The organism is Chitinophaga flava, from assembly GCF_003308995.1.
GTDB lineage: Bacteria > Bacteroidota > Bacteroidia > Chitinophagales > Chitinophagaceae > Chitinophaga > Chitinophaga flava.
Map to the genome: position 1 here is coordinate 2,825,906 of NZ_QFFJ01000002.1, position 115,343 is coordinate 2,941,248.

The 115,343-nt window shown below is 46.7% G+C and carries 97 protein-coding genes and 1 tRNA gene (2 of these 98 running past the window's edge); 56 read left to right on the forward strand and 42 right to left on the reverse strand.

All coding sequences use genetic code 11. The features are described 5' to 3' along the window. Positions 1 to 6,276: the end of a non-ribosomal peptide synthase/polyketide synthase gene (locus DF182_RS27100; RefSeq protein ID WP_113618887.1), read on the forward strand. It extends 12,006 nt beyond the left edge of the window; the window shows 6,276 of its 18,282 coding nt (coding positions 12,007-18,282); the start codon falls outside the window, past its left edge; it ends in the stop codon at positions 6,274 to 6,276. A 37-nt stretch (positions 6,277 to 6,313) separates the two neighbouring features. Further along, entirely contained in the window at positions 6,314 to 7,849 is a 1,536-nt protein-coding gene (locus tag DF182_RS27105) for a S8 family serine peptidase (RefSeq protein WP_161964283.1), read from the forward strand. A 75-nt stretch (positions 7,850 to 7,924) separates the two neighbouring features. On the opposite strand, the gene DF182_RS27110 is transcribed toward DF182_RS27105, so the two are convergent. From DF182_RS27110 to DF182_RS27120, 3 genes are read right to left on the reverse strand one after another with little or no spacing between them, the layout of a single operon-like run. Then, positions 7,925 to 8,902: an MlaD family protein gene (locus DF182_RS27110; protein WP_113618889.1), complete on the reverse strand. Its 978-nt coding sequence runs from the start codon at positions 8,900 to 8,902 to the stop codon at positions 7,925 to 7,927. Next, a complete protein-coding gene (locus DF182_RS27115; protein WP_113618890.1) occupies positions 8,899 to 9,678 on the reverse strand; it encodes an ABC transporter ATP-binding protein in 780 nt (259 codons plus the stop codon). The genes DF182_RS27110 and DF182_RS27115 overlap by 4 nt, the downstream gene beginning before the upstream one ends. 9 nt (positions 9,679 to 9,687) lie before the next feature. Further along, positions 9,688 to 10,491 carry an MlaE family ABC transporter permease gene (locus tag DF182_RS27120; protein WP_113619745.1) on the reverse strand — a complete coding sequence of 268 codons (804 nt, stop codon included), beginning with the start codon at positions 10,489 to 10,491 and terminating at the stop codon, positions 9,688 to 9,690. 122 nt (positions 10,492 to 10,613) lie between these two features. On the opposite strand from DF182_RS27120, the gene ligA reads away from it, so the two are divergent. Both ligA and polX read left to right on the forward strand, forming a co-directional pair. After that, on the forward strand, positions 10,614 to 12,770 hold the full coding sequence (ligA, locus tag DF182_RS27125) for an NAD-dependent DNA ligase LigA (protein ID WP_113618891.1): 2,157 nt from the start codon (positions 10,614 to 10,616) through the stop codon (positions 12,768 to 12,770). Continuing rightward, positions 12,767 to 14,542, forward strand: coding sequence for a DNA polymerase/3'-5' exonuclease PolX (polX, locus tag DF182_RS27130; protein ID WP_113618892.1), 1,776 nt, complete (start codon positions 12,767 to 12,769; stop codon positions 14,540 to 14,542). The genes ligA and polX overlap by 4 nt, the downstream gene beginning before the upstream one ends. 1 nt (position 14,543) lies before the next feature. Here the strand turns inward: polX and DF182_RS27135 are convergent, their stop codons facing one another. Continuing rightward, entirely contained in the window at positions 14,544 to 15,581 is a 1,038-nt protein-coding gene (locus DF182_RS27135) for a methyltransferase (RefSeq protein ID WP_113618893.1), read from the reverse strand. Positions 15,582 to 15,833: 252 nt separating this feature from the next. Then, positions 15,834 to 17,645, reverse strand: a complete 1,812-nt coding sequence (locus tag DF182_RS27140; RefSeq protein ID WP_113618894.1) for an amidohydrolase — start codon at positions 17,643 to 17,645, stop codon at positions 15,834 to 15,836. A 114-nt stretch (positions 17,646 to 17,759) separates the two neighbouring features. Between DF182_RS27140 and DF182_RS27145 the strand changes: the two genes are divergently transcribed. Further along, complete coding sequence (locus DF182_RS27145) at positions 17,760 to 18,356, forward strand: Crp/Fnr family transcriptional regulator (protein ID WP_161964284.1); 597 nt, start codon at positions 17,760 to 17,762, stop codon at positions 18,354 to 18,356. A 101-nt stretch (positions 18,357 to 18,457) separates the two neighbouring features. Beyond that, the gene (locus DF182_RS27150; RefSeq protein WP_113618896.1) at positions 18,458 to 19,264 is read left to right on the forward strand and encodes a sterol desaturase family protein; all 807 of its coding nucleotides are present in this window, start codon (positions 18,458 to 18,460) and stop codon (positions 19,262 to 19,264) included. On the opposite strand, the gene DF182_RS27155 is transcribed toward DF182_RS27150, so the two are convergent. Together DF182_RS27155 and DF182_RS27160 are read right to left on the reverse strand one after the other, a co-directional pair. After that, positions 19,221 to 20,774 (reverse strand): HEAT repeat domain-containing protein, encoded by a 1,554-nt coding sequence (locus tag DF182_RS27155; RefSeq protein WP_113618897.1) that lies wholly within the window; start codon positions 20,772 to 20,774, stop codon positions 19,221 to 19,223. The genes DF182_RS27150 and DF182_RS27155 overlap by 44 nt on opposite strands. Positions 20,775 to 20,828: 54 nt before the next feature. Continuing rightward, complete coding sequence (locus DF182_RS27160) at positions 20,829 to 21,701, reverse strand: MBL fold metallo-hydrolase (protein WP_113618898.1); 873 nt, start codon at positions 21,699 to 21,701, stop codon at positions 20,829 to 20,831. Positions 21,702 to 21,840: 139 nt separating this feature from the next. On the opposite strand from DF182_RS27160, the gene DF182_RS27165 reads away from it, so the two are divergent. From DF182_RS27165 to DF182_RS27200, 8 genes are all read left to right on the forward strand, one after another. Then, entirely contained in the window at positions 21,841 to 22,209 is a 369-nt protein-coding gene (locus tag DF182_RS27165; protein ID WP_113618899.1) for a winged helix-turn-helix transcriptional regulator, read from the forward strand. Positions 22,210 to 22,392: 183 nt separating this feature from the next. After that, a complete protein-coding gene (locus DF182_RS27170) occupies positions 22,393 to 22,584 on the forward strand; it encodes a class I lanthipeptide (RefSeq protein ID WP_113618900.1) in 192 nt (63 codons plus the stop codon). A 151-nt stretch (positions 22,585 to 22,735) separates the two neighbouring features. Beyond that, on the forward strand, positions 22,736 to 22,945 hold the full coding sequence (locus DF182_RS27175; RefSeq protein ID WP_113618901.1) for a class I lanthipeptide: 210 nt from the start codon (positions 22,736 to 22,738) through the stop codon (positions 22,943 to 22,945). A gap of 3 nt (positions 22,946 to 22,948) precedes the next feature. Further along, positions 22,949 to 23,155, forward strand: a complete 207-nt coding sequence (locus tag DF182_RS27180; RefSeq protein WP_113618902.1) for a class I lanthipeptide — start codon at positions 22,949 to 22,951, stop codon at positions 23,153 to 23,155. A gap of 27 nt (positions 23,156 to 23,182) precedes the next feature. Beyond that, positions 23,183 to 23,386 carry a class I lanthipeptide gene (locus tag DF182_RS27185; RefSeq protein ID WP_113618903.1) on the forward strand — a complete coding sequence of 68 codons (204 nt, stop codon included), beginning with the start codon at positions 23,183 to 23,185 and terminating at the stop codon, positions 23,384 to 23,386. Between the two features lie 24 nt (positions 23,387 to 23,410). Continuing rightward, the gene (locus DF182_RS27190; RefSeq protein WP_113618904.1) at positions 23,411 to 23,602 is read left to right on the forward strand and encodes a class I lanthipeptide; all 192 of its coding nucleotides are present in this window, start codon (positions 23,411 to 23,413) and stop codon (positions 23,600 to 23,602) included. A gap of 27 nt (positions 23,603 to 23,629) precedes the next feature. Next, complete coding sequence (locus tag DF182_RS27195; RefSeq protein ID WP_113618905.1) at positions 23,630 to 23,824, forward strand: class I lanthipeptide; 195 nt, start codon at positions 23,630 to 23,632, stop codon at positions 23,822 to 23,824. Positions 23,825 to 23,851: 27 nt separating this feature from the next. Continuing rightward, positions 23,852 to 24,043 (forward strand): class I lanthipeptide, encoded by a 192-nt coding sequence (locus DF182_RS27200; RefSeq protein WP_113618906.1) that lies wholly within the window; start codon positions 23,852 to 23,854, stop codon positions 24,041 to 24,043. Positions 24,044 to 24,229: 186 nt separating this feature from the next. Here DF182_RS27200 and DF182_RS27205 read toward each other — a convergent pair whose 3' ends face one another. Further along, entirely contained in the window at positions 24,230 to 25,375 is a 1,146-nt protein-coding gene (locus DF182_RS27205) for an alpha/beta fold hydrolase (RefSeq protein ID WP_113618907.1), read from the reverse strand. Between the two features lie 195 nt (positions 25,376 to 25,570). On the opposite strand from DF182_RS27205, the gene DF182_RS27210 reads away from it, so the two are divergent. The 11 genes from DF182_RS27210 (at position 25,571) to DF182_RS27260 (ending at position 41,566) form a co-directional block, all read left to right on the forward strand. Further along, entirely contained in the window at positions 25,571 to 26,149 is a 579-nt protein-coding gene (locus tag DF182_RS27210; protein ID WP_113618908.1) for an RNA polymerase sigma factor, read from the forward strand. A gap of 53 nt (positions 26,150 to 26,202) precedes the next feature. Then, on the forward strand, positions 26,203 to 27,366 hold the full coding sequence (locus DF182_RS27215; RefSeq protein ID WP_113618909.1) for a FecR family protein: 1,164 nt from the start codon (positions 26,203 to 26,205) through the stop codon (positions 27,364 to 27,366). 179 nt (positions 27,367 to 27,545) lie between these two features. Further along, the gene (locus DF182_RS27220; RefSeq protein ID WP_113618910.1) at positions 27,546 to 30,908 is read left to right on the forward strand and encodes a SusC/RagA family TonB-linked outer membrane protein; all 3,363 of its coding nucleotides are present in this window, start codon (positions 27,546 to 27,548) and stop codon (positions 30,906 to 30,908) included. An 11-nt stretch (positions 30,909 to 30,919) separates the two neighbouring features. Further along, the gene (locus DF182_RS27225; protein ID WP_113618911.1) at positions 30,920 to 32,416 is read left to right on the forward strand and encodes a RagB/SusD family nutrient uptake outer membrane protein; all 1,497 of its coding nucleotides are present in this window, start codon (positions 30,920 to 30,922) and stop codon (positions 32,414 to 32,416) included. A gap of 1 nt (position 32,417) precedes the next feature. After that, the gene (locus DF182_RS27230; RefSeq protein WP_113618912.1) at positions 32,418 to 33,185 is read left to right on the forward strand and encodes a DUF4397 domain-containing protein; all 768 of its coding nucleotides are present in this window, start codon (positions 32,418 to 32,420) and stop codon (positions 33,183 to 33,185) included. 40 nt (positions 33,186 to 33,225) lie between these two features. Further along, positions 33,226 to 34,152 (forward strand): ABC transporter ATP-binding protein, encoded by a 927-nt coding sequence (locus DF182_RS27235; RefSeq protein WP_211327223.1) that lies wholly within the window; start codon positions 33,226 to 33,228, stop codon positions 34,150 to 34,152. 9 nt (positions 34,153 to 34,161) lie between these two features. Then, positions 34,162 to 36,492: a Gldg family protein gene (locus DF182_RS27240; RefSeq protein ID WP_113618914.1), complete on the forward strand. Its 2,331-nt coding sequence runs from the start codon at positions 34,162 to 34,164 to the stop codon at positions 36,490 to 36,492. A 12-nt stretch (positions 36,493 to 36,504) separates the two neighbouring features. Next, positions 36,505 to 37,803, forward strand: coding sequence for a MutS-related protein (locus DF182_RS27245; protein ID WP_113618915.1), 1,299 nt, complete (start codon positions 36,505 to 36,507; stop codon positions 37,801 to 37,803). Between the two features lie 114 nt (positions 37,804 to 37,917). Beyond that, positions 37,918 to 39,234: a MutS-related protein gene (locus DF182_RS27250; RefSeq protein WP_113618916.1), complete on the forward strand. Its 1,317-nt coding sequence runs from the start codon at positions 37,918 to 37,920 to the stop codon at positions 39,232 to 39,234. 34 nt (positions 39,235 to 39,268) lie between these two features. Then, positions 39,269 to 40,762, forward strand: coding sequence for a S41 family peptidase (locus tag DF182_RS27255; RefSeq protein WP_113618917.1), 1,494 nt, complete (start codon positions 39,269 to 39,271; stop codon positions 40,760 to 40,762). 477 nt (positions 40,763 to 41,239) lie between these two features. Next, complete coding sequence (locus DF182_RS27260) at positions 41,240 to 41,566, forward strand: S24 family peptidase (protein ID WP_113618918.1); 327 nt, start codon at positions 41,240 to 41,242, stop codon at positions 41,564 to 41,566. Positions 41,567 to 41,643: 77 nt separating this feature from the next. Here DF182_RS27260 and DF182_RS27265 read toward each other — a convergent pair whose 3' ends face one another. Then, entirely contained in the window at positions 41,644 to 42,231 is a 588-nt protein-coding gene (locus DF182_RS27265) for an NAD(P)H-dependent oxidoreductase (protein WP_113618919.1), read from the reverse strand. A 73-nt stretch (positions 42,232 to 42,304) separates the two neighbouring features. Continuing rightward, positions 42,305 to 43,117 (reverse strand): AraC family transcriptional regulator, encoded by an 813-nt coding sequence (locus DF182_RS27270; protein WP_113618920.1) that lies wholly within the window; start codon positions 43,115 to 43,117, stop codon positions 42,305 to 42,307. A 28-nt stretch (positions 43,118 to 43,145) separates the two neighbouring features. Here DF182_RS27270 and DF182_RS27275 point away from each other — a divergent pair, with 28 nt between their 5' ends. Both DF182_RS27275 and DF182_RS27280 read left to right on the forward strand, forming a co-directional pair. Continuing rightward, entirely contained in the window at positions 43,146 to 43,712 is a 567-nt protein-coding gene (locus tag DF182_RS27275; RefSeq protein ID WP_113618921.1) for a Crp/Fnr family transcriptional regulator, read from the forward strand. 76 nt (positions 43,713 to 43,788) lie between these two features. Further along, the gene (locus DF182_RS27280) at positions 43,789 to 44,259 is read left to right on the forward strand and encodes a DoxX family protein (RefSeq protein ID WP_113618922.1); all 471 of its coding nucleotides are present in this window, start codon (positions 43,789 to 43,791) and stop codon (positions 44,257 to 44,259) included. Positions 44,260 to 44,564: 305 nt separating this feature from the next. Here the strand turns inward: DF182_RS27280 and DF182_RS27285 are convergent, their stop codons facing one another. The 4 genes from DF182_RS27285 to DF182_RS27300 form a co-directional block, all read right to left on the reverse strand. Then, the gene (locus tag DF182_RS27285; RefSeq protein WP_113618923.1) at positions 44,565 to 45,233 is read right to left on the reverse strand and encodes a response regulator transcription factor; all 669 of its coding nucleotides are present in this window, start codon (positions 45,231 to 45,233) and stop codon (positions 44,565 to 44,567) included. Next, positions 45,230 to 46,009, reverse strand: coding sequence for a sensor histidine kinase (locus DF182_RS27290; RefSeq protein ID WP_113618924.1), 780 nt, complete (start codon positions 46,007 to 46,009; stop codon positions 45,230 to 45,232). Before DF182_RS27290 ends, DF182_RS27285 begins: the two co-directional genes overlap by 4 nt. Further along, positions 45,994 to 46,521 carry a hypothetical protein gene (locus DF182_RS27295; RefSeq protein WP_147243563.1) on the reverse strand — a complete coding sequence of 176 codons (528 nt, stop codon included), beginning with the start codon at positions 46,519 to 46,521 and terminating at the stop codon, positions 45,994 to 45,996. Before DF182_RS27295 ends, DF182_RS27290 begins: the two co-directional genes overlap by 16 nt. A 117-nt stretch (positions 46,522 to 46,638) precedes the next feature. Beyond that, positions 46,639 to 47,112, reverse strand: a complete 474-nt coding sequence (locus tag DF182_RS27300) for a hypothetical protein (RefSeq protein ID WP_113618926.1) — start codon at positions 47,110 to 47,112, stop codon at positions 46,639 to 46,641. A gap of 276 nt (positions 47,113 to 47,388) precedes the next feature. On the opposite strand from DF182_RS27300, the gene DF182_RS27305 reads away from it, so the two are divergent. After that, a complete protein-coding gene (locus tag DF182_RS27305; protein ID WP_147243564.1) occupies positions 47,389 to 47,676 on the forward strand; it encodes a hypothetical protein in 288 nt (95 codons plus the stop codon). 30 nt (positions 47,677 to 47,706) lie between these two features. Here DF182_RS27305 and DF182_RS27310 read toward each other — a convergent pair whose 3' ends face one another. Beyond that, complete coding sequence (locus DF182_RS27310; RefSeq protein ID WP_113618928.1) at positions 47,707 to 49,506, reverse strand: AMP-dependent synthetase/ligase; 1,800 nt, start codon at positions 49,504 to 49,506, stop codon at positions 47,707 to 47,709. Between the two features lie 285 nt (positions 49,507 to 49,791). On the opposite strand from DF182_RS27310, the gene nagA reads away from it, so the two are divergent. Further along, a complete protein-coding gene (gene nagA / locus DF182_RS27315; protein WP_113618929.1) occupies positions 49,792 to 50,895 on the forward strand; it encodes an N-acetylglucosamine-6-phosphate deacetylase in 1,104 nt (367 codons plus the stop codon). Positions 50,896 to 51,106: 211 nt separating this feature from the next. Beyond that, entirely contained in the window at positions 51,107 to 53,647 is a 2,541-nt protein-coding gene (locus DF182_RS27320) for a glycoside hydrolase family 9 protein (protein WP_113618930.1), read from the forward strand. Positions 53,648 to 53,685: 38 nt separating this feature from the next. Here DF182_RS27320 and DF182_RS27325 read toward each other — a convergent pair whose 3' ends face one another. From DF182_RS27325 to DF182_RS27340, 3 genes are all read right to left on the reverse strand, one after another. Then, entirely contained in the window at positions 53,686 to 54,345 is a 660-nt protein-coding gene (locus DF182_RS27325; protein ID WP_113618931.1) for a hypothetical protein, read from the reverse strand. A 256-nt stretch (positions 54,346 to 54,601) separates the two neighbouring features. After that, positions 54,602 to 56,104, reverse strand: coding sequence for a RagB/SusD family nutrient uptake outer membrane protein (locus DF182_RS27335; protein ID WP_113618933.1), 1,503 nt, complete (start codon positions 56,102 to 56,104; stop codon positions 54,602 to 54,604). Positions 56,105 to 56,123: 19 nt separating this feature from the next. Beyond that, positions 56,124 to 59,252: a SusC/RagA family TonB-linked outer membrane protein gene (locus DF182_RS27340; protein ID WP_113618934.1), complete on the reverse strand. Its 3,129-nt coding sequence runs from the start codon at positions 59,250 to 59,252 to the stop codon at positions 56,124 to 56,126. A 453-nt stretch (positions 59,253 to 59,705) separates the two neighbouring features. Here DF182_RS27340 and DF182_RS27345 point away from each other — a divergent pair, with 453 nt between their 5' ends. Then, positions 59,706 to 60,332, forward strand: a complete 627-nt coding sequence (locus DF182_RS27345) for a hypothetical protein (RefSeq protein ID WP_113618935.1) — start codon at positions 59,706 to 59,708, stop codon at positions 60,330 to 60,332. On the opposite strand, the gene DF182_RS27350 is transcribed toward DF182_RS27345, so the two are convergent. From DF182_RS27350 to DF182_RS27365, 4 genes are all read right to left on the reverse strand, one after another. Further along, complete coding sequence (locus DF182_RS27350; protein WP_113619746.1) at positions 60,316 to 61,551, reverse strand: RNA polymerase sigma factor; 1,236 nt, start codon at positions 61,549 to 61,551, stop codon at positions 60,316 to 60,318. The two genes, DF182_RS27345 and DF182_RS27350, sit on opposite strands and share 17 nt — an antisense overlap. Positions 61,552 to 61,611: 60 nt before the next feature. Further along, positions 61,612 to 61,953 (reverse strand): YciI family protein, encoded by a 342-nt coding sequence (locus tag DF182_RS27355; RefSeq protein WP_113618936.1) that lies wholly within the window; start codon positions 61,951 to 61,953, stop codon positions 61,612 to 61,614. A 100-nt stretch (positions 61,954 to 62,053) separates the two neighbouring features. Further along, on the reverse strand, positions 62,054 to 63,412 hold the full coding sequence (locus tag DF182_RS27360; RefSeq protein WP_113618937.1) for an alpha/beta hydrolase: 1,359 nt from the start codon (positions 63,410 to 63,412) through the stop codon (positions 62,054 to 62,056). Between the two features lie 18 nt (positions 63,413 to 63,430). Beyond that, a complete protein-coding gene (locus DF182_RS27365) occupies positions 63,431 to 63,937 on the reverse strand; it encodes a GNAT family N-acetyltransferase (RefSeq protein ID WP_113618938.1) in 507 nt (168 codons plus the stop codon). A gap of 89 nt (positions 63,938 to 64,026) precedes the next feature. Between DF182_RS27365 and DF182_RS27370 the strand changes: the two genes are divergently transcribed. Next, complete coding sequence (locus DF182_RS27370; RefSeq protein WP_113618939.1) at positions 64,027 to 65,451, forward strand: aminotransferase-like domain-containing protein; 1,425 nt, start codon at positions 64,027 to 64,029, stop codon at positions 65,449 to 65,451. 66 nt (positions 65,452 to 65,517) lie between these two features. On the opposite strand, the gene msrB is transcribed toward DF182_RS27370, so the two are convergent. After that, positions 65,518 to 65,958: a peptide-methionine (R)-S-oxide reductase MsrB gene (gene msrB / locus DF182_RS27375; RefSeq protein WP_161964285.1), complete on the reverse strand. Its 441-nt coding sequence runs from the start codon at positions 65,956 to 65,958 to the stop codon at positions 65,518 to 65,520. Positions 65,959 to 66,376: 418 nt separating this feature from the next. Here msrB and DF182_RS27380 point away from each other — a divergent pair, with 418 nt between their 5' ends. The 5 genes from DF182_RS27380 (at position 66,377) to DF182_RS27400 (ending at position 74,495) form a co-directional block, all read left to right on the forward strand. Then, positions 66,377 to 67,060, forward strand: coding sequence for a response regulator transcription factor (locus DF182_RS27380; RefSeq protein WP_113618941.1), 684 nt, complete (start codon positions 66,377 to 66,379; stop codon positions 67,058 to 67,060). Next, positions 67,057 to 68,367, forward strand: a complete 1,311-nt coding sequence (locus DF182_RS27385; RefSeq protein ID WP_113618942.1) for a sensor histidine kinase — start codon at positions 67,057 to 67,059, stop codon at positions 68,365 to 68,367. Before DF182_RS27380 ends, DF182_RS27385 begins: the two co-directional genes overlap by 4 nt. A gap of 127 nt (positions 68,368 to 68,494) precedes the next feature. Next, positions 68,495 to 69,955, forward strand: coding sequence for a TolC family protein (locus DF182_RS27390; RefSeq protein ID WP_245957574.1), 1,461 nt, complete (start codon positions 68,495 to 68,497; stop codon positions 69,953 to 69,955). A 71-nt stretch (positions 69,956 to 70,026) separates the two neighbouring features. Further along, the gene (locus DF182_RS27395) at positions 70,027 to 73,299 is read left to right on the forward strand and encodes an efflux RND transporter permease subunit (protein ID WP_113618943.1); all 3,273 of its coding nucleotides are present in this window, start codon (positions 70,027 to 70,029) and stop codon (positions 73,297 to 73,299) included. 59 nt (positions 73,300 to 73,358) lie between these two features. Beyond that, positions 73,359 to 74,495, forward strand: a complete 1,137-nt coding sequence (locus tag DF182_RS27400; protein WP_113618944.1) for an efflux RND transporter periplasmic adaptor subunit — start codon at positions 73,359 to 73,361, stop codon at positions 74,493 to 74,495. Positions 74,496 to 74,555: 60 nt separating this feature from the next. On the opposite strand, the gene DF182_RS27405 is transcribed toward DF182_RS27400, so the two are convergent. The 3 genes from DF182_RS27405 to DF182_RS27415 are packed head-to-tail and all read right to left on the reverse strand — an operon-like array spanning position 74,556 to position 76,317. After that, positions 74,556 to 75,371 (reverse strand): hypothetical protein, encoded by an 816-nt coding sequence (locus DF182_RS27405; RefSeq protein ID WP_113618945.1) that lies wholly within the window; start codon positions 75,369 to 75,371, stop codon positions 74,556 to 74,558. A gap of 1 nt (position 75,372) precedes the next feature. After that, complete coding sequence (locus DF182_RS27410; RefSeq protein WP_113618946.1) at positions 75,373 to 75,918, reverse strand: hypothetical protein; 546 nt, start codon at positions 75,916 to 75,918, stop codon at positions 75,373 to 75,375. A 9-nt stretch (positions 75,919 to 75,927) separates the two neighbouring features. Then, on the reverse strand, positions 75,928 to 76,317 hold the full coding sequence (locus DF182_RS27415; protein ID WP_113618947.1) for a hypothetical protein: 390 nt from the start codon (positions 76,315 to 76,317) through the stop codon (positions 75,928 to 75,930). A 254-nt stretch (positions 76,318 to 76,571) separates the two neighbouring features. Between DF182_RS27415 and DF182_RS27420 the strand changes: the two genes are divergently transcribed. Next, the gene (locus DF182_RS27420; RefSeq protein WP_113618948.1) at positions 76,572 to 78,383 is read left to right on the forward strand and encodes a type VI secretion system Vgr family protein; all 1,812 of its coding nucleotides are present in this window, start codon (positions 76,572 to 76,574) and stop codon (positions 78,381 to 78,383) included. Positions 78,384 to 78,449: 66 nt separating this feature from the next. Here DF182_RS27420 and DF182_RS27425 read toward each other — a convergent pair whose 3' ends face one another. The 4 genes from DF182_RS27425 to DF182_RS27440 all read right to left on the reverse strand — a co-directional run bounded on the left by DF182_RS27425 (position 78,450) and on the right by DF182_RS27440 (position 82,974). Then, positions 78,450 to 78,941 carry a MarR family winged helix-turn-helix transcriptional regulator gene (locus tag DF182_RS27425; protein ID WP_113618949.1) on the reverse strand — a complete coding sequence of 164 codons (492 nt, stop codon included), beginning with the start codon at positions 78,939 to 78,941 and terminating at the stop codon, positions 78,450 to 78,452. A 19-nt stretch (positions 78,942 to 78,960) separates the two neighbouring features. Further along, positions 78,961 to 81,399 (reverse strand): TonB-dependent receptor, encoded by a 2,439-nt coding sequence (locus tag DF182_RS27430; protein ID WP_113618950.1) that lies wholly within the window; start codon positions 81,397 to 81,399, stop codon positions 78,961 to 78,963. A gap of 191 nt (positions 81,400 to 81,590) precedes the next feature. Further along, entirely contained in the window at positions 81,591 to 82,061 is a 471-nt protein-coding gene (locus tag DF182_RS27435; protein WP_113618951.1) for a nuclear transport factor 2 family protein, read from the reverse strand. 25 nt (positions 82,062 to 82,086) lie between these two features. After that, positions 82,087 to 82,974 carry a LysR family transcriptional regulator gene (locus DF182_RS27440; RefSeq protein ID WP_113618952.1) on the reverse strand — a complete coding sequence of 296 codons (888 nt, stop codon included), beginning with the start codon at positions 82,972 to 82,974 and terminating at the stop codon, positions 82,087 to 82,089. A gap of 84 nt (positions 82,975 to 83,058) precedes the next feature. Between DF182_RS27440 and DF182_RS27445 the strand changes: the two genes are divergently transcribed. Then, on the forward strand, positions 83,059 to 83,649 hold the full coding sequence (locus tag DF182_RS27445; protein ID WP_161964286.1) for a thioredoxin family protein: 591 nt from the start codon (positions 83,059 to 83,061) through the stop codon (positions 83,647 to 83,649). Between the two features lie 116 nt (positions 83,650 to 83,765). Here the strand turns inward: DF182_RS27445 and DF182_RS27450 are convergent, their stop codons facing one another. Together DF182_RS27450 and DF182_RS27455 are read right to left on the reverse strand one after the other, a co-directional pair. Beyond that, positions 83,766 to 84,227 carry a hypothetical protein gene (locus tag DF182_RS27450; protein ID WP_113618954.1) on the reverse strand — a complete coding sequence of 154 codons (462 nt, stop codon included), beginning with the start codon at positions 84,225 to 84,227 and terminating at the stop codon, positions 83,766 to 83,768. 65 nt (positions 84,228 to 84,292) lie between these two features. Continuing rightward, on the reverse strand, positions 84,293 to 85,273 hold the full coding sequence (locus DF182_RS27455) for a tetratricopeptide repeat protein (protein ID WP_113618955.1): 981 nt from the start codon (positions 85,271 to 85,273) through the stop codon (positions 84,293 to 84,295). 338 nt (positions 85,274 to 85,611) lie between these two features. Here DF182_RS27455 and DF182_RS27460 point away from each other — a divergent pair, with 338 nt between their 5' ends. Further along, positions 85,612 to 86,748, forward strand: coding sequence for a cytochrome P450 (locus DF182_RS27460; RefSeq protein ID WP_161964287.1), 1,137 nt, complete (start codon positions 85,612 to 85,614; stop codon positions 86,746 to 86,748). On the opposite strand, the gene DF182_RS27465 is transcribed toward DF182_RS27460, so the two are convergent. The 8 genes from DF182_RS27465 to DF182_RS27500 all read right to left on the reverse strand — a co-directional run bounded on the left by DF182_RS27465 (position 86,742) and on the right by DF182_RS27500 (position 95,245). Then, positions 86,742 to 87,716 (reverse strand): terpene synthase family protein, encoded by a 975-nt coding sequence (locus DF182_RS27465; RefSeq protein WP_113618957.1) that lies wholly within the window; start codon positions 87,714 to 87,716, stop codon positions 86,742 to 86,744. The genes DF182_RS27460 and DF182_RS27465 overlap by 7 nt on opposite strands. A gap of 104 nt (positions 87,717 to 87,820) precedes the next feature. Next, positions 87,821 to 89,638 (reverse strand): ATP-binding response regulator, encoded by a 1,818-nt coding sequence (locus DF182_RS27470; protein WP_113618958.1) that lies wholly within the window; start codon positions 89,636 to 89,638, stop codon positions 87,821 to 87,823. A gap of 285 nt (positions 89,639 to 89,923) precedes the next feature. Then, positions 89,924 to 90,748, reverse strand: coding sequence for a PhzF family phenazine biosynthesis protein (locus DF182_RS27475; protein ID WP_245957576.1), 825 nt, complete (start codon positions 90,746 to 90,748; stop codon positions 89,924 to 89,926). A gap of 54 nt (positions 90,749 to 90,802) precedes the next feature. Then, complete coding sequence (locus DF182_RS27480; protein WP_113618959.1) at positions 90,803 to 91,582, reverse strand: hypothetical protein; 780 nt, start codon at positions 91,580 to 91,582, stop codon at positions 90,803 to 90,805. 78 nt (positions 91,583 to 91,660) lie between these two features. After that, the gene (locus DF182_RS27485) at positions 91,661 to 92,089 is read right to left on the reverse strand and encodes a VOC family protein (protein WP_113618960.1); all 429 of its coding nucleotides are present in this window, start codon (positions 92,087 to 92,089) and stop codon (positions 91,661 to 91,663) included. A gap of 256 nt (positions 92,090 to 92,345) precedes the next feature. Next, positions 92,346 to 93,389: a sensor histidine kinase gene (locus DF182_RS27490; protein ID WP_113618961.1), complete on the reverse strand. Its 1,044-nt coding sequence runs from the start codon at positions 93,387 to 93,389 to the stop codon at positions 92,346 to 92,348. A gap of 10 nt (positions 93,390 to 93,399) precedes the next feature. After that, positions 93,400 to 94,143, reverse strand: coding sequence for a LytR/AlgR family response regulator transcription factor (locus tag DF182_RS27495; RefSeq protein ID WP_113618962.1), 744 nt, complete (start codon positions 94,141 to 94,143; stop codon positions 93,400 to 93,402). A 523-nt stretch (positions 94,144 to 94,666) separates the two neighbouring features. Then, positions 94,667 to 95,245 carry a DUF1579 domain-containing protein gene (locus tag DF182_RS27500; RefSeq protein ID WP_113618963.1) on the reverse strand — a complete coding sequence of 193 codons (579 nt, stop codon included), beginning with the start codon at positions 95,243 to 95,245 and terminating at the stop codon, positions 94,667 to 94,669. Between the two features lie 140 nt (positions 95,246 to 95,385). On the opposite strand from DF182_RS27500, the gene DF182_RS27505 reads away from it, so the two are divergent. From DF182_RS27505 to DF182_RS27530, 6 genes are all read left to right on the forward strand, one after another. Further along, the gene (locus DF182_RS27505; RefSeq protein WP_113618964.1) at positions 95,386 to 95,874 is read left to right on the forward strand and encodes a hypothetical protein; all 489 of its coding nucleotides are present in this window, start codon (positions 95,386 to 95,388) and stop codon (positions 95,872 to 95,874) included. A 79-nt stretch (positions 95,875 to 95,953) separates the two neighbouring features. Next, complete coding sequence (locus DF182_RS27510; protein ID WP_113618965.1) at positions 95,954 to 96,826, forward strand: sugar phosphate isomerase/epimerase family protein; 873 nt, start codon at positions 95,954 to 95,956, stop codon at positions 96,824 to 96,826. Positions 96,827 to 96,837: 11 nt separating this feature from the next. Further along, positions 96,838 to 98,202 (forward strand): Gfo/Idh/MocA family protein, encoded by a 1,365-nt coding sequence (locus DF182_RS27515; RefSeq protein ID WP_113618966.1) that lies wholly within the window; start codon positions 96,838 to 96,840, stop codon positions 98,200 to 98,202. 285 nt (positions 98,203 to 98,487) lie between these two features. Next, on the forward strand, positions 98,488 to 99,669 hold the full coding sequence (locus DF182_RS27520) for a T9SS type A sorting domain-containing protein (RefSeq protein WP_113618967.1): 1,182 nt from the start codon (positions 98,488 to 98,490) through the stop codon (positions 99,667 to 99,669). Positions 99,670 to 99,740: 71 nt separating this feature from the next. Next, a complete protein-coding gene (locus DF182_RS27525; RefSeq protein WP_113618968.1) occupies positions 99,741 to 100,400 on the forward strand; it encodes a GDSL-type esterase/lipase family protein in 660 nt (219 codons plus the stop codon). Positions 100,401 to 100,522: 122 nt separating this feature from the next. Continuing rightward, positions 100,523 to 100,891: a YccF domain-containing protein gene (locus DF182_RS27530; protein ID WP_113619749.1), complete on the forward strand. Its 369-nt coding sequence runs from the start codon at positions 100,523 to 100,525 to the stop codon at positions 100,889 to 100,891. Position 100,892: 1 nt separating this feature from the next. Here DF182_RS27530 and DF182_RS27535 read toward each other — a convergent pair whose 3' ends face one another. Beyond that, the gene (locus tag DF182_RS27535; RefSeq protein ID WP_113618969.1) at positions 100,893 to 101,255 is read right to left on the reverse strand and encodes a glyoxalase superfamily protein; all 363 of its coding nucleotides are present in this window, start codon (positions 101,253 to 101,255) and stop codon (positions 100,893 to 100,895) included. 101 nt (positions 101,256 to 101,356) lie between these two features. On the opposite strand from DF182_RS27535, the gene DF182_RS27540 reads away from it, so the two are divergent. The 8 genes from DF182_RS27540 (at position 101,357) to DF182_RS27575 (ending at position 113,141) form a co-directional block, all read left to right on the forward strand. Further along, positions 101,357 to 101,429, forward strand: a tRNA-Lys gene (locus tag DF182_RS27540). A gap of 1,092 nt (positions 101,430 to 102,521) precedes the next feature. After that, positions 102,522 to 102,977: a GNAT family N-acetyltransferase gene (locus DF182_RS27545; RefSeq protein ID WP_113618970.1), complete on the forward strand. Its 456-nt coding sequence runs from the start codon at positions 102,522 to 102,524 to the stop codon at positions 102,975 to 102,977. A gap of 7 nt (positions 102,978 to 102,984) precedes the next feature. Beyond that, positions 102,985 to 103,650, forward strand: a complete 666-nt coding sequence (locus DF182_RS27550; protein ID WP_113618971.1) for an RNA polymerase sigma factor — start codon at positions 102,985 to 102,987, stop codon at positions 103,648 to 103,650. 55 nt (positions 103,651 to 103,705) lie between these two features. Continuing rightward, positions 103,706 to 104,977 carry a FecR family protein gene (locus DF182_RS27555; RefSeq protein WP_147243565.1) on the forward strand — a complete coding sequence of 424 codons (1,272 nt, stop codon included), beginning with the start codon at positions 103,706 to 103,708 and terminating at the stop codon, positions 104,975 to 104,977. 443 nt (positions 104,978 to 105,420) lie between these two features. After that, complete coding sequence (locus DF182_RS27560; RefSeq protein WP_211327224.1) at positions 105,421 to 108,885, forward strand: SusC/RagA family TonB-linked outer membrane protein; 3,465 nt, start codon at positions 105,421 to 105,423, stop codon at positions 108,883 to 108,885. Positions 108,886 to 108,903: 18 nt separating this feature from the next. Continuing rightward, complete coding sequence (locus DF182_RS27565) at positions 108,904 to 110,382, forward strand: RagB/SusD family nutrient uptake outer membrane protein (RefSeq protein ID WP_113618974.1); 1,479 nt, start codon at positions 108,904 to 108,906, stop codon at positions 110,380 to 110,382. A 38-nt stretch (positions 110,383 to 110,420) separates the two neighbouring features. After that, entirely contained in the window at positions 110,421 to 111,797 is a 1,377-nt protein-coding gene (locus tag DF182_RS27570) for a substrate import-associated zinc metallohydrolase lipoprotein (protein ID WP_161964288.1), read from the forward strand. Between the two features lie 36 nt (positions 111,798 to 111,833). Beyond that, on the forward strand, positions 111,834 to 113,141 hold the full coding sequence (locus DF182_RS27575) for a DUF4302 domain-containing protein (RefSeq protein WP_113618976.1): 1,308 nt from the start codon (positions 111,834 to 111,836) through the stop codon (positions 113,139 to 113,141). 136 nt (positions 113,142 to 113,277) lie between these two features. On the opposite strand, the gene DF182_RS27580 is transcribed toward DF182_RS27575, so the two are convergent. Then, positions 113,278 to 113,706, reverse strand: a complete 429-nt coding sequence (locus DF182_RS27580; RefSeq protein WP_113618977.1) for a nuclear transport factor 2 family protein — start codon at positions 113,704 to 113,706, stop codon at positions 113,278 to 113,280. A 392-nt stretch (positions 113,707 to 114,098) separates the two neighbouring features. On the opposite strand from DF182_RS27580, the gene DF182_RS27585 reads away from it, so the two are divergent. After that, positions 114,099 to 114,707, forward strand: coding sequence for an RNA polymerase sigma factor (locus DF182_RS27585; protein ID WP_113618978.1), 609 nt, complete (start codon positions 114,099 to 114,101; stop codon positions 114,705 to 114,707). Positions 114,708 to 114,804: 97 nt separating this feature from the next. Then, positions 114,805 to 115,343 carry the 5' end (the start) of a FecR family protein gene (locus DF182_RS27590; protein WP_113618979.1) on the forward strand. 643 nt of this gene lie beyond the right edge of the window, so the window shows 539 of its 1,182 coding nt (coding positions 1-539); it begins with the start codon at positions 114,805 to 114,807; its stop codon lies off the right edge, out of view.

Here is a 115,343-nt window from a genome sequence, read left to right on the forward strand (position 1 = left end):
AGTGATCTTAGCAATAACCCTGCGTTTACAGAGCTGCTGCAACAAGTAAAACAAACCACACTGGACGCTTTCGAACACCAGGACGTGCCGTTCGAAAAAATAGTGGAAGCGGTAGTGAAAGACAGAGACCCGAACAGAAGACCGCTCTTCCAGGTGATGTTTGTGATGGACAATACACCGGCAGCACCGGAGTTTGACCTGCATCAGCTCACGCTTGTTCCGGAGGAGGTAACGCATACGACTGCACGTTTTAATATCATCTTCTCCATGACGGAAGACTCCGAAGGGGGGCTGCATGCGGGTATAGAATATGCCATGGACCTCTTCACCGAAACGACCGTGAAGCGGATGCTGGCGCATTTTGAAACATTACTGAAAGCCATCATCAGGCATCCGCAGGAAAAAATCGGCAGGCTGGCATTACTCTCCCCGGAAGAAGAAACACAGTTGTCTGCTACTTTCAGTGCTGCTACAGTGGCCTATCCAAGGCAACAGACTTTCATAGACTGGTTTGAAACGGCCACCAAACATGCGCCTGACAGAACAGCCCTCGCTTTTGAAGGACAGCTGCTTTCCTGGAGACAACTGGAACAACAATCTGCTTTGCTGGCACATTACCTGCGTAGCAAGGGAGTAGGCGCCAATGTACTGGTACCGGTATGTATAGACCGCTCACTCGATATGATCGTGGCAGTGATGGGCATCCTTCGTGCCGGCGCTGCTTACGTGCCTATAGAACCAGACTTCCCTGCAGAAAGAATTAAATACATGTTGCAGGATACGGGCGCTAAAGTGATGATCAGTCATAGTAATAACAGTCATGTACTGCCTGTGACAGAAGGTCTGGAAGTGATCTGCCTTGATAAGGAGCAGGCTAAACTCAACGCCTATACGACTACAGAAAGTCTGCAATTACCGGCGCCGGATCATGTTGCTTATGTGATCTATACTTCCGGTAGTACCGGAACGCCGAAAGGTGTGATGGTCACCCATCACAACCTGGCAGACTATATTGCAGGCCTGCGTGCGCATCTGCCGGTAGATCAATGCAATTCTTTCGGTCTGCTGTCCAGCATTGCTACAGACCTCGGAAATACCGTGCTGTTTGCATCGCTGTCTATAGGTGCGACGTTGCATTTGTTCTCTAAAACCACCATCAATGATGCACAGAAGGTACTGACCTATTTTGAAGATCATGCCATTGATTGTATCAAGATCGTGCCATCTCACTGGAAAGCCTTGTCTGAACCGGAACAACTGTTGCTGCCCGGAAAACTGCTGATATTCGGTGGGGAAGCCCTGGAAAGCAAGGTAGTGGAGTCTATCCGTGCTGCAGGCGCTGGATGTGTAGTGGTTAACCACTACGGACCTACGGAAACAACGGTAGGTAAACTGATGCATGTCGTCCGGGAAAATACGGCGTATGGTGCATTTATCCCGGTAGGCAGGCCATTCTCCAATACCCGCATCTATGTACTCAATCCGGAACAACAGTTATGTCCTCCGGGTGTGCCGGGTGAGCTGTACATTGGCGGAGAAGGTGTGGCAGCCGGATATCTGAACAATCCGGCGCTAACAGCAGAAAAATTTGTAGCAGATATTTTCTCTTCGGATAAAACCTCCCGCTTATATCGTACAGGCGATCGCGTTAAACTGTTGTCTGACGGTAATATCTTATTCCTGGGCCGTATAGACGATCAGGTGAAGATCCGCGGTTACCGCGTAGAACCCGGTGAAATAGGAAGGGTGTTGGAACAGGCTGATGGTGTAGGCAGGGCAGTAGTGATTGCTCGGGAAGATAGTAGCGGCAACAAACGTTTGCTGGGCTATGTTGTACCGGCTGCCGGCTTTGATATGGAAGGCGTATGGTCGTATATGCGTGCGCAGTTGCCCGAATACATGGTACCGGCTACTCTCATCGTGCTCGACGAATTCCCGATGCTGGCCAATGGTAAAATAGATAAAAAATCACTGCCCGATCCTGATAGGTCTGCAGAGGATGTTAACGGGTTTGCAGAGCCGGAAACAGCTGTTCAGAAAGGGTTGGCTGCTATCTGGTCTGATCTGCTGGAAGTAGAAAAAATCGGATTGGATGATGATTTCTTTGCATTGGGAGGCCACTCTCTGCTGGCTATCCGTCTTATTTCCGCCATCCGGAAAAAGATGCAGCTGGAAGTAATCATCGGTGATATATTTGATCACCCGAGTATCAGAAGTCTGGCCACATTGCTCGAATCCCGCAATACGGCTACAGACACAACAGCGCTCATCCGCCAGGAAAGACCTGCCAACATACCGTTGTCCTTTAGTCAGGAACGCCTGTGGTTTATTGACCAGCTTGAAGGCAGCGTACATTATCATCTGCCTACGGTGTTGCGTCTGAAAGGTAAGCTGGACAAAAAAGCACTGTCCCGCGCAGCACAGACTATCATCAACCGTCACGAGGTTTTAAGGACCGTGATAGAACAGGGTGAAGGCCAGTCATGGCAGCGGGTACAGGACAAAGACCGCTGGCAGATGGAGATACTTGAAGGTTCGCAATACAAAACAGATACCGCTGGCTTGCAAACGCTGGTGGAAGAACTGACAGCACGGCCATTTGATCTTACAAAAGACCATATGCTGCGGATGCAGTTGATTGTACTGGACGAGACAGAACATATACTGGTGGCTACTATCCATCATATCGCTTCAGATGGATGGTCTACCGGTATTATGGTTCGCGAGCTGGCAACGTTGTACGATGGTTATACCAGCGGCTATGAACCGCAACTGACGCCACTGGAGCTGCAATACGCCGACTACGCCATCTGGCAGCGGGAATACCTCTCCGGTGATATGCTGGACAAACAGCTGAACTACTGGCAGCAGAAGCTGTCGGGTGCCGAAGCGCTGCAGCTGCCACTGGATTATCCCAGAAGCGCCATACAAAGTTCTAAAGGCGCGACTACTTCGTTTATACTGGACCGTGAACTTTCCAAACAATTGCATACGCTGGCCCAGCAGGAAGGAGTGACCCTGTTCATGACGCTGCTGGCGGCATTCCAGGTATTACTGTACCGCTACAGCGGACAGGAAGATATCTGTGTGGGCAGCCCTATGGCCGGCAGGACAAGGCAGGAGCTGGAAGGGTTGATAGGCTTCTTTATCAACACCCTGGCCTTCAGAACAGACCTGAGTGGCAATCCTTCATTCAGCGCTCTGCTGCAACAGGTAAAACAAACAACACTGGAAGCCTATGCGCATCAGGAAGTGACTTTCGAAAAAATAGTGGACGTAGTGGTGAAAGACCGTGACCTGAGCCGCAACCCTGTCTTCCAGGTAGCCCTGGTATTACAAAACCTGCCGGACGTGCCCGAGCTGCGACTGGGATCACTGGAGATGAAGGAAGAAGGAGCAGACAACACTACCGCCAAACTCGACCTTACTATTATTTTCAGAGAAGGCCGTGAAGGCATCGGCGCCAGTGTGGAATATTGTGCAGACCTTTTCCATGCTGATACCATCACCCGCATGATGTCGCAATTCCGGCAGCTGCTGCAGGCGATTGTAACGGCACCGGCTACACGTGTAGCTTCCTTGCCGCTGCTGGACGCAGCCGATGAAAAACTGCTGCTGGAAGAATTTAATAATACAGCCGTGGCTTATCCGAAAGATAAGACCATCGTACAACTGTTTGCAGAACAGGTACAGAGAAGACCGGATGCTGTAGCAGTGCTGTTTAAAGACGAAGTATTGACCTATCGTCAGCTGGACGAATGGTCAGACCGTCTGGCACTTTATCTCCAGGATAAAGGCGTAACCGAAGAAATGATGGTGCCTGTTTGTATACCCCGCTCTCTGGAAATGATGGTGGTGATACTGGGCATCCTGAAGGCCGGCGGTGCCTACGTGCCACTGGACCCTGATTACCCCGCAGAAAGGATTGCCTTTATGCTGGAAGAAAGCAACAGTAAGGTATCCCTTACCATTAGCGCCTATGCCTCCCGCCTGGCTGCTGAAAGGCCGGAGATGGAACATCTCTGCATAGATCAGCTGCAGGACAGTCTGCCCGCTTATAAGCCGGCAGCGGTAAGCAACAAACTGAACGCCGCCAGTCTGGCCTATGTGATGTATACTTCCGGTTCTACCGGCAAACCCAAAGGTGTGCTGGTTACGCATCGCAACGTTACCAGTCTGGTGATGCAGCCCAACTATGTATCACTGAAGGAAACGGATGCGATACTTTCTGCCGGCTCCCTGTCATTCGATGCCACCACTTTTGAATACTGGGGCATGCTACTGAATGGTGGCCGCCTGGTATTAAGTCCGGAGAACAGCTTGCTGGATACGGAAGTGCTGAAACGCGAATTGTATGATAAGGACGTAACGGTATTGTTTATCACCACCGGATGGTTCAACCAGCTGGTAGATACAGATGTAACAGTATTCGGACGACTGCATGCTATCCTCACCGGTGGTGAGAAGATGTCTGAAAAACATGTAGTCCGTTTCAGAGCTGCTTATCCTGATATTAAAATCAGTAACATCTACGGACCTACGGAAAACACCACCTTCTCGCTGAGTTATCCTATCCATGAGAAAGGACTCACTGCCAGCACTCCCATTGGCAGCCCGTTGAACAACCGTACTGCTTATATCCTCGATACCTCCCTGCAGCCAGTGCCGGTGGGTGTTGCCGGAGAACTGTATGTAGGAGGCGATGGTGTGGCCCGTGGTTATCTCAACAGGCCACAACTCACAGAAGAACGTTTCATCCCACATCCATTCAGTAAAGTGCCCGGTGAAAGAATTTATAAAACCGGTGATATGGTACGGTGGCTGCCGGATGGCTCAATAGAATACCTGGGCCGTCAGGATGATCAGGTGAAAGTCCGTGGTTTCCGTATAGAGCTGGGCGAAGTGGAAAGTGTACTGCTGCAATGCAACATGGTAAGCCAGGCGATCGTAATAGCCAGGACCGCTGAAAACGGCTATAAACAACTGTTGGGGTACGTTGTACCTAAAGAAGATTTTGACCGGGAAACTGTGCTCGATTACCTGAAGGAAAAACTGCCGGACTATATGGTGCCTTCCAGATTAATAGCGCTGGAACGCCTGCCGATGAACGCTAATGGTAAAGTAGATAAAAAGGCATTGCCCGATCCTGATCAGTCTGCGGATGCAGAAAATATCTATGTAGCCCCTGTTTCCAAAACAGAAAAAGTGTTGGCGGAGATCTGGCAGGAACAACTGGAAGTTGTACAGATAGGTACAAGCCACAACTACTTTGAAGCGGGTGGAAACTCCCTGCTGGCCATACATCTGATCGCTACCATCCGTAAAAAACTGACCGGAGAAATTGCTATCAGCGACATCTTCGATTATCCTACTATCGGGGAACTGGCCAAAGTGCTGGACCAGCGTGCAGCTGCAAAAGCCATTGCACACGCAGGAAATCATACATCCGGCTTCGGTGGTAACCGTCATATACTTCAGCTTAATAAAGGTCTTCATGCAACACCGCTCTTTTTCCTGCCCGGCGGCAACGGTATCTGCGAAGGTTACGGTGCTTTGGGTGAAGCGCTGGAAGATACCGGTACCTTATACGGACTGCAGATGATGGGCATCTTTGAAGGAGAGAAACCATTCGACAACGTGCCTGCTATCGCTGCGCAAAATATCACATGGATGAAGACAGTGCAGCCTGAAGGGCCTTACCGCCTTATCGGCCACTCACTCGGAGGCCAGGTAGCTTATGAAATGACCCGGCAGCTGGAAGAGAAAGGCGAAAAAGTGGAAGCACTCTTTATCCTCGATACACATGTAGCGCCTAAACGAACTTTCCTGGAAAATGATGCCTTGTATGAATCACTGCTGGAAGCATTTGAAGTGTATAAAATTGCTTCCAAACCTTACCCTGAATGGGCGAGGGCGCTGAAACCCGCAATGGCCGGACTGGAGCCTAAAGCGGTGATCCCGTTTGTGCTGGACTATCTGAAGGAACATGTAAAAGAAGAAAAGGAACATCTGGGATTTGTGATGCGCATGTTTGATATGGCCGCGCACAGCCTCTTTATGGAGTATACGGTAGCCGGCAAGGCAGATACCCTGCTGACACTGATCAAAGCCGCCGCCAGACCAGGAGAGGACAGTGATGCAAGCCTGGGATGGGCGCCGTTTGCGACCCGTTCACATGCCTGCATTGCACCCGGTGATCACATCTCCATGACTAAAGAGGAGGGAGCCGCTGTAGTGGCCGCCCACATTAATGAACAACTTAACAATGACCATTAAACAAACCATACATCTTTATTCACTCTAAATGAAATCCATGAGAATTTCTAATTTATTTGCAGCTTGTATTCTTTTAGCAGCTGTTGTTTCCTGTAAAAGAACAGAAACAACACTGCAGGCTAATGCCCCGCAATCAGTAGAGGGCGTTGTACCAAAATCTGTAATTAATGCACAGGTCTATGAAATCCTTAAAAAAACCGGTGGCTTCGACTGGAAAATGGTAAATGACAATGTTGTCTGGAGTGCACTGGTACAAAGTGACAGCATTTTGTCCGTAGGTTACCAGCCTGACGGTACAGCAGACATCAGCAAACAACTTGATAGAATTGATGTCAACAGCTCTGCCTGGACAGCTGCCCGTCAACAGGTGCTGAACATCATCCTTGAAAATGAACAGGGCAAAGGCAACAAACTGGAGAAAAGTCCCGTTACCTACCAGTCTGCCAAACTGCCTGTTTTGTACGTAAAAGCCAGCCGCCTGGCTACTGTAAAAGCGCTCCGTGCATCCAAAATGGTACGCTATGCAGAGCCAGTAGGTTATGGACGTAACATGCAGGTAGCTCCTGCCAGCAGTGGCGCTGCCTCCGGAACTTCTATTTTAACGTTTGGTTGTGACTCCAACCTGCCCAAATCCACGCTGGTACCAGGTGTAGACTATACCACCATTACACCGAATGCTAAACAGTCCTGGAACTATTCTATTCACAACATTCCCCAGGCCTGGACACAGTCTACTGGCAGTGGCGTAAAAATAATGCTCATTGATACCGGTGTAAGTCCTGATCAGGCCAACCTGGGCAGTGCTTTCAACCAGGGTGCTTCCTCAGGCAGAACGATCACCAAAGTGGCCACCTGGCCCGGAGGTACGCCTGCAGACGTTTGTGGCCATGGTACTAAAATGGCGGGTGTGATTGCATCTCCACGTGGTGTAAACGGCGCCAGTGCGGGTATTGCGTATAACAGCAATCTGATTGCCGTACACGCCGCTGAAAATGTGGTGATCATGTCCACAGAATCTGTACAGGGTGTCGGTGATGCTTATGTACTGGGTGCTGATGATGCCAATGTAAAAATTATCAGCATGAGCATGGGCTCACTCTTTTCTTTCGGCCATATAACCGATGGTATCCAATATGCTTACAGTAAAGGAAAACTGATGTTCTGTGCTGCAGGTACCACCAACTCTACCATCGGACCCTGGCTCGGTGTTATTTACCCGGCTACTATGCCGGAAGTGCAGGCTGTAACAGGTGTGAGAGACAATTTCACTACTCCTTGTGAAGACTGTCATTTCGGAAGAGAAGTGGCTTTCACTATTGTGATGGAAAAATCAACTACCGGTGTTAATCCGCTGACTACTGCCTATACAGGAGATGCGCCTAATACAGTAGGTGGTTCTTCTGTGGCAACAGCCAGTTGCGCAGCGATTGCAGCCCTTGTATGGAGCAAGTATCCTTCTTATCCAAGAGATAGCATTGTAGCCAGAATGCAAAGAGCTGGTTCCAACTACCCGCTTAAAAACGGTCAGCTGGGATGGGGCGTTGTAGATGCTCAGAAAGCAGTAGGAAACTAATTTTGTTTAAGTGGTCATCCTGGAACGAGGTGCCTTCCCGTTGTAACGGCGGGAGGGCACCAAGTCCCTGAACGATTATTTTTGCGTTGTTTTTTGTTTCTTCTTAAAAAATCCTCTGAATAAAAAATTGTGTTGCAATGCTTCCAGGTCTTCCTTTAGTTTAATACTGGCAGTATCCAGGTTGCTGATCATGCTCTTCAGTTGCGCGCCGGTGGCTTCATCATGCAGTAGTACATTGGGTACGTTGTTATTGCCGTTATTTAGTTCATCGCTGGCTCTTTTCAGGTTGGCAGAAAATGCAGCCAGGGTATCCATGGTTTCCTGCAGCCTGGCTATGCTTTTGTTGATCCTGGCATAACTGACAGTATCTGCCAGCAGGTTGTTGATCGATGATCCTTCTTTATTAAGACGATGAGAGAAGTCAGAGAAATTGTTCATCATTTTGGGAGTACTGGCGGAAGCACTACGGATATTGGTGATAGCATTCCTGGCATCACTCAGGCTGTTCTGTAAATTGATGGCCATCGTGGAATCATTGAGCAGTGTGGTGATCGCGCCTTTACCAGTTAATATTCTGTGGCTGATTTCCTTGAGATTGTTGGTGATTTGTAGCAGATTTTTACTGCTGGAATCCAATACGTTCATCATATCATTTCCGCTGTTGCCTCCTTTAAGATAGCCGTCGTCTGCTATCAGCGGAGCTTTGGGAGTACCATCATAAATGATGATGATCTTGTTGCCGATAAGACCATCTGTGCCGAGTTTTACTTTGGAGTCGTTGTGAATATGTTTTCTTGCTTTTTTTTCGATGCTCATGATGACCAACACGCTTCCTTCATTTGTCAGATCAATATCTTTAACGATACCAATTTTGACGCCTGCAATCCAGATATTGTCTCCTATTTTCAGTCCGTTGACATCCGGTAACACCGCCCGGGCGTGAAACTTGTTTTCAAACGATTTGTGCAGGCCACCAAGCGTCCATATGCCGGCCGCGATGATGGCGAGTGCAATCATCGAAAAAAGCATCACTATCAAGAGGTGTTTATTCATGTATCAACAATGAAATTGTAGTCGTAAAATTTCCTCGCTTCTTCATCTCCTTCTGCAAATACTTCTACAAAAGACCCTTCCCGGTTGAATTTTCCGTCTTGAATCAGTGCCATTCTGTCGCCGGTGGCTTTAGCGCAGGTAAGATCATGGGTGATGATCACCGAGCTGGTCTTGTATTTTTTCTGTCCTTCATTAATTAGTGTAATGATGTCTCCACTGGTGACCGGATCAAGCCCGGCGGTAGGTTCATCATATAACATGATATCTGGTCGTAGGATCAGCGTGCGTGCCAGCCCCACCCTTTTTTTCTGACCACCGGACAGCTCTGACGGCATTTTGTTACCGCTGTCCTCTAATCTTACATGTTTGAGTACTTCATTGATCTCCTCGTCAATTTCTTTCCTGCTGAGATTGGGCTTGTTTCTAACCAGTGGAAATTCCAGATTTTGTTTTACAGTCATGCTGTCATATAATGCGCTGCCCTGATAGAGAAATCCTATTTTTAACCGTAGCTCCTGTAATTCTTTAGCATTAAGTTTATCGACCTCTTCACCGGCTACCTTGATGGTACCGCTATCGGGTTTGAGCAGGCCCGCAATCAATTTTATCAATACTGATTTTCCGGCGCCCGAACGTCCCAGTACTACTACATTCTCTCCTTTGTACAAGTCCAGGTCCATACCCTTCAATACATCCAGCTCATCAAATGATTTGTAGAGTCCTCTTATACTGATCACAGTATCTTGTTTGTCAATATTTACGGGCTCTTTTTTCATGGCATTGGTTTAATGGACATAAGCAGGTCTGATTTGATTGACGACCTGTACAATGATCATCTCTTCAATAAAAATCATGAACATGGAAATAACCACAGCAGTATTGGCCGCTTTACCTACGCCCTGTGTGCCTTTTTCTACAGTAAATCCCTGGTAGCAGCCGGTGATACCAACTGTAAAACCATAAACCACCGATTTAAAAAGTGAAGAAAAAACATCCAGAAAGGATATGCTTGAAAAGCCGTGCTGGAAAAAGGCAGCAAAGCTGGTATTCTCGTGCTGATGCACATTGAGATAGGCCCCCAGCAATCCTACAAAGGCCATATAACTTACCAGCATAGGGGTCATGATGGTAGTGGCTACCACTCTGCTCACCACCAGAAATTTAAACGGGTTGGTAGCAGATACTTCCATGGCTTCAATCTGCTCCGTTACCTTCATGGAGCCCAGTTCAGCCCCTATGTTGGAACCCACCTTGCCTGCTACGATGAGAGAGGTGATCAGCGGCGCCAGCGCTCTTATGATTGCAATGGCAATAAGGCCCGGTAGCCATGAAGTGGCGCCAAACTCTGCCAGCGAAGGCCGTGATTGTTTAGTGAATACTACACCGGTGATAAATCCGGTCAATGACACCAGTGCCAGCGATTTATAGCCAACATTGTAACACTGTCTGATCGTTTCCCTGAATTCATAGGGAGGCCGGAACACCTCTGCAAAAAAACGAAGGATAAACCGGCATACATTGTATATGTCGGTAATGAAAATAGTGAGCGGCTTATTGTAAAAGGTGTATTTGGGTTGAGCGGATTTCATACAATGATAACAGTAAGTATAGAAGGAAAGTTCCGCGGCAGAACCTGACATACCAACGGCATGTATCTTGTGGCCCTTTCTACAGAATGGTGGCTGGTCTTCATCAATGTTAAAAGAAGTGTATGAAGCAGTATAACAGTAAACAGGCTGCTGCGTTACAATCGTTGTCGGAAAGCCTTCTGGCACATTACAAAAAAGGGCGGCTATTAAAGGATACAAAGAGCACTATGGATGCATTGTACCGCGTTATTCCGTATCACGATTGGCGTTATTATATAAAGAGCGATCCTGTTTTAAGTGACTATGAATATGATGGATTGTTTGCCTGGCTCAGGCAGCTGGAAAAGGAACATCCTGCGCTGGCAAAGTCAGGGTCACCCGTGAAGAAAGTGGCCGAAGGCTTAGGTTCTGCGCTCTCTGCGGTTAAGCACAAAGTGCCGATGTTAAGTCTGGAAAATACCTATAACACACAAAACCTCGGAGACTGGATTACTAAAACCAGGCAGGTCACACATCATGAGTCTGCTTATTGCCTGGAGCCCAAATTTGATGGAACAGGCATTTCCCTGATATACGAAAACGACAGACTGCTCCGCGGAGCTACACGAGGAGATGGTGCCGCCGGAGAAGATATTACCGGCAACATCCGGAACATCGCTTCCATCCCTGCATCTGCGCCCTTTGCTGCTTTGGGGATTGCTACCATAGAGATCAGGGGAGAAGTATTGATGAGTAAAAAAAGTTTCGCATCCTTTAATCAGGAACGTATCGCACATCAGTTGCCGCCTATGGCCAACCCGCGGAATGCTGCTGCCGGCACTTTACGCATGATTCATCCGGAGGCCGCCGCACAAAGAAAGCTAGAAGCGGTATTATATCATGTCAGTTATTATACGATGAAGAAAGGGCGTCCCGCGCCGGCTGCCCTTAAAACACAGGCCGGCACGCTGGACCTGCTGGCTAAACTGGGATTTGGTACACCCGCTGCACAGAAGAAGGTCGTCACTTCCATCCGGGAGGCTGTTCGTTATTGCCAGTCGTTTGAAAAGAAAAGGGATTCGCTGCCATATGAGATAGACGGTCTGGTCATCAAAGTTAATGATGCCACTGAACAGCGATTGTTGGGCATGACCAGCCACCACCCGCGCTGGGCCGTTGCTTATAAATTTAAGCCCAGACAGGCCAATAGCAAACTACGGAAGGTTATATTTTCTGTGGGTCGCATGGGCGCTATTACGCCGGTGGCTAAAATAGACCCGGTAGCGATTGGCGGTGTAACGGTTTCTTCTGTTTCTCTTTTTAATGAGAAGTTGATAAAGGACAAGGATATTCGTGTAGGCGATACCGTTTTAGTGGAACGGGCAGGTGATGTGATTCCTTATATTGTTAAACCGGTAACGGAAATGAGGAAGGGAACGGAGACGAATATACGCTTTCCTTCAAAGTGCCCTGTTTGCGGGCATGCGCTGGAAAAGCCCTTCGGCGAACAGATATGGTATTGTGTGAATATCAACTGCCAGGCCCAGGTGCTGGAACGGATCGTTCATTTTGCGAGTAAGGATGCGATGGACATTACAGGCATGGGAGAAAGCCATGTCCGGGAGTTCTATGAGCAAAAGCTGATAAAAGACATCCCTTCCATCTTTGAGCTGAATGAGCGCAAGGTAGCTGCTTTGGAAAGATGGGGTAAAAGATCAGCGTCCAATTTAATAGGCATGATAGAGCGGGCCAGACATCAGCCTCTACAGCGTCTCATCTTCGGGTTGGGCATTCATTATGTAGGTCTTACCACGGCGAAGGTATTGGCAAAAAAGGTAGGCTATCTGCCGGACCTGGCCCGGAAAAAGCCGGCAGACCTGAGAGGAGAAGGAATAGGCCCGAAGGTGGCCGAGAGTATCAGCCACTTTTTTGCAGACAAGGAAAATATAAGATCGCTGAAGAAGCTGGAACGTTTGGGCGTAAATATGCATGCTGCCGGACATCGTGCGAAAGCAGATGATACCCTGAAAGGAAAAACATTCCTCTTCACTGGTACACTCGCCGGGCTCACCCGCGGTGAGGCTGCCGAAATGGTGGAACAACATGGTGGACAGGTGCTCAGCAGCGTATCACATGCACTCAATTATCTGGTGGTAGGAGAGCATGCCGGCAGCAAACTCACCAAAGCCAGTGAAAACAAAGCCATCAGGTTATTGCAGGAAAAAGATTTTCTGAAGATGGTTAAACCACCAGCACGTCGTTTATCAGGTTCCCGAAAAATTAAAATACGTTTGCCATGATCCAGACTACTGAAAATACCATCAAACAAAATGCTACGGTAGCCCGTCTACTGCATCATATGGCTTCCGGTTACAAATACCTCGGCAACCAAGAACGTTTTCGTGCCATCGCTTATGAAATCGCGGCCCGTACCGTCAACAACCTGCAGGCGGATATCTCCGCCTATGCAGAAGATAAAAAAGCATTGGACCAATTAAATGGGATAGGCTCCAGTATTGCAGAAAAAATCATCGAATACCTGAAAACAGGTAAAGTAAAAAAATATGAAGAGCTGAAGCAACAAATCCCGGAAGAGCTGCTGGATATGATGGATATTACCGGATTTGGGCCGGCATTGGTGAAAGTATTACATGAGCAACTGGGCATCAACACCCGGGCTGAGTTGTTAAAGGCTATTGACGAAGGACGGCTGGAAGGCATTAAAGGCTTCGGCAACAAAAAAATTGAAAACATAAAACGCGGGCTGCATCTTTTTGAAGAAGCCCAGTCCCGCCTGTTGTTATGGGATGCGCTACTGGCAGGGAATAAAATCCTGCAGGCCATACGGCAGTTCCCTGAAGTCCGTAAAGCCGAGCTGGCGGGCAGTGTGAGGCGTGGTAGGGAAACGGTGGGAGACATTGATATCATTGTAATGGCCACTTTAAAAGACCAGAAAAAGCTGGCGGATAAAATACAAAAGCTGCCAGGTATCGTTCGTATACTGGCAGGAGGAGATACTAAGGTCAGCCTGTTGCTGCAAAACCAGACCCAGGTGGATGTCCGTATCGTGACAGAAAATGCCTATGGCGCGGCGCTGTTGTACTTCACCGGTTCAAAGGAACACAACGTCCGCCTGCGCATCATTGCCAGAGAGAAGGGCTGGAAGCTGAATGAATACGGCCTCTTTGACCTGAAGACAGATAAATACCTGGCTGGAAAAACAGAAGAGGAAATGTACCGGTATATAGGGCTGCAGTTCATTCCTCCGGAGCTGCGGGAGGATAAAGGGGAAATAGACCTGGCAGCCAAAAACAAATTACCTGTCCTGGTGACACTAAAAGATATCAAAGGAGATATGCACCTGCACAGCAAATGGAGCGATGGTGAAGAAGAAATAGAAGCACTGGCCCGTTATGTGATGAAAACGTTTCCGCAGTACGAATATCTGGTAGTAACAGACCATTCTCCCAGTGAACGGATATCACATGGTTTGGAACCGGATGATTTTATACGACAGTTCAGAGAGATAGACCAGGTGAACAAAAAAATAGGACGTGACTTTATCAAAAAAGGCGTGGAAGTGGATATACTGGCGGATGGTCAGCTGGACTTACCGGATGATCTGCTCGAAAAATTCGATTGGGTGGTAGCTTCTATTCATAGTGGTTTGGCACAGGATAATACCCAGCGGTTGCTGAAGGCTTGTGAACATCCTGCTGTCAACTGTATCGGGCATCCTGGTGGCAGGCTGGTAGGCACAAGGGATGCTTATCCGGTCAACTGGCGCCAGCTGATAGACAAGGCGGCCGCCACGGGCACTGCGCTGGAGATCAATGCGCAACCTGGCAGAATGGACCTGCAGGACGATCTCGTGAAAATGGCCATAGATAAAGGTGTGCAGCTGGTGATCGATACCGATGCGCATGCCAAGATGCATTTCGATCTGATGCAGCTGGGCGTAACGATTGCCAGGAGAGGGTGGTGTAAAAAAGAGGATGTCCTCAATACCATCTCCTGGCGGGAGGTAACAGCGCTCCGCAATAAAAAAATTAAAACAAAACGGAAGCATTAAGCTACAACTTTTCTCCTTCCACAATACTTACTTCCGTAATGGAAAGGTCCACTACTCTTGTCAGCCGGAGGTCTGAGCGACGGAAGAGTTCATCGAATTCTGCAGCTGACCTTTCTCTTCCGCCTGTAGTTACCAGCATGTTCATGTCCGCAAGTTTGGAGCCATGGTGTGTATTGCCTTCGGGCACTACACCGTCTATCACCAGGATCTTACTGTCTTTCCGCATGGCACGGCTGCAAACGCTCAGTATTTTGATAGCGTCTTCATCGGTCCAGTCGTGGAGGATCAATTTCATTATGTAGGCGTCTGTGCCTGCAGGTACCTGTTCAAAGAAATTACCGCCGATGGTGGTGCAGCGGTTTTTGATGGCTGTATCTGCTGCTATGAGGGCAGCTGTTTGTGTGATTACATAGGGTTCATCGAATATGATGCCGGAGGTATTGGGTGTTTTTTTCAGGATGGCGGAGAGCAGGGCGCCGTTGCCGCCGCCTATGTCTGTAATGGTTTTAAAAGGGGAGAAGTCGTATTGTTCCAGGATGGCTGTATCAGCAAACTGGGTCAGGTTGGTCATGCCCTTCATGAAGTTCAACCCTTTATCTTCATGTGCTTTATAGTAACTCCATAAATTAGCGCGGTAATGTTCATCAAAAGCAGTTTTCCCTGTTCTCACACTTTCTACTACCTCACCCCATGGGTTGTAGATTTCACCCAGCTGTACCAGTACAAAAGCTTTCATACTGCCGTGAGCGTTACCTATCAGTGCGGTGGCCATGGGCGTATTGGCAAATACACGCGGAGAAACTTCTTCAAAGATTTCGTTGGCTGCCAGCAGTCGTAGTAAACGGTACAAAGAAGGCGCGTGGGTACCGGTTTCAGCGGCCAGGCTTTCCAGGTCTTTAGGTCCCGCCACCAGTATGTCTGCAATATTAAACCTCGCTGCAGCGTAAACACAACAGGATATCCAGTGGTTGGTGATATGCTGCAGAATACGGGTGGTTTGTTCATGGGTGGCGTGCAGGCCGGAATCAAAAGATGGCATAATGGTTATTTTTAAATGTTAAAGAACGCGGTTTGCAGTGGGGTTAGGGGCATAGATCGAATGTCCGGGAATACTGTTCCGGGAATAGGTCAAATGGCCTTATGGTACTGCCTAAGGTAGGAAAGTCAGCTGCATCTTTTTTGCGTCGCGTAAATGATGTTGGGGTAACAGATATTTAGAATCAGCACCTTTGCATAAAATAAAAAACACCGGTCAGCATATTGCCGACCGGTGTTTTTTAATAGCTAAAAATCATTTGTAACCGGGAATGCGGGGTGGTAGTCTTCCTGCCGTCGCATATACACATTTACCATCTTTGAAGGTATACAACACCATTGTCTTTTTAATGAGTTTGGGATCGACAGTGATGATATCATTATTGAGAACAATGATATCTGCCTTATAACCTTTTTCCAGCTTGCCTTTGGTGGCTTGTTCTCCCCATTGATGGGCTACATCTTTTGTAATGGCTCTCAAAGCCCTGTACGCGCTGATCCGCTGATCTAAGCCCAAAGGATTGCCCGTCTGTGTCAGCCGATTTACGGCTCCATATACCCCGGCCAGAAGATCCGGAGGAGTGATGGGAGCGTCGGTATGGATAGTGAAATCCAGCGACAGGTCATCGGCATCTTTCAGTGGGCTGATATACTGGGCACGTGGGTTGCCAAGTACATTTTGTACATACCAGTCGCCCCATACGTACACATGAGTGGGAAAGAAGCTGGGGATGACATATGGCTGCAGGTTTTTCATCATCTTCAACTGTTCCTTACGGCTTGTCTGGCAATGAATGAGTACATTGGGTGTTTGTTGTTTGATCAGCGGTTCCCCTTTGGCGTTTTTCTCCTTTTTTAAAGTTTCAAAGATCTTGAGTGCCATATCAATGGCTGAATCTCCGTTCATATGGATATGGACTGGCATGCCTGCCTGCTCCACTTTTCTGACATTTGCCAGAGCAGTCTGGTAATTGTAGATGGGGTGGCCATGGTAGGTGCTATCCTGTCCTATCATAGGGGTTTCGTATGGTTTGCTCAGGAATGCATCTTTTCCTTGTGGTGAACCATCGAAGGTGAGTTTAATGGCCCCGATTTTAAAATGTTTGTCATATTTGTTGTAACTGGATTTAAACTGACTAAGGTCTGGATTGGAGTCGAAGTCGGGTAACACAATATAATCTCCGAGGAGTTTGTCTTCCTGGTTGGCCCGCTTGATCAATGCTATCAACTCAGGATTGGCCCTGCCTTCGCACATAGTGGTAATGCCATATTTAAACCATAGCTTTTCCTGTTCCTTCAATAAGGCTAACCCCGACTGGTATTGTTGCTCCTGAGTGAGACCAGGAGGGGTGGCGAGCCCCTGAGCTACTGAGAGGGCATACAGATGAGCATTTTCCAGCAGCAGACCGGTTAGTTTACCGTTATTTTTTACAACGGTACCTCCTTTGGCTGTATCCGGTGTATTATCGTTGAAGTTCAGGAGCTGCAGGAATTTTGAATTGGCTACGCCCATATGGCCACTTACATGAACAATATAAATGGGATGGTTCGGATCAATTTTATCCAGGTCCTCTTTTGTAGGTTGCTGGTGGCCATCCAATTGGGAATCATCATAATTATTCCCTATGATCATGGTGTTGGAATGAGGGGGATAGTTTCTGGTGATATATGCCCCCAGGCTATCCCGAAGAATAGGAATAGAGGTAACATGACCATATGGAGGACCACTTAAATCAGCTAGGGGCGCCGTCAGAGATGCTATGCCTATATGTGCATGGGCATCCATAAATCCGGGAATCACCAGGTTGTTGGTGCAATCAATGATCTCTGTTGTGCCTTCTTTGTAATAATTGTTTTTAGCATCCTGAAAGCTACCCACAAAGGAAATCTGATCACCTGTTATAACTACACACTCAGATGGTTTGGCAACAGGGTGTGCATCTTCCTCCATGGTCCGGACTATCCCTTTAATAATGTAATCTGCAGGAGGCTCCTTAGCTCGTTTAAATCCCAAAAATGCTAACAGGGCTCCCAGAGGCAGGAGTAGAAACAACAGTACTTTCTTCATGTGTGGTTATTTTGTTTGCAGGATAAACAGTCTCCGCAGGAAAAGGTTCAGCAAAAACAAAAGAAATTATTATTATTGATGTCCGATGCTGATGTGGCATATAAAATGGTGGAAATGTCCTTTTCAATTGATACACTGCAAAATCTGCTGAATAGTCTTAATGGCGTGCTACCGGCGGATATGGGCCCTTTATTTGTGGCTACGAGGCAGCACAAACTGGAAGCCGGAGAAATGTATATCCGTGAGGGTGATACGGCTAAAAAACTAGCCTACCTGATGCAGGGCATCATGCGGGCCTATATGGTAAAAGAAAGCGGGGAAGAAGCGACCATGTTTCTTCGCTGGGAAGGACAGTTTATTGCTTCTCATGATACCATTATTCGCCAACAGCCTGCACGCTTCAATTACAGGGCATTGGAAGAAACCACCTTACTGGAGATAGACTATGACCGGCTCGAAGAGGTGTTAAAGGTGCATCCGGAATTCGAACCCTTACGCATATACTTTTTAAAGAGAATGCTTGCTGAAGCATTGGATAGCATCGAAGCCTTTGTATTGCTGTCGCCCGAAGAACGTTATCTGCAGCTAGTCAAAAGCCGTGCTGATATTGTAAACCGCGTACCCGACAAATACCTCGCCTCCATCATGGGCATTACACCTGTGTCTCTCAGCAGGATAAGAAAAAGGCTGCAGGAGAGGGGCAAAAAATAAATGAAATTATCTTTTGTTAATGTCGTTTCTTATCCTTTGTTAACCTGTCGAAGTGCGTGCTGTTGCTAATTTTGAGTAATCAAAATGAAGCATCAGACCATATGAATACGATAGTAGAAGGCATTGTCCGTATTTTCAGCATTTCCCTTTTGAGGTATTTTTTACTGGCAGGAATACCTTTCGTGATCTTTTACCTGCTGTTCCCCACCAGGCTAAAACTACAGAAGATACAGCAGCGTTACGCTTCCCGAAAGGACTTTATCCGGGAGATATTGCATTCCGCACAAAGTACGCTGGTGTTTACGGTCATTGGAGTGGCCATCCTCAATACGCCGCTACGGCATTATACGCTCGTCTATAGCGATATTCATGACTTTCCGATATGGTATATCGGCGTAAGTCTGGCTCTTAGTTTGGTAGTGCATGATACTTATTTCTACTGGATGCATCGCTTATTGCATCATCCTAAATTATTCAAATTAACACATCTGGTACATCATCAAAGTATCAATCCTTCTCCCTGGACTTCTTACAGCTTCCATTTTCTGGAAGCAGTGGCAGAAGGTGGCGTATTGGTGCTGATCAGCTGTATCATGCCGCTGCATCCGCTGACAATTCTGCTATTTACGATTACGGGTTTTATCATCAATGTATACGGACATCTGGGTTATGAGCTGATGCCACGTTGGCTTCGGCATAGCTGGTTGTTTGAGGTGATTAATACTTCTGTGCATCACAATCTGCATCACCGTAAGTTCAAAGGCAACTACGGCCTGTATTTCCGGGTATGGGACCGGCTGATGGGTACTGAACATCCTGATTATGTAAAGGAATATGATAAGGTACAGGCCCGCAGATTTAATCTTAGCGGAGATAAAAGTCAAGTCCCGTTAGGGGATTTGTGCTGAAATAAGTTTCTTTTTCATGCTGTTCATGAGCAAGGCCAAGAATAATCCTTGCCCGCTCCATATCTTCCGGAGAGGGTTTGGTGTAAAGTGTGATAGCCCTGTTTTTCCAGGTTGCAAGATAAGTTGTGCTTAGTAGCCGGATAGTTTCGTGTGTATCTATCGTGCCCAGTATCAGGTCGGCCAGTGTGGGCCAGCCACCGGATTGACTGAACAGCTTCAGCATGGATTTTTTTATTTCGATGCTGCCGGTTTTGAAATGCAGTCTGGCGGTTTCGAGCACAGCTTTGTCTGCCACCCTGGAGAGATACCCGATGGTCACATTCCTGATTCCTGGAATCTCATTGGCCATATGGTTGATCGCAAATGAACGGGCCTTCGGCTCATCCAGTTTTGTCAGAGCCAGAAACGCAGTGCAGCAGATATGCGGAAAGGGATGATGTAAAAAACGTTCAACAGCAGCTGCATGTTCTTTTGCGCCTGTTTCTGCCAAACCAGCCATGGAACCACTTATCTGGCGGTTTTCCTGCAGATTGTTATAATAGATGGTTTTATAATCGATCTCATTTTCCTTTAATACAAATCGGGCAAAGGATCTGATGCTGGCGGCATCATCAGCAATAAAGCGCTGTATAATATTGTGGAAGTTAGCTGCACCTTGCAGCTTGTAAAGTGTGTGTATCCGTACTTTTGGAGACTTATCAGTCAGTAGTTTTTCGATTGCTGTTGTTGAAAGATCTCCAAAATGTTCCAGGGCTTGTAATCTGATCAGGTATAGTTGATCGCGGATGAAAATACTGAGCTCCCGGCTGTCACCGGCATAGGAGGCGGAAAGTTGTTGTGCCAGTATCAAACGCGCTTTATCAGGATAACGGGAGAAATGTTGTAATACTATTGCTCTGTTACGATGGATAATAAAATCACGGATCTCTTCTGCCACAGGCCCCGGATCTGTTCTTTGTACTTGCCGTAGCCACTGTAGCAGCGGCAGATGCGTTACAAAGGCATCAATAAAATCCGGACGTGTAAGTGGTGTCAGCGCTTCAATAGCCGATTGGCGGACCTGTGGTACCCAGTCCGCCAACCGGTATATAAGAAAGGGAATTGCTTCCGGAGTTTGCAAAGCTGCGAGTCTTTTAACAGCCTTCTCCCGCAGGTACCCGTCTCCATTCAACGAACTAATGGCCAGCAATACTATCAGCTGATTTTTTTGAAAGGCTGCTTCATAAAAATCGATGTCTGATGTCGATATTTCACATTGATTGACTGTCTCATACAATCTGCCCCTGGTCTTCATTTTCCGGAACAAGTGAACGATGGTATCACAAATTGCTTCCCGGATATTTGGGTGACTGGTGCTCTTTAGCAATGGTATCAAACAATAAATAAGGCCCGGATAACCTTCTGCACGGATCTTTTCCAGTGCTTCCAGTTTTTCATTTGTATTGTCTTTCCTGAAAATACCGGTTTTATCGGGTTGTCTTAAAATGCTGATATATTGCCAGAGGTCCATTGCAGCGCCATACTTGATGAAGCCCTAATTTATGGATAATTGCACTAATCCTGATTATTTTCTGTTTACCTGCTTATATGGAAGAACATCACCTTCATTGGGCACTACGATGCGGCTTTTCAGTTTTTCATCGGTTATGTATTTCCTCAGTGCTGTTTTGCTAAGGCTGCAGTGATTGATGGCATCCATATGTACAGCGATGATGGTAGTGGAGGGGAGTAGAGTGGTAATGGTTTTCAGTTCACCGGTGGTTAGTGTCATGGTGATGCCGGGTGCCAGTACCGGATTTTCCCGTGTGAACTGGCATTCGCCGGTATTAGCCACAATCACTGGTGGCTGGGTGCGCAGCAGGGAATTGGTTAACAGCTCATCGAGGATGGCATCACCGGTGAAGAACACGGATTGTTTGCCTGTCTGTAGATAATAGGAAGAAGAGATGCCGAAAGGTGGAGCGCCAACAGCGCCCTTATGGTGACTGGCGAGGTATCTGGAGATAGTGATACCTTCCCAGGTGAGGCTACTGTCGATTACGCGGGTGTTGGTAAATCCTTTTTCCTGTAGTTTGATATCATCTCCCGGCTGGCAGAATATCAGCATGTTTTTAGGCAGCATTTTTTCAGCTGCTTCATCAAAGTGGTCCGGATGGTAGTGGGTGAGTAAGACAGCATCCACCTCTTTTAACACGCGGTCTCTGCTGAAAGGCAGATCGATACCCGGATTCTTTTTATCGTTGGCAAAGGGGATAGGTGCTTCTGTTCCTTTATCGGCCAGTATTGGGTCTGTGAGGATACGTTTGTTGTTGACGGTAACTTTTACGGTGGCGCTCCTGATGAGTTGTATGGTCATGGAGCTGTCAGTGGCCGCTGTTGCGGATTGGGCGAAGATGCTGATCATTGCGGTCAGCAATGATAATACTGCTTTTTTCATATGTTTCTGATAGTTTCGGGGCCAAAGGTATATCTTTACATAGTCGCCGGTAAGTGGTTACTTTTTAGTGGCATACTTACTTTTTAGTAGGTTTTATGGATTGCCGGGCGTCTGCTGAAACACATTTTTTTAAAAAAATATGAGAGATCCGAGATTACATTGTCCGTTGACATTTGCGGTGAAAGCTATCAGTGGCAAGTGGAAGTTATATATACTCAGTATGTTGTCTGATGGACAACCAAAAAGATATAGTGAACTGAGGAATACCTGTGAGAACCTCACGGAGAAAATGCTGACCAGCCAGTTAAGGGAGTTGGAGCAGGATGGTATTATCTGCAGAAAGGTATATCCCGAAGTGCCACCCAGAGTGGAGTATATGCTAACGGAGGCTGGCAGTAAGTTATGTGTCATCTTCGAACCATTGTATGAATGGGGCCTTGAATATATGAAGGAGGTTAAACCAGATAAACTGCATCTGCTGGAAATGGTCAAACAAAGGATGGCTTGACCTAACAGGAACGGGTATATGCTCGCAGGTTATCTACTGGCAGAAAAAATTTTTTTTCCTATTCAATTTTGTTATCTTCAGCATCTCGAAATAACTGCGTGAGTTATTCCACTATTGATACGGAGTCGTTAGCCTAACGCCAGCAAGATATAATCTGAAATAAACCCGTAAAATCCTCCTGTTATGAAGAAAAAAACAACTGTCCAAAAGAAAATTTCTTTCAACAAAACAACAATTGCCGCCCTCAATGCACAACATCAGGCTATGATAGCTGGTGGTCTGCTGCCTATTACCCGGCAGGTTGCATGTCAGGAAACCAATTACGCTTCCTGTAACACTTTCCGCTACACGGAAGACCAGTGTATTCTCTGCTAGTAGTTTCCTTTTAACTTATGTATCAAACCTGCACTGACGGCCTAAATGGCCGCCATCAGGTGTGATTTGTTCTGGAAATACTTTATTCTTTCACCCGGGCCTGCCCGAATGGCATTGTATTGCCGGAAGCAGGCCAATCAATTCCTATTTTATGAAAAAGAGAAAAGCAAACCTTGAAAGAAAACTGACGCTCAACAAAGAGACAGTGGCTAACCTCAACATGCAACAGCAGCAACAGATTGCAGGCGGTGCCGGCTTCATCATTACCAGACCAATCGACTGCCAGTCATTTGCGGTTACCTGTGATACTGCCCAGATGCCTACCGGCCCTTGTGAGCTCTGTAATGGCCTAAAAGCATAAAATATGAAAAAGAAAAACGTATCCCTCCACAAAAAACTGGTACTCGGTAAATCTACCGTAGCTGCGCTGAATGTGAGCCAACAACAAATGATTGCTGGCGGAGTAACTACTGTTACCGTTACCAAACTTATTACCTGCAATTCACAGGGCGAAACCTGTGCTACCGCACCCGTTCGCACCAAACCCTGTGAGCTCTGCAACACCCTGTAAGCTCCTTAACACACTAAAGGTATCACCATGAAAAAGAAACAAGTATCCCTCAGTAAAAAGCTGACACTCGGCAAATCCACCGTAGGGGCCTTGAATGCTAGCCAGCAGGAACAGATTGCCGGCGGTATTCCTACTACTACCGTTACTTCCAGAATCAACTGTCCCACCGTTCTGGATACCTGTGCAACCATCCCTGTGGGAAGCCACTTATGCCAATTCTGCGCATTTTAATTTATCGTCTCTAAAACTTTCGTTATGAAAAAGAAAAAAATAAACATCGGCAGAAAACTGTCTTTCAACAAACAAACAGTGGCTCCACTGAATGCAGAAGCTCAACAACAGATAGCAGGCGGTGCTATCATCACCTTACTGCCTAATTGCACCAGCCGTCTGGATTCCTGTGCTACTATTCCTCCAGGTGGACACATCTGCCAGCTGTGCCCCTGATCATTCATAATCGGTAAAACGCTTCTTATGAAAAAGAAAAAAGTAAGCATAGAAAGAAAACTATCCTTCAACAAACAAACAGTCGCTCAGCTGAACGACAGACAACAACAGCTGATCGCGGGCGGACTGGAGCTGACAAGGTTGACCGATTGTCCTACCGGCCAGCAAAGGACCTGCCCCACCATTCCCCGCGCCGGAATGCAGTGTGTGCGTTGCATGTAGTACCTGTTTCAGCGTAAAAAATTTTTTATGAAGAAAAAAATATCACTTAAGAAAAAACTGGCTTTCAATAAAGCTGCTATTGCAGTACTCAATGGTACACAACAACAGCTGCTTGCCGGTGGGTTTGTTCCCATCACCAATCAGCCCAACTGTACTACCATCATCGAAACCTGCAATACACAACCTTCTCCGAAGGAGCCTTGCTGGTATTGCCAGTAATGACTACAATAGCACGGTTTTTCATAGCCGCATTATCCAAATGGATGATGCGGCTTTTTGTTGTCGAATCACATCTGCGCAGCGATGGAAAATTTTTACGGGATATGGAAGGAGTCCTATAATAAATCGGGGCGCTATAGGAAGCGCCCCGATGCGGGTAAATATAGTGTAAAGGGATATTAAGTATTATTTGAGCGCCAGCGGGCGTACGTCCTGCACCAGTGTCAGCAGGAATTTGCCTGGCTCTTCAATAGGAATCAGGTGAGAAGACTTTTCAAACCATATCCCTTTCTTATAAGGCGCTTTCACCTGTTTAAGCCAGGCGTCGGTAGGCTCGGATGGTGTCGTGTAGTCGTGCCGTCCCATAAACATGAGTACCGGGATCGGGAATGTTTTGACATTTTTAAGGTCCACGGCCAGAAACTCCGCTAATAAACGGGACAGACTGAACATATTGCCCTGATCGATAGCGGCAACATCTTTTTTGTCATAATCAGGTGAGAGGAAAGGCGCATTATAGAAATACTGTGGCTCTGGCCGGTAGGCTGCCAGTCCGCCATAGTATTGAGGCCATTTGCGGGCTATGATGATCCTTTCCCGGGTAAGTGGTTTATCGCCGGGGTAGGGCGCGATGGACTGCAGTTCCCTGAGGGCTTCCTCATTTTTCAGGCGGGAGGCTTCCTTCAGGGCAAACTCAAAGCTGACACGCTCATTGTCCATCGTGTTGATGTTCTGACCTACACCAACGTAGGCATAAAAGAGGTCCGGGCGTTTCAGCACAGCTCTCATAGACACGATTGTGCCCCAGCTGTGTCCCATCAGGATCAGTTTCTTTTTGTTGTACTTTTTCCGGATCTGTTCTGCCAGTTCGATAGCATCATTAACGTAGGTGTCTATATGAATAGTGGGGCCTAGTGTGGTGGTATCGTTGGCGAGATAGGTTTTGCCGGAAGCCCGCTGGTCGTACTGGACCATGGTGAAATACTCTTCCACCGGGCGTTGCCAGATCCAGGTGACAGGCGCCATAGGAGAGGCAGGGCCGCCGTGAACAAACAGGATGATAGGATTGTCTTTGTCCTGTCCTCTTACAAATACCCATTGTTTCACCCCGCCGATATTGGCTTCGAAGTTTTCCTGGATGCCATTAGGGTTGAGAATTTTACTGAATTCCGTGATCACCTTTTTACCGCCGGCATATTTATCGGGGACATCACTGTTTTGTCCGAAGCTGTATGGCAGGAAGGCAAAAAGCAGTAGAAGGAGAAGCAGGTTTTTCACATGGTACAAATTGTTGGTCAGGCCAATGGTGGCACGCGCGAGATTTGGTTGCATTGTGACGTAAAGTTGGATAAGATTAAATGAAGAATAAGCAAAAACGTAACGAGTAATAAACTTATGGTATTTTATAATAATGGACAAATTCAAGTACCGCCGGGTGCGAAAAGCTTCTTTTTTTGTGGCAATTAATATTAAATTTACCCTTGCTTCCGGTGTAGGGGAGTGGATCGTACGATATCTCGCAACATAATGAATGAACAGGAATTGCTGACGCAACTTGCCCTTGGTGACCAGGAGGCATTTACTGCTATCTATTTACAATACCATGGAGGTATTTATACCTACCTGCTGAAATTCACCAAAAATCCGCTGCTGACGGAAGACCTGGTGCACGATGTTTTCCTGAAGATCTGGGAAATCAGGTCCCAGCTGGATATTAAGTCCTCTCTTGCTGCTTATTTATACCGCCTGGCCCGTAATACGGCCCTTACCCAGCTGAACAGGATTTCCCTGTTCGATGCCATACGGGATGAGGTGATGCACCGGGTATCCCTGGGGATTCATGAACAATCACTGATGAATGCGGTGGAGCAGAAACAGTATGAAGAACTGCTGCGGAAAGCGATTGACAACCTCCCGCCGCAACGGCGGGAAGCGTTTATCCTTTGCCGTCAGCAGGGGATGAGTTATGAAGAGGCCGCCACACAGATGAACATCTCCCGTAATACGTTCAAACAACATCTGTCACTGGCAGTGAAATCCATCCGGGAATATCTGCTGGAACATGGCAGTATTTCCCTGCTGATGCTACTGATAGCCATGAAGTAAAATTTTTTTTCCGAGGCATCCACCCATTTCTTTTACTCATTAGTCTTATTAGTATGGAACCAAATAAATTTCCTTCAGACCTGTTGCAAAAATACCTGGACGGCGTCATCTCCGAAACGGAGAGCACCGCCCTGTTTGCCTGGCTGCGGGAAAACCCGTCAGAAAACAATGAGGCGCTGGAAGTGGTGCTGCAGGAGGCTTATGACGGATCTATGAAAGAGAAGCCAGCCCTCTCCGCCGATGCCAGCCAGCGCATACTCAACCGGCTGATGGTATCTATAAACGAAACAGAGAGCGTCCGAACTATTCCCTTCTTACGAAGGACCTGGGTAAGATATGCTGCAGCGGCGGTGTTACTGCTGGCCGTTGCCGGCACTGCCAGGCTGCTGATGCGGGAAAGGAAACAGGTAATACCACCTATAGCCGTGGCCGTTACTACCGGCTCCAACCGCGCAGTACTGAAGCTGTCCAACGGCCAGGAGATCGTGCTGGACAGCGCCCATGGCAGCATCCTTCAGCAACAGGGTATCACCGTACATAATGACAGCGGCAAACTGGACTATGAGGGCCATGCCGATGTAGTGGAATACCATACCCTTTCTACGCCCCGTGGCGGACAATATAAGGTACAGCTACCCGATGGAACTGCCGTATGGCTCAATGCTGCGTCGGGCATTACTTACCCTACCGCTTTCACCGGCAAGGAACGTAAGGTGAAGATCAGCGGGGAAGCCTATTTCGAAGTGGCTGCCAATGCCAAAAAACCTTTCCGGGTAGATGTGGATGGAAAGGCAACTGTGGAAGTACTGGGTACCCGGTTTAACGTTAACGCTTATACGGATGAGCAACATATCCGTACCACCCTGCTGGACGGGCGTGTGAAAGTAGTGCACGGGCAACAGGCTTCGGTGCTGAAACCCGGACAGGAAGCGCAGATCACCGCACAGGGAATGGACATCATAGACAGTCCTGACCTGGAAATGGCCATCGCCTGGAAAAACGGCTCCTTCCGGTTTGACCATGCCCACCTGAAAGAGGTGCTGCGGCAGATGTCCAGATGGTACGATGTAACAGTCATATATGAACCAGGAAGCACAGATATTATATTCAGCGGGGAAATCAAACGGGATCTGAACCTGCCGCAGGCACTGATTGTGCTGGAGACAATGGGGGTTCATTTCAGGATAGAAGGAAAGCAATTAATAGTAATGCCATAAAGTATCCATAAGAGAAACTAAAATCAAAAAGCAACAAAGGTGATGATGTGAACATACCGGCTCTGCACGGTAAGGGCCGGTATGTCTCTAACGGTAAAAGCCATCAGGCTTAAGGGCGGAGCTATGTCTTGCCGGAAATATCATCTGCCTGATTATTTACAAATCAACCAAAAAATGTTATGCCAGAATTGAGTCATCAACAGCGGAATGTCCCGCAGCATCGGCGGTCTGTCAAGCAGACGATATGGCTGCTCCTGATAGCTGCTATGGGCCTGCCACTCAAAGGATGGTCACAGACCATTACTTTTAGTAGTAATAAGGTATCCCTGCAACAGGTTTTTGCAGAGATAAAAAAACAGACCAACTATGCCGTGGTGTTTAATCCTGAACATGTAGATGTGAACATCTCTGTTCCGGTGAATGCCAAAAAACAGCCACTGGACGCTTTTATGAAAACACTGTTGGCCAAACTGCCGCTCAACTATACCATTGTAGGCAGCACCATCGTTGTTTTCCGTAAGTCCGACACACCGCCTGATTTTAACAGTACGCCGCCGGCCACGGAGATCACCGGCGTGGTATACGATGAAAAATCCAATATGCCCATGCCCGGTGTAAGTGTCTTTGCCAGCGGTTCCGGCAAGGGTACTCAAACAGACGAGAAAGGTTTCTTCACTTTGAAAAAACTCAAAGACAAGGAGATGCTGACCTTCTCCAGCATTGGTTATGAAAAAGTGACTTTGCCGGCAGGACTGGTGGGGGTGCCGATGTATGTTAAAATGAGAGTGGCCACCAGTGAGCTGGACCAGGCTGTGGTACAGGCTTATGGCGTAACCAGCAAACGCCTGGCCACAGGTAATATTACCCGCGTCAGCGGAACTGAAATTGCACAACAACCGGTCATGAATCCCCTGCTCGCCCTGCAGGGGAAGGTGCCCGGCCTGCTGGTGACACAAACCAGTGGTTATGCCGGCTCGCCCGTTAAACTGGAAATCAGGGGAAGAAACTCCCTGGGTAAGGATTTCCTGTCAGATCCCTTATATATTGTTGATGGCGTGCCACTCACCGTGCTGGGAGTAAGCACCGGAAATACCTATCAGGCAGGCGTGTCTCCAGGATATGTACAGGGTGGTCTTTCTGCAACACAGGGACAAAGCCCTTTATTTGGCCTCAGTCCGAAAGATATAGAAAGCATTGAAGTACTGAAAGATGCTGACGCTACGGCCATCTACGGTTCCCGTGGCGCCAATGGTGTCATCATCATCACCACCAAAAGAGGCAAGGCAGGCAAAACCTCCTTTTCACTCGATGCCAAACAGGGTATTACTACAGTACCCCGTCGCTGGCCGCTGATGGATACCAGACAGTATTTACAGATGCGCCGCGAAGCCTTTAAGAATGATGGGATTACTCCTACACCTGCCAATGCGCCGGATCTCACCGTGTGGGACACCACCCGTAATACCAACTGGCGCAAGGAAGTGTTAGGCACTGGTAAACTCACCACAGTATCCGCCAGCCTGTCTGGTGGCGATAATCAGAATAATTTTTATGTCAGTGCCAACTACTCCCGTCAGGTGGAAATGCTGGCCAGCAGTGGGGCTACACAGACGGCATCCGTATCTTCCGGCCTTCAGCACAGAAGTAAAGACCAGAAGTTTAGCCTGCGCATTGGTACCATCATTGGGTATACCGGTGTGGATGCTATACAGGCCTCTTCCACGCTGTTTTCCCTGGCGCCTAATGCACCATCAGTTTTTGATAGCAAAGGTAATCTCAATTTCACCGACTGGAGTACCGGACAACAACCACTGAGTGAACATCCCTTTGCTTATTTGCTCAGAAACAACGTCAATCAGCAAAACCAGTTCAACTCCAATCTGGAAGTAAGATATGAGATCATCAAAGGACTTACTTTCAGCACTACCGGTGGTTATTCCTATGTCAGCGGCAACAATAACTTCTTTCAACCAATTGCATCCTTGAACCCCATCCTGAACCCATCTGGTCTGGCTAGTTTCGGCAGTACCAAAAATACCAACTGGATTGTGGAGCCGCAGCTGGCTTACAGCCGTTTTATCGGTAAAGGGGGGCTGACGGTGCAGGCGGGTGGAAGTCTTCAGAACACTACTACCAATGGTCTTGTGACCTACGCATTGGGTTATGGGGATGATAATCTAATCAAAAGCCCGGCGAATGCTCCGATACAACAGACGATGGAAGGATACGGCCGTTACAAGTATGCGGCCGTTTTCGGAAGGATCTCCTATAATTGGGACAATAAATACCTGATCAATCTCAATGGCAGAAGAGATGGCTCTTCGCGCTTTGCTCCCGGCCGCCAGTTCGGCAATTTCGGTTCTGTGGGGCTGGGATGGGTGGCTTCGGAAGAACCATGGATGAAGGCTATACTGCCTTCCTGGTTTAGTTTTGTTAAACTCAGAAGCAGCTATGGTATCACTGGTAGTGATGGTTCCATCGGTGATTACCAGTATCTGTCGCAATGGGCCTCTATGCTGAATGCCCAGCTACTTAATAAATACGACAACGTACAGCCTTTTGTGCCCATTCATGCTATCAATCAGGAATATCACTGGGAAGCCAACAAAAAATTTGAAGGGGCCTTGTCGCTGGGATTTCTGAACGACCGCATTAACCTGGAAGTAGCCCACTACCGTAATCGTACAGGCGATCAGGTTACCAGTCTGCCTACCCCGCTATACACCGGCTTTCCCAACGTAGTGGCCAACTGGGATGCAGTCGTGGAAAACAGCGGATGGGAGGGTACCTTGCGTGCCCAGCTGATACGCAGCAAAGATCTGTCCTGGTCAGTGAACTTTAATATATCCACCAACCGCAACGTATTGGTGTCTTATCCCGGCCTGGAACTGTCTCCTTATGCTACACAATACAGAGTGGGACAGTCACTGTCTACCGGATATTACCTGCATTTGCTGGGAGTAGATCCTCAGACCGGAAAATATAGTTATGAAGACCACAACAAGAATGGAAAGGTGGATGTAGTGCCCACCAACCTGGCCGGTACCAACAATGATGACCGTTATGTAGCCATTGACAAGCAACCCAGATATTATGGTGGCTTCGGCTCCCAGCTTTTCTGGAAAGGGTTACGGCTCGATCTTTTATTTGATTTCAAAAAACAACTGGGCGAAAATCCTTTAGCGGCCATCGTTCCGGGTTCCCAGTACAACCTCCCCGTGGAATCGCTTCGTGATCACTGGTCTAAACCAGGTGATAATGCCCGGTATCCGGCTTTTTCCAATTCTTCTGATGGTCTGTTCACCTACTCTGATGGCATCTTCTCCAATGCTTCCTACCTCCGGTTAAGAAGCCTGGCTATCAGTTATGACCTCCCGGAGAAGCTCATTAAAAGAGCCCGTATGGAAGGCTGTCGCTTTTATATCCAGACAGAAAATGTTTTCACCATCACCCGGTTTGCAGGAATGGACCCCGAAATACAGGGAACATTGGCACTGCCGTCTGCCAGAACACTCACCGGTGGCTTTATGCTTAACTTTTAAAATGATCAGTGATGCAGTATCAAAAGATAATAACCAATACTTACCGCTGCCTGTTGCTGGCAGTTGTGTTTTCTTCCTGTAAAAAACTGGTATCTGTTCCTGATCCTATCAATACTATCTCCACCGGTCAGGTGTTTAGTTCTGAAAAACAGGCTAATGGCGCCATGGCGGGGATTTATACCAGAATGATCAATGCCGAAAGCTCTGCCCAGCCAGCCGATATTGTACAGAACTCCTTTGCTGCCGGCTTGTCTACCTTGCTTGGAGGGGTTTCCTCCGATGAAATGTATAATTACCAGGGGGCCGGTGATCAGAATTGGTATCTTCCCAATACCAATAAGCTCACCGCCTACAACAACGGTTTCATTTTTAATATATGGAATTCAGCCTATACTTCCATATATGCCGCCAATGCAGTGATAGAAGGTATTGCCGCCTCTACCTCGCCCAACCTCAAGGATAGTGTGCGCAAGGCGCTGACAGGAGAGGCAAAATTTGTACGTGCCTTTTCCTACTTCTATCTGACCAACTTTTTCGGAGATGTGCCACTGGCGCTGACCACGGATTTTAACAAAACACGTATCATGTCGAGGACACCGCAGCAGCAGATATATCAGCAGCTGGTAGCGGACCTCAAAGATGCTGTTACCACCATGCCGGAAGCATATCCCACCAGTAGCAACGAAAGAATACGCCCTAACCGTTATGCCGCACTCGCCCTGCTGGCAAGGGTTTATCTTTATCAGCGTGATTATGCCAATGCGGCTGATGCTGCCTCCGGGGTTATCAACCATACAGACCTGTATCAGCTGGAAGCCAATCTGGACAATGTGTTTGCGCCGACCAGCCGGGAAGCCCTCTGGCAGCTGAAACCAGCCGGTGTCTTTATGCTGAACAATGCCCTGCCGGAAGGCTTTAAGTTGGTACCTAACCCGCTGCGCACGGGTTATCCCTCAATTTGTCTGACAGATATCCAGCTGAAAGCCTTTGAAACAGGAGATAAACGTTTCGTATCCTGGGTAGACAGCACCCAACCAGCAGCATCGCCTAATACACCACCGCCTGCGCTGGGTTATTATCCTAACAAATACAAAATAGGCAGTGCTAACAGTAGTTTCGGCGCGCCATTCAAAGAGTATCAAACAGCACTACGCCTGGCGGAAATGTACCTGATACGGGCGGAAGCCGCTGCCAACGGTGGTCCTGGCGGTATATCCAGCGCCATCAGTGATCTCAATATTATCCGTAACAGGGCGGGCCTGCCGGCTTTACCATCTTCCTTAAACCAGGATCAGCTGCTGGCAGCAGTAGCCAAGGAAAGACAGACAGAGTTTTTTGCAGAATGGGGACACCGCTGGTTTGATCTCAAGCGAACAGCCAAAGCACATAACGTGTTGTCCGCTATTCCGCTGAAACAGCCATGGGCCGGTGATTTCCAGCTGTTGTATCCAATACCTCCTGCTGAGATCAATGTAAACCATTTCCTCACTCAAAATCTCGGATATTAATATGCTTTCCTATAAAAAATGTCTGCGCTACCTCATACCATGTCTGATGGTCAGCCTGCTGATGGCCTGCGCTAAGGATAAAGTGGCACCCGGTACAGCCTCCCTGACCATCATCAACGCCGTGCCCGACAGCCGTCCGCTGGTGACCAACTTCAAAGGTGGAAATCCTTTCGATTATTATCGGGCTGTACAACTGGATTATAAGGTACCATTCAACCCGCTGGTCAACCGTTTCAGGTCTTACAGTGGAAGCCAGCCACTGTGGTTGTATCAGTATCCTGATACCACTGATAAAAGCACGCCGCTGTTCAAACTGACGCTAGACCTCCCCATCGGTGCTACCCGTACATTGTTTTTAACGGGTACGGTTAATACACCGGATACCGTGTTCACCAATGATGTGCTGCCTTACCATCCCTTAGGTGACAGTACCACCGGATTACGGTTTGTAAACCTCTCTCTGGGCAGTGCGCCGATAAAGGTGGTTATCAAAAATAAAACCGGTGATGCGGAAGTCAGCAGCCTCCCCTACAAAGGCGTGACGGGCTTCCGGAACTATCCTGTCAACGCTGCCCTCGAAGACTATGTATTCGAATTCAGGGATGCCGCCAGCAACACGCTCATCACCAGCTATACAACAAACGGTATCCACTATCCGCTGCCGGGAGGCATACATCAGTGGGTGTTCAGAAACTGGACACTGGCGCTGGTAGGGCTGCCGGGAGGTACTAACGGACAGGAACAAACGATCATGGCCTTCTCCTATTAAAGAAGCCTTTGCATCAACATCTACTTTTTCAAAACATATTATGAACACTATATTAAAAATCGACCGGCTATCCCACCGGTACAGCAGTGCCTGGGCCGTCCGCGATATTAACCTGGAAATAGGCCATACCGGCGTAATCGGGCTGTTGGGCTCCAACGGCGCCGGTAAGTCCACTACCATGAATATCATCTGCGGTGTGCTGAATCAAACCGAAGGCCAGGTATATGTGAATGGTAAAGACATCCGGAAAGAACCGGAGCTGGCTAAAAGAGAGATCGGATTTCTGCCACAGAACCCGCCCGTATATACTGACCTCACCGTGGACGAATACCTGCAATACAGCGCACAGCTGCGACTTGTGGAGAAAAGTAAAATCCGCAAAGCTGTGGAAGAAGCCAAAGAACGTTGTGGCATCTCCCATTTCAGCACCCGCCTGATACGCAATCTGTCAGGAGGTTACCGCCAGCGTGTAGGCATTGCACAGGCTATCATCCATAAACCCAAACTGGTGGTGATGGATGAACCCACCAATGGTCTCGATCCCAACCAGCTGATAGAAGCGCGTAAACTGATCCGCGAAATAGCCCAGGAACATACCGTGCTGCTGTCGTCCCACATTCTCTCCGAAATACACCTGCTGTGCCGGGAGATCGTGATGATAGAAGGAGGAAGGGTTATTTTCTCCGATACCATGGATGCTTTCAACAACTACGTACAACCGCATAGTGTGCTGGCGCATATGGAAAATATGCCGGCAGCTTCTGAACTGCAGAAGATCAGCGGCGTGTCGAAAGTGGAAGTCCTGAATGATACCCAGGTACGCATTTATTTCGAAGGCGACCAGGAAATCACCGAAAGGATTATCGCCGCCAGTGTGCAGGAGGGATGGCGCCTCCGGGAAATCAGTCTCGACAAAGGTTTGCTCGATGATATTTTCAAGCAATTATCTATTCAATCGCTCCAATAATTTTTATACATGAAGATGATATTCAGGATTGCGAAAACAGAGCTCCGGACACTCTTTTATTCACCGGTGGCCTGGTTTTTAACAATCGCATTTATGGTGCAGTGTGGGGTGTATTATACCTACGCCATGCTCAATATCGCCAACTGGCAGGATATAGCCATCAGGAACAATCCTAAATTCAAGGACTTTGGTATCTCGCTGACCTCAGGGGTTTTTTTAGGGCAGGACAGCATTTTTGCCAATGTGCTGCAAAACCTGTATCTGTTTGTTCCCTTGCTGACAATGGGTTTGATCAGCAGAGAAATCAACAATGGTACTATCCGGTTGTTATATTCTTCTCCCATCAAAACCCGGGAGATTGTACTTGGAAAGTACGTGGCTATCATGATCTACAACCTGCTGCTATTAAGCATTGTAGGCGTGTTTATGCTCATGGGTGTTGTTAATATATACCATGCAGATTACGGAATATTGTTGTCTGCCGCACTGGGCTTCTATTTGCTGGTATGTACCTATACGGCTATCGGCCTGTTTATGTCCAGTCTCACCAATTACCAGATCGTATCAGCCATTGGCAGTTTTATTATCATCTTTGCGCTGAGCCGCATCGGTGGCTTGTGGCAGAAGTATGATATCGTGCGGGACCTGACTTATTTCCTTTCCATTTCCGGACGTACTACCAAGATGCTGAGAGGACTGATCACCACCAAGGATGTGATTTATTTTGTGATGATCATGTATATGTTTGTAACATTTACCCTGATCAAACTCAAGGCCGGTCGTGAATCCAAACCGTGGTTTGTAACAACGGCCCGCTACCTGCTGGTGTCTGTATCTGTACTACTGATAGGTTATGTAAGTTCCCGTCCTGCCTTTATCGGCTACTGGGATACTACCGCCACCCAAAAAAATACACTGCATCCCAATACACAACGGATATTAAAAGAGCTGGGTGACGAGCCGCTGGAGATCACGCTGTATACCAACCTGCTGGGACCAGGTGTACAACGTGGCCTGCCGGAAAATCGCAACGATTATCTGTGGAGTCTGTGGGAACCTTACCTGCGCTTCAAACCGGACATCAAATTCAACTACGTGTATTATTATGATGCCGATGATGCAGATAGTTCGCTGTATAAAACCTGGCCGGGTAAAACCCTGCAGCAGATAGCCACCCAGATGGCAGAAGGATATGACGTGAAGTTCGCTGGTTTTAAAGCACCGGCAGAAGTGCGCCGGATGGTCAACCTGCAGCCGGAAAGCTACCGGTTGGTGATGCAGCTGAAATACAAAGGACAGACCACTTTCCTGCGCACTTTTGATGATGCTACATTCTGGCCCGAAGAGCAACAGGTGGCGCCTGCCTTCAAACGCCTGATACAGGCCTCGCTGCCTAAGAATATTTTCCTGACAGGTAATCTACAACGTAGCATCCATAAAAAAGGGGAGCGCGAATACATGTTGCATGCTATTGCAAAAGGAATTCGTACGTCGTTGATCAATCTGGGTTTTGATGCAGACACCCTGAATGCAGATACCCGGGAAATACCTGCTGGTATTACCTCATTGGTGCTGGCAGACCCTAAAACGGAACTGAGTCCGGTAGCTACAGAAAGAATCAGTCGTTACCTGCAGAACGGCGGTAATATGATGATCCTGGGCGAGCCAGGCAAACAACAGATGCTGAATCCGCTGCTGAAACAGCTGGGCGTGCAACTCATGGATGGCACCCTCATAGAGGTGTCCAAAGATGAGATGCCGCATATGGTAAAACCATATTTAACAACTGCTGCTACCTACCTGTCACAAGACCCTGTCCTCAAGGCCGTCCGGCAGCTACAGCAGGAAGGAGAAGACAGTCTGGGAGTACTGATGCCCGGCGTGACCGGCATCGCTGTGACAGATAGCAGCAACTACAAACCTACCACTATCCTGACTACCTTCTCCGGAAAAGCATGGATGAAGGTGGGTACGCTGGTAACCGATTCTGTGCCGCCGGTGCTTAATCCGCAGGAAGGCGACAGTAAACAGTCTTCTTATGCAACCATCGTATCGCTGACCCGTCAGGTGAATAACAAACAACAGCGTATAGTCGTATGCGGTGATGCCGATTTTATGAGTAACACCCGCCAGGGTGGAGGTTTTCTGAGCATAGACCTGTACAGCTGGCTGGATGAGGGAGCCTTCCCCATCTTCACACCAAGGCCGGAGGCACGGGATACTAAACTGACGATCAGCGGCACCATAGCCAATATCGAGAAGATAATATTTGTATGGGTATTGCCTGTTATCGTGCTGCTGGCCGGAACCATATTACTGCTACGTCGTAAAAGACAATAAAAACGGGAACCGATGATATTACAAACAGACGAACAAACAATAGACGACCTCCGCATATTCGGCAAGCGGGATGTCAGTGGTATCTACGACCTGTACAACCATACCCACACCCGTGGCGGCGAAGCATGTCTCGAAGAGATGTTCCGTCAGCCGTTGTCGGATAAGGAGGAAATCAACCGGCGCAGCAGTATTATCGCGCATTTTGCGCAGCTGCAGGTAGCTTTCCCTTTTGATGCAGCCCTGTTTGATATGGCAGAGAAGTATCTGAAAAACGGGGATGTCCTCTCAAAAAATACGGTGCAGGCTACACTGAGTGAAAAGGATATTTACAACGGCGTTACCGCCGTGATAGGTTTGCTGCAGCATGTACACCGGTTTGTCGAAGGCCCGGCAGTGGCGGGCATTGCAGCCTATGCCAGGGAGCGGACGGAAATAGCGCTGCTGCTGGCCGACCCGGCGCTGGAACCTGCGTTGAACGAATCCATGAAAGGAAAATTATCCTATGGTGCTGTCACTGCCTATGATCTGTTGTTCAGAACACGTGAAAGACAGAAGATCATCCAGCTGCTGGGCCATGTGTATATTTTGGATGTATACCTTTCCGTAGCTGCAGTGGCGGTAGAGAAAAAATTCGTATTCCCGAAAGCGTTAGACAAAGGCACCGGTATCTTAAAACTCGACGGCGTGTATCATCCGGGCCTGAAAAACCCGGTAGGCAACGATGTATCGATGGGCAGCAACCGGAACGTGATTTTTCTGACGGGAGCTAATATGGCCGGTAAGTCTACCTTCCTGCGTTCCCTGAGTACTGCATTGTATGTGGCGCATATGGGTTTTCCCGTAGCAGCGCGGTTGATGGAGTTCTCCGTACTGGATGGTATTTACACGACCATCAACCTGCCGGACAATCTGGGTATCGGGGCCAGCCACTTTTATGCAGAAGTGCTGCGGGTGAAAAAGATCGCTGCCGCCCTGAGTAGTGGCAAATCACTGCTGGTCATATTTGACGAGCTTTTCCGGGGTACCAATGTAAAGGATGCCCATGAGGCAACGGTAGCGGTTACACGAGCTTTTGCCGGTAAAAAGAACAGTAAGTTCGTCATCTCTTCCCATATCGTGGAAGCTGGGGAGCAGTTGCAGCAATCTGCCGGTATCGGTTTCCTGTATCTGCCCACCCGGATGAACGGACATACGCCGGAATATACCTATAGGCTGGAGGAAGGCATCACAGACGACCGTCATGGTATGATCATCATCCGCAATGAAGGTATACTGGACATCCTTCAAAAGGGACGCAAATCCCAGGACTAAAGTCCCGGGCTATTGTAGGCTAGCCCAGGACTTCATAGCTCAGGACTAGTCCGAATCGAAAATAGCCCAGGACTTTAGTCCTGGGACACCTAAATAAAAAATTACAGCTATAACATGAGCTTTAGTATAGATAGGCAAACAATGGATGAACTGAACCTGCTGGGGAAATTCCGGCATGGTTCAGTATACCACTTGTTCAACCAGGTGAAGACAAGAGGTGGGGAGCGTTTGCTGGACGGGATGTTCCAGGCTCCGTTGGAAAATGCAGCTGCCATCAATGAGCGGAGCAGTATTTTCCGCTTTTTTCAGGAGGCAAATCTGGCGTTTCCTTTTGATGTGCCGCAGCTGACCCTCATGCGGGAATACCTGGATAACGGCGGCAAAAGCAGTGCATTACTGACATTAGCTGATATGCTCATCAAAAAAGGTCTCTCTTCCCTGGCCCGTGATGAACGTTACCGTGCCAATGTGCAAGGGCTGCAGGCCACTATTGTGACCGTAAAAAGATGTTATGCCTTTGTGGAAACACTGGCTGTTTTACAGGGGCCTTATGCAGCCAGGGTGGCCTCCATCCGGCAGGTGCTGGCAGATAAACAGCTGGAGCGTTTGTGCAATATGGACATCTATAAGGCATTACCGGTGAAAACACTGGCCTTCTATGATCATCTGCTCAAAAACAGGCTCCATAAGGAAATGGAAGATCTGCTGTTATTCATTGCGGAACTCGACGTATACATTGCCGTTAGTGAGGTGGCCCGCACTAAAGGGTTTAACTACGCACAGGCATTGTCTCCTGAAAAAAACAGTCTGTCGGTCAACGGCCTGTATCATCCCTGCATAGAAAAAGCCATCGGCAATGATATTCTCATGCAGGAAGGCAGCAATGTGCTGTTCCTTACTGGTGCTAATATGGCCGGAAAATCCACCCTGATGAAGTCGGTAGGTATTGGAATGTATCTGGCACATATGGGCTTCCCGGTAGCGGCCGCACAGTTTTCCTTCTCCGTAAGGGAAGGGCTGTATTCTTCCATCAACGTGTCAGACAATATCAGCCTGGGATACAGCCATTTTTATGCAGAAGTGGTAAGGGTGAAACAGGCGGCAGAAGCCACTGCCAGCGGGAAACGGCTGCTGCTGATGTTTGACGAGCTGTTTAAAGGTACCAACGTAAAGGATGCCTATGATGGTACGCTGGCGGTTACAGAAGCGTTTGCGGCCTATTCCGGTTGTTTGTTCATCGTTTCCACCCATATCATAGAAGTGGGAGAAGCTCTGAAAAAACACAGCAATATCCGCTTCAGATATCTGCCTACTGTAATGGAGGGTAGCCGTCCACGTTATACCTACAAGCTGGAAGAAGGTATCACGGAAGACCGCCAGGGGATGATGATCATCCGCAATGAAGGCATTTTGGAGCTGATCGGCTCATAGCGACTGTATTAACTTGTAAAAAAACACTGCACATATGAAGAAGTTGTTGACATTTGGCGCTGGCGCCATGCTGGCACTGTCATGCCTGCACACATCGGCCCAGGAGAAAAAACTGGCCGGTCTCACTAAAGAAGACTTTATAGCCGATTTCAGACTCGCTGTAGACATCCTGAAAAAACAACACCCCAATCCATATAAGTTCACCGATTCACTCACTTTCGAGCACTCAGTGGACTCACTCTTAAAGGTAATGGGCAAAGAACCGGACCTACTGGCCTGCCTACAGTATTCACCTGTCTATCTGGTGAGAGACGTACATACCAGCCTCCGGCTCTCTAATGATCATTCCCGTGAACTATATGCCAGCATGCGGTTCTTCCCGTTCCCGGTAGTGATTGAGCGCGGAAAGATCTTTGTCAATATTAAAGGTGCTGCTATCCCTTTTGGTGCTGAGATCACCAGCATCAACAACACGCCGGCAAAGGACATACTCCGTAGCCTGGCTACTTCGGCATATAGCGACGGCTTCATTACCACCGGTATGGACCGCCTGTATCCTGATTTTCAGGTGATCTTCAGTTTGCAGTCGCCTCACCAGGTAACCTATCCGGTAACCTATCTCGCCCCCGGCAGCAAAGAGTCCCGTAAGGTAAGTCTCACCGCTTCCAATCCTACAGAAGCCTATCATGCTACCCGGCAGTCTGTTTTTCCGTTCAATCTGCTGCAGCGCGCCTACTATATTTACAACAATTATTTCGATGACTCACAGACAGGACTGCTGACCGTCAATACCTTTGCTATCAACGAAGCAGATGCCTATAAAGAGTTCAGCGAGTTTTTCCGTGAAGTGAAAAAACGCAACTACAAACAGGTGATCATCGACATCCGCAGCAATGGTGGCGGTAATCCCGCTATCTCAGCCCTGCTGTATTCTTTCCTGGCAGATGCTCCTTTCCGGAACGTATACAACTACCGCACCCGCACCATCGATATCGCCTATCCGGAATATGCAGTGGCAGACAACGGCAGAAGGCTCTCTGATGAAGATATTCAGAGCAACCGGAATTTCCTGTACCAGCGCTTCGATAAAGACAGCTCCGGCTTCTATATAGGCAACGCCCGGTTGAAAGAAGGGCAGCTGGAAAATTTCCCTCCCGATAAAGACGCCTTCCACGGAAAAGTATATGTGCTGACCGGCGGTGGTACTGTTTCTGCAGCTACCTACTTTGCTTCGCTGGTACAAAAAAACAAAAGGGGAGAAGTGATCGGTAAGGAAACCGGTAGTGGAGAAGCCGCCACCACAGCCGCCTGGTTTAGGAATTATCTGTTGCCACGCACCAAATGTATACTCACCGTACCACTGTCCGAACTCTATTTCTTTAATGCCACCAAAGATAATGGCCGTGGTATCATCCCCGACCGGGAAGTACCAATGGATAAATTTATCGGCTATACGCAGGCAGATAAAGATCCGGAGATCACTTATACACTGGAGTTGATTGAAGCTGCACACAAGGCCTCACGATAATAGTAACAGTGACAATAATCAAGCCCCGTCAATGGCCCATACATTATGGGTTTCATTGGCGGGGTTCTTGTCAGCGTATAGTGGTCTGCGTTATGCCTTTCCCGATAAATTAGGTTTTCCGGAAACATTTGTTTTACTTTGCATCAGTTTAAGGTTCTTGGTGATAAGAATTTTTTGAATCAGATCTCTATAAGATAGCAGCCATATGTTAAGCAGAAGTGGCCTTCTGCTGCATCCACTGAAGTGTTTACTCCTCCTGTATCCTAACGTTACCCCGGTTAAATTCTTCCGTATTGTATATCCAACGTATTGTTTCTTCCTTGTCCTGTTCTGAAATAAATCATCATTAAGTTTTTAATCATCTTCTGTCAGAAGCCTGTTGTCATTTATCGCGGTATAAATGATGCAGCTTGCTATTGCCCCCTGATGATCCCACCAGGTTAACCTTCCTATGTATTGACACTAAATTTTAATGTTATGAACAAGTATGAAAGATTAAAAAACGAACTGGAAACAGTTGGAACAGGAAAAATGAAAGCATTTGGCTCTTCTATGTTACCCATTTTGAAAAGCGGTACTTTACTCACTTTTAAAAAAGAAACGGAGTATGCCATAGGTGATATTGTATTCTGTAAAGTCAAGGGGCGTTATATTGATGCGCACAAGATCATTAAAAAAGATACCGGCAAAGGCTTTCTCATAGCCAATAATCATGGTTTTGAAAATGGCTGGACTAAAATCATATACGGCAGAGTGATACTAGGCGAATATGAAAACCGGGTGATTTATAATAAAGCAGGATAAAATGATTTTGGGATGTAATTTTGAACCTTGCAGGCTACTGATCAATGACATCCAGGACCTGATTAATATGAGTATTATCACGCCGGGCAAGGTGTAGCAAATACAGCTCTGATTTGTTCCGTCCATTCCCCGATCTGTTCTTTCCCCGCTCTGTCTGCCCTGTCAAATAAAAAATGTTTTTTGATGTCCAGCCCACTGTAACTGAAGATACCTTTGTCTGAAGTAAGCAGGAGGGCATGGTCCATTCCAATAGCCTGATATTCGGCATGTGATTTACCATGAGTGTTAATAATCACAGTGGGCTTGGCTCCCAGCAGTCCTTTCTGAACACCTTGATCATAGCGGTAGGCAAAGCCATAACTAAACACCCGGTCGATATATCCCTTCATGATAGCCGGCAGGCCTGTCCACCAGATAGGATAAATAAAAGTGAGACAATCAGCTTCGGAGATAAAGGTTTGTTCCAGTTGTACATCTTCACTTACATGGCCTGCGCGCTGGCCTTGTATATCAGCTAAAGATAAGACCGGGTTAAAATTAAGCTGGTACAAGTCTCTTATCATCACCTCATGACCATTCTTCTGTAAATGACCTGTCAGTGATTGTTTCAGCTGGCTGTTGAGACTATCGGAATTAGGATGGGCATAAATAATTAGATGTTTCATATGCTTGTTTTTGTATGATTGTATGATACAAAAGTAGCATGGTGAGATAAGGCAGTATTGTAAGAAAACGAAATCAGTGCTGCGAAATGCAGATGTCTTCCTGGAATTTGATATACTGGGTAGGACTCAGATGCAGGTAATGTTTAAAGTCGTGTATCAGCTGGCTTTGATCATAGTAGCCACAGGTATCAATTAACTCAAACCAGTCGGCTGTCAGACCATTGGTGAGCTGTCGCTGAAGATGTTGAATGGCCTTCATAAAACGCTGATACCGCAGCCGTTCTTTGGCAGTGTATCCAAATTGTTTTTTGTGATGCAGTTGAATATTACGCTCGCTTTGCCCCGTAGCACCTGCGATCGCTTTAATGGGATTCAGGGTATCATCCCGGAAACCAGCCAGTTTTTCTGATAATGGATGTTGTTGCTGCAGATAGGGCCTGCAAAATTCAAGGATATAGATTACTTGCTGGTCGGGTTGGTCTATCTGGCTCAATACAGTCCAAAGATCGGTGAAGCAGTTGTCTTCCAGCAGCTGGTCAGGGTGCAGTGGCGTTTCTTTCTCCGAAGCCGCATTACCAAAGAAACGGAAAAAGGCATCATCTTTGAAATTGGCTACCAGCATGCGTGTACCTGGAAGTAAAGTATAGTCAAATGCCTGCTTGATCGGCCCAAGCACAATACACTGGTCAATATCCAGTTGTGTATCCTGCCGCGAATGCAATAACGCTTTGCCTCCAAAAATCAAGACCAGGATAGTTTGATAAGAAGGCAGCAGTGTTTTGGTAATAGCAGTATCACCTGTATTTTCGGCAAAATAAAAATGAGAGAATACCGATTCAAAATCCGGTGTCACGGGAATACTGAAATGATGATATGCCTGGTCCATGCTTCAAATATAATCATTACTTTCGGGCATGTATTCATTATTGCTTCAACATATTAGCCGGTATGTCCAACTGAATGAAGATGAACTGCACACATTCTTTAATGCCCTGGAACTGAAAAAACTACGGCGGCATCACTTTCTGCTTCAGGAAGGTGATATCTGTAAACGTGATTATTTTGTGATCAAAGGCGGCCTTCGCCAATACGAAACGGACAAGGAAGGGAAGGAGCGTATCATTCATTTTGGCTTCGAAAACTGGTGGATCACCGACCGCCATAGCCTGATCACGCAAACGCCTTCCATCTATAACATAGAAGCCCTGGAACATACCGAAGTACTCCAGATCAATATAACAACCCTCAAAACGTTGTATGACCAGATACCCCGCTTGGAACGTTATTTCCATCTGGTATTACAGGAATCTTTTGCCTTATGGCAACGGCGCATTCTGCAGCTGCAGAAACCGGCAGAAGAAAAATACCGGGCATTTCAGGCCGACTATGGAGCCATAGAACAGCGGCTGCCACAACAATACATCGCTTCTTACCTCGGCATCACAAGAGAAACCCTTAGCCGTATCCGTAGCCAGCAATAGTGTGATATAAATCACAGCAATTTTTTGATAAACCGCACTATCCTGCCACCACAGATGGATCATCTTTGCAAAAAAGATGATGCACAAGGAAATAATCCCTGAATTACTGGCAACAGACAACAGCTGGACACCTTTGATATTAAGACTTACACTGGGAATTGTACTGTTCCCGCATGCGGTACAGAAAATGTTCGGGTGGTTCCGTGGCCCTGGCCTGGCAGGAGAAATGAAGTTTATGACTGAAGTGGCCGGTTTGCCATCTTCTGTTGCAGTGATGGCTATTTTTGTAGAATGTGCCGGTATGTTTTGTCTGCTTACGGGAATGGCTACACGGATAGTTGCCGTGGCTCTTTTTGGACTGTTTACAGGTATGATTATCTGCATCCACAGGAAGAACGGTTTCTTCATGAACTGGTTTGGTAAACTGCCGGCAGGGCAGGAGGGGTTTGAATTTCATCTGCTGGTACTTGGTATATGCCTGGTGCTGATGATAACGGGTGGTGGTAAATCCTCCATGGATAGCTGGTGGCAGGAAGCGGCCCGTTAAGCCTCGCTGAAAAATCATTCGACGGGACAAGTCTTCTTAGAAGACTTACCCCGTTTTCTTTTGGCTTGCAAGGATGTGCCATGGCTCGGTGTAGGCTTCCTTGAATTTGATTTTTACCCCACACTAATGAGACACAGGATTATTATGCTGCGTGGTGCCGGAGATAACATAGTTGGCTGTCACATCACTTCCTTTTCTGAAAGTAAATAACTGACTGCCGGGTTGTTGATGTTGGTGAATCAATAGGCTGGTTCTGCAGCTGCTACTCTTTTAACGGGTACGTCCTTGATAGGTGTAAGGGAAGCTTAAAAACCGGTATCGAAAATACCAAACTTTACAGCAAAGAGGACGAGGCCTGCTGTATTACGGCGGCCGGTTTTGGCCAGCAGATTGTTGCGGTGTCCTTCTACGGTACGGGCGCTGATGAACAGGGTTTCACCTATCTCGGTGTTATTATATTCCTTACAAATCAGTTGTAATACTTCAGTTTCTCTTTTGGTGAGCTCGATGGGTATATTGTTTACATTCCGGAGGAGCGTGTTTTTTTCTTTGCTGGCTAGTTGTATAGCCTTCAATACCTGTGCACTCATATAGAAACCGCTGCTGAAGGTAGTATGGATGGCGGTTATCAGCTCTTCCTGGTCACAGTTCTTCAGTAAATATCCACTGGCGCCAGATTCGATCATCCTGGCTATCAGTCGCTCTTTTGCATGGACAGACAATATAATTACTTTAATGGCCGGATATTGTTGCTGCAGGGTATCATTCAGCTCAATGCCATTCATGTGGGGCATTTCCATGTCTACGAGGGCGATCTCGGGCAATACTGTATGGGCAGACAATTGCAGAAGGAAGTCCCGGCCATCCTGCGCCTCCATGATCAGTTCAAAACCAGGAATACTTTTTATCAGCAAGGCCAGGCTTTGGCGGAACAGCTTCTGATCGTCTATTAATGCAATATGAATACGGCTCATGATAAAGGCAGACTTATATGTATAGCAAATCCTTTTCTTTCACTACCGGCTATGGTATACACCGCACCAGACATACCCAGCCGGCTTTCTATATTATGTAATCCCATTCCTTTTTTTTCAGGAAGTAGTACGTCTTTCAGCCCTATTCCGTCATCTGCATAATCAATCTGTAATTCCCGGGGCGTTGTTTTCATTTCGATAACAATGTTATCTGCAGTGGCATGTTTAATGGTGTTGTTCATCAATTCTGCCATTACCCGGTAGATAGCCAGGGCAGTGTTTTCTTCCAGTAATACCGGTTCTTCGGGTAATAGCAACCGGATGTTTATTTTACCCGATTGCTGTACCACCGCACAGAGGTCTTCTACAGCATCATAAAAACTATAGGCTCCTGCGGTTAATGGTGATAGGTTGTGGGAGATATTCCTCACATCCTGAATAATCTGATCAATGATCTGTTTACACTGAACATTAAACTGATTGTTTTCCAGTAAAGCGGCATGACTCATGATCAGACGAAGGGATGACAAGGCAGATCCCACTTCATCATGAAGGTCCATTCCGATACGTTTTCTTTCAGTTTCTTGTGAAGTGATGATGGCGCGTAATAATTCCTTCTGATGTTCTACCTGAGCGTCCAGTAGTTTTTTCTTCTGTTGTAATATGCTGTTCTTGGATCGTATCTGTATCAGGATAAAAGCGATGCTCAGCATGCAACTGCCCACCATCGCCATTATTACCAGAACATAAATATTGTCTGTCAATTTTTCTTCCATTTAAGAAAACCGATGGCCCACAACAGATACATAATCAGTACCAGTGTTCCATGAATATTCAGGATTAAAATTTTTATCTGATAACTCGCCGTTGCACTTACTATGTTGGAGAAGATAAACTGAAAAAGAGCCCCTGAAAAATAGAGGAGGATTCCCGCCACTATCCAGTTCAGTGCATGGTCAGTCCACCTGGCTGGTTTGTCTTCCTGCATTTCATGCCAGTAATAGTACAAACTGAAAAATATCAGGATAAGCGCTTCCACCGGCCTTACATAGGAATTAAACCGATAGATGCTCTGAAAGAAGGAAAAATTTATAATGCACAATAATGGGAAGATGATCAACAGACTTTTGATAAAAGACATTGCTCTTTTATGTTGATCTATCTTGCTAAAAAACAATAATAAAAACACCGTTTCCACTATGGTGTAAATATGCAGCAATGGAAGATTGTTTCTGGTGGAATGCAGTATCGCCACCAGATTGATGCTGCCGGATGCTACCAGGTACATGATAAGTATTCTGCAGGCAGTTGATTGATACAAATGCCTGCAGATCGCAATTCCAAGAGGAATCAATATAGATGAAGGTACTGCAATGGCCAGGTAGAAATATGAAAATGATTTCATCTATTCTTCTGACTGGAGCGTATAAAATGGGCTTGTTGTATCACAAAAATCAGGGCATGGTTTGGTGAAATCATAAACAGAAGTTTCAACATCTGCCTCCGCTTTTTCGCCGGTAGGACTATATTCCGTTGTTGTAGTTTCCAGAATCAGATCCTTATAGGTAACTATATAATTTTCTGACACTTCTACCACTGGAACCAGCATCAGGCGAATCTTATCTTCAAAATAAGGCTGGTCTATTGCAAAGTAGCCCCTGACACCTGCAATCTCTTTACCATGCAGATGTTTGTATTTTTCTGCGAGTGCAAGTATATCTGCGAATGGTATAAAAACAGCATTGGGTATATTCAGCTGGTTATACGGTTCCGGGAGTACTTTTTTAATGGCAGTTCGCCAGTTCATAATATGTTCCTTGGCTTTTTTAATGCATACAGAACTGTCTCTGATGTCGTTGGCTGATTGATAGGGAGTCATTAAGTACGGGTTTAAGATTGGGTTTATACAGATAAGGGTTGATACAAATATAGCTTTTTTCATCATTCGCCAGACTGCAATCAACAAGATTTGATTAATCTTAGTACACAGATTTCCAGGCAACAGAACGATTAAATTGTTAATCTCTGCATAACATTTTTTATTTCGTAATTACCTGTTTGTTGCGAAATATATTTTCTATATTCACTACCGCTACGCTGTAACTCACCGGGAATAAGGATTTCCGGAAGGATTTTATTGACCAATATTTCTGATATGATAACCCGTTTTTTTTATCTGGCGCTTACTCCAACGGAAAAGAAATTATCTTATTTGTATAGTCACGTTTTTAAAATCACTTACCAGAACGACAAAGACCTGGTATGGAAACAACTGGTATTCGAAGAAGACTTCAGGAGATATAACCGTTTTCCCGAACATTATAATGCTGTATGGTCTGCAGGAACAGATATGGAAGATGCCGCAGTGGCAGATAGGAGAGATGAGATCAGAGCCTGGGAGATGGATGAAGAAAAGAAAGTATTTCCTGTAAAATGGCCCTGACAGCAAAACATACTGTCAGGGCATATTTTATTATTCGTTCTGATAGATTTTTTCGATGGCGCTTTTATATTTTTCAAGTACTACTTTACGCTTCAGACTTAACTTAGGTGTCATCTCACCGCCTGTAATACTCCATTCTTCCGGCAGCAGTTCAAATCGTTTGATCTGCTCCACATGATTGAAGTACTGATTGTAGTCATTGACCACTTTCTGGTAAGCTTCCTGTACTTCAGGACGGGCAAGGGCTTCCTCGTGAGTGGTGAAAGGAATGTTTTGTTTGTTCATCCAGAATTTAAGGTAGGCAAATGCCGGTACAATTAATGCGCCGGTAAATTTCCGACCTTCACCCACTACCATGATCTGCTCAATGAACGGACTTTCCTTGAATTTGTTTTCAATAGGTTGTGGAGCTACATATTTACCACCGCTTGTTTTGAAAAGTTCTTTTTTACGGTCAGTGATTTTCAGGTATTTGTTGTCTACCCATACACCGATATCACCGGTATGCAGCCATCCGTCGATTACAGTGTCTGCGGTGAGGTCCGGACGTTTGTAGTAGCCTTTCATTACGGTAGTGCCTTTAACGCATATTTCACCATCTTCCTCCAGCTTTACTTCAATGCCTTCGATAGGAGGGCCTACGGTGCCGAATTTGGTGCCACCTGGTACCCTGCGGTTAACGCTGATAACGGGGCTGTTTTCAGTAGGACCATAACCTTCGTATACGGGTATCCGTGCCGCATTAAAAATACGCAGCAGTTTTTCCTGGCAGGCTGCGCCACCGGTAACGATATAGCTGATGTTATTGCCCAGGGCCGCTCGCCATTTGCTGAATACGAGTTTGTTGGCGATACTCAGCTGGAAATTATACCAGGGGCCGCCGCTGACGATATTGTCATATTTTCCACCCAGCGATACAGCCCAGAAGAACAGCCGGCGCTTGATGCCGGTGAGGTTGTTGCCGGTAGCCATAATTTTTTCAAATACTTTCTCCAGCAGGCGGGGCACGGTGGTAAATCCATCCGGACAAATTTCCTTCAGGTTTTCGCCAATGGTATCAATACTTTCGGCATAATAGATACCGATGCCACTGAAAAGATATATATAGGTAACCGTTTTCTCGAAGATGTGATTAAGGGGGAGAAAACTGAGCACCTTTTGTTGCGGGGCATCGTCAAAAGGGAAACTGACTTTTGAGTAGGCCACGTTGGAAGCGATGTTGTCATGGGTAAGCATCACACCTTTGGGCGTGCCGGTAGTACCGGAAGTATAGATAATGGTAGCCAGATGATCCGAATCAATGCTGGCTTTGGTAGATTCTACCTTTTCCAGCAGGGAGGGGGTGGCCATATCCGGAATGCTGCTCCAGTGGGTAGCTCCGGGAATCTCATCAAAAGAATAAATTTCTTTAAGCGAAGGTACTCCATCCCGGATGTCTCTGATTTTTTCCAGCATCTCCTTGCTGCTAACGAAGATATACTTCACGGCAGCATCATTCAGAATAAATTGTATTTCGGCAGGGTTGGTGGTAGGATACAGTGGTACCAGTACGGCGCCGGTCTGTTGTACAGCCAGGTCTGTAAATATCCATTCCGGCCTGTTGTTGCTGATGATGGCGATTTTGTCTGCGCCTTCAGGCGTAAAATCATTGCCGCCAACACCTAACTGCAATAAACCCGCACTGAAGCGGTTCACTGTCTCACTGACATTGGCGGTACTGAAAGTCTTCCAGCTACCTTTGATCTTGGCGGCCAGCATATCCTGTTTCGGAAATTTCTCCAGCTGAAATTTTACTGCGTCGAAAAGCCTATGCCTCGGGAGAGCACTCATAAAGTAGATTTAGTGATGTAATAGGTATCAGTTGTTATAAATATACAGAAACAAAGGATAAAATAACAATAAGTGTTTAATTGAATGTTTTTTTGTATATAGCCTCTCCTTTACACTTATTATTGGTATGCACTGGATCATACCGGTGATCCTCCTTATCTGTTGCTGTAGAAGTATGATTAAGAAACATTCCCGGAATTAGTTATCTTAACGCATTAAGACCTGGACCAGCATGCAGAATTATGGATGTGGAATAAGAGAACAGGTTGGAACTAAATTAGACTTATGCTCACTGCTTTCACCAATGGAACCATTTTTACCGGCACACAGGTGTTGACCGGAAAAACATTATTACTGGAACATGGGCAGGTACTGGCACTGGTAAATCCTGATGAGGTACCTGCCCATGCGACCATCATCGACTGCGGAGGGCAGTTTATTGCGCCGGGCCTGCTGGACTTGCAGATCTATGGTGGCGGTGGTTACTTGTTTTCCAGCCAACCATCTGTAGCAGCGCTGCAGGCGATGATCCGTGCGTTGGTGAAAAACGGTACTACGGGTTTCCTGCTTACGTTGGCCACCAACAGCATAGACTTGTTCAAACAATGTATTTCGATTGTGCAGGAAAACCCTCATCCAGCTGTATTGGGTATGCACCTGGAAGGTCCTTATATCAATCCGGTAAAAAAGGGTGCCCATATCCAGGCATATATCAAACGTCCTCAGATGAAGGAGGTGGAAGACTTGCTGGCCGCGGCAAGGGGAGTGGTGAAGATGATGACGCTGGCACCTGAGATGTGTGATCCGGCTATCATTCGTTACCTGCATGCACAGGGCGTGGTGGTATCTGCCGGGCATAGTAACGCCACTTTTGAAGAGGCCTCTTCCGGCTTTATGAATGGTGTTAAGGCAGTAACGCATCTGTTTAATGCCATGTCCTCACTGCATCACCGCGATACCGGCCTGCCTGGAGCTACCTTCTGTAATGCCGGCGTATATGCCAGCATCATCGCCGATAATATTCATGTGGATGATAGCGCACTCGTCATCAGCAAAAAAATGCTGGGCGACCGCCTCTTCCTGATCACCGATGCTGTAGAAACCAATCGTGAAGGCGACTACCAGCATGTGGCCCAGGAAGACCGCTTCACCCTTCCCGACGGCACCCTCTCCGGCTCACGCCTCACGCTCCTGGGAGCCGTAAAGCGTTGTGTGGAGCATGCAGACATACCTCTGGATGAAGCCTTGCGTATGGCCACCCTCTACCCGGCCACCCTTATGGGCCTCAAAGACCGCGGCCGTATAGAACCAGGCTGCCGGGCAGACATCCTTATCTTCAACCGCCAGTACAAGGCCGTCCGGGTATACATCTCAGGAGAATTACAGTAAAGAGCCAGCCAACAAAACCTAATCACAACAAAACCTAATCACAACAAAACCCAATCACAACAAAAAATAACAACAACCAGAAAAAAACACAATAAAAGAAATCCTGCAAAAAAGAATCCTGAAAAAAATAACTAACTATCCATAAACCTCCGTCGAATCACCCAACAATTTTAGCCCAGGACTTTAGTCCTGGGATTCGTAATTTAGAATAATGAAACACGCGCTGAAAAATATAATATGCGCTTTTGCGCTGGCTGCACTCGCTACAACAAGTGTTTTTGCGGCTACTAGCTCCTGGATTAGGATCAACCAGCTCGGTTATCTTCCCGGAGGCATTAAAGTGGCGGTATGGGGTAGTAAGGGCACGGTGGTACCGTCTGCTTTCCAGCTGGTGGATTCTGCGAGTGGCAGAGTGGTGTTTACGGCGGGGACGGGCAAGGCTTTCGGGCATTATGGCCCGTTTAACCAGACGGCACGGCTGGATTTCAGTACCTGGAAACGTTCCGGGACTTATTATCTGAAAGCGGGAGAGGCGAAGTCACCTTATTTTCGTATAGCCAATAACGTTTATGCGGGTACGGCAGACTTTGTGCTGCGTTATATGCGTCAGCAGCGTAGTTGGTTTAATCCTTTTTTGAAAGATTCATGTCATACCCATGACGGCTATACGTTGTATGGTCCTATGTCCGACAGTACGCATCTGGATGTGGCTGGTGGCTGGCATGATGCCAGTGATTACCTGCAATATTCTACTACGTCTGCTAATGCTACCTATCATTTACTGGCGGCGTATCGTGATTTCCCGCAGGTATTTGGTGATAACTATGAAGCCAATGGACTGGAGGGCAGCAACCAGGTGGCTGATGTACTGGATGAGGCCCGCTGGGGGCTCGACTGGTTATTGAAAATGCATCCGCGTGATACCTGGATGTTTAACCAGATCGCCGACGACCGCGACCATCATGGTATGCGGCTGCCTAAAGAAGATGATTTCTACGGCAGAGGATTGGAGCGGCCGGTATATTTCTGCTCTGGTCAACCACAGGTCAGAGGTAAATTCATGAATAAAACGACAGGCGTAGCCTCTACTGCAGGTAAGTTTGCCAGTGCTTTTGCACTTGGCTACCAGCTGCTCCGTAATAAGGACGCTGCTTATGCCGGCATCCTGCAACAGAAAGCTGTTACAGCCTATGCTATGGGGCTGAAACAACCCGGTGTCTGCCAGACGGCCTCTGTGCTTTCTCCCTATATCTATGCAGAAGATAACTGGGTAGATGATATGGAATTGGCTGCGGCTTCGTTATATCATATCGGTAAAAAAGATGTCTACCGGCAACAGGCGCTCGCCTATGCCGAACAGGAGAAGATTACACCCTGGCTGGGATCGGATACCGCCCATCATTACCAGTGGTATCCTTTCATCAACCTCGGACATTATGAACTGGCCAAACAGCTCAGTAACAAAGACAAACAAACCGTTACCGGATATTATAAAACGGGCATAGAAAAAGTATGGCAGAAAGCAAAAAACAATGCTTTCTATCGTTACATCCCTTTTATCTGGTGCAGTAATAACCTGACCACTTCATTTGCCATTCAGTGTTACTGGTACCGGCAGCTTACGGGTAGTAAGGCATTTGAAGCATTGGAACAGGCCAACTTCGACTGGCTGTTTGGCTGCAATCCATGGGGTACCAGTATGGTGTATGGCCTGCCGGCACAGGGTGATACTCCGGAGGATCCGCATTCTGCATTCACGCACCTGGGACATTATCCGATTGATGGAGGGCTGGTAGACGGTCCCGTATATACGAATATTTACAAGAACCTCATTGGTATTAAACTGTCCAAACCGGATGCCTACGCTGAATTTCAGAGCGATCTGGCTGTGTATCACGACGACTTCGGCGACTACAGCACCAATGAGCCTACTATGGACGGTACCGCTTCACTGGTTTATCTGCTGGCTGCTATGGATAACGAAGGACATAAAGCCGTTCCTGCTAAAAGGCCTGTTGCACCTTCTAAACCAGCGGTGCCTTCGGCATCTGCCGGCACCTACGCCCATGGCGCTATCATTCGCGGAAACACGCATCAAAAAACGCTCACACTTGTCTTTACCGGCGATGAGTTTGCTGATGGTGGAGCGGTGATACGACAGGTATTACAACACTATCGGGTGCCCGCCGCTTTTTTTCTGACCGGAAAATTTTATGGCAATCCGGCTTTTCAACCGCTGATCAAACAACTGCAGGCCGATGGACATTATCTCGGACCACATTCTGATCAGCATCCGCTGTACTGCGACTGGCAAAAACGTGACAGTCTGCTGATATCCCGGAAAGCCTTTCAGCAGGACCTTTCAGACAACTACCACAGAATGGAAACATTAGGTATTAAAAAAACGGCTGCTCCCTATTTTTTACCGCCCTACGAATGGTACAACGATACCATCGCGGAATGGACCCGGGAAGAAGGATTGCAATTGGTCAATTTCACACCCGGCACACGCTCCAACGCAGACTATACCACACCTGCCATGAATGGTTACCGAACTTCAGATCAGATCTATGACTCCATCATGCAGTATGAAGCAGCGCAACCTGCCGGGCTCAATGGTTTTATGCTGCTGATGCATATTGGTACTGATCCTGCCCGTACAGATAAATTCTATAATAAACTCGATATCCTCATCCGGTCGTTAAAAGATAAAGGATATCGTTTTGTGGGTATCAACGAATTACTTCAATAAAAACACTCATTGTCAGCTCGGTAAACTGATCATCCCAATTACCACTTCCTTCCCGTATTGTACGCCTGGTAAGCCACCGGGCTGATAGCTTCTTCAGCTTCCAGTGTCAGGTATTTTCTTATTTTTTCTCCTTCCTTATGTGGAAGATGCAGAAAGGTAAGAAACCGGTACGGCCTTTTACTGAAATTACCATGGTTGTCTTTTGTGATATTCAGTCCTATCCGCGGAACGGAAAATATAGTCGCCTCAATGACTCCGCGGCCAATAGATTGTTCTACCGGTACCAGTCCGAAGTGTAAAGGAGTATCCGCCCATACACTGCCAACATGCTGAAAAATTTCAGAACATACTTTTAAAGGGCCGGAGGTTGCGCTGTCTTTGGAGGGCACTTCGTGTCCGTTTGCTACGCTAGCAATGCCCTGTATCATGATGCCACCGGAAGCATGCTGGCTGGTGAGGGTGATGTCCATTCCGGAGCCATGGAAATTCCATTCACCGCAATTGCCGGACTGTTCATGTGTTAAGGCGTACGGATCGTTGTGTATCCTGCTGTTGTAATAAAACTCACAGTCCACGATCCGGTAGTAGTGATCTCTTACTTTCAAAAGATGCCTGTTCATCAGTGTTTCAGCGATATGCAAGAAGGATTCAAGGCAGGTGTTATCATTTTCATCATTAATATACAGTAAGTCTTGCATGTTTTTTTTCGGCGAAGAAAGGGATAACTTTCAATACCAACAAGGCTTTCAGCAAAGATGGATGTTGCAGGATGGAAGGATAAAAATTGATGTGATGATAGTGTTGTCTGACAGATATCCGGAGAATCGTGAGGAGTCAGGAATTATATTTTTAAAACAAAGAATTTTGATGGAGAGGGTATCGTCTCCCGTTGCAGGCCTGTCAATGGTTTCATAGAAAATTGGGTTGACAGCCAAAGCTGTCAACCCTGAGTTATCATGGATTCTGGTCTTCCGGATTGATTTTATCGTTGGCATCAATTTCTGTAATCGGTATTTGTATCAGCCATCGCGGATCATTGGCTGGAATGGTCAGCAGATAAGGATGGTTGCCGGTACGCACGAGGTCCTGCTGATAACGTTTCAGATCAAAGAAGTATACGCCGGATTCTCCGTACAATTCTTTACGGCGCTCCAGTAGTATCATCCTGATCAGGTTATCTTTCCCTATAGATACATCCGGCTTTACAGCGGAAGGATCACGCAGACTTTGTAGTGAGAACAACACATCAACAGATTCCTGAAGTTTGTTCTGTTGTGCCAGTGCTTCTGCTTCTATCAGATACATTTCGGCGGACCGCATCGTAATGATATCTCCGGTAATGGAGGTGGTGAGCCTCGACCGGTACTTACGGCTTCCCCAGGCCTTTGTGGGGGCTGCGGGATTGGCGCTATAGTCAACGAAGGTGGCTCTTCTTGCATCGGTGGTGCTGAACTTGCTGACAAAGTCGGCATTCACATAAATGTTGCGGTAGTATCCATTGGTCTGGTCCATGAAGCTGAACTGCGAATAATAGATGAGGCTCTGGTCTTCCGGTACGGGAAATCCCCATATCCATTCCTGGTTGCTGATGTCATTGAAACCGCCTGCATAGTTGCTGTTGGACATCAGTGGAAAACCGGTCCTTGCTGCCTGGGCATTGTCAATGGCTTTCTGCCAGAGGGAGTTATCAGCCATGGCCAGTTCCTGGTATACTTCAGCGAGGATACCCTGTGCTACGTTTTTGTTGATACGGAATTTACCGGCGCGGGCGGCGGGTAGTTTGTCTATAGCGGCAGTAAGGTCTGCCAGTATAAGCTGGTATACTGTTTTCAGGGATGCTCTGGGATTGCCCTTGCTGTCTTTGGAGGCCGGTTCTGTGTAGATGGGCACACCGGGTGCATCAGGATTTTTGGCGTAGGTAAACTGATAACATCTGGCCAGCCAGAAATAAGAATAGGCACGTATCGCCTGAGCTTCTGCTATCAGTGCTTCTTTCTCTGCCTGGGTGGCTCCTTTGATATCGGGTGTATATTTGATGACAGCATTGGCATTGTTGATGGTTTTGTAAAACATGTCCCAGATCTGCCGGGTACGGTTACCGGTTTGGATACGGCCGGCAGCTGCTTCCTCCCAGGAAGTTTCTACCCGCCACCAGGTGCGGTTGGCTTCAAAAATATCATTGCCTCTTACTTCAAAGAAAAACATGGTGGTCTGCAAGCCTCTGTTGGTGAGGTTGCCGGAGTTGTTGGGGCTGCCGCCATAGCCGTTGTAGTTCTCCGACCGGAATATCCAGTAGATGCCTGTTATGGCGCTTTCAGCGCCGGATTTGGTGGAGAAAACGATATTGTCCGTAAGATCACCATTTTCGGGACTGGGAGCGTTGAGAAACTCTTTCTTACAGGCTGTCAGGGCAAGCAGACAAAGTGTGGTTATGATGATAATGCGCGATTGTTTCATGATAAATGTTTTTAAAAGGTTACAGCCCTACGTTGATACCGATGGAGAATATTTTACTGGAAGTGGTGTTGTGGTTGCTGGCCTGTGCGTTGATATTAGCTTCAGGGTCGGCTCCTTTGGGGCCGCCAAAGAAGGTGAACGCGTTTTGCAAATCCGCAAAAACACGGGCGTTGCTGATGAAGGCCCGCTTCAGCAGTCTCTCGGGAAAACGGTATCCCAGCGTGATATTACGGATACGCATATAACTCAGGTCGTACAGGAAACGGCTGGAAGCAGCGTTGGCATTGTCGGTGGCGGTGCTCAGCCTGGGAGTCTTGCCATCGCCAGGATTGTCGGGACTTTGCCATCTGTTTAAAATATCAACGTTGGCATTGGTACCTGGACTGATCATACCACCCATTAATGAGGCATAGTTGCCATCATAGTATTTACCACCCAGCGCAAAGGTAGCCAGCACGGTAAAGTCGAAGTTGCCATACCGCAGCGTGTTGGTGATACCACCGGTATAGTCGGAGAGGCGATTAGCCAGTCGGTAACGGGTGGCTTCACTGTATTTTTTGGTGGTGGTTTTACTACCGGCATTGGCGGCATCGTCCTTGTACCACATGGGTTTGCCGTCTGCAGGGTCTACACCGGCATATTCCTGAATATACCATTCGTACCAGCTGCCTCCTACGATCTGGGTGGTGCCTGGGGCGATTTCGGTGATCACGTTTTTGAGTTTGGTCACGTTAAAGGATGTACGCCATTCCAGTTTTCCGTTTTGGATGTTAACGGTATTCAGCTCTATTTCAAAGCCATAGTTTTTAACACCGCCTATGTTGTCGCTGATAGCATTGATACCGGTGGAGTTGGGGAGTGGACGGTCAAACAACAGATTGGCGGACTTGCGGTTGAAATAAACAAACGACCCGCTGACACGGTCTTTCAGGATACTGAATTCCACGCCGAGGTCCAGCTGCTTCTGTGTTTCCCAGCTGAGATTGGGATTGGATACCGTATTGATGATAATGCCGCTGGCAGAGCCCATATTGGCGCCAGCGGAATAAGTGCCCAGGTAAGGGAAACTGCCGGGCAGTGACTGATTGCCGCTGGTACCATAGCTGGCTTTTAGTTTCAGCTGATTGAGCCAGGCGATATCTTCCATAAACACCTCCTTGTTGAGGTTCCAGGAAGCGCCGGCGGCATAAAAAAGGCCCCAGCGGGCATCTTTAGCAAAGCGGGTGGCGCCGTCTCTGCGGATGGACAGGCTCAGGTGATACTTATCGGCCAGGTCGTAGGCGGCCCGCGCAAAATAACTCTGGAGGCGGAATTTGTTTTTGATGCCTTCTGCGGTGGAGGTGGTGCCGTAACTGGGTTGTGTGGGATATGCATAGGTAAAGCCCGTACGCTGGGAGCTGGTGGTTTCAGTCACCTGCCGGAAAGCTTCCATACCGGCTACCAGATTGATATGATGCTCACCAAAGGTTTGGTCGTAGGTAAAGGCGTTGCTGAAGTTCTGCGCATACAGCAGCGTGATGGAGCGGTAGCTGAGACCTCCGCTGGTAGTGCCATCACCATAAAATGGATTCCAGAATACATTGTTGTCTACCTGGTTGTAGTCGATGGAGTACTGCGAACGGAAGGTAAGTCCTTTGAAAAGGTTTAGTCCCATATAGGCGTTGCCGTTAGCAGTCAACCTTTCATTGGTAATAGGGTTGATGCTGGTGGTGCCGGAAGGGTTCTGACCCGAGTTGAAAGGACGGTACTGTGCAGAGGGTCTGAGTACACCTTCTGTGGTGCTGTTGTTGCCGTAGTCGAATATTTTTTTGCCGTTGCCGTCCAGCAGAAAGTTGCCGTTGGCCGGATCACGCAGATAGACAGGATAGATGGGAGCGATGGTGCGGGCGAAACCAATTCCATTGGATGCGCCGCCATTACCCTGATAAGGGAAGTTCTGGTTGGAATAAGCCAGGCTGGAGTTAATGCCCACCTGCATCCATTTAATGGGCGTGGCATCTACCTTCACCCTGCCGGAATAACGTTTGAAGTCTGATTCCTTTTGTATGCCCTGGTCCTGGATATAACCACCAGACAGGTAATAACGAATCGTGTTCGCGGCATCACTGCCAGACACGTTCATGTTGATGTCGTGCCGGATGCCGGTACGGGTCATCTCGTCCATCCAGTTATCGTTCCACAGCAGTTGAGCATTGGGCAACACTTTGCCATCCAGTCCTACGGGCTGGGCTACGTTAAAGGGATTGTACACCAGGCGCGGCGCTACCTGTTTGCTGGCATAGGCTTCCGCACTGGGTACATTGTATTGCGTCAGCAGGGCGGGGTTATCACGCGCATCGTTGCGCAGGGCTTCCCAGGTCATTTCATAATACTGGGCTGGGCTAACGGTAGGATATTCTTTCACGGCTCTCCTGGAAAAACCGGTGAGTCCGGAGAGCTCAAAATGGCTTTTGCCTTTACCTTTTTTAGTGGTGACCTGTATAATACCATTGGCTGCACGGGAGCCATAGATAGAAGTAGAAGAGGCATCTTTGAGAACAGTAATGGTTTCCACATCAGCGGGATTGATACTGTTGATGCTGCCGGAATAGGGAGATCCATCGAGTAGTATCAGCGGGTCATTGCTGGCATTAAAGGAACCGATGCCGCGGATACGGATGGTAGGGTTTTCGCCCGGCTGTCCACTGGTATTAACGGCGAGTACGCCGCTGGCATTTCCCTGCAGTACACCGGTGATGGTGGACACCTGCAGGTCTTTGAACTTCTCATTGCTGATGACGGCTGCGGTGCCGGTAAAGGCCTGCTTCCGGGTATTGCCATAGGCGGTGATCACCACTTCACCAAGTTGTTTTTCTTTATTCTTCAGACGGATGATCAAACTGTCCTGTTGCCCTACCGTTATTTGTTGCGGATCATAACCGATGGCATAGAATTCAAGCGTGGCGCCAATGGGGACGGTTATTACAAAACGACCGTTATGGTCTGAGGGGACGGCTTTCGAGCCGTTGTGCTGCCGTACGGATACACCCGGTAATGGATGCCCGTCGTCTGCATCCCTGACGGTCCCTGACAGGTTTCTGATTTGGGCGTTGGCTAACGTGCATATACACACGAAAAATGCCAGCAGAAGTAAGCGTTTTCTGTTCATGTTGGTATGGATTTGTTAGGGAATACAGGATGATACACGGATTTATAAAGGCAAAAGGTTTCCCTGTATGACATCCGTCGGGACGTCATACCAATCATTGAGTCATGGTGTTCACTGGCCGTTCCTATGCGTTAAGGCAAAAAAACAGCTGTTCCCCCGCAAGGGAAGTAATACCGGTAAAGTAAATGCACGTGATGGTTTGCCGCCTGCTGCAGTGTATGTTGTACCACTGCACACAGGATGTACAATTATTGATTTTGATTGATGGTAATTGAATGCCTCGCTGTTGGCTCCTTTTATCTCATACTAAAAAACCTTGCATTGGATGCTACAGACATTTTATCAAATCAAGTATACATATTTTTATGTAGGTTGTATCCTGTAAGACAATATTTGTACGGATTAAGACAATAATGATTAATACCGGATTCTTTCAGTTTATTTTGCAGTATCATGGAAAGAAAACAGGAGATAGACGAACTACGTACATGCTTCCCCGTTGGCATCCGGCATGCGCAGATGCTGCTCAGCAAAACAAATGGTGATGTGGCTGCTGCAGCGGCTTTGTTTAAAGAGGAAACAACAGCAGTTGTCCTGAGCAAAACGGATGCTTCGCCTGAATTGGTGCAGCAGCAGCTGGAACAGCATCAGTATGATATTGCCAAAACACTGGCAGGCATAGAGGAGGCCCGTTTTACAATAACGGAAAGGATATTGCGTAAATACAAAAACGATCACGAGACAGCCCTTGATAAAATTTGTCTGGCTATTGAAGAAGCAGCGCAGCTGAAAAGAAACTACTGGTTGCCGCTGAATGAGCTGAAACAACAACTGCATCCCCATCCATATTGTCTGATGGTGGTGAGCGAGTGGTTGTCTTTTGAAGGTTGGGAAGGGTTTGATGTGGCCTGTAGTTTTTACCCCGCTGTTGTTGCAGAAGAGATAACGGCCACGCTGCAACTCCCGTTGGTGGCAGCTGCCATCCTGAAGACTGATGAAGCAGCCTTTCAGCAGCATAGAATGCAACTGATACCAAAACTGTATGCAATGGTGGTGCAACAGGTTACGCAGTTTCCCTGAGCAGCTCTATTTTATGGGTGATCACTTTTTTGTCGGCAGGGGAATGGCTTAATGCAAGCGCTTTCTTGAGGGAAGCAATGGCTACTTTGTTATCTATACCCGCATATAATTCGCCCAGCAGCAGATGATACATATAATGATCATTCAGCTCCAGCTTGCGGGCTTCCTTGATAGCAGCCTCTTTGCCGTTGGCACGGGAGAGGGCATAGGTCCTGTTGAGTGCGGCTACAGGAGAATACTCCAGTGTCAGCAGATGGTTATAGAGTTGCAGGATGTTTTCCCACTTCTCAGGAGTGTTTGCTTTGATGGTATGCCAGTAGGCAATGCCTGCTTCGAGATGGTATTTGGTAATAGTATTTCCTTTGGATGCCAACCCGAGAAAGTATTCTCCCTGCCCGATCAGATCATCATCCCACAGGCTGGTGTCCTGGTCGTCATATAAAATGGTGTCACCGCTGGCATCGGTCCGCGCTTCAAAGCGTGAAGCCTGGAAGCTCATCAGGGAAAGCAGCGCATTCACGGAAGGTGCGTTGGTGCTCTCATTTTCTGTCAGCAGGAAAGTGAGGCGCATGGCTTCCAGACAAAGTTCTTTACGCAGCGAATGATCATGGCTCACTGAAAAATAACCTTCGTTAAACAACAGATACAAGGTCCGGAGTACAGCGTCCAGCCGGCCGGGGATCTCAGCTTCACCCGGAAAGGAAATGCTGATCTGTTCTTCCCTTAGCTTCTCCTTAGCCCGCAATAAACGTTTGTTGATAGTGTCTTTACTGGTCAGAAACGCGTCTGCTATTTCATCGATGCCAAAACCACACAATACACGCAATGCCATCCCTATCTGCGATTCCACTGAAATAGCAGGATGGCATACAGCAAACATCATCTGAAGCTGACTGTCTTTGATGTTCTGAGCAGACAGATCTATGTCCGGTACTTCGCTGGTGGCGGCCCGGTTTAATTGTATGGCTACCTTTTCCTGAAATACCGCCTGATGCTTCAGATGGTTCTTTGCCTTGTTTTTGGCAACCGTGTACAGCCATGCCGCCGGGTTTTCCGGCAAACCCTTGATACCCCAGGTTTCGGAGGCCGCCAAAAAAGTGTCACTGGCAATATCCTCGGCAATATCCAGATGTTCAAATCCCAGTAGTTTACACAATACAGCGGTGATCTTGCTGTATTCCGTCCTGAACAGATGGGGGAGCAGTTCTTTTTCTTCCATAACAGAAAAGCCTATGTAATACTGCAATATTACATAGGCTTGTTGATTTTAAGCAGATGATTATAAAATACTGATTTCTCTTACTTCTACGTTACCACCCAGTTGCAGAATAGGGCATCCGCTGGCGAGTTCCACAGCTTCTTCCATGGAAGCAGCTTTCACCATGGTATAACCACCCAGCGCTTCTTTAATCTCTGTATAAGGACCGTCTGTTACTACGTTACCAGGTCTTAATACTTTACCATTTGGTTCCAGTCGGTTTCCACGGTCTGCGAGTTTGTTCTGTGCGGCAATGCTGCCAATCCAGTCCATCCACAATTTAGTAGTGGCCTGCATTTCTTCCGGTGAACGTTTTGGCAGTTTAGCGTTGTCATTTCTGAATAAAAACAAAAAATTCTTCATGGCTTTAAAATTAAAAGGTTATATCCAGATAACAACTACATGCAACAGAATAAGACAGGTTTTGGAGAAAGTTTTAAAAATTTCTCCAAAAAACTGAAAATCAGTGTTTTGAAGAATGTGTGAACTGCAGGGCTTCGCCATACTGTTTGCGGATTTCCCTTGTCAGTATCCAATCTCTCAGCAAATCAAAATACCCGGGTGACTGGCGGCCCAATGCCACCGGGCCTTCCGGCGTATCTTTCATTTCGATGATACCATGGTCTGCATGAGGGAAAATAACGAGGTCTATGTTTTTACGTGTTGCCAGATCTTTCTTCAAAGCGGCAATAGTGGCTTCATTGGGAGCTTCGGTGTCCTGGCCTGCAATCACCCATAACATCGGAACATTCACTTTTCGGAAGGCGGGCAGTGGATCGTAGTCCAGGGGGATGTCCACGGGGAAGATGGTTTTAATGGAGTCCAGTTGCTCCCTGCTGGCGTTAAGGATGATGCCGGTGTAATCGCCTTTCAGGTCCTTGTACCATTTCTCCTGGCGGTAGCGGGCTTTCAGGGCTGCGAGCTGTTCCTGGCCGCCAGTAAATTTTGTACGGAATACCTGGTCGGTTGCTTTTACCACTTCCATGGCCTGTGCTATCTCTTCTTTGCTGTAATGCTGCTGGTGTAAATCGTGCAGCACTTCCTGCCTGTTTTCTTCCCGGGGCGGTATCAGCAGGCTGTAGCTGGCGATGAGGAAATCTGTTTTTGTCAGTGAGGCGGTGAGCGGAACGATCCAGCCACCCTGACTTTCGCCCATCAGGCCCACGGGGAGGCCTTTTACAGCAGGCAGCTGCCGTACGGCCTTCACGACTTCGGCCATATCGGCGGCCAGCAGCTCAAAGTTGGCGCTCAGCCGGCCGCTAGATTTACCGGTGCCTCTTTTATCATATACCAGTACGGCAATATCACTCAAAGGCAACAGGTGCTGCAGGTAGTTGTAATATACAGCTGATTCCCCTCCTGAACCGAAATGTAATACCAGCACGGCACGTGGCTTATTGTTGGGAGGCAGGTGCAGCTCGCCGTAAAGGGTAGCCCCATGGCTGGTGAAATGTAAGGGTATAACTGGGAAGGATATACGTTTTCCGGTAGTGGTCTTTTCTTTTTCCCGCAGGGTGATTGTTCCGTCAGCGCAATTGCCGAAGCGGGCAAAAACATCCGGGTTTTTCGGGTTAGCCCATCCCGGCCCGGACTGATAGCTGCTGTCCGGCTGTCGGAACAGTCGGCCGCAAGTGCCGTCTGTACGGCGGTAGCGCAGGTCCGGCAGATAGGAGGGAGAGATGATCAGTTGGCTGCCATCACTCATAGCATAAGCACCGCTTTTACAGAAGGAGAGGCTGTCGGCTTCCTGAGCCTGGGCCCGGCCGGATGGCAGCCAGCTGCTAAGGAAGGCCGCCAGTAAAGGTAGATAGTAAGTTTTCATATAGTGGAAAGATAACTGTTACAGTTTGATTTCAAAAGTACTAAAGCCTCCATTCCGGTAATGTGCTGGCAAGCCCTCCGGATCTGGGATTTCTCTTACACCCATATAGGTGAACCCGCAGCTGACGTAGTAGTTGTTGAGCCGCTCATTACCACTGCCGGTGTCCAGCCGCAGATACTGGCGCTGATGTTGCCGCCCGTATGCCTTGGCCCACGCTACAATATGTTTCACAAACCCACGTCCATGATAATCCGGATGGGTGGCAATACGATGTATGTATAACGATGGCTCTTCGTCTTTCTCTCCCCATATCAACGGATCATTAAAAGTAGTGGCAAACACACATGCAATCCGTCCGTCCACTACCAGTTTCCATTGTCTGTTTTCCGCAATCTCCTTTTCTACCATCGCCCGGTCAAAACCTTGCCATACCCGGATAAAGCGGGATGCCTGGAATTTGGTGCCTTCATCATAAAGATGAAAAATGTCGTCTATGTCTGTACTGTGGCTGTTTAATATTTCCATTGAGATTTCTTTTTATCACTGTTTCCTCAAAATTATTTACTTTCAGGAAACTGTAACAGATACAGAAATTGAATATTTTAGTGTAACAGATGAAAGACTTTCAATACATCGATATCGCCAACAGGATAGAAACCCTGATTAACAATGATACTTACCCGTTGGGGGAGAAGCTGCCCTCATTGCGTGTGGTAAGCGATCATTTTAAAGTCAGCGTAGGTACTGCTTTAAAAGCCTATGCTTTGCTGACTGACAAAGGGCTGTTATCTGCCCGTGAGAAATCGGGTTATGTGGCCCTGCGTAAATCAGGTGCTCATGGACATCTCCCCGAAGCAGCCACCACAGCGCCTGCCGTCAGAGAGGTAAACGTCAGCCGTATCATCAGCAAAATGCCGGTAGATGCGGGACCATATCCGCCGGGGTTTATCTCTTTCTTCAACGCTTCGCTGGAAACACATATGATCCCGTTCAATGCCATCCGGCGCAGCCTGCAGAAAGCTTCCCGCGACCTTACCGGTCAGCACCTGCAATATGAATCTACTTATGGGAACCAGACTTTACGGGAACAGATAGCGCGGCTTTCCTTTTATTGGAATGGCGCCCTTGCTGCAGAGGATGTACTGGTGACCAATGGCGCCCTGGAGGGGCTGTGCCTGAGCCTGAGGGCCGTTACCCGGCCGGGTGATACGGTAGTGGTGGAATCGCCCTGTTATTACGGTATTCTGCAATGCCTCGAACAACTGGAGCTGAAAGTGATAGAGCTGCCTTGTGATTCGGAAGAAGGAATCAACCTGCAACAGCTGGAAGAAATTGTAGCACAATATGACATCGCTGCCTGCCTGTTTACGTCCAACTTCAACAACCCCAACGGTGTGGTGCTGTCTGATGAAAAAAAACGATGGATCGCAAACTTTGCCTGGAAGCAGCAACTGCCCGTTATTGAAGATGATGTGTACGGCGAATTGTATTTCGGCGCTACAAGGCCTACCACCATCAAAACCTATGATAAACATGGCTGGGTACTGTTCTGTGCCTCTTTTTCAAAAACGGTGGCATCCGGCTATCGTATAGGCTGGTGTGCACCGGGGCGGTTTATGGAGAAGGTGGCGCAGTTAAAAGCCACTACCAATGTGGCTACTGCTTCGGTATTACAACTGTCATTGGTAGATCTCCTTACCAGCGGCACCTATCAGCGGCATCTGCGGAAACTGCGGCCCCTGGTGCATCGGCAGGTATTGCTTACCACCCAGTGTATTGAGCAACATTTCCCGGAAGGTACCCGTATCAGTCATCCTGATGGAGGTATGGTATTATGGGTGGAACTGGACAAACGGATAGACGCTCTTAAGTTGCAGAAGATGGCACTGGACAGTCAGATTAATATCGCGCCGGGGCCATTATTCTCCAGTACCGGCGGCTTCCGTAACTATATCCGCATCAGCTGTAATAAAAACTGGAATAAAAATATAGAGCAGGCTATCCGTAAACTGGGTCGTCTCATCAAAACAATGATATAAAGAATACCCGCCCGCTATAAAAAATGGCGGTAGTCTGATCGGCGTATATGCCAGACCGTAGTCTGGTTATTGCTCTGGCTCGAAGTCGAGCGATACAGAGTTCATGCAGAATCTTTTGTGTGTCGGTGGAGGTCCATCGTCGAAGATATGCCCCAGGTGCGACTCACAGCGTCCACACATTACTTCAGTCCGGTGCATGCCATGGGAGTTGTCTTCCCGGTAAATAACACTGCCGGGACGGATAGCTTCAAAGAAGCTGGGCCATCCGCAGCTGCTGGCAAATTTGGCATCAGAACGGAAAAGGGCATTACCACATACGGCGCAGTAATAAGTCCCCTTCACATCACTATCCCAGTATTTACCGGAGAAAGGCCGTTCAGTAGCCTGTTCCCTGGCCACGGCGTATAACTCCGGTGGCAGGACTTTCTTCCATTCAGCATTGCTGACATGCAGTTTCTCGGTGTCTGTACGGGAATAGTATGGATTGGCGGATGCGGCGGTATTCATAGTCTGCGTTTTTTTCTGCTGACTCTGACAAGCAGAGCCGGTTATCAATATAGCCGATAAAGCTAATATAAAAGATACTGCTTTCATAACTATAACTATGATAGATCTGATGATCCATGATGCTCCTGATGAGCGTTTGATCAATGCGAATATAAAAAATTCGCCCTGGTTTTGTAACGATTTACTTGTAATAATAATGTTATTTAACGTAATTAATTAAGCATTAAAATAAATAAAATAAAAAAATATATGATCTTCACTTATCAGGAAGATTTGCATTATCATACCCATCACAGTTCAAGATTGCTTCAAATTTCTACCATAAATTAGCACTTTATCAATATTTTAAAACCATGCTGATCTTCGCACATCAGGAGCATCAGCATACATCAAAAGAACAACTTTCGGTATCACAGTTATGAAGGTGTTAGTTGTAGAAGATAATAAGGAAATAGCCAGCAGTATTCACGATTTTCTGGTAAGGGAAGGATATATCTGTGAGCTGGCATATTGTTTTGATGAGGCACAGGAGAAATTACTGCTGTATTCTTACGATTGTGTATTGCTGGATATTATGCTGCCCGATGGTAATGGGCTGGAGCTGCTGAAATTCATGAAAGAAAAGGGTATTCAGAGCGGCGTACTTATTATTTCGGCCAAAGATGCCATGGATGATAAGATCCGCGGCCTGGAAGGTGGGGGAGACGACTATATCACCAAACCATTTCACCTGCCAGAACTGCATGCCCGTCTCAGGGCTATCTATCGCCGTAAACAGCTGTCAGGCAGTAACATCGTCACTTTCAATGAGATCACGCTGAACACCGATACGCTGGAGGCAACCGTGCACGGCAGTCTGCTGGACATCACCCGCAAAGAGTTTGACCTGCTGTTGTATCTGGTGGTCAACAAAAACAGGGTCCTGTCCCGGCAGTCCATCGCCACGCATCTCTGGGGCGACTATACCGATAATTTGGCTAATTTTGACTTCGTATATCAGCATATTAAGAATCTTCGCAAGAAAATAAGCGCAGCGAACGGAGCAGATTATATAGATACGGTATACGGCCTTGGTTATAAATTTAATTCTTCCAAAACATGAAGCTGGTCGATAAGTTCACCTTGTGGTTTATCAGTGTGATCGTGATTACAACGCCTATCACTTCCTATATTTGTTTGAATAATATAGAGAAGAAGATTGATGATGTGGAAATAGCGCGGTTGAAAGCAGTGAACGAACATACTGCCGCCCGGTTGGGAAATGGCGTTGCACCCGGTCAGTTGAGGGATACCTCCCCAACCGTGGTAACACAGCTGGCAGCGCTACCCAATGATAGTGTGCTCATCAGAAAAGACCCCGACCCGGATGGTAACCGCCACAGCCTTGAAAGCAGGCTTACGGTCAACTCCTATTATACCGTCAACGGTAAACATTACGAGGTTTCCTCTTCCAATTATATTCCGGCTTCCCGTCAGATACTCAACGCCATTCTGGATACTGTGGCCTGGAAACTGCTGCTGATCGTCCTTTGTGTAGGTCTCTCCGCCCGTTTTCTGTCACAGCATATTCTGCATACGCTGCGGCAGACCATGAAAAAAATCCACGGCTTCGACCTGAAAAAGAAAATTGCCTTCCCGGAAACCAATACAGTGGAGTTCAAAGAACTCAACACGTTCCTGAAGAAAATGACAGACAAGGCCGTAGATGAATATACCGCTGTAAAGGAATTCAGTGAAAATGCCTCCCATGAGCTGCAAACACCACTGGCGGTGTTGAGGGGCAAGCTGGAACTACTCAGCGAATCAGATATTGATGAAGGTCAGGCAGCGCTGATAGCCGATATGCATCATGCTGTGGAGAAACTTTCCAAAATCAACCGCTCACTGATATTGTTGTCCAAGCTGGAAAATAATGAGTTTGTAGTTTCAGAGCATATCAAATTCTGCCGCGTGGCAAGAGATGTATTAGCTGCCTACGAAGACCGCCTGGAAATGAAGAACATTCAGGTGAAGCGGGATTTGGATAAAAACATCCTGCTGAAAATACATCCTGTACTGGCGGATATGCTCATGAATAATCTCCTGGGCAACGCTATCCGGCATAATATACAGGACGGTACCATCGAGCTCATTCTCACTCATAAAAAGCTGGTGATTAAAAATACGGGCTTGCCGCCGGAAACCCCGCCGGAAGAGCTGTTCGAACGTTTCCGTAAAAGCAACCAATGCAGCGAAAGCGTAGGGCTGGGGCTGGCTATCGTCAAACAGATCTGTGAGGTCTGCGACTTCCGCGTGTCCTACCACTACAAAGCGCCGTTACATATTCTACAGGTAGATTTCTGTCCGGATAGTGTGATCAATGAAGCGGCACAAGATAAATTTGAAGCGGCCGAAATGCAATCCGCATAAAAATATTCACTGGCCACCATATTTGTAGATGGTCTGAAAGTTAGTACAGGAGGGGCTTTTAACGGGCCCCTCCTTTCTTTTTTTGCTTTTTGGTAACAAAAGTTGACTACTTCAAAATTGCTTCAAAATGATGGAGTCATTTTGTATCCGGAATATCAACTTTAGTTATACCATGCTGCAAAATTCTCCCTACATGATTGGAAATAAACGATGGCTGATCCTGCTTTTGCTGGCCGGTGTGTTTGCAACACCCGCAAAAGCACAGCAGGTACTGACCCTCAAGGATGCTATACAAACGGCTGTAAATAATTATGGTACCATTAAGGCCAAATCCAGCTATGCAGCAGCTTCCAAAACGAGTGTGGAACAAGCCAAACGGGACTACCTCCCTAATCTGAACGTATCAGCGCAACAGAACTACGGTACCATCAACGGCCAGAACGGGCCACTGTACGGCTTTGGCGGATTAGGCGTTGCCTCTTCCGGTGCTGCTATGCCCGACCAGAACTGGAATGCCGCCTTCGGTAGTTTATACCTGACTAATATTAACTGGGACTTCTTTGCTTTTGGCCGCGCCAAGGAAAAGATCAAAACAGCCCAGGCGGTGGCCGACCGTGACAGCAAAGACTGGCACCAGGAAATCTTCCAGCACGAAGTGAAGGTGGCAGCTGCTTATTTAAATCTGGTAGCAGCACAGAAGCTGACACTGTCTTATCAGAAAAACCTGAGCAGGGCAGACACCTTCCGGCAGGTGGTAGTCACCCGCGTAAAAAACGGACTGAGTGCCGGTGTGGATTCCTCACAGGCCAATGCTGAAGTGTCCAGTGCAAAGATCGCACTCACCAGAGCCATCGACTTTGAACAGACACAATCCAATCTGCTGGCCCAGCTGATGGGTGTGCCTCCAGCCAGTTTCAGCCTCGATACCTTTTTTGTGTCCCGTGTGCCGGCATTCCTCAACGATACCACCGATGTACAAAACCATCCTCTGATGCAATGGTACAAAAGCCGTATCGCGCTGAGCGACGAACAATCCAAATACTACAAAACCTTCAGCTATCCTGTGTTTTCACTGGTGGGCGTGCTGCAGACAAGAGGCTCCGGTTTTGAGCAGGGATATGGTCCGCTGAAATCAGACGCCTATACGCAGGGATACTGGGATGGCGTAAAACCTACCCGCACCAATTATCTGATAGGCGTTGGCGTTACCTGGAACCTCACACAGCCGCTGCGTATCGCAAAGCAAGTGAGAGCACAGAAGCAGATCAGTACAGGGTTACAGGCAGAATACGATCTGACAGGGCAACAGCTGCGTGCTCAACTGCAACTGTCGGATACCAAAATTGCCAATGCCCTCGACAATTACCGGGAAGTGCCTGCACAGGTAAAAGCCGCATCAGACGCTTACCTGCAGAAATCTGTCCTCTACCGCAACGGACTTACCAATCTGGTAGATGTGACACAGGCGCTGTATGTGCTCATCAGAGCAGAAACAGACAGAGACATCGCCTACAGCAACGTGTGGCAGGCCCTGCTCCTGAAAGCTTCTGCCTCCGGTGATTTTAACCTGTTTCAAAAAGAACTCTAACGGTTGGATATAGGTGGCCGGCATATAATAACCGTCGGCCATAGACAAATGACATTTCATAAACAGATAGTATGAACCTTATTCGTTTCGCACTTCGTAAACCCATCACTATCCTGGTGATGGTGGCGGCACTGTTCTTCTTCGGTATCAAAGCGGTCACCACGATCAAAATTGATATCTTCCCGAAGCTGGACATGCCGGTGATTTATCTCTCGCATCCATTTGGTGGTTACACTGCCACCCAGATGGAATCTTTCTTCGGTAAACAATATATCAATATCCTGTTGTTTGTAAACGGGGTGAAAAGTGTGGAAACGAAGAACATACAAGGATTGACGCTGATCAAAATCAACTTCTATCCGGGTACCAACATGGCCCAGGCTGCTGCTGAGGTGAGCGCCTTTTCCAACCGTATCCAGGCCATCTTTCCACCTGGCTCCAATCCGCCTTTCATCATACGTTTCGACGCCTCCACCTTGCCGGTAGGACAACTGGTACTCAGCAGTGACAAACGCAGCAACAACGAACTGCTCGATATGGCCAACGTATACGTACGTTCGTCCTTTACCTCTATCCCCGGTCTGGTTGGTTCTACTCCCTTTGGTGGTAACCTGCGTACAGTCGTGATCAAGGCAGACCCGGAGCTGCTGCGCTCCCATAATATGACACCAGACCAGCTGGTAGAAGCCCTGCGCCTCAATAACCAGACCGCTCCCTCCGGGAACGTGCGCATTGGTAGCAAAAACTATATTACCCCCACCAATACCACTATCAAAAACATAAAGGATTTTGAAGATATTCCCTTATTTAAAAACGGAGTACAGAACCTGTACCTCCGTGATGTGGCCTCAGTAGAAGACGGTGCCGACGTGAGCACCAGCTATGCATTGATCAACGGCAAACGCTCTGTGTATATCAGCATCGCCAAAGCAGCCGATGCCTCTACCTGGGAAGTAGTACAGAATTTGAAAAAGGCAATGCCCAAAATACAAGCCCAGCTGCCCGAAGATGTGAAACTGAGCTACGAATTTGACCAGTCCACCTATGTGATCAATTCCGTGAAAAGCCTGTTGTCTGAGGGTGTGATCGGCGCGATCCTCACCGGTTTAATGGTGTTGTTGTTCCTTGGAGATGCCCGCGGCGCGCTGATCGTTATCCTCACCATCCCTACGTCCATCATCTCCGGTATCCTCTTCCTGAGCCTCTTTGGTCAAACGATCAATATCATGACCCTGAGCGGCCTGGCACTGGCCATCGGTATTCTGGTAGATGAAAGTACCGTGACGATCGAAAATATCCACCAGCACCTGGACCTCGGCAAACCCAAGTCCCTGGCCATCTGGGATGCTTGTAAGGAGATCGCTTTCCCTAAACTGCTCATTCTCTTCTGTATCCTGGCCGTATTTGCGCCTGCCTTTACCATGGGCGGCATACCCGGCTCTCTGTTCCTGCCACTGGCACTGGCTATCGGTTTCAGCATGGTCGTGTCTTATTTCCTGGCACAAACTTTTGTACCGGTGATGGCCAACTGGATCATGAAAACCAAACACCACAAAAAGAAAGACGGTTCTGTAATGACCGACCAGGAAGAGTTTGCAGCCGGTGGCCTTACCGCCGAAGGAGAAGGCAATACCTGGGGCCAGAAAAAAGCTTTGGTGGAAAGGGAAGACAGCAACCGTGACGGAAAAATCAGCCGTTTCGAAAGGATACGTGCCCGTTACCTCCGCTTTATAGATCGCATGATGCCTTACCGAAAAGTAATCGTAACCGCTTACCTGCTCATCGTCGGACTGATCGTAGTTTTCCAGATGGGCCTCATCGGAAGGGACGTACTGCCTAAAGTAAATGGTGGCCAGTTCCAGGTAAGGCTGCGCCAGCCGGATGGTACCCGCATCGAGGAAACAGAGAAAAAAACGATAGAGGTAGTCAATGCGGTCAACGATATCGTTGGTAAAGAAAATGTGTCCATCACCTCCGCATTTGTGGGTACACACCCGCAGCTGTTCTCTACGGCACCTATCTTCCTCTGGATGGCAGGCCCTCATGAATCAGTAGTGCAGGTGGCCTTAAAAGAAGATTATCATACCAATCTCGACGAGCTGAAAGATAAGATCAGAGACCGGGTAAATAAGATAGACCCTGTCATGAAACTCTCTTTCGAACCCATCGAGCTGACCGATAAAATATTGAGCCAGGGCTCACCTACACCTATCGAGGTACGTTTTGCCGGAAGAAATAAAAAGGTGAACGAAGAGTACGCAAGGAAAATGGTGGCGAAGCTGAAGGAGATCCCTTACCTGCGTGATGTACAGCTTGGGCAGTCTGTTAACTACCCCGCGCTCAACATCAATATCGACAGGGTAAGGGCGGCACAGCTGGGTGTAGACGTAGGGGACGTGTCCCGCTCACTCATTGCCAGCACATCCTCTTCCAGGCTGACAGAAAAAAATATCTGGGTAGATGAAAAAGCCGGACTGAGCTACAACGTACAGGTACAGGTGCCGGAAAATAAACTGGCTTCTCAAAATGACATAGGAGAGATACCTTTGCTGAAGAATTCATCCAGACCTATTCTGAGCGATGTGGCTTCTATCAGTCCTGAAACCACCTATGGAGAAAATGACAACCTGGGCGCCCTGCCGATACTAACGGTAACGGCTAATCTGAATAAAAAAGACCTGGGTGATGCATCTAAAGATGTGCAGAAAGCCATTAACTCCCTGGGTGAGTTGCCACGTGGGCTAAATGTTGAGCTGATCGGGTTGAGCAGTACGCTCGGTGATACCCTGGGCAGTTTGCAGAGTGGTCTGATGGTAGCGGTAGTAGTGATATTCCTGATGCTGGCGGCCAACTTCCAGTCGTTTAAAGTATCTGCGATCGTATTGGCCACTGTGCCGGCTGTACTGCTGGGGTCTTTATCACTGCTGATGATGACCGGTTCTACGCTGAACCTGCAATCCTACATGGGTATGATCATGTCGGTAGGGGTATCTATCTCCAATGCCGTACTGTTGATCACCAATGCAGAGCAGATCAGGAAGACCAACGGTAATGCGCTGGTATCGGCCAAAGAAGCGGCTGCACTGCGTATGCGTCCTATTGCGATGACAGCATTGGCCATGGTGGTAGGTATGATCCCGATGGCCAGTGGGCTGGGTGAAGCCGGCGACCAGTCATCACCACTGGGTCGTGCTGTAGTAGGAGGGCTGATTGCCTCTACTTTCGCAGCCCTGTTTATTTTACCGCTGGCATTTGCCTGGGGACAGGGAAAAGCCACTACACAAAGTGTTTCGCTTGATCCGGAAGATGAAGAAAGTATACATTTTATTCCCATGAAAGCATAACCGGAAAAGCAGTCAGTATAAATAATACCATGAGAATCACAGGAAATAAAAATCGTTTTATGAAACCAGCATCAAAATTTGCCCTCATATTTTTATCCGTTGGCGTGTCTGCTGCCGCCCTGCAAAGCTGTGGCTCTTCAGAGGCCAGGGATGACAAGGAGCACAAGGAAGGAGCTGCAGCTGCCGCTCCGGCCCTGGAAGCCTTCACCCTGCAACAGGGACAACTGTCATCTTCAATAAAAATTCCAGGTGAATTGGTGGCTTTCCAACGGGTAGACCTATACGCTAAAGTGAGCAGCTTCGTCAGAAAATTATATGTAGATGTAGGTAGTGAAGTGAAGGCTGGCCAGCTGCTGGTGACCATGGAAGCACCCGAGCTGAACTCCCAGCTCTCCGGAGCTGAGTCCAGACTCAAATCCCAGGAAGCTATCTACCTGTCTAGCAAAGCTACATACGACCGTTTGCTGGAGACCAGCAAAACCCCCGGTACCGTTTCACAGAACGACCTCGATATCGCTTTCGCCAAACAGAAGTCAGACCTGGCACAGCTGGAGGCGGCCAAAGCATCTTACCGCGAAGTGGGAGATACCCGAAACTACCTGGAGATCAGAGCGCCGTTCAATGGTGTTATCAGCAAAAGAAATGTGAGTGCCGGCGCTTATGTGGGCCCTGCGGGTAAAGGCTCTGATATGCCGATATTCACCCTGCAGGAGCAGAAAAAACTCCGTCTGGTGGTAAGCATCCCTGAAGCATACAATAGTTATCTCAGTCATAGCAGTGAAGTGAAATTCACTACCAAGTCCCTGCCAAACGACGTGTTTACCGCCAAAGTGAGCAGGCTGTCCGGTGCCCTCGATGAAAGACTGCGTTCTCAGAGTATCGAGATGGACGTGACCAACGAAGAGAAAAAACTGCTGCCCGGTATGGTAGCTGAAGTAGCGATCCCGCTCACCGGCAGCGACAAGGCTTTTGTAGTGCCTTCCAAAGCAGTGCTCAATTCCACCCAGGGCGTATATGTGATCAAGGTAGTGAATAGCAAAGCCGTATGGGTGCCGGTAAAAACAGGCCGCAAGGCAGATGATCAGACCGAAGTATTTGGCGACCTATCCATCAATGATACCGTCATTAAAATAGCCAGTGAGGAAATCAGAGACAGTTCAGTTATCAAACATATCAACGTGACAGGCATTAAATAACAGCCCGGAACTTACACTGGTATATTTTATCAGCCCTCATGCAGTTGCATGGGGGCTTTTTTATGACTGAAAAGCAGGCCGTAAATACGAAAGGGCAAGATCCTGGCGCAGTTGCTGCATGAATAGGGATAATTTTGTATCGGCATCCAGCGTCAGTATTTGATCACAACAGTATTCATCTAACTTGTATGTTTCATAATAATGCAGGATGGCATTCGAGTAACAGGTGATGTAAATAAGACAATCAGGATGAATACGGCGGATCATATGTGTAGCCCTGTTGATAATACCAAAATCTCCTTTTCGGTTATGACAATGGAGTATTACAAAATCTGGCATCTGGTCCTGAAACAATGACTCGAAATCGTCCGTTACCTCGATGATGGTAGCTTGTATTCCTCTTTCCTTCATATGATTTGAGATGAGTTCATTGATTCTGTCTCCTATTCCGATCATTCCTTTCAGGGACGTGATCATCCATTTATTGAATAACCGTTGTTTTCTTTTGGCTAACAACATGCGGAAGAGGTCAGGAGGGGCAGGATTCTCCGAAAAGCCTTCCAGTGCAAAATCGTATAACGCTTTTGGAATCTCTCTGTATAACGTCAGATCAGGATTGGAAGGGAAGCGGTGTATCATGATCGTACAGCCGGGCTGGTATATCCGGAGGGCCGATGTCATTTTTCTGAGCCTCCGGAGTTGTCTCCATGACTGATCATTGCACTCCAGTATTGCCAGGTCGAACCGACCGGAAGGACATTGTTGGATGATGTTACGATGAGACTGGAACAGATGAAGGTCCTGCTGTTTTTTTTCGATAAAATAACTGATATAAGGACCTGGATTTTTACCAGGATAAAAACAAAGGATACGCATGTTATAAATGGCTTTGCTCCAGCGATTGGCGCATTTGGTGAACAGACCTGCTAATACCTTTGCTCAGTAGGTCCTGGTCGGCTGAAATGAGGTTAATAGCATCCAGTAAATCTTCCGGATTATATTCCATAGATGATTCAAGCGTGAGCATGATGTTAAGCAGGCTGCTTTTTACAATATGAGCATGACCACCATAGGGCGTACTGTCAAAATAGTGCCTGGAGCCGGAATAGGTGTTGATGAGTTCCTCCCGGAGCTGGTACAGGGCAGATAGTTTTCTGCTTCTGCTCATGTTATGGGAAGTGTAAATGTATACCCGCAACTGGTCCTTGATGCGTTGTACAATAGATATATACTGCCGCAGGGTTTCGTCTAATTGATTGATGTGGGTTGTACTGGTGTTTAAAATGTAAGTACTTACCAGTTTGTTTTTTTCGCTTTTCTCCTGTCGTTCTATGGTTTTCCGTTTACTCAACGTTTTAAAGACAGTTGTGAAAATGGAAGTTGTGCTATTGATAGCTGTTGTACATAACTTTAATAGGTCCATATGCTATTTTTAATGGCCGGCGACAAATAATTTCATTCTGTTTATTTCCTCACGGACATAGGGTATGGCTGCTAATAAAGCAGATTGTATGTTATAGAAATCGGTAACCGCTGTATCGGTATCCTGAAATATAAGTTTGGTTTCCAGTTGCTGAATCTGGTGAGAAAGCGGTAGTAGTCCTACCATACTCGGGTTGGGGTCCAGTTTGTGCAGATGGAACCTCACCCGGTCCCAGTTTGCAGCCTCCACATGCAGGCTGATACTGATTAAATCAGGAGCGGTTATCTCACAGAATATTTCAAATAAGCCTATCGCGTATGAAATGTTGTTCTCATATAGTTCCTGTAAAAAGTCATTATCGAAGTATTCGCTGAACTGAAAAACAGGGTCCTTATCCATGGATGATCATATTGTAAAAGCAATATGCATTTTGATCGGAAAAGATCTGTTTATGACATCCTAATTTATCCGTATTAACAAATAATGATTATATTTATTCTTAATGTGATTTTAATTATTTTAAATGACTTATCTTAGGACTCCAAAGCAATAGGATGTTATTTGACTAAACCATTTCTTTACTATGACCAGATATTTGTCTTAACCCGTTGTCAGTAACCTGCAATCATTCATCAGTTTAATCCTGCGTTAACATGTCTTTATACACCCGGACCACCTTTACCATCGGCGAAAGTCGCTTTTCCTCTTTTCATTCCCTGCAGCTGTCGCAGACCATTCAGGGACATCACACATTTGAGATATTGATTGGTTATGACTGGCTCTCCCAGCTCGGCAAAGGCCTGTTCACCGCCGGCAGGGAATTCCTCGGAAAGGAAATCAGCATTACCATTGAACCCGTAGCTGCGCCAGGGACTTATAAGCCGCTGCAATTCAACGGGATCGTGACTGGCATCAACGCCGGCAAGGAAAGTGATGGCACCCATGGCTTCTGTATCGTTAAGGGATATAGCCCCACCATTCTGCTGGAAGACGATCCCCATATCGCCAGCTTTGAAATGAAATCCCTGCAGGAGATCGTATCTCAGGCGATGAAAGGAGCCAGTCCCTACTGCAGCTCCCCATCCATCAATCCTTCCACCACTGAAGCACTGAAATATATCGTACAATACAAGGAAACCACCCAGCATTTCCTGGAACGCCTGGCTGCCCGCTATGGCGAATGGTATTTCTACGACGGACAAAAAATCGTATTCGGCAACTATAGCCCGCAGGAAACTTCCCTGACCCATCAGGTAGACCTGGTCGATTTTGACCTCGGTCTGGAAGTACAGCCCAACAATACCCGGTTTACAGGCTATGAATACCGCCGCAACCAGGTAGTGGAAAATGAAACCACTGCACAGCCCTCCGGAAAAATGAACCAGTATTCCGCCCATATGCAGGACGTGAGCGACCGCTTATATCGCAAAACATCCTTGCACAAGCTGAATCACGGCTTCGACAGTGCCGCTAAGGAAACAGTGGACGACTTTACCCTCCTGCAGAAAAAAGGACGCCAGGCCCGTATGGTGGTGCTCAAAGGTACCAGTCAGCATACAGCCCTGCGTATAGGCGATATCATCTCCATCAATGAAAGTGTATTCGGCACCGCCAATCACGGCCAGTTTGTAGTAACGCGCCTGGAACATATGTGTACGGAAAACGGCCTGTATAAAAATACATTTGAAGCCATCCCTGCAGATACAGCCATGCCTGAAATCAATCTGCAGCCCCTGGCCGGCTGTGAGCCACAAAGCGCCATCGTTACCGACAACAACGACCCCAAAGGGCTGGGCCGCATCCGTGCCCGCTTCCGCTGGCAGCAACAAGGCTCCACACCCTGGATCAGACTTATCGCTCCCCATGGCGGCAGCGGTAAAGGGTTTTATTTTGTGCCCGAACTCGGCGAAGAAGTATGGATAGGCTTCGAAAATGGTAATCCGGAAGCTCCCTATGTGATGGGCACCGCCTATAACGGTGACGCCAAAACGGACTACGGTGATCCTCAGAACAATATCAAAGCCATCCGTACCCGCAGCGGCCATACCATCCGCCTCGATGATGCCGACGGCGCCGAAAGTATTACCATCACCGATAAAAACGGCAACGTCATCCAACTGGATACCGCCGGAAAAAATATCCATATCACCGCGTTGGAGTCTATTAATCTCACCGCCAAAAATATTAATCTCAAAGCTTCAGAAAACGTAAGTGTAGACGCAGGCAAAAACGTGGAAACTACCGCCGGCGCCGATGTGAAGGTGACTGCCGTTGATGACTATACGCTGACAGCCACCAACATCAGTGAAGAAGCTCATGAAGATATTACACAAACAGCCCTGGATGCTATGAAAATGCGTTCTGCCACCATGAGCATGTATACCACCCTCGGTGATATCAAAATCATCGGCAGCGGTACCACCATCCTGCAAGGCAACAAAATGGTCAAGATCTCAAAAGGCTAATCTCAGCTCCCAAATAAATCAAATATAGCCCAGGACTTTAGTCCTGGGCCACTTTATAATAATATATCAAACGTCGGATTGTTCGAGCAGACTGATTTTGATCCTTTTGTACATGCTCTTTTTGTCCAGTGCCAGTTCCAGTTCTGACAATACCTGCAGCATGTTTGCACTGGCTTCCTCCAGCCATTTCTTATTCTCATCCCGGATCACAGCCAGCACAGGGCTGAGTTTTTTATAGGTCTGTTTACCGGCGGCTGTCAGGGAGATCAGCCTTCTGCGTGCATCTTTGCTGTCGGTGGTGGTTTTGACCAGTCCATGTGCCAGCATCTGTTCTACAAACTGTACCACTGCCGGATGGGTGAGCTGCAACGATTCAGATATCTCAGTAATGCCCAGTTGTTTTTGTCTGACAAGTAGTTCCAGAATCAGGTACCATCGCGCCTCAAAGGCCAGGCCGGCTTCTTTATATATCCTGCTTACATCCTGCGAAAGGCGATCGCTCAGCCTTTTCAGACGGGTGGCCAGTGCCAGTTCTTCCAGTTCATTAACGAGATTCATGGAACTAATATATCAATTTTTACCCGGCCCTCCGTTTTTCTTCTTCTGCGCCACCGGTCTTTTTACTGCTGCTATTGCCAGTGCTTTTACCGAATTTATAATTGAAGGTAAACGTCAATACACGGCTGTCTCTCCGCTGAAGAAATGTCTCACCATAACCCGTCAACCGGGTGAAGGCACTGGTGCGGCTGGAACCAAAAACATCAGACAGGTTCAGCTTGAGGGACGCTTTTTTATGCCATAGCTGCCGTTGTGCGCCGATGTTCACAAACCAGAAATCCTTCAGGTCCAGGAAACCATAGTAGGAAGGGCTGTCATAACTACCGGTGATCTCCAGGGTGGTGTTGGCATTTATGATCACGGTATTGGTGGAATTGAAGCTGAAAGTGACCCTGCTGGCATTCAGATGGGTATTGACAAGATCGCCTTTGTATTCTCCGTAATATACCAGCGCATCGTTGGTGCTGTTCAGCCATTTGCCGACAGTGATCGGAAAACTGAAGCTGAAGTTGTAATAATTGTAACGGGCAAGGTTGCGGCCTGTCTGGATCACGCTATTGGGAAGCGTGTCGGGAGACAGCACCATCAGGATATTATCAGTAGTGGTACTGAACCCGATTTTGGTGACATACTTTTCCAGGAAGGTATGGGTCAGTTCCGCCGACTCCGTGATTTCCGGATTCAGATAGGGGTTACCGGTAGCGTAGGTCAGCGGGTCCAGAAATACCTTGAAGGGATTCAGATCTCTATAGGAGGGCCTGTTGATCCGGCGGCTCACAGATAAGCCCAGGTCATGTGTTTTGTTGAAAGTATATCCAATATAACCGCTGGGGAAGAACTGAGTATAGTGGCGGTCAAAGTTGTCTTTACTGGTCACCTGTACTCCTTTGGCATTGGTGTTTTCCACGCGTAGGCCTGCCTGTATGCTGAGTCGGGGCCATTTTTTGGATGCATTCAGATAGGCTGCATGGATGTTTTCATCATAGATAAAATGGTTGCTTTTGCCCGCATCTAGTATATCCGTGCCATTGCTCCTGTCAAAAAAACGAACATCGTTATCAGCCTTTACCCAGCTGCTTTTGATGCCGGCATCCAGCTTTGCGTCGATAGCTTTCAGGGGCTGGGTATAATCTGCTTTTACAGACCGGATAAGAAGATCGCCCTGAAGATCGCCGTAGAGTACATAGGACGGCTTAACCGGATAGTGGTAGGAGGTGGTGTAGTTCTGGGTTTCACTGGAGGTAAACCGGGCGTAGTCCAGGTCCAGACTTAATTCTCTGCCAGTGGTGTCCAGTTTATGTTTGTAGTTGAGGTTGATGCTTCCATTGTTTCTCTGAGGATGATTATCACCGAGGGTCAGGAAGGAGCCTGCTTTCTGTTGATGTGCATCAAGAGACTGACCATCACTATGTGTAGTGATGTCATTTTTGCTGAAGATGCCGTTGGCCACAATGCCTACCACAATGTCTGATGTGAGGCTGTAATCCGCGCCAATACGGGCGTTGTGACTATTTGTGCTGTGGCGGAAAAAGTTCTGATAATTGTTGCTGCCGGTGTATTCATTGTTATTGTCGTAAAACTGCCGTTCAATGGTAAGGTCATTAAAATCCTGCCGGAACGCATAGTTATAGGAACCAAAGATATTGACCCGTTTCAATTTGCTGTTGAAGTTGAATGAAGGGTTCAGTTTGGGATATCTGCCCTGGCCATAGCTGAGAGATGCGTTACCGTTAGTGCCGCTACTGTTCCCTTTTTTGAGGCGGATATCGATAATGCCGGAGGTGCCTGCTGCATCATATTTGGCGGAAGGGTTGGTGATCAGCTCTATTTTTTCGATCTGGTTGGCAGACAGGTTTCTGAGCAGGTTGGCCAGTTCCTGGCCTGACATGGGCACGAGTTTACCATCTATCATGAAGAGTACGCCCTGTCTGCCGCGCATGGCAATGTTATCATTCTGATCGATGGTGATGCCCGGTGCTTTTTGCAGCACTTCAAGGGCGGTGCTGCCGGCGGCAGAGATAGAACTGGCCACATTAAGGACCGTTTTGTCGTACTGCTGCTGGATAAATGGTTTGACTGCCACCACATTGGTTTCGCGCAGGGTGGTGGAGGTGGGCTGCAACCTGATGGTGCCCAGCTGAGTGGTTTGTCGCAGCGTGATAGGAGCGGACAGCCAGGGGCTGTAGGCCATGCTTTGAGTGGCCACCAGGTATTCGCCGGCTGGTATCCGATCGAAGTTGAAATTACCTTGTGCGTCGGTATATTCCAGCTTGACCAGTTTTTTATCAGCTGCTGTCAGCAGCTGTACCACTACATCTTTTGCAGGACTGTTGTCTGCTGTGGCGAAAGTACCTTTAATCGCGTAGGATGCAGGCGTGGTCTGAGAAAATGCATTATTTATGTAAGTAGTAACATAAATTAACATGACAAAGGCATAAATGGATAATCGTTTCATCATTTGGGGAGGATTGAATTTTGAAACAAAAATAGTACGAATGTTTTCGTATTTGTATGGGTAATAGTAATTACTTACATAAATATTTATTGCTGGTTGCCGGAATGGATAAACGGTGTAAGGAAGATAAAAAAAGAACAGGCGCACCCATATAGGCAGGGGCGCCTGTTCTAAAAGTGTTTTGTAGGGGGAGACTATTGTGCTGCCTTTTCCTCCTCTACGCAGGCATCTTTGCGGCGGGTGTCAATGACATACTGGATTTTCCATTTCCCGTTGAGTTTTACGAGCTGGAATACATTAACACCACAGTGGTGGAACTGGCCCTGATAATAATAACGATAGGGCGTCCAAACGGAGGCCAGGGCAGCATCGATATGTATGGCTCCATAGGTGATACGTTCGTCGACATCTCCTTTGGGCGTTTTACCGATTATCTCCGCAAAACGGGCCACGGATACATTTTTAACTTCCGTTTTTCCATTTTCGTTGCTGATGGTCTGAAATACGGCATTAGGGGAGAAACATTCCTTTAAAGTGGTGCTGTCGCTGCTGTGCATAGCGGTAAATAATTTATCTACAGCATGTTTTACGGCGGCTGTGTCAGACTGGGCTTTGAGGGAGGCGGTTGCCAGCAGGCATAACAGGGTAACGTATAGGTAACGCATCTTTTTTGTAACTAAAGTAAGTTATTTATTCCGGTTTGAAATGCTGCCGGATGTGATTGATAAATTGCCGGATCAGCAGATTTTGTTTGTCGAGGTAGGCGGCTTTCCAGGTGCGTTTGCGTAGTGGTGACTTCAGCGGAAGGGTCACGAGGTCCCTGTTTTTCAGGTAGGGGGCTATAGCCCAGGTAGCAAAGATACTAATGCCCATGCCGGCATGGATCATTTCCACGATGGCTTCTGTCAGCTGCAGCCGGGTGATGCTGGCAGGTGGTGATTCCCGGAAGAACTCGTGCAGCCCGCTATAGGCACTGGATTCTTCGGCTACATCATAGGTCAGCAGGTTTTCGGTGGCAAAATCTACGGCAGATAATGATTTGCGGCCAACCAACGGATGCCGGCCAGGCAGTACCGCCACCAGATTGTCGGAAAATAAAGACTGGGTCTGAATGGCCGGATGGGGGGCCGTGTTACTGATGATGGCCAGATCCAGCTCCCCGTTCATCAGATAGGTCAGTGGCTTCTGTGTGGCTGCCACTACTATCGATATCTCCACTTCTGTATGCAGGGCCTTCAGCTGACTGATAACACGCGGCAACCAGTGATAACTGGTATAACACTCCGTGCTGATACGCAGACTGTGTAACCGGCCTTTGCGGCAAGCTTGTATGTCTTCCTGCAGCCGGGCCAGTTGTGGTAATATACTGGTGGCACTCTCCATGATCCTTCTGCCGGCAGGCGTCAGCAACAGCTTTTTATTGACCCGCTCAAACAACTGCATGCCTGCCCGTTTTTCCAGGTCTTTCAACTGATGGCTCAGCGCGCTCTGTGTCAGAAACATTTTATCAGCAGCACGGGTAAGGGAACCTTGCTCCACAATATGTGCTACCAGCTGCAGATCATTGGTTGTAATCATGAGAGATTTTCATTAAAAATACGAAAACTATTCATTTTTATAATGAATGTGGTGCTGCTACCTTTGAATCATAAAATTCATTTTATGCAAACAACCGTAAAACACTTCACAGAACAAAACGTGGATGAGGCGTTTAAACTGGCCAGGGCCACTAAAAAGGCTGTATTGATCGATTTCTGGTCTGTAGGCTGTAAAGGCTGCCTGCGGATGGACGAACTCACCTACGAAGATGAGTCGGTACAGGAATACCTCGAACAAAACTATGTGTTGGTAAAATACAACACCGGCAACCTCACCAAGGCATTTTCAGACAAGTACCTGGTGCATGCCCTGATATGGACCCCGGCGTTGTTTATGTACACACCCGATGGCCGTGTGATCCGTCAGGTAGCCGGTTATCTGTCTCCGCATCAGTTCATCGCCGAACTGACACTGGGCAAAGCGATGCTGCAGGTACGCATCGGACAGCCGGCTGCGGCTATTCCTTTGTTGCAGGAATTGCCTTACAGCAGTGAATATCCTTCCCTGCATCAGGAAGCTTTGTATTGGGCTGGTGTAGCGGCTTTTTTCGCAGCTCACAGGGATTTCGATGCACTGGTACCTTACTGGCAGGAACTGAGAAGCAGTTATCCCGGATCGGTATGGGCGGAGAAAGCAGATTTTCTGCCAGCGTAATGTTAACAGGGGTATAACGGTAATATATATACGTAATAGTTTTTTTCTGCCAGTAAACAACAATGGCCTGTGCAAACTGCTGCACAGGCCATTGTTATGGTATACGGCGTTGCGGATCACGGATTGGCGTTTTCCACGGCGCTTAGCATGTCTGTTATATATTTCTCCAGCTTTTTCTTATCTACCGGATCGAGTTTTTCAGCTGCCACTTTTTTATCGTATTCTTTTTTGAGGTCATTGAGTTTGTCCATGTATTCATTGGCTTTTTTTCCGCTGTTGGTATTGACCAGTTTAGAAAGATACTTATGGAAGTCTTCCGCCAGGCTTCGGGCATTGGCTTTCTGGAAATCCGGCATGGCTATTTTAGACATCGCATGGTCGATATTGGACTGGATGGCAGCAACTACCGCGTTGACAGCGTTTGAATCGCTGGCAGCCTGCTGGGCCACGGATGCGTCAGCAGCATTGGCTGCTTCATTTGCTTTTTCCTTTGCGGCTTTTTCATCTTTTTGTTGTGTATTCTGACAGGCTGAAGCTATTGCCAGACCAGCGAAGAGCAGATAAAACAGTTTTTTCATGGAAATGATTTTAGATCAGGAATAGATGGTCCTGTAGGGAACAACCGATTCCAGCTAATTGTTCATCAGTGGCCTGTGGACTGGCTCTTCAGTTCCAGCTGATGTTTTACCAGTTCAAAATATCTGACATCCTCTTTCTCAAATATTTTTGTTCCTCCCAGCAAATATGCCCGCATCAGGTATTCCCGGGCTTCATGTTCTTCTCCGGTTTCCAGCATGATCTGGCCGAGCCTTAGCATGGTAAAGGCGTTGAGCGATCCGTTTTCTACAATATTGGATTTGGCAGCCAGCAGGTATTGCAGGGCTTCCTGGTATTTTTTCAGCATAAAGCAGGCATCACCGATGGCGGTGTTGAGCCAGCCGCTGTCGCTGAAATACTCTTGTGGAGGGGGTATGAGGTCCAGTGCCTGTATCCATATTCTGGCGGCCTTTGCATAGTTGCGTTCATCATAGGCTTCCTGGCCTTTGGTGTTCAGTGTTTCGATCTGACGGGTAATGTCGGTCGTTATCTCTGCGGATGTAGCGGCATGCCGGGTTCGTTCTGCCTGTATTACTTCCTGCTGAAAATACTGCTGGATAACAACTTCGTCATTCAGTTTGCCATCGGCAATAGTCCTGTAAAACCGGGGCATCCCCTGAAATTCGTGCATCCGCACCCCGTAACGCCTCGCCATGCGGAAGATGGTTTTGGCCTGTGCCGTTTTTTGAAGATACAACAGGGAGGCACCCAGTAAAACATAGGGTTTGGTTTCCCTGACTGGCTCGCCACCGCCTTCCACATCTGCCGCCCACTGACCAGCCAGATTATGTGCTTCATGTAAACGACCGGCTGATAACAGGTAAGGGATATGATTGCTCAACACCAGATACGTATATTTGTTATCAAATTTGGGCTCCGGTACCAGTGCCCAGGCAGCAGCTGTAGTATTGGCTGCCAACTGCACGTCAGATTCCCGTAATCCTTCTGCATCCCGCAGCAGATCATGCAGGATATTTGCTAATTCATCTGGTAAAACGGCGGTTTTTGCATTCTTTTTGGTTACCATAAATGACAGGGGATAATGATGTTGTTAACAAAGTTGAAAGGTAATATTTTTATTAATTGAAACAAGCGCTTTCCCGCAATTGATAAGGATTCTATCAGATTGATATCATCAGGGTTATTCGTAAAATATCATCGATTAACGGTCAGTTAACACATACTTAATTCAACACATAGTGTAAGTTTTCCTGCTTTTTGTTTCTTTAACGGCATATCTGTTTATCACCGTTTTTAACTTGTTTTTATCACCGTTTTTCTTGTACCTGCGGGCATTTCATGTGATGCCCGCATAAAATGCTATCACATATGGTTTCTCCTAATTCAATTCCCTGGTTTGCAAAAATGAGAGCTGAAAATCCGGTTGTGTATGATCCGGAATTTGTTTTTTACTACGGCGTGCAAGGCGCATGGCAGATTTTTTCGCATAAGGAAGCGAAACAAGTGTTGGGTGATTATAATTCCTTTTCCAATTTATTTATCCCTAACCTCGGCAAAAACATCATGGGCAGAAACCTCAACCAGAGCGATCCGCCCGATCACAAAAAACTCCGTTCCCTGGTAGCCAAAGTGTTTGTACCATCGGTTATCTCCAAACATGCTGACTGGATCCGTCAGCAGTGCGAAGACATTATCGACCCGCTGCTCGAAAGAGGGGAGATGGATTTTATCCATGATTTTGCCATTGCATTACCTAACCGCGTGATTGCCCAACTGCTCGGCATTCCGGCAGAAGATCATCAGCAGGTGCATAGCTGGGTTACCACTATCGTTACCAATGTAAAAACAATGGAAGAGATGCAGGCATCGTTTGCTGCGCAACAACAGATTGCTGATTATCTCGACAAAATGGTTGAAATGAGAAGGATAGAACCCCAGGATGATCTGATCTCTCATCTGCTGGCGTCAGAAGTAAATGGTGAAAAGCTCAATAGCGAAGACTTGCTGGGCACAGTAGTAGGTATGTTCCTCGCTGGTTTTGAAACCACTTCTTCACTGCTGGGTAACATTGCCTATACTTTCTGTCACCATCCGGAAGTACTGGATCACTACCTGGATCATCCCGAAGATTTTGACAATATTATCAATGAAGTATTGCGGGTGCTTCCTTCTGCCAAATCCATGACAAGGGTTGCCAAACATGATCTGGAGCTGCACGGGCAGCAGATCAAAAAAGGAGATTACCTTAACGTCTGGCTGATAGCTGCCAACCATGATCCTGAAGTGTTCCCTGAACCTGATAAGTTTGATTTCAGACGTTCTAATCACGCTGATAGCCTCAGTTTCGGACATGGTATCCATTACTGCTTTGGGGTGCCACTGGCTAAAATGGAAACAGAAATAGCGTTAAAAGTAGTATTCTCCCGGATCAGAGATCTCCGGATAAAAGAGGGAGTGAAGATTGAAATGACGCCCAGTACAATTATTACGGGCTTTACAAAATTACCGGTCACGTTCTCTACAGTGAACGTATATCAATAGGGGTTATATCTGGGAGTATCTGTAATACTCCAGTGAAAGAAGCCGGCGATCATTGTCTCTAGTCCGTTCACATACACTTGTATCCTTTTATTCAGCTCTTCCCCAAAATCCGGTAACGCCGCCCTGCAGGATACAAATTCTTTTATTTCATTATCATGAACAGATGCCGCCATCAACACTGCCTCTTCAAGGGTAGTGTTGTGGTGGTATTTGAGCATCATTACCAGATTATGCTCGTCGCCATGTTCCAGTTCCTTACGGAGTGAGAACAGGTCATTGGCCCAGCATACCACTCTTCTGGCGAGAGAGGTGAGGTGTACGATGGCTGGATGCTGCAGCACATACATGGGCAGCCATACGCCGGTGGCCAGCTCATTGATATCGGTACCGATATTGGCTGCAGAAAAAAAGAGGCGCATATGCATGTATTGCGCCACCGTTGGATGTCTTTCCCTGTTTTTGTTGTTTTTGGCTTCCCAGATGGCCGCTTCGAAGGTGGCCTGTACGCTGATCTGGAACTGTGACTGCCAGCTGGGCCTGCTCATCGCATCCAGGCGGATACAGATATCACTGAGCGCATGGAAAAATTTGTTGTCGATGGCAGACACCTTGTGTTTGAGCACATACGAGAAGCCATCCACCAGTTGCTGGAGGTAATTTTCTTCCCGGATGTACGCGGTGGAAGGGTCTACATGGTCCAGTTGCTCGTCCAGCACAAACAGCCAGCTGTATAGATTGTCTATACAGCAGAGCAGTTCGAAGTCCGCTTCCGGCATCGTACGGCAGGTCATCCAGGCCATTTTATACCGGGCAAAATAACGTTCTTCCTCCGCGCTGTTCAGCAGCTGGTATTTGTGGAGGAAGTCGAACGTGTTGGTGGAAACGAGTTCCACGTAAGGACTGATACTGGTGGAAAAGGGGCAGTACAGCCTTGGAATGACAATCTTGGCAGTTTCGGTTTGATTCATAAACAACGACAATCGGTGATAAACAAAAAGGTACCTATTCGCGCAGGTATACGCGAGTTAAAAAAAGGGAAACGGTTGAAACGGTTGTTGATATCTGCTTAAAACTAATTTTTAACGATTGCTCCTGTTAGAAGGTTTTTCACTAATACATCAATCAGGATATTGAAGTCGATAGGCTTGATCATGTAATCGCAGGCCCCTTCCAGTAAAATTTCCTGAATATTTGTTTCATCGGTATCCGCCGATGCGGCTATGACAGGTATATTTTTTAAAGTGGGATTTGATTTCAGTTCTATGAGCACATCCTTTCCCGATTTGCCGGGTAGGCTCATGTCGAGGATGATGATATCGGGCTGGTTAAAGGCTTTGTTGATGGCTTCTGGTCCGTTGTCGGCATGCATGATGGAGAAACCACGTTTGCTGAGCAGGAGAGACAGGTAACGCTGGGTCATGATGTCGTCTTCCACCACCAGTATCTTTTTACCTTCAAAGGAAATCAGGTTGTTTTCACGAAGCTCAATGGTAGCAGATTTGACTTCGCCGGTAAAGGGTACTAACGGTAAGGTGACTACGAATTCTGTTCCTTCTTCCATAATGCTGCGTACCTGGATGGTGCCACCCAGTATTTTTACGAGGTGATTGGTGATATTGAGGCCAAGGCCGCTGCCTTCGGCGAAGTTGATGGTGGTGCGGGTGAACTCCTTGAACAGGGTGGAGATCCTGTCAGGAGAAATGCCGGCGCCCTGGTCTTTTACGGCAACGTACCAGTGGGTATCGTCACGGTAGATGCGGAGGAAGATACTGGTATTGGAACGGGTGAATTTGATAGCATTCACCAGGATGTTATTCACAATTTTTGTGAGCTTGATACTGTCTTCCAGGATGGCAGAAGGAAAGTTGGGTTGTACTTCCAGTTCTATCTTCACTCTTTTTTCATTGGCGAAATACTGGTAGATATTGACGATGTTGGTGATCCAGCTGAAGAGCAGGATGGATTCCTTTTTGACTTCGTCGAAGTTGCCGGTTTCCAGTTTACATTTGTCCTGGGTGTTATTGATCAGGCTTTGCAGGTTACGGCAGGCGATGAACAGATCTTCATCAATTTTTTTCTCGCTTTGGCCTTTGTCTTTGCCAGACAACAGTTTCAGCTGGGCGATGCTGTAGATGGCATTCAGCGGTGTTCTCAGTTCGTGTGTGAGTTCACGTACATAGATATTTTTAGCAGTAACAGCTTTTTCCAGATTGGCCGTTCTTTCCTTTACCTGTTGCTCCAATCGTGTATTGGCGGCATGCAGTTCGCGGTTGAGGGCGGTCAGCTGATGGTTACGCTGACTGATGGTACGAAACAGTTTTGCATTATAATGTACAAGAGATACCAGTGAAACGGAGGTAAGAGTCAGCACTGTAAATGCCGTACAATAATAGATGAAGTTGAGCATCGCGGGGCTAAAGTCCAGCGGCGGCACAAAATGCATAGAGCGGTTCAGCTCCAGGAATAAGAGGGATACTGCTGAAATAACCAGGCAATACGTCTGGGCGGCACCTACTTTGATAAAGGAGAGGCAGCAAATCAGCAGGAAAAGTGTCAGCCAGATTGGGTCCACAGCTGCAGAAAGAATAAGTCCGTAATAGATGATCGCCAGATTGATGATCATCTGAAGCGTAATCCCTGCGGCTACATGCTTTTTCTTTTTATTAAGATAAAGCACGCCGAAAAATACAACGCTTTCGATAACAGTCGCCACAAAAATGGAGAAGTATCCTGAAAGTATCCAATAGGCCGAACCGAGTCCCAAACTCAATAGAATCAGTAGAGCAGTAATAATGTTGATTTTGCTGATCCGGTGATTTTCCTCCTTTTCATAAAGGTTGCTGTTACCTAAATGAAGGAGCGCTTTAAATAATACAGTGATTTCTTTCATCTGCAGTGCAAATTTTCATTGTTGAGGTTAGCTAGAGATGAGTCTTTTTATGGTTATTCTGGGCGGTAGGACTGGAACCTTACAATCATATTCCATCCTGAGGTGTGTGTCGTTAAGCTAAATTTAACAAAAACTTGGCACATAATAGGGTAATTATTTTAACATATTTAAAGATTAACAAAAAAACTGTTACGAATATACCCGCTTATGATGTTACCTCTCTATCCAGATTGAAATATTATTAATGTAAATGATTGAAATTCAGAATATTGATGTGCTCGCCTTTCATAAATTCACCCGGCAGGTTCCAGTGAAATAAGTCATTGCCTCACCGCCGATCTTAACAATTGTTCCCTGATCGGCACAATACAAGGTACCTCCTCTGTCAGATAACTGCCGGGCCAGCAGCTCTTTTTTGCCCAGCTGCCCGCTCCAGTAAGGAATCAGCGAACAATGAGCCGAGCCGGTCACCGGATCTTCAAATATAGAAGCCTGCGGCGTAAAAAAGCGAGACACAAAATCACAGTCACTACCCGGAGCCGTGATCACCACTCCACCAGGATCGAGGTTAATACGGTCCAGCACCTGCCGGTCTATCTGTATTTCCCGGATATCCTCCTCTGACGCATATACGAGCACATAATCCCTGGATTGGAGGACCGCTACGGGCATACGGTCCAATGCCAGCCGGATGCTCTCCGGCAGCTCAACAGGCACCGGCGGCCGGGCAGGGAATTCCAGCACATAACGGGCCCCTTCTACATTTACTTTCAACAGACCACTACGGGAATGAAAACGCAGCACGTCACCGGGATGCTGCAGGATGGTATGGATAACATGGGCCGTAGCCAGTGTGGCATGACCACATAGGTCCATTTCAATTTCAGGTGTAAACCAGCGAAGGGCAAAATCATCTCCTTCAGGAATAAAAAAGGCCGTTTCCGCTACTGCATTTTCCTGGGCTATCTTCAACAGCACCTCGTCGGGAAGCCAGTGTTCCAGTGGCATTACACAGGCCGGGTTACCTGCAAACAAACGATCAGTGAAGGCATCAATCTGGTAAAGGGGAAGTTGCATCATTTCTTCTTTCGTATAAATAGTCATCCGCATCTAAGTTACAGTATTAACGATTATCTCCGTAAATGTAAAGAAGAAAGGAGGCTGTCAGGGAGCGGCTTTTTTCTGCTGGCTTCGTTCATAGATCCGGGTAAACCCTCCGATGATCAACAACAGGACACCCGTCAGGATAATCAGGGCTGCCAGCACTTTGGACCAGAGCGCCTGAAAACGGGTGACAGCGTATATGCCGGTGGCAAAGAGTCCAACGCTAATGATTCCCCAGATCCAGAGTAACAGTTTGTAACCCGCGGAAATGGGCTGTCCGGACGTTATTTTTTTCCGGTAAGGGACAGTCTCCGGCGTGCTGCGGTAATGTGCGGAGAATTCATAAAACTGTTTTCTGCCGATAGCCTCCCAGCCAGTGGTGGAGGAAATCACCGGCTCAAAATAGGCATCACCTTTTTTTACATGGGTATAAAAACTCAGCAGTTCTTCCAGAAACTGGTTCACATTGGCATAAAAACCACTGAATTCTTCGAGGTCTATATACAATATATCATCATGGGAGGGGGTAGCAGCCAGGTAAGCCAGCCACTCGTCGTATAATGGCAACAGGGCAGGATAAACGGTTCCGATATAAGACCGGTGCACAGCCCCGTTTTGAAGGGCCTCGCTCCGGAGAATCCGGATGTCTGTATCAATCGGCTCTCCGTCCATGGATTCATCTGTTGTCTCGTATAACATCTGAAAGGCAGGTTTCACACGTTCAATATCGTGCTTTTCCAGTAACAGCAGCCAGAAGTACGCCAGGCTGTTATTGCCTTCAAACAGTACTTCCTGGTTTTCCGGATCGGTCTTGATCATTAAATATGTCCTGTTGCCCATAAGATTGAATTTTGAGGGTTGTACGATGCTGGATGATACTCCCGGTGCTGACCGGGAGTATCGGAAAGACCACAAAAATCAGCTGTGCTGGTTGTAATCGTAATTCACCATCCACAGCACACCGTATTTATCTGAGAACATACCAAAATAGGCGCCCCAGAATGTTTTGTCCAGTGGCATGAGCACTTTGCCTCCGGCAGAAAGGCCATTGAAAAGTTTTTGGGTTTCTTCCTCGCTGGTGGTAGTGATGGAAAGATAACAACTGTCACCTTTGGTTATAGCTCCCATGTATGCCGGACGGTCGCTGCCCATCAGCACAGAACCATCGCTGATTGGTAGTGACACGTGCATCACCAGCTGACCGTCTGTGGGACTGGCCTGATATTCTTTGGGAACATCACTGAAACGGGTGAGATTGGTAAAATCCCCGCCAAATACGCTTTTGTAAAAGTTGAAGGCTTCTTCGCAATTACCATCGAAGTTGAGATAAGGATTTAATGCAGCCATTGGAAATGGTTTTATGGTGATGAATGAATGATGGTTTTGCTTTTGGGGTATAGATCATCTATCACATCACAGGTATCTCAGTATGCATTCACATAACAAATATGTACCAATAATAAACAGTAATTGCTGTATTTGTTCACCGTAACCAAAAAATAATACTTTTTTTAATCTGCATATGACATATTTCCCCGGGGAGAAACGAGCCCATCAGAATGACAACGCTGTTGTCTAAGTTTGGTAAAAGACAGCAGGCATATTAGCATCGCTGGACAGGAATCATGAGGGTAACCCTTACGCCAGTACGACCTTCTGTTTGTTTGTCGGTGATCGTCAGGGTGGCAGCTTTCCCGGTCTGATGACTGAGCATCTTCAGCCGCTCACGCACGACGGTGCCGGAAAGTGTGTGTTTTTCCTTTTTTTTCACCGGCTGTAATCCCTGGCCATTGTCTTCGATTATACAGTGCAGGATGTCTTCCTTCAGTTCAAGGGCAATGCTGATATGTCCGTGGTGGGCTATGTTACGCATGCCATGCTGGATGGCGTTTTCCACGAAGGGCTGTAACAGCATGGGCGGAATACAGATATCACTGTTGTCTTCTTCGGGAATATCCTGTATCGTATAGTCGAACACGTTATCGAACCGTACCACCTGCAGGCTGAGGTAGTTTTCAATGGCTTCGGTTTCCCGGTGCAGCGGCACCAGGCCATGGCGGGAGTTTTCCAGGGTGAGGCGCAGCAGCCGCGAGAATTTGTTGAGGTACCTGACGGATTTGTCTTTCTCATCGCGGCGGATAAAGCTCTGTAAAACGGAGAGTGTATTAAAAATAAAATGGGGTTCCATCTGCCTGCGCAGCAGGCGCTGTTCCAGTTCCAGGCTCATTTTTGTGGTCACCAGTCTGCGCTGCCGGATGAGCAGGAGCGTGGTAAAAATGCCCAGGGCCAGCAGGATCATGATGAGGACCAGGATAATCTGCTGGTGATAGTTGTATTGCCGGCTGAGGTCCAGCATCTGTTGTTGCCGGGATTCCAGTTCTTTCAGGCCTTGCACGGCTGCTGCCTTCCACATCTGTTTTTCATCCTGTTCGCTGAGGGCTGTATTAGAGGTTGAATCCAGGATACGGAGCACATTTTGATAATCTCCTTTGTTGTAATATTCCTGATAAACAGAAGGAGCTCCTACCACCTGGGAAGCAGTAAATACAGGTGTGACAGCAGGGGTAGAGGACAGTGGCTGCTGCCGGCAGCTACAGATGCCGGAAAGCAGGAGGAAAAGCAAAAAAGGCCGATAGCTGCTATGCATGCAAAAAAAATTAATGATCACCCATCAGGAACTGCCTGACGTATTCTCGTTTACGCGCCGAAACCGGTATCTGTGTTCCGTCTTTCAGAACCAGTATACCGTCTTTCAGAAAGCGGTCTATAAAATGATGGTTAACGATATAGGACTGATGGATACGGATAAACCAGCTTTCGGGTAATAGCTCATCATATTCCTTAATTGGACGGGAGACCATTACCTTTCTGTTACCGGTAAGATAGAAAGTGGTATAACTGCTATCGCTCTGGCAATACAATATTTCTTCGAAAGGCACCACCTGCAGGTACTGGGAGGAACGGAGCACTATACGGTTCACCAACCCGGATTTTTTCTGTTGAAGATGGCCTCTGGTAATATCGATCTGTGTGCGGGTATTTACCGGGCTTTCAGCAACAAGCCGTTTAAGCGTTTCCATCAGTTCTTCTTCATCCACAGGTTTCAGCAGATAATCGAAAGCCCCGAATTTGATGGCTTTGATAGCGTGTTCGTTATACGCGGTGATAAATATGATACGGAAGTTCCGGTCGGGAAATTCCTGTAACAGGTCAAAACCGGTGCCATCGGCCAGTTCTATGTCGAGCAGCAGCAATTCCGGTTCTGTACTGGGGATGATTACCCTGGCTTCCGCGATGCTGCCACAACTACCCAGCACCACAAAGTCGGGGTAGCGTTTCATCAGCCATTCGAGGTCTTTTCGGATGGCAGGTTCATCATCGATAATCAGCGTGCGGATCATAGTTTCCTGATATGAGTTATTTCTTTAAATGTAATAAAAAAATCAGGTATTACCCGTTGGGCAATACCTGTAAGGTTATCAACAAAGAATTGAAAGGTCGGCAAAACAGCTAAAAACAACAAATAGGGTTTTTTAGGAAAACAAACTATATGACTAGATATTTTTTTCATAAATGGGGGAGCCTGCTGAAAGAGGAAGAACTCCTGTTTCCGGAAATAGGCGGGTAGCCTTTTTCCGGGTATGATACCGGGATCAATAGCAGACGGTTCAAAAGTAGGGAGTTAAGATCAGCAGGTGTTGCCGGAATTAATATCCGTGCCCTATTTCTTTATATTCGTTTTGATATTTATGTGTTTTGATGGTCACTATTTGTTTCCTGTTGTTAAATATTAGTTTTAGGCAGTGTCCTCAACCGGGTTATGGGCAGTCAGGGCGAAAGGAAACAACGCCCGATGCCTTTTGAGCAAGGGCCTCAGGCCGCTGCGGACCACCCCAGCCTAACCCGGGGCAGCCGCTCCGGAGCCTATTTGCGTTTGAATTTTACTTCCATATCTTTTACTTCCTTGCCATTCATCATGCGGTATGCCTCCAGGGTGTAGTTGTTATCGTCCTGGAATTTATACACCTGGCGGATGTCCATCATTTTATGGCTAATGGGATCGTGATATTTTCCAGTGTATACGATACCGCTAATGGTGGGGTCCCATTTACCATCCAGCATCATGATACCGGTGCCCATATTGTCTATCCAGGTGTTGATAAACATTTTACGGGAGTTATCATATGCGGTAGTGCTGAGTCCTTCGAAGGATCTGCCTTCCATTTGAGAAACGACGCGGCCTTCCTGATAGCGTCCTCCCATCACCATGCTGTTACTGCAGGTGCCGGTTGTTTTTTCCGGTGGTGTACCGGGTGCTTTCCAGAAGGTTATTTCACAGGACCAGTCACCATTCATTTTAGCCAGTCGATCATGTTCGGGACCAGGAGTCATGTAGGCCATCCAGGCCCTGTGGATAGCTGCGGTGTCTATCTTTTGTGCGGAGGCGGAAGTAACTGCCAGCAGGCACCATGTGGCAACTGCCAGTACATGAAACTTTTTCATAGTCTGAGGCTGTTTAGAGTGAGTAATGGGGGTTTTCAGTGAGATGCAATTTAGTTAATTATGCAGTGTGGTGTTGGACATAGGTGTTATACCATGCTATTTAATTGTATTTTCGGGATTTTAAGGCAGAGCGATATCATATGAAAACGGCAACGATCAATGAACTAAAGAAAGAACTGGCAACAGTGCCACCGGCACAGCTGGCAGCATTATGTTTACGGTTAGCGAAGTATAAAAAAGAAAATAAAGAACTGCTTACTTATCTCTTGTTTGATGCAGACGATGAGCAGGGATATATCAATTCCGTGAAAACTGAGATAGATGCAGGTTTTGAAGGGATGAAGGGAAGTAATCTGCATAATGCTAAAAAACAGTTGCGGAAAATACTGCGTATCACTAACAAACATATCCGGTATATGGGTTCGAAACCAGCAGAGGCGGAGTTGCTGATTTATTTCTGTGAGTGCCTGAGTGACTCGGGGTTGTTGTCGAAGCAGAGTACGGTACTGCAAAACTTATTTGCAGCGCAGCTGAAGAAGATCGTGAAGGTAGTTGTGGGGTTGCATGAAGACTTGCAATATGATTACCGGCGGCAGGTAGAGCCTTTACTGGAGTTGTTGCGGTCGTGAGGAAAAATGAGGGCTTTGATTTCTCCCGGATAATTATTATTTTTTCGTCAGGCCAGTTTTTATCCGGGTCTTCCACTTTATGAAAAGTATGCTGATATGCCTGTTTTTCCTGGGCGCCTCCTATTTTTTGCAATCGAATGCACAAACGAAACTGCCGGTCATTGGTATTGCTACTTCCATAGAAAATGATAGTCTGGCCCGGTCTGCCGGCTTTACCTTCCTGGAAGAGACAGTCCGCAAGCTGCTGTCGCCGTCGCTGAGTGAGGCGCAGTTTGAAGTCAACCTATCGAAACTGAAAGCTGCCCGCTGTCAGGTACAGAGTTGTAATGTTTTTATTCCCGGTTATCTTAAACTGATGGGCCCTTCGGTAGATGAAGCCTGGGTGCTGGGGTATGTAGACACTGTGATGCGCCGGGCAGAGAAAGCCGGCATCAGGCTGATAGTACTGGGAAGCGGGGAGGCGCGCAAGATACCGGAAGGGGCAGATCCGGTGGCGGCGAGGGACAGGTTTATTACGCTGGCCCGCAAAATGGCCGGCATCGCGCAGCAGCATAACTGTCTCATTGCCATGGAAAATCTGAATGCTACCGAAACCAACTTCATCAACACCGTCGCCGAAGGAAACCGTCTGGTAACAGCGATAGCTCATCCCAATTTTCGTTTGACAGCAGACATCTACCACATGCTCCGCGAAAATGAACCGGCCGTCAATATAGAGCAGGCCAGGGGCAACCTGGTACATTGCCATATTGCGGAAAGGGAAAAACGCACAGCACCAGGTGTTGCGGGCGAAGACTTCCGGCCTTACCTGGCTGCGCTGAAAAAAATAGGTTATGAAGGGCGTATCATGATGGAGTGCAAGTGGACAGACCCCGCCAGGGAATACGCAGCAGCCATGGTTTATCTGCAGGAGCAGTTAAAAGAAGTATATCATCTCTCCCGAAAAAAATAAAATACGCTACAATGACATCCACCAAAAAAACAAGGCGGGAATTTCTGCAACAATCACTGATGGCCGGCGCAGGACTTACCATTACAGCCATGGGCATGCCAGCCAGCAGCTATGCCCGTATCATGGGCGCCAACGACCGGGTAAATGTAGGGCTGGTCGGATTTTCAGATCGTGCCCGTCAGGCATTGCTGCCTTCTTTCTTCAGCCACAATAAGGAACTGAACTTTGACCTGATAGCTGTATCAGATATCTGGAACCGGCGCAGGGAGGAGGGGAAGGCTTTCCTGCAGGAGAAGACGGGGCATAACGTACAGGCCTGTATGAATAATGATGAGCTGTACCGCATTAAAAACCTGGACGCCGTGTTTATTGCCTCGGCCGACTTCCAGCATGCCTATCACACGATTGAAGCGGTGAAGAACAAGTGTGATGTGTATAGTGAAAAACCCTTTGCAGAAACGATGGAAGATGCACGCAATGCGCTCAAAGCAGTGAAGGAATCCGGCAAGATCATGCAGGTAGGAACACAAAGGCGTAGTGGCGGCAGTTATCATACGGCGGCCAACTTCATTAAAGAAGGGAAGTTTGGGGACATCACCATGGTGGAAATGACCTGGAACGTAAATCAGCCAGGACGCTGGAGAAGGCCGGAACTGGTGAAAAATATCCGGGAGTCTGATACCGACTGGAAACGTTTTCTGGCGGGGCGTCCGCAAGACAGCTGGGACCCGCGTAAATACCTGGAGTACCGCCTGTTCTGGCCTTATTCTTCCGGTATTTTCGGTCAATGGATGACTCATCAGATTGATACGGTTCATTGGTTCAGCGGTCTGAAACACCCACGTAGTGCCGTGGCCAACGGCGGGATTTATATGTGGCATGATGGTCGTAAAAATCCGGATACGCTGACAGCGGTATTTGATTACGGTCCGGCCAATGAGCCTGAGAAAGGTTTTCAGGTGATGTATAGCAGCCGTTTCCACAATTCTGCCGGAGGTACTAAAGAGATCTATTATTCCAATGGTGGCACTATCGATATGTCTACCAACAAAATCAGTAGTACCGGTGGGCTCACAGAAAGAGAGGCCAGCGAAATGGGAATGCATGCCAATCTGTTGCCTTCCCTGTCGCTGAATACACAGGAAAAGGTGGAAACAGGTGCCAATACAGGAGGTGATGCACTCACGAGTGCGCATGTACGAAACTGGATGACCTGTGTGCGGGAACGCAAACAGCCGAATGCTCCTATTGAAGCAGCATACTCTCACTCTATAGCCCTGATCATGGGGAATGCAGCCTACCGCACCGGTATGAAAGCTACTTTTGACGAGGCCACGCAGGAAGTGATGGTAGGGGGTAAAGTATTTACGATGTAAATTGTTGTTGGTGGTACAGGTCTGCGCTGCGGCGCAGACCTTAAAATGTGCAGCCACATCAGCGATGGTAATATAGAACTGTCAGGCATATACGAAAAGGTACAACCAGCCTTGCCGGGTAATTGTGTATTGTAGAGGTCTCAAAAAAATAGCCATACCGGAAAAATATCTTTTACAGTACAGTAGATTCATTTGTTGTTTTCCCACTAAATTGTTAACTTAAACAATCGATTGCATTTTTAACCAAAATACTAAATCTACAACCCTCAAAAACAATAAACACTTATGAAACCTGTACCCAACAAACCCTTTCTGCGGGAGCGTATGCTTACATCCTGCAGGGCAGCCCTTTTATCTGCCGCCGGCATATTATGTCTCTCCCAGAGCCATGCCCAGGTGGTGCTTTCTGCCAACGGCCCTGGCAACACCTATGAACTGATAGAAAGCGTTTTAGGCAGTGGTACTGCCAGTGAAGTACCTGACTGCGCCCATCCTTCTTTTGGTCGTCATATTACCGAGGAATTTGACAATGAGCTGAATAAAAATGTGTTTGTCTTCTTCATTCACAACACGCCGGACAACGATCGTTGTGGGCCCAATACCGACCGGCAGCGGAATGAGATCAAGACCTTCGGACCTTCTCCTGCCAATGTGAAGGCTGCCTATGGTGAGACCGTCACCTACCGGTGGAAATTTAAAATAGATGCCGGTTTTATACCCACGACGGGTTTCTGTCATCTACATCAGATAAAAGCAGGGGATGGGGATGATGCCGATGCGCCGTTGATCACGCTGACACCCCGTGCCGGCAACCCGCAGAAGTTGCAGGTGATATATACGCCAGGCACTGGTTTGTCTGGTGGCGGTGAAAAGGCCAGTGCCCCACTCGCCAACTTCAGAGGCACCTGGGTAGAAGTGGAAGAAAAAATTACGTTCACCTCTACCGGTTCGTATCAGCTGGTCATCAAAAAAATAAGCGATGGCAGTACCCTGCTGACCTATAGCAACAACAATATTGATATGTGGCGTACCGGCACTACTTTCTGCCGGCCCAAATGGGGCATCTACCGCAAACTGGTGACCGGCATGCGCGACGAAGCAGTGCGATTTGCTGATTTCTGTATTGCAGAAGGTAGCGCTACCTGTGGCGCACCTATGTTGCTATCTACTCCGGAAACGCCGCCGGTAGCGGAAAAGACAGCTTCTACGGAAAAAGTATCGATCAACATTTTCCCTAATCCTTTCCCTCAGATTACCTATATCGATCTGGATGTTAAAGAGGCGGGTCGTACTACCATAGAGGTTTTTGATACCCAACAGAAACGGGTGGCCATGGTGCTCAACAGTAACCTGCAACCAGGGCAGCACCGGACCAGTCTGGATACTAAAAACCTGCCAACCGGTACCTATGTGGTAACAGTGACCTATAACGGTAAGGTATACACTAAAATGATTACCAAACAGTAATGTGCTCCTGATGCATGGAAGAATTACGGGGCAGGGTTCTCTGATTCGTAATTCTTCCTTATTTTGTGTCCATGATCAAGTGTTTTTTTTCTGCGTTATTATGCCTGCTGGCAGTACAAAGTCTGCAGGCCCAGAGCCCTGCCAGATATAAAGAGGATGTCAGGGCTATCAAGAAGTATGATGAGATGTATACACCGCCGGCCAGGCCTATTCTGTTTATCGGTAGCTCCTCTATCCGTAAATGGAATGACCTGGAACGCACCTTCTGCAATTATGTAGTGATGAACAGAGGCTTCGGTGGCGCCGTCACCAATGATGTGATCACTTACGCCAACGAACTGATTTTCGACTATCATCCCCGGCAAATTGTGATATATGTAGGAGAGAATGATATGCCGGAAGGCGCTACTGCAGACAGTTTGCTTAACCGCTTCAAACAACTGTACAGTGTGATCCGGGCTAAACTACCGCAGGTGCCTATTGAATATGTTTCTATCAAACCCAGTCCTTCCCGCGTACAATACATTAAAACCGCAGAAGAAGGTAACCGCCTGATCAGGCAGTTTTTATCAGGAGAAGCCAACACCCATTTCATCGATGTGTTTTCCCTGATGCTGGACAAACAACACAAACCGCGTCCGGAGCTGTTTGTAGAAGACATGCTGCATATGAACCCTAAAGGCTATGCTATCTGGCGTAAAGCAATAGCACCTTATCTGCTCAAACAATAATCTTTTCGTATAATCATTGAAACGCAGCCGTTTTCAGCGGCTGCGTTTTTGTTTTAATTATCCACTGCAGAAAAAAAGCAGACTGCTATGGAATGTATTCGTTTTTCTGTAATATTACGCGTATGAACTTAATAGGAAATATTATCTGGCTGATATTTGGTGGCTTCGCTGCTTTCCTGGGGTATATGGTATCCGGACTGCTTTTTTGTGTATCGATTATCGGTATCCCTTTCGGTATACAATGTTTTAAAATCGGATTGTTTACCCTGATGCCCTTTGGTCGTGAAATAAGAGATGTACCTGGTCCCACTGGGTGTTTGGCCACCCTTTTTAATATCATCTGGGTCTTCACCGGCGGTATCTGGGTAGCGCTCTGCCATTTTTTCTTTGGGGTGTTACTAACGCTTACGGTTATAGGTATTCCTTTTGGCCGCCAGCATTTTAAGCTGATGAGCCTTACCTTTGCTCCCTTCGGTAAAGAAATATACTGATCTATAAAGGCTCTTCAAAGATAATGGTGTTCAGGAACGGATCGATGACTGTCATCAGCAACACTTCCGGGTTCCATTCGGCGCGCTCCAGTCCGGGTTTCATGTATTTATAGTTTTTCTGTATCAGGGCAGCATGAAAAGTTTTCAGCCCTTTAAACTCCGTAATACTGATCCTGGAGCCAGGAGTACCATCACCATGATGTTCCGAGAGATCCATCACCACATCACCTTTAGCAATCCGCATATACACCGGACTGCCTTCCGGCTTGTGTTCCCAGACAATTTCAAATTCGAGCCAGTCAATGTAAAATTGTATTGCTTTGGCATAGTCAAACATTCGGAAAATTGGAATAATGCGCGACATAAAGAGTAGATTAAGTTACTGCGGTATAAAAATATTATTGCCCCTGGCAATAAAAAATTTGGAAGTGAAGAGATTATGTCTATCTTTGCGCTCCGTTTAACGATTCCGTAGCTCAGTTGGTAGAGCAATACACTTTTAATGTATGGGTCCTGGGTTCGAGTCCCAGCGGGATCACAGACAAGTTTCAAACCTCGCGCATGGCGCGGGGTTTTGTTTTTTAGTTGAGTGTTTAGTCGAGTTCCTTTTGTATAACCCCGATTTCTTTCCCGTACGTTATACAGGTTAATCAGCTTTTACTAAAATACGAAAGAAATAAAAAAAGGATTTAGTTAAATTATTTGTGCTAATTAGGACGTATTACAGTTGATCTAATACAGGAAAAATTATCTAAAGAAGAAATAGTACAGGATATTCTTACAGCCTGTCCACACATTATTGTGAAGGCTATTGATGCTGCCGTAGTTATTATGCCCTTTTCTTTGACATTAACTGAAACCCTATACTTTGTATTATTGCACCTAATAAAAGCCAGCAAAAGAAATATATCCCCATTTTAAAAGTAAACATAAAATAGAACGATGGACTTGTATGGATGGCATAAACAGCTGTAAAAATCAACATAGTTAAAATAGCAAAGGCCAAAGCGTATATAGATACCTGGATTTTAGACCTATTACTGCTATGAAAAAAGATAAAATTCAATATAAAAGTTCCTATGCTAAAAGATATAGGAGTTATCAGATAATGATCTCCATCAATCATAAATGGGCCAGCTGGTTGGGTAAAGGGGAAATAATCAAAAAAAACACGATACAGGAAAAAGAGTAATACGATTTCCATAATACTAGTGATGGTCACTTTTATTAATCTTATCATTGGCTAATCTATAAAATTTCCACTTTGAATTATTGACATACCTGTTTACACTAAACCCCCCAACACATCTTTCTTCTCCTTGTTCACAAAACGTTTTTGATTTTGTGATAGCTGGTTCCAGTCAGACCATGAATTAAAGCGTATAGGCCTAAATGTAACACCTGATAAGCTACTTGGGAGAAAAGAACCAGGGTTATTTTTTGTTCTGAAATCTTGAATAACTATCCATTATATCGGTTTGCTTTGCTAAGAAGTCCAGATTGGGTTTACTTAAAAAACGCTTTTTCTTTGATAATCTGTTTCCTTAGGTGATCAGCCCTTTCGTGTATCCTCTCCTGCCAAATTATAAAGCCAAATGGAATCTTTTAACGGATTTATTTATATTTAACTATGGAAATTATTATCCGAAAACTGTACCAGGAAGATTTTGAACAATGGCTTGCCTTGTGGGATGGCTATAATGAATTTTACGGGCGATGGGGAGATAAAATGTTAGATCCTATGATTTCCCGGACCACATGGAACCGCTTTTTTGATGTTTATGAGCCTGTCCATGCCATAGTTGCGGAGGGTAACGGAAGACTAATAGGGCTTTCGCACTACCTTTATCATCGCAGTACTATAACAGTAGAACCAAGTTGCTACCTACAGGATTTATTCGTGTCGCAGGAATTCCGGGGAAATGGAGTCGCCCGAAAACTCATTGAATCTGTGTATAGCCTTGCTAAAACAAATGGGTGTTCCAGGGTCTATTGGCAAACCCAGGAAACAAACCATACGGCAATGCAATTGTATGATAAATTGGCAGAACGGTCAGGCTTTTTAGTTTATCGTAAGCTACTATGATACAGCGATGGTGCTGTGTGCTACGACGCGAGATCACGGAAATATTCATAATTTTACGATAAACCTATTTGCCATTAACAGGTATTCTACATATCCAGATACAAAACTGCTCCTACTACTAAAGGATAATGATTCACTAGCCTTCGCCGAGATATATGAGCGCTATTGCCAGGAAATTTTCAATTACGCGATTGTCCTTGTTAAGATACCTGAAATAGCAAAAGATCTGGTACAGGACGTTTTTATTAAGATCTGGGAGGCACGGGGAAAAATAGAAGTGGAGAAGAGTTTTCGCAATTACCTGTTCCGTGTTTGTCATAACCGGGCTTATGACATTCAGAAGGAAATAGCCCAAAACCGTAGTCTGCGGGAACAACTGATTAATTATTACGAGCCGGTAATTGAACCGGAAGCCCTATCTGAGGAGAGTGATAAGCCTTATAGGCATCTTATGAAACAAGCGTTGAGCTCCCTCACGCCCCAACGTCGTCGTATATACGAGATGTGCAAGAATGATAAAAAAAGTTATGATGAAGTAGCCCGTGAGTTAAATATTTCTCCCAACACGGTAAAGAACCATATGGTCAACACGCTTTCTTTTTTGCGTGATTACCTGAAGCGACATAGCAAGCTTACTCCTGTTCTTGTTTGGCTTCTCCAAAAAATTTTTTAAAAAATATCGGGCTCGCATAGCCTTTTTTCTTTTTCCCAAAGTCTTATATCAGTTTATGTACAAATCAAGAACTTATTATAAGGACTTGCTTTCCCGATTTATCAGGAATGAAGTTACGCCCGGCGAGGTGGAGGAATTGTGTGCTTTTATCGAAAGAGAGCCGGAGGAATACAAAGAAATGCTGAATAAGGAAGATATAATGGCGCTTACAGAGGAAGTAGCCCGTGATTCCCAAACAGTATTTTCTGATAAAGATGTCAATAGCGTCAGGGACCAGTTGTTATTGCATGCCGGAATGCAGGTGCGCAAAGCTAAGCCTGTAGCGGATGGTGTGCGTTTCCTGCAGCGTGGGTGGGTTCGTTATGCTGCTGCTATATTATTAATAGCAGGTGTTGCGACAGCTATTTTTATGTCGGATCACCGGCGGTTTATGGGTTCCGGAATTGTTTCGGTTAATGAGGGTAGTGTCAATAGTATTTTACCGGGAACCGATAAGGCCGTTCTGACCCTGGATGATAAACAAATTGATCTGGCGTCTGACAAATCCGGTATTGCTGTGGGTGAAACGATTGCTTATACCGACGGAGAGAAACTTTCAGTTGCAGGTAAAAGGCTGATGCTCACTACACCGAATGGTGGTCAGTATCAGCTGGTATTGCCAGACGGCTCAAAAGCCTGGCTGAATGCAGCATCCAGCATCAGTTTTCCATCATCTTTTGATGGTGGAAAAAGGCAAATAAAAATTACCGGTGAGGTTTATCTGGAAGTGAGCAAAGATAATTCCAGACCATTTTTGGTTGATGTGGACGGGAAATCGACTGTTGAAGTGTTAGGGACCAGATTCAATATAAATTCTTACGTCAACGAGGGAACGATCAAAACAACAGTTTTCGAGGGAAGTGTTCGTGTAGGCGCTGGCGGTAGTTCGTTGTCAGATGGCCATGAGGCCGATATTGCGGGGACAGGCAAAGTTGTTCTCAAACCTGGCCAACAAGCTATCATTGCCGTTGCCTTGCCTGCCGACCGGCAACCGAAAACATCAGTAACAGATGGTTCCAATAAAATAGCGGTATTAACGGATGTCGATCTTTCTCAAACACTTGCCTGGAAAAATGGGTTGTTCAGTTTTAATAATGCTGACATCCAAACGGTGATGAGACAATTGGAAAGATGGTATGATATCAAGGTGCGTTATGAAGGAAAGGATTCAGGCATTACCATAGACGGTAAGATGTACCGCAATGTAAGTTTATCCAGCGTATTGGAATTTTTACGGGAGTCCGGAGTACGATTCAGGATGGAAAACAAAACTTTAATAATACTGTAAATGCCGACACAACAACTGCCAAGGCTCGCCTGTAACACATCACGGATGTAGACAGGACTTATTTAAGCAAAATAAAAAATACTGCCTGAACAAAAGGCCAGTGATGCTGGTAACATCCCTGGCCTGGCGTCTGGGCGTCATAAAAACAGTCCGTCCGGGACAATTTTTCGTCAACCAAACAAAGCAAAAGTATGCAAAAAATTGCTTATTGTAGGTGGTTTGCTCGTGCAAGAAACCGCCATGTCACCAAAATCCTGTTAGTAATGAGGCTAACGATTGTTTTCTTAACTGTTGGTTTTCTTAGTGTTTATGCTTCTGGTAGTTCACAGAGCATTTCTTTTTCTGCCGAAAAGGTCTCATTGAAATCTGTTTTCTCTTCTGTTGAACGACAGACCAGTTTCGTTTTTTTATATAGTGGGCCTGTATTAAAAGCTTCGAAGCCTGTGACTGTTTCTGCGTCAGCTATGCCTGTGAAAGCCTTTCTGGACGAAGTTTTCAAAGATCAGCCTTTTCAGTATTCAATAGATGGACAAAGCATCCTGGTTTCTCCCAAACCTGTATCCAACCCACCTCCATTTTATGAAGAACCAAATCTTCCCAGTGATACGCTGATAGATATAACAGGGCGAGTTGTTGATCCAGCCGGTGTTCCCCTGCAAGGTGTGTCCATCGTTGTTAAAGGCACTACAGCTGGTACCAGCACTGATAAAGACGGACGCTTTGTATTGAAAAGCAAGCCCCATAATGCCACGCTGGTTTGTTCCATGATAGGATTTGAGCCCAAAGAAATGAAGCTCAGTCCCGCCAACAAGGTGCTGAATATCGTGTTGCAGGAAATGGAAACAAAGCTGGAGGGTGTAGTGGTGACGGGCTACCAGAATATAAATCGCAAGCTGTTTACCGGGGCTTCCACCAAGGTTGACGCAAAAGATGTAGCACGTGCTGGTGTTCCTGATGTATCACGCATGCTGGAAGGACAGGTAGCAGGGGTGTCTGTACAGAATGTTTCCGGCACATTTGGAGCAGCACCCAAGATCAGGGTACGGGGTGCTACCTCGATATCAGGCGACAATAAGCCGCTTTGGGTAATCGATGGGATCATCCTGGAAGATATCGTGAATATCTCCAATGAGGCTTTGTCTACAGGAGATCCTAACACGTTGATCGGTTCCTCTGTAGCGGGGTTAAATCCTGATGACATCGAATCTTTCAATATCCTCAAAGATGCGGCAGCTACAGCCATGTATGGTGCGCGCGCGATGAATGGGGTGATTGTTGTTACTACAAAAAAAGGAAAACAAACAAACGGAGCACCACAGATAAATTATAGTTCTACGCTGTCCACCTACCTGAAGCCAAGGTATGAGCAATTTAATATGATGAATTCGGGAGAGCAGATGGCTGTTTTGCTGGAAATGGAGCGTAAAGGGTATTTTGGTCATAGTGCTTCCAAGAACTCGAAAGATGGAGGCATTTTTAATAAGATGTATGATCAGATGTACGACTACGACCCCGTAGCAGATTCGTTTGCTTTAAGAAATGATGTGGCTTCAAGACAAAAATTTTTGAAACGTTATGCAGATGCCAATACTGATTGGTTTGATATCTTGTTCAAGAACTCCCTGCTGCAGGAACACTCTTTAAGTTATTCATCCGGGAACGCAAAATCACAGACGTATGCATCTACCAGTTTTATGAACGATGGAGGTCAAACCGTGGGTGACAGAGTAAAAAGGTATACAGCGAATTTGAGAACCAACTTCAAATTAAGTGACAGGTTTAGCGGAGAGCTGTTGTTTAATGGTTCCATCAGAGACCAACGTACACCCGGTACCCTCACGAGAGGAACGAATCCTTCTACCGGCGGATTTACCAGGGATTTTGATATCAATCCGTTCTCGTATGCCATGAATACCAGCCGGTTGATGACGCCCTATGACAAGCAGGGTAATCTGGAATACTTCAGAAGGAACTTTGCACCCTTCAATATATTAAATGAGCTGAAAAATAATTACATCGACCTTGGGCTGAATGAACTGAAAGTGCAGGCTGGGTTTAAGTATAAAATTATCCCACATCTTACCTATTCTGCAGATGGATCCTATCGTTATGCTACTACCTTTAGAAAGCATTATGTAATGGAAAACTCAAATATGGTGGGGGCATATAAGGCACATAATAGTGATCCTTACATCATGGAAAATAACCCCTTCCTGTTTAGAGATCCCAATGTGCCAGGTTCGCTGCCAGTCGTTGTTTTAGCCGACGGAGGTTTCTATAATGTCAACACCGATAATCTGGTGAGTTATTATGTTCGGAATAACCTGGAGTACGATGCGCAGTTTAGATCAAAACATCGTTTGAATATTTTTGGCTCCATGGAAGTCCGCTCTACTGACAGACAGTACGACAATTTCGACGGGGTTGGCTATCAGTACAGCAATTCAGGTTTAGTACATCCAGACTACAGATACTTCCAGGATGCACAATATCAAAACCTGCCTTATTATGGAATGGGGTATTCCAAAGATCGATTCGCTGCAATGATGGCTCGTGGCGCATATGCATTTGCCGACAAGTATAGTTTCAATGTTACGACCAGATTCGATCGCTCGAATATGCTTGGTAAAACCAAAGCTAAGGGGAAAAGTCTCGGGTGGCTGCCAACATGGAATGTTTCCGCTGCCTGGGATATTGACCAGGAGAAATTCTTTAACCAACAAGGAAAGTTCCTCAGTGGTGCGAGAGTAAGAGGTACATACGGCCTGGTCGCAAACTTAGGTAACGCCAGAAATAAATCTGTGCTTTATAATAATGGTATTACGTATCGACCTATAGAGACAGATAAAGAGCAATATGTCAACATTTCAGCGCTGGAGAATGCAGACCTGACCTGGGAGAAATTGTATGAAGCAAATGTGGGATCGGACCTGGCCTTCTTCAATAACAGAGTCAATGTTACACTGGACTTTTATAAGCGCGACATTTTTGATTTGATCGGGCCGGTTGTTACATCCGGAATAGGTGGCCAGGTACAGAAAATCGCCAATTACGCAACTATGTCTGGCAAAGGGTTTGAATTGACTATCGCAGGAAATCCTGTTCAAACAAAGAATTTCAGATGGCGAAGTTCTTTCAATTTTGCCAATAACAAAAATAAGATCACCAAATTGGTGATTAATCCGACACTGGCGAATTTAGTGAGAGCAGAAGGTGGCCCATTAGAAGGCTATGCACAGAGGGGATTGTTTTCTGTACAGTTCGATGGACTGAATCCCTATTATGGATACCCTACCTTCATTTCTGAGTCTGGATACAGAAATTCCATGAAGGTGGACTTTCAGAGCACTAATGTGCAGTATCTGAAATATCATGGACCTGTAGATCCTACTTTGACCGGAGGTTTCTATAACCAGCTGGCTTATAAGAATCTATCCCTTTCCTTCCTGTTTACCTTCAGTATGGGCAATTACGTACGTCTTGCGCCTGTATTCACTTCTACTTTGAGTGATGATATCGGCATGTCTAAAGAGTGGTTAAACCGATGGATGGTACCTGGGGATGAAAAAAACACGACCATTCCAACTATTGTAGATCCATTGGTGGCCCAGTCACATATGTCCAGCGCCCCCATGTATGCTTACAGTGCCTATAATTCTTCAGATCAACGGGTGGCCAAAGGTGATTTTATCCGCTTAAAGAATGTTACCCTGGGCTATAGCCTGCCAAAGTCTTATGCGGCCTGGTTAAAAATGAAAAATCTCGATTTGGCCCTGGTGGGGAACAATGTATTGCTGCTTTATGCAGATAAGAAGTTGAATGGAGCCGATCCGGAGTTTTTTGGAAGCGGGGGAGTGGCCTTACCGGTGCCCAGACAATTTACCTTCTCTTTGAAAGCTGGTTTTTAATTAAAAGCATTGAATAAAATGAAGAAGAAAAATATATACAATATTATCAGTTTATCACTGCTAACATTATTGCTGGGAAGCTGTAAGAAGTATTTTGACGTCAATCCGGATATGCGTACCGAATTGGACACTCCGGAAAAAGTAGGCGAGTTATTAGTGACCGCCTATCCATCAGCTGATTACTTCCTGTTTGCAGAATTGGCCTCAGACAATAGCGTAGATAAAGGACCTGGTGATTTCTCCTTAAATGATATTGCCCGTGACAGCTATCTATGGAAAGAAGTCGCACAAGTTTCAGATAGCTATTCTCCCAATTCCTATTGGTTGGATATGTATAGGGCTATCGCAGCAGCGAATCATGCCATTGAGGCCGTTGATGAAAATAATTTTGGAACAAAAGGCCAGCAATACAAAGGCGAAGCTTTGTTGACGCGGGCTTATGCACACCATATGTTAGTGTCATTGTTTTCGAAATCTTATCAGATCAATGGTGATAACTCAACTCCAGGGATACCGTATCTCACTGTTCCGGAAAATACAGCTTTCAAAAATTACGAAAGGGGGACAGTTGCTTCTGTTTATGAGCATATTGAAAAGGATTTGCTCGAAGGTATCCGTTTGATTAAAGGCATTACCTATAAATCGCCCAAATTCCATTTCAACGAGCAGGCGGCAAATGCTTTTGCTGCAAGGTTTTACCTTTTCAAGGGAGAGTATGATAAAGTGATAAAATATGCAAGTGCTATTTTTCCGGAGAATAATTTTAAACAGAATCTCCGACCTATAGCCGGAGCACTGAAGGCGGCTGGTAGTAATTCGCCGTCTTTATTTGCGAGCAGCCAGCAGAACTTCAACCTGTTGCTGGCAAATGTCTATTCCAATTTCAGTAGTATCGCGGCTAGTTGTCGTTATGGAGCAGGATTGGCCACGGAGAAAATAATCAGTGGGAATACTGTTGCCGGGAAGCAATTTTACCAGTATTATACTCGCTTTGGTGGAATTCCCGATAAACTGCAGCTGGGAAAATACCCCACCTATACCTATAGGGCAAATCCATATACCACTGACTGGACCTATTACACTATTCAATGCCTGTTTTCAGCGGATGAGGCGCTGATGAACAGGGCGGAAGCTTATATCAATACAGGTGATTATGCATCGGCGTTAAAGGATCTGAATGACTTTGCGCAAGTTAGGATTGAAGGATACGATGCGATGTTACATACAATTACCGAGGCGAAGGTCTTAAGCTTCTATAACACTACAGATATCAAAGCAGGCCTGATGAGTACTGTAATGGACTTCAAACAAAAGGCTTTTGCACATGAGGGGATTCGTTGGTTGGATATCAGTCGCCTCGGAATAGAGATTTCACACAGGCAATTAAATAGCAATTGGGATACAACATATGAGGTGTTAAAGAAGGATGATTTGCGCCGTGTTTTTCAAATACCTGCCAGTGCAGCACTTTCAGGATTACCTAAAAACCCCAGATAGATCACATTTAAAATTTGGTTATGAAAATATTTTGTATCATGCTTTCCTTCCTGTTAGTGCTAGGTGTAACCAGCTGCAGGAAAAAAGAGAAGGTGGATTTCGAATTCAATAAGGATTTGGATTATACACCTACCGAACTTGATAATTGGTTAACTAAAAACTTTACGGATCCATATAATATAGAGGTGGATTATCGTTTTGACCGCTATAAAGGATCGATTGATGAAAACCTGGTGCCGCCTTCGGAAAACAAAGTAAAAGAACAAATGGGGATGGTCTTGAGTGGTTATATACAGCCATATCAAATCGCAGGAGGCAACACCTTTGTGAAAAGATGCGTTCCCAAAGAATGGGTTTTATTTGGATCATTTTCTATCCAATCTGATGGATCACGCGTGTTAGCTACTGCCAGTGGTGGTAGAAATATTACCCTCTATGAGGTGAATGCGGTGAATATCGCAGATCCGGAAGCGGTGCGTCCAAGGCTAAAGACCCTACACCATGAATTCACCCATACCTTGTCTCAGATTCAGCGACTGCCATTGGAATTTGAGAATATCTCCAGGGCAGACTATACAGAATCCTGGCGCAATTCTACCCTTTATCCGGATAAGGATAACGATTCTCTGGGCTTTGTTTCCCGATACGCGAGAGCCAATGTAATGGAGGATTTCGCGGAAACGGCTGGATTTTTATTAGCATATGGACAATTGTGGTTTGATAATAAAGCCGGAAAGATACCCAGATCAGGATATGATATTCTGAAGAAAAAAGAAACTGCCGTTGTAAATTATTTCAGAGATCAATTCGGTGTTGATTTCAGGAAACTGCAAAGAGAGGTGGCATTTGCAATGTATAATGAATTTAATGATAAAAGTTTTCAGTCATTTGAATATTGGTTTTTCAACCAGGGGCTATTTGATCCAAAACTAAGCTATAATACCGCGACTGTTTCTGCTGACGTAAAGACCGCTGTAGATAACTTTAAAGCTGCAGTATACGCGTACAGTGCATCCGCCAAGTATGTGGTGCAGGATTTGACTTATATATTTACACCTGCTAATGCGACCACTGGCACTTTGGTAGTCAGTGTACCATTTAAAACCGGGACGAACCCAGTAATCTACGCGGATTATAACTTCACCTATACGCAGGATCCGGTTAGCCATTCCATCACTTTTGTAAAAGCCACCCAGGGAACCGGAGTAAATTATACCAATGCCGGTTATTTCATGGCTTCCTTCATGACCAATATCTCCAGTTATCTGACTGGCTCAACTTTCAAGGTGGACTGGTCAGTGGGTAAGCCGGATCTCTCCCGCCGTGATGAAACTTTTTTCAACTCCGGAGGCTTTTATAAAGCAGGTGACAAGACCAGTTATCTCAACTTTCAATTGGTGAAATTGAGAAAGTAAACTGAATAATGATTTACCATATTAATTCATGAGATTATGAAGAATTTATATAAACTCTTATTTGTCATCTCTGTTTTGGTTACAGGTTGTAGCCGTTCAGATGTAGATCTGGTTTTTAATAAAACGCCTGATGAGCGTATGAGTGAGCAGCAACAACAATACAAGCAGCTACTCACGCAGGCCCAGTATGGTTGGAAAGTCACGAATTCAACCGGGTTGAAAGGTAACTTCGGTTTTTATATGAACTTCGATTTTGAAGGAAAGAAAGACCGGGTTTGCATGGTATCAGATATCAATGATACCAGTAGCGCTTCGGTGCAGGTATCTGCATACAGGGTTAAACTGGTAAACGCACCGATTCTCTCTTTTGAGACGTATAATTACATTCATTTGTTAAGTGATCCAAATCCTGCTGTGAGCGGAGGTGTTGTTGGACAAGGATTTAAAGACGACAATGAATTTGAATTTGTTCGGGTTACCTCCGATTCAATGTTCCTCGTAGGCCGTAAATTCAGAACCCAAATGATTTTGGCAAAAGCAACCAAACAGGAACAGGATGCTTATTTGAATGGAGGTTATCTGGCAAATATTAATGCAGTAAAAGCTGTTTTTGCAAGTAATAAAGTCTCTCTTTTTGACTATGGCGGCGTTACTTATCAGATTATTCCTAATACGAGCGGAAGAAAAGTGGGAGTAATGAGCGTGGTTAATAATCAAATCAAGCTTTCCTCCGGGAATTTTTCTTTTTCTGTCAATGGCATGGAATTATCGGGTGGGGTACAGATTGGGAGCACGTTTGTTACAAGAATATTGCTGGATGGCAATAAACTCTTTATACAAACAAAGAGTGGAGAGAAGATAGAGGTCCGGAGTTCGGAGACTGCCCTTCTTCCATTGAATCAAATGATAGGGCAGAGTTATATGGGATTGAATCTTCCGTTCTTAGCTAATTTGCCAGGCACTAATCCTGCAGGTACTACTATTCTGAAGCAATTGAGCTTACTGGTGTTAGCTTATCCGAATTCTTACGACAAGAGCGAGATCAATCTGGTATGGGATGTTCCTAATAAGAAGATAATTATGGAAGGGCTGTTATTCAAAGGAAGTGCTATATATGCGACCAGATTCCGTTATGACTATGATTTTAATCCAACAACAGGGTTATACAAGCTGAGCAATAAGGTCGTGTTGGCGCCTGGTTATGCCACGTATAACGTCACTTTATTGGATACGTTCTTACAAAATAATGAGTTCACTTTGGATTATTATTTTGACAGCGGAAATATGTATGGGAAAGTCACCAGTAAAAATGGTAGCACCATCATGACCTTCATGCTCTATTAGACGCAAACGAGCAAGTGCATAGAATCGGATTTTGTACCATAAAGGGTATTAAAGTAAAACCTGCGTCATTGTAGCGCAGGTTTTACTTTTTTTAGTCTTTTGAAGTGGCTTTCCTGTTTTATTGTTACCTATATGTTCAGGCCATTCTTTCCTGGATAGGTTTCAGCTGGTATGCCTTGTAAAAGAAGTGGTCTGCTTCATGCTGATCTGCTGCAAAATTCACCACTTCCACAATTTTACCGTCTTTGATTTTCCACAGCAGGCACCATAACATATCTACATTGTTGCCGTCTTCCCGGTTGCTCCAGCCGCGGTGGCAGTCGATCACGTAGTTGTCATTTACACCCAATACAATAGGATCTGCCTTGAACCCTGATTCGCTTAGCTTTGAGAAGTAGGCAAGTACTTCTGTGATACCTACTTTAGTACCGCTCATTGGATGATGCCCCGGGATCGTCCATTTAACGTCTTCTGCTACTACTTCTTTCATCGCTTCGGCGTCAAACTTGCTATAGGCTTCAAAAAATTTACCGATAATCTCCAGATTAGGGTGTTGTTGGCTCATGGACAGTGCTGTTTTTAAAAATAATTAATATATGCTGATCCCATAAAGGTCAGAGAAATAGCATTTCATATTATATGTATAATGCTGAAATTACACAAAAGTAATATTAGTGGCAGTGAATCAGCGCATTCATCCAGCTTAAAAATCCCTTAAAAATGTCGTTAACAGAGTTTTTGATATAGTTCCTGCGTGATCACACCACAAAAAAGAAAGCGCACTTTAAGTGCGCTCAGAAGTAATAATCTTTGGTTGGTCAGTATATATGAGATGCTTGTGTGCCGCTTCCAGAGCGGACTGCCTGAGGAAGGGTACACCATGGAAAATGGAATAATTATTTGGACGACAAATTTTTTGCATTAAATTTAGCCCCAGTGAACATCAACCATTAAAATTTGTCAAGCAACTTTTTAAATAATGAAAATGCGCTTATTCAGCAGATAGCGTCTGGCGATGAGCAAGCCTTTGGAGTCTTTTTCTCCTACTATTATCCGCAGTTGTTTTCGCTGGTTCGCCGATTTTCCCTTAATGATGAAGATGTGCGTGAAGCGCTGCAGGAAACATTTCTGCAGGTATGGCTGCAGCGCGACATGCTCGTGGAAATCCGGCAAATGCGGGGTTGGCTGCTGCGTATTGCCACCAGGCAATGCAGAGCGGTACTACGCAAAAACCTGTTGATACTCCGTAGTGAAAACAAGGTATATGAGGATGTTTTTTATGAAGGAGAGTCTATAACAATGACAGAACCCACGACGGTAGCTGAAATAACGAAGCTCGTGCGGGATGCTGTTCAGCAAATGCCCGATCAGCGCCGGCGTATCTATCAGTTAAGCCGGGAAGAAGGGCTGAAACCCTCCGAAATTGCGACACATTTATCTCTTTCCGTGAGCACCGTGAAGAATACGTTGGTAACTGCATTAAAGCAGATCCGTGAACATTTGGCGAAGGCAGGTTATCCATTACCCTGGCTACTGGTGTACTTGATGTTTTTTAGCCGGATATGAAGATTACACATTCACTTTTTGCTTGTCAGAAAATATTTTTTTTAGAAGATTAGTACGTTTGTTTTTCCCGCGCCACTTTAATAATGAATCTCGAATTATGGATGCATCACGTTTTAGTTATTTACTGGAACAATATAAGTCCGGCTGCCTCTCTGCCTCCGAACAGGAAGAGCTGTTTGGTTTTGCCGGAGAAGGAGATGAGCATGACTGGCAGGAATTATTAAGTCCATGGATGAACGAAGAAGCTGGCTTTGCGGAAAAGCTGGACCAGGAGCTTGTTGCAAGAGAACTGGCAATGGTATTATCGACCGATAGGCAGACTCCTGGCGGTTTACGTGAGATGCCGCCTGCTGTTCACCGGATCCATTTTATACGTCGCTGGGGATGGGCTGCAGCCGTGCTGGCGGGCTTGCTGACATTGGGCACTTATTATTTTATTGATCACCGCAAAGAGCCATCCGGAAATACGATCGCGAAGATATCTGATGTTCGGCCGGGGTCGAGTAAGGCCATCCTAACGTTGGCTGATGGCTCCCATATCACACTTGATAGTACTGGCAACCAGGTTATCTTGCAGGGAACGGCTGCTGTACATCAGCAAAATGGTAGTCTGCAGTATGAAGTAAAAGGCCAGGA

Bases quoted from the DNA above. Each gene is read 5' to 3' on its own strand.
- DF182_RS27300 (WP_113618926.1), bottom strand. From the start codon at position 47,112: ATGACTCCCTATCAATCAGCCAACGACATCAGAGACAGTTCTGTATGC.
- DF182_RS27510 (WP_113618965.1), top strand. From the start codon at position 95,954: ATGAAAAGTATGCTGATATGCCTGTTTTTCCTGGGCGCCTCCTATTTT.
- DF182_RS27475 (WP_245957576.1), bottom strand. From the start codon at position 90,748: ATGCGGATGACTATTTATACGAAAGAAGAAATGATGCAACTTCCCCTT.
- DF182_RS27170 (WP_113618900.1), top strand. From the start codon at position 22,393: ATGAAGAAAAAAACAACTGTCCAAAAGAAAATTTCTTTCAACAAAACA.
- DF182_RS27380 (WP_113618941.1), top strand. From the start codon at position 66,377: ATGAAGGTGTTAGTTGTAGAAGATAATAAGGAAATAGCCAGCAGTATT.
- DF182_RS27165 (WP_113618899.1), top strand. From the start codon at position 21,841: ATGAGAGATCCGAGATTACATTGTCCGTTGACATTTGCGGTGAAAGCT.
- DF182_RS27290 (WP_113618924.1), bottom strand. From the start codon at position 46,009: ATGGAAGAAAAATTGACAGACAATATTTATGTTCTGGTAATAATGGCG.
- DF182_RS27450 (WP_113618954.1), bottom strand. From the start codon at position 84,227: ATGAAAAAACTGTTTTATCTGCTCTTCGCTGGTCTGGCAATAGCTTCA.
- DF182_RS27530 (WP_113619749.1), top strand. From the start codon at position 100,523: ATGAACTTAATAGGAAATATTATCTGGCTGATATTTGGTGGCTTCGCT.
- DF182_RS27220 (WP_113618910.1), top strand. From the start codon at position 27,546: ATGCCAGAATTGAGTCATCAACAGCGGAATGTCCCGCAGCATCGGCGG.
- DF182_RS27105 (WP_161964283.1), top strand. From the start codon at position 6,314: ATGAGAATTTCTAATTTATTTGCAGCTTGTATTCTTTTAGCAGCTGTT.
- DF182_RS27360 (WP_113618937.1), bottom strand. From the start codon at position 63,412: ATGAAAACTTACTATCTACCTTTACTGGCGGCCTTCCTTAGCAGCTGG.
- DF182_RS27515 (WP_113618966.1), top strand. From the start codon at position 96,838: ATGACATCCACCAAAAAAACAAGGCGGGAATTTCTGCAACAATCACTG.
- DF182_RS27280 (WP_113618922.1), top strand. From the start codon at position 43,789: ATGATGCACAAGGAAATAATCCCTGAATTACTGGCAACAGACAACAGC.
- DF182_RS27145 (WP_161964284.1), top strand. From the start codon at position 17,760: ATGTCCTTTTCAATTGATACACTGCAAAATCTGCTGAATAGTCTTAAT.
- DF182_RS27390 (WP_245957574.1), top strand. From the start codon at position 68,495: ATGATGGAGTCATTTTGTATCCGGAATATCAACTTTAGTTATACCATG.
- DF182_RS27410 (WP_113618946.1), bottom strand. From the start codon at position 75,918: ATGGACCTATTAAAGTTATGTACAACAGCTATCAATAGCACAACTTCC.
- DF182_RS27225 (WP_113618911.1), top strand. From the start codon at position 30,920: ATGCAGTATCAAAAGATAATAACCAATACTTACCGCTGCCTGTTGCTG.
- DF182_RS27245 (WP_113618915.1), top strand. From the start codon at position 36,505: ATGATATTACAAACAGACGAACAAACAATAGACGACCTCCGCATATTC.
- DF182_RS27575 (WP_113618976.1), top strand. From the start codon at position 111,834: ATGAAGAATTTATATAAACTCTTATTTGTCATCTCTGTTTTGGTTACA.
- DF182_RS27555 (WP_147243565.1), top strand. From the start codon at position 103,706: ATGTACAAATCAAGAACTTATTATAAGGACTTGCTTTCCCGATTTATC.
- DF182_RS27150 (WP_113618896.1), top strand. From the start codon at position 18,458: ATGAATACGATAGTAGAAGGCATTGTCCGTATTTTCAGCATTTCCCTT.
- DF182_RS27400 (WP_113618944.1), top strand. From the start codon at position 73,359: ATGAAACCAGCATCAAAATTTGCCCTCATATTTTTATCCGTTGGCGTG.
- DF182_RS27345 (WP_113618935.1), top strand. From the start codon at position 59,706: ATGGAAAGAAAACAGGAGATAGACGAACTACGTACATGCTTCCCCGTT.
- DF182_RS27365 (WP_113618938.1), bottom strand. From the start codon at position 63,937: ATGGAAATATTAAACAGCCACAGTACAGACATAGACGACATTTTTCAT.
- DF182_RS27200 (WP_113618906.1), top strand. From the start codon at position 23,852: ATGAAGAAAAAAATATCACTTAAGAAAAAACTGGCTTTCAATAAAGCT.
- DF182_RS27110 (WP_113618889.1), bottom strand. From the start codon at position 8,902: ATGAATAAACACCTCTTGATAGTGATGCTTTTTTCGATGATTGCACTC.
- DF182_RS27460 (WP_161964287.1), top strand. From the start codon at position 85,612: ATGAGAGCTGAAAATCCGGTTGTGTATGATCCGGAATTTGTTTTTTAC.
- DF182_RS27190 (WP_113618904.1), top strand. From the start codon at position 23,411: ATGAAAAAGAAAAAAATAAACATCGGCAGAAAACTGTCTTTCAACAAA.
- DF182_RS27435 (WP_113618951.1), bottom strand. From the start codon at position 82,061: ATGCGTTACCTATACGTTACCCTGTTATGCCTGCTGGCAACCGCCTCC.
- DF182_RS27115 (WP_113618890.1), bottom strand. From the start codon at position 9,678: ATGAAAAAAGAGCCCGTAAATATTGACAAACAAGATACTGTGATCAGT.
- DF182_RS27325 (WP_113618931.1), bottom strand. From the start codon at position 54,345: ATGCAAGACTTACTGTATATTAATGATGAAAATGATAACACCTGCCTT.
- DF182_RS27140 (WP_113618894.1), bottom strand. From the start codon at position 17,645: ATGAAGAAAGTACTGTTGTTTCTACTCCTGCCTCTGGGAGCCCTGTTA.
- DF182_RS27430 (WP_113618950.1), bottom strand. From the start codon at position 81,399: ATGATGAAACGATTATCCATTTATGCCTTTGTCATGTTAATTTATGTT.
- DF182_RS27495 (WP_113618962.1), bottom strand. From the start codon at position 94,143: ATGATCCGCACGCTGATTATCGATGATGAACCTGCCATCCGAAAAGAC.
- DF182_RS27335 (WP_113618933.1), bottom strand. From the start codon at position 56,104: ATGAAACAATCGCGCATTATCATCATAACCACACTTTGTCTGCTTGCC.
- DF182_RS27185 (WP_113618903.1), top strand. From the start codon at position 23,183: ATGAAAAAGAAACAAGTATCCCTCAGTAAAAAGCTGACACTCGGCAAA.
- DF182_RS27525 (WP_113618968.1), top strand. From the start codon at position 99,741: ATGATCAAGTGTTTTTTTTCTGCGTTATTATGCCTGCTGGCAGTACAA.
- DF182_RS27205 (WP_113618907.1), bottom strand. From the start codon at position 25,375: ATGCAACCAAATCTCGCGCGTGCCACCATTGGCCTGACCAACAATTTG.
- DF182_RS27340 (WP_113618934.1), bottom strand. From the start codon at position 59,252: ATGAACAGAAAACGCTTACTTCTGCTGGCATTTTTCGTGTGTATATGC.
- DF182_RS27405 (WP_113618945.1), bottom strand. From the start codon at position 75,371: ATGCGTATCCTTTGTTTTTATCCTGGTAAAAATCCAGGTCCTTATATC.
- DF182_RS27155 (WP_113618897.1), bottom strand. From the start codon at position 20,774: ATGGACCTCTGGCAATATATCAGCATTTTAAGACAACCCGATAAAACC.
- DF182_RS27240 (WP_113618914.1), top strand. From the start codon at position 34,162: ATGAAGATGATATTCAGGATTGCGAAAACAGAGCTCCGGACACTCTTT.
- DF182_RS27470 (WP_113618958.1), bottom strand. From the start codon at position 89,638: ATGAAAGAAATCACTGTATTATTTAAAGCGCTCCTTCATTTAGGTAAC.
- DF182_RS27230 (WP_113618912.1), top strand. From the start codon at position 32,418: ATGCTTTCCTATAAAAAATGTCTGCGCTACCTCATACCATGTCTGATG.
- DF182_RS27255 (WP_113618917.1), top strand. From the start codon at position 39,269: ATGAAGAAGTTGTTGACATTTGGCGCTGGCGCCATGCTGGCACTGTCA.
- DF182_RS27490 (WP_113618961.1), bottom strand. From the start codon at position 93,389: ATGCATAGCAGCTATCGGCCTTTTTTGCTTTTCCTCCTGCTTTCCGGC.
- DF182_RS27295 (WP_147243563.1), bottom strand. From the start codon at position 46,521: ATGTACCTGGTAGCATCCGGCAGCATCAATCTGGTGGCGATACTGCAT.
- DF182_RS27135 (WP_113618893.1), bottom strand. From the start codon at position 15,581: ATGCCATCTTTTGATTCCGGCCTGCACGCCACCCATGAACAAACCACC.
- msrB (WP_161964285.1), bottom strand. From the start codon at position 65,958: ATGAATACCGCCGCATCCGCCAATCCATACTATTCCCGTACAGACACC.
- DF182_RS27480 (WP_113618959.1), bottom strand. From the start codon at position 91,582: ATGGGCAACAGGACATATTTAATGATCAAGACCGATCCGGAAAACCAG.
- DF182_RS27500 (WP_113618963.1), bottom strand. From the start codon at position 95,245: ATGAAAAAGTTTCATGTACTGGCAGTTGCCACATGGTGCCTGCTGGCA.
- DF182_RS27215 (WP_113618909.1), top strand. From the start codon at position 26,203: ATGGAACCAAATAAATTTCCTTCAGACCTGTTGCAAAAATACCTGGAC.
- DF182_RS27175 (WP_113618901.1), top strand. From the start codon at position 22,736: ATGAAAAAGAGAAAAGCAAACCTTGAAAGAAAACTGACGCTCAACAAA.
- polX (WP_113618892.1), top strand. From the start codon at position 12,767: ATGATCCAGACTACTGAAAATACCATCAAACAAAATGCTACGGTAGCC.
- DF182_RS27355 (WP_113618936.1), bottom strand. From the start codon at position 61,953: ATGAAGAATTTTTTGTTTTTATTCAGAAATGACAACGCTAAACTGCCA.
- DF182_RS27420 (WP_113618948.1), top strand. From the start codon at position 76,572: ATGTCTTTATACACCCGGACCACCTTTACCATCGGCGAAAGTCGCTTT.
- DF182_RS27535 (WP_113618969.1), bottom strand. From the start codon at position 101,255: ATGTCGCGCATTATTCCAATTTTCCGAATGTTTGACTATGCCAAAGCA.
- DF182_RS27285 (WP_113618923.1), bottom strand. From the start codon at position 45,233: ATGAGCCGTATTCATATTGCATTAATAGACGATCAGAAGCTGTTCCGC.
- DF182_RS27265 (WP_113618919.1), bottom strand. From the start codon at position 42,231: ATGAAACATCTAATTATTTATGCCCATCCTAATTCCGATAGTCTCAAC.
- DF182_RS27395 (WP_113618943.1), top strand. From the start codon at position 70,027: ATGAACCTTATTCGTTTCGCACTTCGTAAACCCATCACTATCCTGGTG.
- DF182_RS27180 (WP_113618902.1), top strand. From the start codon at position 22,949: ATGAAAAAGAAAAACGTATCCCTCCACAAAAAACTGGTACTCGGTAAA.
- DF182_RS27550 (WP_113618971.1), top strand. From the start codon at position 102,985: ATGGTGCTGTGTGCTACGACGCGAGATCACGGAAATATTCATAATTTT.
- DF182_RS27545 (WP_113618970.1), top strand. From the start codon at position 102,522: ATGGAAATTATTATCCGAAAACTGTACCAGGAAGATTTTGAACAATGG.
- DF182_RS27565 (WP_113618974.1), top strand. From the start codon at position 108,904: ATGAAGAAGAAAAATATATACAATATTATCAGTTTATCACTGCTAACA.
- DF182_RS27320 (WP_113618930.1), top strand. From the start codon at position 51,107: ATGAAACACGCGCTGAAAAATATAATATGCGCTTTTGCGCTGGCTGCA.
- DF182_RS27275 (WP_113618921.1), top strand. From the start codon at position 43,146: ATGTATTCATTATTGCTTCAACATATTAGCCGGTATGTCCAACTGAAT.
- nagA (WP_113618929.1), top strand. From the start codon at position 49,792: ATGCTCACTGCTTTCACCAATGGAACCATTTTTACCGGCACACAGGTG.
- DF182_RS27385 (WP_113618942.1), top strand. From the start codon at position 67,057: ATGAAGCTGGTCGATAAGTTCACCTTGTGGTTTATCAGTGTGATCGTG.
- DF182_RS27520 (WP_113618967.1), top strand. From the start codon at position 98,488: ATGAAACCTGTACCCAACAAACCCTTTCTGCGGGAGCGTATGCTTACA.
- DF182_RS27270 (WP_113618920.1), bottom strand. From the start codon at position 43,117: ATGGACCAGGCATATCATCATTTCAGTATTCCCGTGACACCGGATTTT.
- DF182_RS27415 (WP_113618947.1), bottom strand. From the start codon at position 76,317: ATGGATAAGGACCCTGTTTTTCAGTTCAGCGAATACTTCGATAATGAC.
- DF182_RS27250 (WP_113618916.1), top strand. From the start codon at position 37,918: ATGAGCTTTAGTATAGATAGGCAAACAATGGATGAACTGAACCTGCTG.
- DF182_RS27570 (WP_161964288.1), top strand. From the start codon at position 110,421: ATGCTTTCCTTCCTGTTAGTGCTAGGTGTAACCAGCTGCAGGAAAAAA.
- DF182_RS27580 (WP_113618977.1), bottom strand. From the start codon at position 113,706: ATGAGCCAACAACACCCTAATCTGGAGATTATCGGTAAATTTTTTGAA.
- DF182_RS27210 (WP_113618908.1), top strand. From the start codon at position 25,571: ATGAATGAACAGGAATTGCTGACGCAACTTGCCCTTGGTGACCAGGAG.
- DF182_RS27160 (WP_113618898.1), bottom strand. From the start codon at position 21,701: ATGAAAAAAGCAGTATTATCATTGCTGACCGCAATGATCAGCATCTTC.
- DF182_RS27440 (WP_113618952.1), bottom strand. From the start codon at position 82,974: ATGATTACAACCAATGATCTGCAGCTGGTAGCACATATTGTGGAGCAA.
- DF182_RS27455 (WP_113618955.1), bottom strand. From the start codon at position 85,273: ATGGTAACCAAAAAGAATGCAAAAACCGCCGTTTTACCAGATGAATTA.
- DF182_RS27425 (WP_113618949.1), bottom strand. From the start codon at position 78,941: ATGAATCTCGTTAATGAACTGGAAGAACTGGCACTGGCCACCCGTCTG.
- DF182_RS27350 (WP_113619746.1), bottom strand. From the start codon at position 61,551: ATGGAAGAAAAAGAACTGCTCCCCCATCTGTTCAGGACGGAATACAGC.
- DF182_RS27195 (WP_113618905.1), top strand. From the start codon at position 23,630: ATGAAAAAGAAAAAAGTAAGCATAGAAAGAAAACTATCCTTCAACAAA.
- DF182_RS27465 (WP_113618957.1), bottom strand. From the start codon at position 87,716: ATGAATCAAACCGAAACTGCCAAGATTGTCATTCCAAGGCTGTACTGC.
- DF182_RS27445 (WP_161964286.1), top strand. From the start codon at position 83,059: ATGCAAACAACCGTAAAACACTTCACAGAACAAAACGTGGATGAGGCG.
- DF182_RS27260 (WP_113618918.1), top strand. From the start codon at position 41,240: ATGAACAAGTATGAAAGATTAAAAAACGAACTGGAAACAGTTGGAACA.
- DF182_RS27485 (WP_113618960.1), bottom strand. From the start codon at position 92,089: ATGGCTGCATTAAATCCTTATCTCAACTTCGATGGTAATTGCGAAGAA.
- DF182_RS27235 (WP_211327223.1), top strand. From the start codon at position 33,226: ATGAACACTATATTAAAAATCGACCGGCTATCCCACCGGTACAGCAGT.
- ligA (WP_113618891.1), top strand. From the start codon at position 10,614: ATGAAGCAGTATAACAGTAAACAGGCTGCTGCGTTACAATCGTTGTCG.
- DF182_RS27120 (WP_113619745.1), bottom strand. From the start codon at position 10,491: ATGAAATCCGCTCAACCCAAATACACCTTTTACAATAAGCCGCTCACT.
- DF182_RS27505 (WP_113618964.1), top strand. From the start codon at position 95,386: ATGAAAACGGCAACGATCAATGAACTAAAGAAAGAACTGGCAACAGTG.
- DF182_RS27370 (WP_113618939.1), top strand. From the start codon at position 64,027: ATGAAAGACTTTCAATACATCGATATCGCCAACAGGATAGAAACCCTG.
- DF182_RS27310 (WP_113618928.1), bottom strand. From the start codon at position 49,506: ATGAGTGCTCTCCCGAGGCATAGGCTTTTCGACGCAGTAAAATTTCAG.
- DF182_RS27305 (WP_147243564.1), top strand. From the start codon at position 47,389: ATGATAACCCGTTTTTTTTATCTGGCGCTTACTCCAACGGAAAAGAAA.